At 62.0% G+C, this 108,272-nt stretch carries 107 protein-coding genes, 1 tRNA gene and 1 pseudogene (1 of these 109 cut by a window edge); 66 read left to right on the top strand and 43 right to left on the bottom strand.

Annotated elements, in window-relative coordinates; all coding sequences use genetic code 11:
• The first annotated feature begins 112 nt into the window (after positions 1-112).
• Both MRY75_RS03330 and MRY75_RS03325 read left to right on the top strand, forming a co-directional pair.
• Positions 113-367, top strand: a complete 255-nt coding sequence (locus tag MRY75_RS03330; RefSeq protein ID WP_292305728.1) for a hypothetical protein — start codon at positions 113-115, stop codon at positions 365-367.
• On the top strand, positions 367-897 hold the full coding sequence (locus MRY75_RS03325) for a hypothetical protein (RefSeq protein ID WP_292305727.1): 531 nt from the start codon (positions 367-369) through the stop codon (positions 895-897). Before MRY75_RS03330 ends, MRY75_RS03325 begins: the two co-directional genes overlap by 1 nt.
• 7 nt (positions 898-904) lie before the next feature.
• Here MRY75_RS03325 and MRY75_RS03320 read toward each other — a convergent pair whose 3' ends face one another.
• Together MRY75_RS03320 and lepA are read right to left on the bottom strand one after the other, a co-directional pair.
• The gene (locus MRY75_RS03320) at positions 905-1,573 is read right to left on the bottom strand and encodes a hypothetical protein (RefSeq protein WP_292305726.1); all 669 of its coding nucleotides are present in this window, start codon (positions 1,571-1,573) and stop codon (positions 905-907) included.
• Between the two features lie 174 nt (positions 1,574-1,747).
• Complete coding sequence (gene lepA, locus MRY75_RS03315) at positions 1,748-3,550, bottom strand: translation elongation factor 4 (protein WP_292305725.1); 1,803 nt, start codon at positions 3,548-3,550, stop codon at positions 1,748-1,750.
• Between the two features lie 177 nt (positions 3,551-3,727).
• On the opposite strand from lepA, the gene MRY75_RS03310 reads away from it, so the two are divergent.
• Entirely contained in the window at positions 3,728-4,075 is a 348-nt protein-coding gene (locus MRY75_RS03310; protein ID WP_292305724.1) for a hypothetical protein, read from the top strand.
• On the opposite strand, the gene MRY75_RS03305 is transcribed toward MRY75_RS03310, so the two are convergent.
• A complete protein-coding gene (locus MRY75_RS03305) occupies positions 4,069-4,833 on the bottom strand; it encodes an alpha/beta fold hydrolase (protein ID WP_292305723.1) in 765 nt (254 codons plus the stop codon). The genes MRY75_RS03310 and MRY75_RS03305 overlap by 7 nt on opposite strands.
• Before the next feature lie 63 nt (positions 4,834-4,896).
• Between MRY75_RS03305 and MRY75_RS03300 the strand changes: the two genes are divergently transcribed.
• From MRY75_RS03300 to MRY75_RS03290, 3 genes are read left to right on the top strand one after another with little or no spacing between them, the layout of a single operon-like run.
• The gene (locus MRY75_RS03300) at positions 4,897-5,271 is read left to right on the top strand and encodes a hypothetical protein (protein WP_292305722.1); all 375 of its coding nucleotides are present in this window, start codon (positions 4,897-4,899) and stop codon (positions 5,269-5,271) included.
• Between the two features lie 41 nt (positions 5,272-5,312).
• The gene (locus MRY75_RS03295) at positions 5,313-5,978 is read left to right on the top strand and encodes an SDR family NAD(P)-dependent oxidoreductase (RefSeq protein WP_292305721.1); all 666 of its coding nucleotides are present in this window, start codon (positions 5,313-5,315) and stop codon (positions 5,976-5,978) included.
• The gene (locus MRY75_RS03290; protein ID WP_292305720.1) at positions 5,972-7,486 is read left to right on the top strand and encodes a cryptochrome/photolyase family protein; all 1,515 of its coding nucleotides are present in this window, start codon (positions 5,972-5,974) and stop codon (positions 7,484-7,486) included. The genes MRY75_RS03295 and MRY75_RS03290 overlap by 7 nt, the downstream gene beginning before the upstream one ends.
• Positions 7,487-7,528: 42 nt before the next feature.
• On the opposite strand, the gene MRY75_RS03285 is transcribed toward MRY75_RS03290, so the two are convergent.
• Both MRY75_RS03285 and MRY75_RS03280 read right to left on the bottom strand, forming a co-directional pair.
• On the bottom strand, positions 7,529-9,808 hold the full coding sequence (locus tag MRY75_RS03285) for an NADP-dependent malic enzyme (protein ID WP_292305719.1): 2,280 nt from the start codon (positions 9,806-9,808) through the stop codon (positions 7,529-7,531).
• Between the two features lie 87 nt (positions 9,809-9,895).
• Entirely contained in the window at positions 9,896-10,087 is a 192-nt protein-coding gene (locus tag MRY75_RS03280; protein WP_292305718.1) for a DUF3072 domain-containing protein, read from the bottom strand.
• 118 nt (positions 10,088-10,205) lie between these two features.
• Between MRY75_RS03280 and MRY75_RS03275 the strand changes: the two genes are divergently transcribed.
• The 6 genes from MRY75_RS03275 (at position 10,206) to MRY75_RS03250 (ending at position 15,467) form a co-directional block, all read left to right on the top strand.
• Entirely contained in the window at positions 10,206-10,598 is a 393-nt protein-coding gene (locus MRY75_RS03275) for a cytidine deaminase (protein ID WP_292305717.1), read from the top strand.
• Positions 10,598-11,890, top strand: coding sequence for a thymidine phosphorylase (locus MRY75_RS03270; RefSeq protein ID WP_292305716.1), 1,293 nt, complete (start codon positions 10,598-10,600; stop codon positions 11,888-11,890). The genes MRY75_RS03275 and MRY75_RS03270 overlap by 1 nt, the downstream gene beginning before the upstream one ends.
• A complete protein-coding gene (locus MRY75_RS03265) occupies positions 11,887-13,095 on the top strand; it encodes a phosphopentomutase (RefSeq protein ID WP_292305715.1) in 1,209 nt (402 codons plus the stop codon). Before MRY75_RS03270 ends, MRY75_RS03265 begins: the two co-directional genes overlap by 4 nt.
• A gap of 62 nt (positions 13,096-13,157) precedes the next feature.
• Positions 13,158-14,135, top strand: coding sequence for an adenosine deaminase (locus MRY75_RS03260; RefSeq protein ID WP_292305730.1), 978 nt, complete (start codon positions 13,158-13,160; stop codon positions 14,133-14,135).
• A complete protein-coding gene (gene upp, locus MRY75_RS03255; RefSeq protein WP_292305714.1) occupies positions 14,132-14,764 on the top strand; it encodes a uracil phosphoribosyltransferase in 633 nt (210 codons plus the stop codon). Before MRY75_RS03260 ends, upp begins: the two co-directional genes overlap by 4 nt.
• Positions 14,765-14,822: 58 nt before the next feature.
• Entirely contained in the window at positions 14,823-15,467 is a 645-nt protein-coding gene (locus MRY75_RS03250; protein WP_292305713.1) for a hypothetical protein, read from the top strand.
• On the opposite strand, the gene MRY75_RS03245 is transcribed toward MRY75_RS03250, so the two are convergent.
• Positions 15,468-16,493, bottom strand: coding sequence for a hypothetical protein (locus MRY75_RS03245; protein WP_292305712.1), 1,026 nt, complete (start codon positions 16,491-16,493; stop codon positions 15,468-15,470).
• Between the two features lie 283 nt (positions 16,494-16,776).
• Here MRY75_RS03245 and MRY75_RS03240 point away from each other — a divergent pair, with 283 nt between their 5' ends.
• The gene (locus tag MRY75_RS03240; RefSeq protein WP_292305711.1) at positions 16,777-17,163 is read left to right on the top strand and encodes a lysozyme inhibitor LprI family protein; all 387 of its coding nucleotides are present in this window, start codon (positions 16,777-16,779) and stop codon (positions 17,161-17,163) included.
• A 14-nt stretch (positions 17,164-17,177) separates the two neighbouring features.
• Here MRY75_RS03240 and MRY75_RS03235 read toward each other — a convergent pair whose 3' ends face one another.
• On the bottom strand, positions 17,178-18,806 hold the full coding sequence (locus MRY75_RS03235) for an AMP-binding protein (RefSeq protein ID WP_292305710.1): 1,629 nt from the start codon (positions 18,804-18,806) through the stop codon (positions 17,178-17,180).
• Between the two features lie 107 nt (positions 18,807-18,913).
• Here MRY75_RS03235 and MRY75_RS03230 point away from each other — a divergent pair, with 107 nt between their 5' ends.
• Positions 18,914-19,564 carry a sulfotransferase family 2 domain-containing protein gene (locus tag MRY75_RS03230; protein ID WP_292305709.1) on the top strand — a complete coding sequence of 217 codons (651 nt, stop codon included), beginning with the start codon at positions 18,914-18,916 and terminating at the stop codon, positions 19,562-19,564.
• Between the two features lie 171 nt (positions 19,565-19,735).
• The gene (locus MRY75_RS03225; RefSeq protein ID WP_292305708.1) at positions 19,736-19,930 is read left to right on the top strand and encodes a hypothetical protein; all 195 of its coding nucleotides are present in this window, start codon (positions 19,736-19,738) and stop codon (positions 19,928-19,930) included.
• 172 nt (positions 19,931-20,102) lie between these two features.
• Here the strand turns inward: MRY75_RS03225 and MRY75_RS03220 are convergent, their stop codons facing one another.
• The 10 genes from MRY75_RS03220 to MRY75_RS03175 all read right to left on the bottom strand — a co-directional run bounded on the left by MRY75_RS03220 (position 20,103) and on the right by MRY75_RS03175 (position 29,791).
• Positions 20,103-22,289, bottom strand: a complete 2,187-nt coding sequence (locus MRY75_RS03220) for a 3-hydroxyacyl-CoA dehydrogenase NAD-binding domain-containing protein (protein WP_292305707.1) — start codon at positions 22,287-22,289, stop codon at positions 20,103-20,105.
• 39 nt (positions 22,290-22,328) lie between these two features.
• Complete coding sequence (locus MRY75_RS03215; protein ID WP_292305706.1) at positions 22,329-22,808, bottom strand: hypothetical protein; 480 nt, start codon at positions 22,806-22,808, stop codon at positions 22,329-22,331.
• Positions 22,808-23,359 (bottom strand): hypothetical protein, encoded by a 552-nt coding sequence (locus MRY75_RS03210; RefSeq protein WP_292305705.1) that lies wholly within the window; start codon positions 23,357-23,359, stop codon positions 22,808-22,810. Before MRY75_RS03210 ends, MRY75_RS03215 begins: the two co-directional genes overlap by 1 nt.
• A gap of 3 nt (positions 23,360-23,362) precedes the next feature.
• Positions 23,363-24,574, bottom strand: a complete 1,212-nt coding sequence (locus tag MRY75_RS03205; protein WP_292305704.1) for an acetyl-CoA C-acetyltransferase — start codon at positions 24,572-24,574, stop codon at positions 23,363-23,365.
• A 13-nt stretch (positions 24,575-24,587) separates the two neighbouring features.
• Complete coding sequence (locus MRY75_RS03200; protein ID WP_292305703.1) at positions 24,588-25,226, bottom strand: glutathione S-transferase family protein; 639 nt, start codon at positions 25,224-25,226, stop codon at positions 24,588-24,590.
• A 309-nt stretch (positions 25,227-25,535) separates the two neighbouring features.
• Complete coding sequence (locus MRY75_RS03195; RefSeq protein ID WP_292305702.1) at positions 25,536-26,675, bottom strand: acyl-CoA dehydrogenase family protein; 1,140 nt, start codon at positions 26,673-26,675, stop codon at positions 25,536-25,538.
• A gap of 18 nt (positions 26,676-26,693) precedes the next feature.
• Complete coding sequence (locus MRY75_RS03190; RefSeq protein ID WP_085636201.1) at positions 26,694-26,906, bottom strand: hypothetical protein; 213 nt, start codon at positions 26,904-26,906, stop codon at positions 26,694-26,696.
• A 16-nt stretch (positions 26,907-26,922) separates the two neighbouring features.
• Positions 26,923-28,704 (bottom strand): acyl-CoA dehydrogenase C-terminal domain-containing protein, encoded by a 1,782-nt coding sequence (locus MRY75_RS03185; protein WP_292305701.1) that lies wholly within the window; start codon positions 28,702-28,704, stop codon positions 26,923-26,925.
• A 28-nt stretch (positions 28,705-28,732) separates the two neighbouring features.
• Positions 28,733-29,137, bottom strand: a complete 405-nt coding sequence (locus MRY75_RS03180) for a MerR family DNA-binding transcriptional regulator (protein WP_292264216.1) — start codon at positions 29,135-29,137, stop codon at positions 28,733-28,735.
• A 282-nt stretch (positions 29,138-29,419) separates the two neighbouring features.
• Entirely contained in the window at positions 29,420-29,791 is a 372-nt protein-coding gene (locus MRY75_RS03175; RefSeq protein ID WP_292305700.1) for a MerR family DNA-binding transcriptional regulator, read from the bottom strand.
• A gap of 121 nt (positions 29,792-29,912) precedes the next feature.
• Between MRY75_RS03175 and MRY75_RS03170 the strand changes: the two genes are divergently transcribed.
• From MRY75_RS03170 to MRY75_RS03135, 8 genes are all read left to right on the top strand, one after another.
• A complete protein-coding gene (locus MRY75_RS03170; protein WP_292305699.1) occupies positions 29,913-30,335 on the top strand; it encodes a PaaI family thioesterase in 423 nt (140 codons plus the stop codon).
• A gap of 1 nt (position 30,336) precedes the next feature.
• Positions 30,337-30,852, top strand: coding sequence for a PaaI family thioesterase (locus MRY75_RS03165; RefSeq protein WP_292305698.1), 516 nt, complete (start codon positions 30,337-30,339; stop codon positions 30,850-30,852).
• The gene (locus MRY75_RS03160; protein ID WP_292305697.1) at positions 30,849-32,177 is read left to right on the top strand and encodes an MATE family efflux transporter; all 1,329 of its coding nucleotides are present in this window, start codon (positions 30,849-30,851) and stop codon (positions 32,175-32,177) included. Before MRY75_RS03165 ends, MRY75_RS03160 begins: the two co-directional genes overlap by 4 nt.
• A gap of 34 nt (positions 32,178-32,211) precedes the next feature.
• Entirely contained in the window at positions 32,212-32,442 is a 231-nt protein-coding gene (locus tag MRY75_RS03155; RefSeq protein WP_292305696.1) for an N-(5'-phosphoribosyl)anthranilate isomerase, read from the top strand.
• A 151-nt stretch (positions 32,443-32,593) separates the two neighbouring features.
• The gene (gene trpB / locus MRY75_RS03150; protein WP_292305695.1) at positions 32,594-33,814 is read left to right on the top strand and encodes a tryptophan synthase subunit beta; all 1,221 of its coding nucleotides are present in this window, start codon (positions 32,594-32,596) and stop codon (positions 33,812-33,814) included.
• A 246-nt stretch (positions 33,815-34,060) separates the two neighbouring features.
• Positions 34,061-34,969 (top strand): hypothetical protein, encoded by a 909-nt coding sequence (locus tag MRY75_RS03145; RefSeq protein WP_292305694.1) that lies wholly within the window; start codon positions 34,061-34,063, stop codon positions 34,967-34,969.
• 65 nt (positions 34,970-35,034) lie between these two features.
• The gene (locus MRY75_RS03140) at positions 35,035-35,520 is read left to right on the top strand and encodes a hypothetical protein (protein WP_292305693.1); all 486 of its coding nucleotides are present in this window, start codon (positions 35,035-35,037) and stop codon (positions 35,518-35,520) included.
• Between the two features lie 30 nt (positions 35,521-35,550).
• The gene (locus MRY75_RS03135; RefSeq protein ID WP_292305692.1) at positions 35,551-36,084 is read left to right on the top strand and encodes a LuxR C-terminal-related transcriptional regulator; all 534 of its coding nucleotides are present in this window, start codon (positions 35,551-35,553) and stop codon (positions 36,082-36,084) included.
• Between the two features lie 6 nt (positions 36,085-36,090).
• Here the strand turns inward: MRY75_RS03135 and MRY75_RS03130 are convergent, their stop codons facing one another.
• The 6 genes and pseudogenes from MRY75_RS03130 to MRY75_RS03105 form a co-directional block, all read right to left on the bottom strand.
• On the bottom strand, positions 36,091-36,474 hold the full coding sequence (locus MRY75_RS03130) for a DUF2237 domain-containing protein (RefSeq protein ID WP_292305691.1): 384 nt from the start codon (positions 36,472-36,474) through the stop codon (positions 36,091-36,093).
• A gap of 34 nt (positions 36,475-36,508) precedes the next feature.
• Positions 36,509-37,504, bottom strand: a pseudogene (locus MRY75_RS03125) (DUF2332 family protein); the annotation flags it as partial.
• Positions 37,505-37,542: 38 nt separating this feature from the next.
• On the bottom strand, positions 37,543-38,238 hold the full coding sequence (pth, locus tag MRY75_RS03120; protein WP_292305690.1) for an aminoacyl-tRNA hydrolase: 696 nt from the start codon (positions 38,236-38,238) through the stop codon (positions 37,543-37,545).
• Between the two features lie 76 nt (positions 38,239-38,314).
• Positions 38,315-39,571 carry a chromate efflux transporter gene (gene chrA / locus MRY75_RS03115; protein ID WP_292305689.1) on the bottom strand — a complete coding sequence of 419 codons (1,257 nt, stop codon included), beginning with the start codon at positions 39,569-39,571 and terminating at the stop codon, positions 38,315-38,317.
• A gap of 60 nt (positions 39,572-39,631) precedes the next feature.
• Positions 39,632-40,849 carry a glycoside hydrolase domain-containing protein gene (locus tag MRY75_RS03110; protein WP_292305688.1) on the bottom strand — a complete coding sequence of 406 codons (1,218 nt, stop codon included), beginning with the start codon at positions 40,847-40,849 and terminating at the stop codon, positions 39,632-39,634.
• 31 nt (positions 40,850-40,880) lie between these two features.
• Positions 40,881-41,282, bottom strand: coding sequence for a hypothetical protein (locus MRY75_RS03105; protein ID WP_292305687.1), 402 nt, complete (start codon positions 41,280-41,282; stop codon positions 40,881-40,883).
• 139 nt (positions 41,283-41,421) lie between these two features.
• Here MRY75_RS03105 and MRY75_RS03100 point away from each other — a divergent pair, with 139 nt between their 5' ends.
• On the top strand, positions 41,422-42,774 hold the full coding sequence (locus MRY75_RS03100; protein WP_292305686.1) for a caspase domain-containing protein: 1,353 nt from the start codon (positions 41,422-41,424) through the stop codon (positions 42,772-42,774).
• Between the two features lie 26 nt (positions 42,775-42,800).
• Positions 42,801-43,634, top strand: coding sequence for a class I SAM-dependent methyltransferase (locus MRY75_RS03095; protein WP_292305685.1), 834 nt, complete (start codon positions 42,801-42,803; stop codon positions 43,632-43,634).
• Between the two features lie 73 nt (positions 43,635-43,707).
• On the opposite strand, the gene MRY75_RS03090 is transcribed toward MRY75_RS03095, so the two are convergent.
• Positions 43,708-44,337 carry a 50S ribosomal protein L25/general stress protein Ctc gene (locus MRY75_RS03090; protein WP_292305684.1) on the bottom strand — a complete coding sequence of 210 codons (630 nt, stop codon included), beginning with the start codon at positions 44,335-44,337 and terminating at the stop codon, positions 43,708-43,710.
• Between the two features lie 172 nt (positions 44,338-44,509).
• On the opposite strand from MRY75_RS03090, the gene MRY75_RS03085 reads away from it, so the two are divergent.
• The gene (locus MRY75_RS03085) at positions 44,510-45,667 is read left to right on the top strand and encodes an MFS transporter (protein WP_292305683.1); all 1,158 of its coding nucleotides are present in this window, start codon (positions 44,510-44,512) and stop codon (positions 45,665-45,667) included.
• Positions 45,668-46,139: 472 nt separating this feature from the next.
• Here the strand turns inward: MRY75_RS03085 and MRY75_RS03080 are convergent, their stop codons facing one another.
• Positions 46,140-47,306: an alpha-hydroxy acid oxidase gene (locus MRY75_RS03080; protein WP_292305682.1), complete on the bottom strand. Its 1,167-nt coding sequence runs from the start codon at positions 47,304-47,306 to the stop codon at positions 46,140-46,142.
• Positions 47,307-47,452: 146 nt separating this feature from the next.
• On the opposite strand from MRY75_RS03080, the gene MRY75_RS03075 reads away from it, so the two are divergent.
• Together MRY75_RS03075 and MRY75_RS03070 are read left to right on the top strand one after the other, a co-directional pair.
• On the top strand, positions 47,453-48,562 hold the full coding sequence (locus MRY75_RS03075) for a twin-arginine translocation pathway signal protein (protein ID WP_292305681.1): 1,110 nt from the start codon (positions 47,453-47,455) through the stop codon (positions 48,560-48,562).
• Positions 48,555-49,016 (top strand): MarR family transcriptional regulator, encoded by a 462-nt coding sequence (locus MRY75_RS03070; protein WP_292305680.1) that lies wholly within the window; start codon positions 48,555-48,557, stop codon positions 49,014-49,016. Before MRY75_RS03075 ends, MRY75_RS03070 begins: the two co-directional genes overlap by 8 nt.
• A 3-nt stretch (positions 49,017-49,019) precedes the next feature.
• Here MRY75_RS03070 and MRY75_RS03065 read toward each other — a convergent pair whose 3' ends face one another.
• Positions 49,020-49,811 carry a hypothetical protein gene (locus MRY75_RS03065; protein ID WP_292305679.1) on the bottom strand — a complete coding sequence of 264 codons (792 nt, stop codon included), beginning with the start codon at positions 49,809-49,811 and terminating at the stop codon, positions 49,020-49,022.
• Positions 49,812-49,814: 3 nt separating this feature from the next.
• The gene (gene trpA, locus MRY75_RS03060; protein ID WP_292305678.1) at positions 49,815-50,606 is read right to left on the bottom strand and encodes a tryptophan synthase subunit alpha; all 792 of its coding nucleotides are present in this window, start codon (positions 50,604-50,606) and stop codon (positions 49,815-49,817) included.
• Between the two features lie 151 nt (positions 50,607-50,757).
• Here trpA and ppk2 point away from each other — a divergent pair, with 151 nt between their 5' ends.
• From ppk2 to MRY75_RS03030, 6 genes are all read left to right on the top strand, one after another.
• Positions 50,758-51,708 (top strand): polyphosphate kinase 2, encoded by a 951-nt coding sequence (gene ppk2, locus MRY75_RS03055; RefSeq protein ID WP_292305677.1) that lies wholly within the window; start codon positions 50,758-50,760, stop codon positions 51,706-51,708.
• 75 nt (positions 51,709-51,783) lie between these two features.
• On the top strand, positions 51,784-52,425 hold the full coding sequence (locus tag MRY75_RS03050) for a DUF1007 family protein (RefSeq protein ID WP_292305676.1): 642 nt from the start codon (positions 51,784-51,786) through the stop codon (positions 52,423-52,425).
• Positions 52,404-53,333, top strand: coding sequence for a hypothetical protein (locus MRY75_RS03045; RefSeq protein ID WP_292305675.1), 930 nt, complete (start codon positions 52,404-52,406; stop codon positions 53,331-53,333). Before MRY75_RS03050 ends, MRY75_RS03045 begins: the two co-directional genes overlap by 22 nt.
• A 48-nt stretch (positions 53,334-53,381) precedes the next feature.
• Positions 53,382-54,764, top strand: coding sequence for an MATE family efflux transporter (locus MRY75_RS03040; protein WP_292305674.1), 1,383 nt, complete (start codon positions 53,382-53,384; stop codon positions 54,762-54,764).
• Positions 54,765-54,800: 36 nt separating this feature from the next.
• Positions 54,801-55,898: a redox-regulated ATPase YchF gene (gene ychF, locus MRY75_RS03035; RefSeq protein WP_292305673.1), complete on the top strand. Its 1,098-nt coding sequence runs from the start codon at positions 54,801-54,803 to the stop codon at positions 55,896-55,898.
• A gap of 73 nt (positions 55,899-55,971) precedes the next feature.
• A tRNA-Ser gene (locus MRY75_RS03030) sits at positions 55,972-56,061 on the top strand.
• A gap of 406 nt (positions 56,062-56,467) precedes the next feature.
• Here the strand turns inward: MRY75_RS03030 and MRY75_RS03025 are convergent.
• Positions 56,468-56,719: a hypothetical protein gene (locus tag MRY75_RS03025; RefSeq protein ID WP_292305672.1), complete on the bottom strand. Its 252-nt coding sequence runs from the start codon at positions 56,717-56,719 to the stop codon at positions 56,468-56,470.
• A 402-nt stretch (positions 56,720-57,121) separates the two neighbouring features.
• Here MRY75_RS03025 and MRY75_RS03020 point away from each other — a divergent pair, with 402 nt between their 5' ends.
• On the top strand, positions 57,122-59,458 hold the full coding sequence (locus tag MRY75_RS03020; RefSeq protein ID WP_292305671.1) for a Tex family protein: 2,337 nt from the start codon (positions 57,122-57,124) through the stop codon (positions 59,456-59,458).
• Positions 59,459-59,485: 27 nt separating this feature from the next.
• Here MRY75_RS03020 and MRY75_RS03015 read toward each other — a convergent pair whose 3' ends face one another.
• Entirely contained in the window at positions 59,486-60,319 is an 834-nt protein-coding gene (locus tag MRY75_RS03015) for a GNAT family N-acetyltransferase (RefSeq protein ID WP_292305670.1), read from the bottom strand.
• The gene (locus tag MRY75_RS03010) at positions 60,316-61,002 is read right to left on the bottom strand and encodes a GntR family transcriptional regulator (protein ID WP_292305669.1); all 687 of its coding nucleotides are present in this window, start codon (positions 61,000-61,002) and stop codon (positions 60,316-60,318) included. Before MRY75_RS03010 ends, MRY75_RS03015 begins: the two co-directional genes overlap by 4 nt.
• A gap of 251 nt (positions 61,003-61,253) precedes the next feature.
• Between MRY75_RS03010 and MRY75_RS03005 the strand changes: the two genes are divergently transcribed.
• From MRY75_RS03005 to MRY75_RS02970, 8 genes are all read left to right on the top strand, one after another.
• Positions 61,254-62,228, top strand: a complete 975-nt coding sequence (locus MRY75_RS03005) for an ABC transporter ATP-binding protein (protein WP_292305668.1) — start codon at positions 61,254-61,256, stop codon at positions 62,226-62,228.
• Positions 62,229-62,278: 50 nt separating this feature from the next.
• On the top strand, positions 62,279-63,550 hold the full coding sequence (locus MRY75_RS03000) for an extracellular solute-binding protein (RefSeq protein WP_292305667.1): 1,272 nt from the start codon (positions 62,279-62,281) through the stop codon (positions 63,548-63,550).
• Between the two features lie 137 nt (positions 63,551-63,687).
• Positions 63,688-64,545, top strand: a complete 858-nt coding sequence (locus MRY75_RS02995; RefSeq protein ID WP_292305666.1) for an ABC transporter permease — start codon at positions 63,688-63,690, stop codon at positions 64,543-64,545.
• A gap of 1 nt (position 64,546) precedes the next feature.
• Positions 64,547-65,383, top strand: a complete 837-nt coding sequence (locus MRY75_RS02990; RefSeq protein WP_292305665.1) for an ABC transporter permease — start codon at positions 64,547-64,549, stop codon at positions 65,381-65,383.
• Positions 65,380-66,027, top strand: a complete 648-nt coding sequence (locus MRY75_RS02985; RefSeq protein ID WP_292305664.1) for an aspartate/glutamate racemase family protein — start codon at positions 65,380-65,382, stop codon at positions 66,025-66,027. The genes MRY75_RS02990 and MRY75_RS02985 overlap by 4 nt, the downstream gene beginning before the upstream one ends.
• A 161-nt stretch (positions 66,028-66,188) precedes the next feature.
• Positions 66,189-67,577: an ATP-binding protein gene (locus MRY75_RS02980; RefSeq protein WP_292305663.1), complete on the top strand. Its 1,389-nt coding sequence runs from the start codon at positions 66,189-66,191 to the stop codon at positions 67,575-67,577.
• A gap of 59 nt (positions 67,578-67,636) precedes the next feature.
• Entirely contained in the window at positions 67,637-68,704 is a 1,068-nt protein-coding gene (locus tag MRY75_RS02975) for a 2-oxoglutarate and iron-dependent oxygenase domain-containing protein (RefSeq protein WP_292305662.1), read from the top strand.
• Between the two features lie 9 nt (positions 68,705-68,713).
• Positions 68,714-69,358 carry a LysE family translocator gene (locus MRY75_RS02970; protein WP_292305661.1) on the top strand — a complete coding sequence of 215 codons (645 nt, stop codon included), beginning with the start codon at positions 68,714-68,716 and terminating at the stop codon, positions 69,356-69,358.
• Positions 69,359-69,459: 101 nt separating this feature from the next.
• Here the strand turns inward: MRY75_RS02970 and MRY75_RS02965 are convergent, their stop codons facing one another.
• The 4 genes from MRY75_RS02965 to MRY75_RS02950 all read right to left on the bottom strand — a co-directional run bounded on the left by MRY75_RS02965 (position 69,460) and on the right by MRY75_RS02950 (position 73,304).
• A complete protein-coding gene (locus tag MRY75_RS02965) occupies positions 69,460-70,731 on the bottom strand; it encodes a TRAP transporter large permease (RefSeq protein WP_292305660.1) in 1,272 nt (423 codons plus the stop codon).
• Positions 70,731-71,288, bottom strand: a complete 558-nt coding sequence (locus MRY75_RS02960; protein ID WP_292305659.1) for a TRAP transporter small permease — start codon at positions 71,286-71,288, stop codon at positions 70,731-70,733. Before MRY75_RS02960 ends, MRY75_RS02965 begins: the two co-directional genes overlap by 1 nt.
• A gap of 61 nt (positions 71,289-71,349) precedes the next feature.
• A complete protein-coding gene (locus MRY75_RS02955; protein WP_292305658.1) occupies positions 71,350-72,345 on the bottom strand; it encodes a TRAP transporter substrate-binding protein in 996 nt (331 codons plus the stop codon).
• Between the two features lie 50 nt (positions 72,346-72,395).
• Positions 72,396-73,304, bottom strand: a complete 909-nt coding sequence (locus MRY75_RS02950; protein ID WP_292305657.1) for a hypothetical protein — start codon at positions 73,302-73,304, stop codon at positions 72,396-72,398.
• 162 nt (positions 73,305-73,466) lie between these two features.
• On the opposite strand from MRY75_RS02950, the gene MRY75_RS02945 reads away from it, so the two are divergent.
• The 18 genes from MRY75_RS02945 to MRY75_RS02860 all read left to right on the top strand — a co-directional run bounded on the left by MRY75_RS02945 (position 73,467) and on the right by MRY75_RS02860 (position 92,298).
• A complete protein-coding gene (locus MRY75_RS02945; RefSeq protein ID WP_292305656.1) occupies positions 73,467-74,246 on the top strand; it encodes an IclR family transcriptional regulator in 780 nt (259 codons plus the stop codon).
• A 156-nt stretch (positions 74,247-74,402) separates the two neighbouring features.
• On the top strand, positions 74,403-75,323 hold the full coding sequence (locus tag MRY75_RS02940) for a DUF6282 family protein (RefSeq protein ID WP_292305655.1): 921 nt from the start codon (positions 74,403-74,405) through the stop codon (positions 75,321-75,323).
• An 11-nt stretch (positions 75,324-75,334) separates the two neighbouring features.
• Complete coding sequence (locus MRY75_RS02935) at positions 75,335-76,087, top strand: aldolase/citrate lyase family protein (protein WP_292305654.1); 753 nt, start codon at positions 75,335-75,337, stop codon at positions 76,085-76,087.
• A 488-nt stretch (positions 76,088-76,575) separates the two neighbouring features.
• Positions 76,576-77,025 (top strand): tripartite tricarboxylate transporter TctB family protein, encoded by a 450-nt coding sequence (locus tag MRY75_RS02930; RefSeq protein ID WP_292305653.1) that lies wholly within the window; start codon positions 76,576-76,578, stop codon positions 77,023-77,025.
• Entirely contained in the window at positions 77,025-78,560 is a 1,536-nt protein-coding gene (locus MRY75_RS02925; protein WP_292305652.1) for a tripartite tricarboxylate transporter permease, read from the top strand. The genes MRY75_RS02930 and MRY75_RS02925 overlap by 1 nt, the downstream gene beginning before the upstream one ends.
• A gap of 37 nt (positions 78,561-78,597) precedes the next feature.
• A complete protein-coding gene (locus tag MRY75_RS02920; protein ID WP_292305651.1) occupies positions 78,598-79,545 on the top strand; it encodes a tripartite tricarboxylate transporter substrate binding protein in 948 nt (315 codons plus the stop codon).
• Between the two features lie 60 nt (positions 79,546-79,605).
• Positions 79,606-80,568: a D-2-hydroxyacid dehydrogenase family protein gene (locus tag MRY75_RS02915; protein ID WP_292305650.1), complete on the top strand. Its 963-nt coding sequence runs from the start codon at positions 79,606-79,608 to the stop codon at positions 80,566-80,568.
• Positions 80,565-81,395 carry an alpha/beta hydrolase gene (locus MRY75_RS02910; RefSeq protein ID WP_292305649.1) on the top strand — a complete coding sequence of 277 codons (831 nt, stop codon included), beginning with the start codon at positions 80,565-80,567 and terminating at the stop codon, positions 81,393-81,395. The genes MRY75_RS02915 and MRY75_RS02910 overlap by 4 nt, the downstream gene beginning before the upstream one ends.
• A 90-nt stretch (positions 81,396-81,485) precedes the next feature.
• Positions 81,486-82,712 carry a CaiB/BaiF CoA-transferase family protein gene (locus MRY75_RS02905; RefSeq protein ID WP_292305648.1) on the top strand — a complete coding sequence of 409 codons (1,227 nt, stop codon included), beginning with the start codon at positions 81,486-81,488 and terminating at the stop codon, positions 82,710-82,712.
• A 40-nt stretch (positions 82,713-82,752) separates the two neighbouring features.
• Entirely contained in the window at positions 82,753-83,772 is a 1,020-nt protein-coding gene (locus MRY75_RS02900) for an acyl-CoA dehydrogenase family protein (protein WP_292305647.1), read from the top strand.
• Positions 83,769-84,926 carry an acyl-CoA dehydrogenase family protein gene (locus MRY75_RS02895; RefSeq protein WP_292305646.1) on the top strand — a complete coding sequence of 386 codons (1,158 nt, stop codon included), beginning with the start codon at positions 83,769-83,771 and terminating at the stop codon, positions 84,924-84,926. The genes MRY75_RS02900 and MRY75_RS02895 overlap by 4 nt, the downstream gene beginning before the upstream one ends.
• A 134-nt stretch (positions 84,927-85,060) precedes the next feature.
• On the top strand, positions 85,061-86,194 hold the full coding sequence (locus MRY75_RS02890) for a TAXI family TRAP transporter solute-binding subunit (protein ID WP_292305645.1): 1,134 nt from the start codon (positions 85,061-85,063) through the stop codon (positions 86,192-86,194).
• Positions 86,195-86,324: 130 nt separating this feature from the next.
• Positions 86,325-88,289, top strand: a complete 1,965-nt coding sequence (locus tag MRY75_RS02885; RefSeq protein ID WP_292305644.1) for a TRAP transporter fused permease subunit — start codon at positions 86,325-86,327, stop codon at positions 88,287-88,289.
• Positions 88,286-89,095, top strand: coding sequence for an alpha/beta fold hydrolase (locus tag MRY75_RS02880; RefSeq protein ID WP_292305643.1), 810 nt, complete (start codon positions 88,286-88,288; stop codon positions 89,093-89,095). Before MRY75_RS02885 ends, MRY75_RS02880 begins: the two co-directional genes overlap by 4 nt.
• Positions 89,095-90,285: a CaiB/BaiF CoA-transferase family protein gene (locus MRY75_RS02875; protein ID WP_292305642.1), complete on the top strand. Its 1,191-nt coding sequence runs from the start codon at positions 89,095-89,097 to the stop codon at positions 90,283-90,285. The genes MRY75_RS02880 and MRY75_RS02875 overlap by 1 nt, the downstream gene beginning before the upstream one ends.
• Positions 90,285-90,905: a carboxymuconolactone decarboxylase family protein gene (locus tag MRY75_RS02870; RefSeq protein WP_292305641.1), complete on the top strand. Its 621-nt coding sequence runs from the start codon at positions 90,285-90,287 to the stop codon at positions 90,903-90,905. The genes MRY75_RS02875 and MRY75_RS02870 overlap by 1 nt, the downstream gene beginning before the upstream one ends.
• Positions 90,906-90,908: 3 nt before the next feature.
• Positions 90,909-91,514: a flavin reductase family protein gene (locus MRY75_RS02865; protein ID WP_292305640.1), complete on the top strand. Its 606-nt coding sequence runs from the start codon at positions 90,909-90,911 to the stop codon at positions 91,512-91,514.
• Between the two features lie 16 nt (positions 91,515-91,530).
• The gene (locus tag MRY75_RS02860) at positions 91,531-92,298 is read left to right on the top strand and encodes an enoyl-CoA hydratase/isomerase family protein (RefSeq protein ID WP_292305639.1); all 768 of its coding nucleotides are present in this window, start codon (positions 91,531-91,533) and stop codon (positions 92,296-92,298) included.
• 29 nt (positions 92,299-92,327) lie between these two features.
• Here the strand turns inward: MRY75_RS02860 and MRY75_RS02855 are convergent, their stop codons facing one another.
• From MRY75_RS02855 to MRY75_RS02835, 5 genes are all read right to left on the bottom strand, one after another.
• On the bottom strand, positions 92,328-93,080 hold the full coding sequence (locus MRY75_RS02855) for a GntR family transcriptional regulator (RefSeq protein WP_292305638.1): 753 nt from the start codon (positions 93,078-93,080) through the stop codon (positions 92,328-92,330).
• 82 nt (positions 93,081-93,162) lie between these two features.
• Positions 93,163-93,828: a glutathione S-transferase N-terminal domain-containing protein gene (locus MRY75_RS02850; RefSeq protein ID WP_292305637.1), complete on the bottom strand. Its 666-nt coding sequence runs from the start codon at positions 93,826-93,828 to the stop codon at positions 93,163-93,165.
• Positions 93,829-93,842: 14 nt separating this feature from the next.
• Positions 93,843-95,045 carry a 3-oxoadipyl-CoA thiolase gene (gene pcaF, locus MRY75_RS02845; protein ID WP_292305636.1) on the bottom strand — a complete coding sequence of 401 codons (1,203 nt, stop codon included), beginning with the start codon at positions 95,043-95,045 and terminating at the stop codon, positions 93,843-93,845.
• Positions 95,046-95,048: 3 nt separating this feature from the next.
• On the bottom strand, positions 95,049-97,130 hold the full coding sequence (locus tag MRY75_RS02840; protein WP_292305635.1) for a 3-hydroxyacyl-CoA dehydrogenase NAD-binding domain-containing protein: 2,082 nt from the start codon (positions 97,128-97,130) through the stop codon (positions 95,049-95,051).
• A 413-nt stretch (positions 97,131-97,543) separates the two neighbouring features.
• On the bottom strand, positions 97,544-99,313 hold the full coding sequence (locus tag MRY75_RS02835) for a thiamine pyrophosphate-binding protein (RefSeq protein ID WP_292305634.1): 1,770 nt from the start codon (positions 99,311-99,313) through the stop codon (positions 97,544-97,546).
• A gap of 124 nt (positions 99,314-99,437) precedes the next feature.
• Here MRY75_RS02835 and MRY75_RS02830 point away from each other — a divergent pair, with 124 nt between their 5' ends.
• The gene (locus tag MRY75_RS02830; RefSeq protein WP_292305633.1) at positions 99,438-99,971 is read left to right on the top strand and encodes a MarR family transcriptional regulator; all 534 of its coding nucleotides are present in this window, start codon (positions 99,438-99,440) and stop codon (positions 99,969-99,971) included.
• A gap of 19 nt (positions 99,972-99,990) precedes the next feature.
• Here the strand turns inward: MRY75_RS02830 and MRY75_RS02825 are convergent, their stop codons facing one another.
• The 4 genes from MRY75_RS02825 to MRY75_RS02810 are packed head-to-tail and all read right to left on the bottom strand — an operon-like array spanning position 99,991 to position 103,569.
• Positions 99,991-100,455: a hypothetical protein gene (locus MRY75_RS02825; protein WP_292305632.1), complete on the bottom strand. Its 465-nt coding sequence runs from the start codon at positions 100,453-100,455 to the stop codon at positions 99,991-99,993.
• Positions 100,456-100,462: 7 nt separating this feature from the next.
• A complete protein-coding gene (locus tag MRY75_RS02820) occupies positions 100,463-101,452 on the bottom strand; it encodes an ABC transporter substrate-binding protein (protein ID WP_292305631.1) in 990 nt (329 codons plus the stop codon).
• A 19-nt stretch (positions 101,453-101,471) separates the two neighbouring features.
• On the bottom strand, positions 101,472-102,638 hold the full coding sequence (locus MRY75_RS02815; RefSeq protein ID WP_292305630.1) for a Gfo/Idh/MocA family oxidoreductase: 1,167 nt from the start codon (positions 102,636-102,638) through the stop codon (positions 101,472-101,474).
• Positions 102,625-103,569: a PDR/VanB family oxidoreductase gene (locus tag MRY75_RS02810; RefSeq protein ID WP_292305629.1), complete on the bottom strand. Its 945-nt coding sequence runs from the start codon at positions 103,567-103,569 to the stop codon at positions 102,625-102,627. The genes MRY75_RS02815 and MRY75_RS02810 overlap by 14 nt, the downstream gene beginning before the upstream one ends.
• 111 nt (positions 103,570-103,680) lie before the next feature.
• On the opposite strand from MRY75_RS02810, the gene MRY75_RS02805 reads away from it, so the two are divergent.
• The 4 genes from MRY75_RS02805 to MRY75_RS02790 form a co-directional block, all read left to right on the top strand.
• On the top strand, positions 103,681-104,964 hold the full coding sequence (locus tag MRY75_RS02805; protein ID WP_292305628.1) for a Rieske 2Fe-2S domain-containing protein: 1,284 nt from the start codon (positions 103,681-103,683) through the stop codon (positions 104,962-104,964).
• A 107-nt stretch (positions 104,965-105,071) separates the two neighbouring features.
• Positions 105,072-106,550, top strand: a complete 1,479-nt coding sequence (locus MRY75_RS02800) for an aldehyde dehydrogenase family protein (RefSeq protein ID WP_292305627.1) — start codon at positions 105,072-105,074, stop codon at positions 106,548-106,550.
• 40 nt (positions 106,551-106,590) lie between these two features.
• Complete coding sequence (locus tag MRY75_RS02795) at positions 106,591-107,574, top strand: TAXI family TRAP transporter solute-binding subunit (protein ID WP_292305626.1); 984 nt, start codon at positions 106,591-106,593, stop codon at positions 107,572-107,574.
• A protein-coding gene (locus tag MRY75_RS02790; RefSeq protein ID WP_292305625.1) for a TRAP transporter fused permease subunit crosses the window boundary here: on the top strand, positions 107,571-108,272 show its beginning. The gene runs 1,236 nt beyond the window's last position; only the first 702 of its 1,938 coding nucleotides appear in the window; it begins with the start codon at positions 107,571-107,573; the stop codon falls past the right edge of the window. The genes MRY75_RS02795 and MRY75_RS02790 overlap by 4 nt, the downstream gene beginning before the upstream one ends.

The raw sequence follows: 108,272 nt of genomic DNA, 5'->3' as shown, positions 1-108,272 counted from the left end.
CGTAGTTCAGCCGGATAGGCGGGCGTGAATCGTCTCTTCGTCATAGGGCTCATCCTTTGAGTGTTTTACTCTCCGGTAAACCCGGGGCGGTTCAATCTGGCTGGGCCTCAAGGTGCCCTATAACGGCAATGGCAGCACCGCCAACGGGTTTTTCATCCACAAGGGCACCAATGCAGGGTGGTCCGATGGCTGCATCGTGATGCCCGGCGCGAAGGTCTACCAGATGTGGTCCGAAATCACGCCCAAGGAAACCGGAAACATCAGCGTCATCATTTCGGATGAAACCGTCAACCGGGGTCGTCCGCAGGATTGGGACTGCACCCGCTCCATGCATTCCCTTTGGGGTGGGATGCCCACCTTCGAATGATGACCCGACAGCTGATCGGTGGCGCATTGGCCCTGTGTCTGAGCGTCGCTGATGCATGCGCACAGGAGGTGCCGCCGCCCGATCCGACGGACGCGGTCGAGATGATCGAGCTCATGCTGGGGCGGGTTCCGTCCCGGTATGACACACCGCTGGCCGCCATGCAGGGGCTGGGTGATCTCTATGTCCGTCTGCTGGACGGGGCGCGCGCAGATGCGCCCGGGGATCTGGGCCTCTGGATCCTGTTGGGCGATGTGGCGCTGCGGAGCGCGGATGCGGGGCTCACGCAATCCTACGCCGCTGATCTGCTGCCCCTTTACCGGCAAGACCCCGAAGCGGTTCTGGCTGCGCTGTCCGACGCCCCGTGGCTGGCGGCATCGGCCTGTCACCACCTGTCCGCCTATTTCGGGTCAGAAGACCGCCCGGAAGAGGATCGTGCACCGTTTCTCGAGGCGGAACGCGCGCGCATCGCGGATGCGCTGCCGGGGCCGGCCGCCGAGACCTGTCTCACCGCGCTTGCGACACCACGCTGAGCTGGCCTTATTTGTCAGCGGCGACCACCTGCAGCCCGACAGCGCCGATCACCGTGTTCCGCCCAAGATCGCGATGCATCAGCACGCCATCCGCGATGTAGAGGTTTTCGACGTCGAACAGGAACGGCCCCACACCCGTCGCCGCGATACGCACCTTGTCCGAGCGCGCAATCGCGTTCCGCCCATTCAGCGTAACATATTCGGATCCTTCGGGGATCAGGCGGAACATCGTCGGGTCGGAATTGGCCGACAGGTTGGTGACGATATAGAGGATTTCGTCATAGTCGGTGATCCGGTCCTCCCGCAGATAACAGACGCCTTCATAGCTCCCCAGAGCCACCGCCGTCAGACCCGCGACCGCGATGGTCACGGGGGCGGTGACAACGGCTGTCGCTCCGGTCATGGCACCGCCCGCTCCGGCGGCCACGCTGCTGCCTGCCGCCGCAACACCGCTGATCCCGCTGCTGATCATGCTGGCCCCCGAGACCGGGTTTTCCAGCGTATAAACGCCCACCGCCCGTACGGTCTCTGTCGCGGCCGAGGCCACCGCTCCGGCAGTCGATTTCGCGGCCTGACCGGCCTTGCCCGCAAGCACGCTTGGTCGGAAATCGCACAGATCGGCCTGCACAGGCAGGGGGGCTGCCAGCAGCAGCGCGGCAAGAAAAGCGTGTCGCATAAGAGATGTCCTGCTCGGGATCTTTTGCCCAAGCATACAGCATCTACGTACCACGCGCAGGGGGACAAGCATCACGACTAAGGGATCGGCGGAGCTTTGCGTAGGGTGCGTGTAAACACGCACCGTTGTCGGATGTGTTATAGGGTGCGTTAGGTCACGCACCCTACACTTTGCTCAACTATCCATCTTCAACGCCGAGATGAACGCCTCCTGCGGGATCTCGACCTTGCCGAACTGGCGCATCTTCTTCTTGCCGGCCTTCTGCTTTTCCAGAAGCTTCTTCTTCCGGGTCGCGTCGCCGCCATAGCACTTGGCGGTCACGTCCTTGCGCAGGGCGGACAGGGTTTCGCGGGCGATCACCTTACCACCGATGGCGGCCTGGATCGGGATCTTGAACATGTGGCGCGGGATCAGGTCCTTGAGCTTTTCGCACATGGCGCGGCCCCGCGTTTCGGCCCGGTCGCGGTGGACCATCGTGGACAGCGCATCCACCGGTTCGTCATTCACGAGGATCTGCATCTTCACGAGGTTGTCCTCGCGGTAGCCGATCATCTGGTAGTCAAAGCTGGCATAGCCCTTGGTCACCGATTTCAGACGGTCGTAGAAATCGAACACCACTTCGTTCAGCGGCAGGTCATAGACCACCATCGCGCGGCTGCCGACATAGGTCAGGTCAAGTTGCAGACCGCGCCGGTCCTGACAGAGCTTGAGCACATCGCCCAGATATTCATCCGGCACAAGGATCGACGCCTTGATGCGCGGCTCTTCGATATGGTCGATGGTGGACGGGTCGGGCATGTCGGCGGGGTTGTGCAGTTCCCGCATCTCGCCGTCTTTGGTGTAGACGTGATAGATCACCGACGGGGCGGTGGTGATCAGGTCGATATCGTACTCACGCTCCAGACGGTCGCGCACCACTTCGAGGTGCAGAAGCCCAAGGAACCCGCAGCGGAAGCCAAAGCCAAGTGCTGCCGATGTCTCCATCTCGAAGGTGAAGGACGCGTCGTTCAGCGCCAGCTTCTCCATCGCGTCTCGCATGTCTTCGAAATCATTGGCATCCACCGGGAAGAGGCCACAGAAGACCACCGGGATCGACGGCTTGAAGCCGGGCAGGGGCGTCTCGCAGCCCTTCTTCTCGGTCGTGATCGTGTCACCCACACGGGTGTCGCTCACCTGCTTGATCTGCGCGGTGATATATCCGATCTCACCCGGTCCCAGCTCGTCCACCGGCTGCATCGCCGGGCGGTAGACGCCGATCCGGTCGATGTCATAGGTCCCGCCGGTCTTCATCATCTTGATGCGCTGGCCCTTTTTCAGAACCCCGTCGATCACACGGACGATGACCACGACGCCCAGATAGGGGTCGTATTTGCTGTCCACCAGCATCGCCTTGAGCGGCGCATCCCGCGTGCCTTCATGCGGCGGCGGCAGGCGTTTCACGATGGCCTCCAGCACGGCGGGGATGCCGACACCGGTCTTGGCCGAAATCTCCAAGGCTTCGGACGCGTCGATCCCGATCACATCCTCGATCTGTTCCTTCACCCGCTCAGGCTCTGACGCAGGCAGATCGATCTTGTTCAGCACCGGGACGATCTCGTGGTCGGCGTCGATGGCGGTATAGACATTGGCCAGTGTCTGCGCTTCCACGCCCTGCGTGGCGTCGACCACCAGCAGCGATCCCTCGACCGCGCGCATCGACCGGCTGACCTCGTAAGCAAAGTCCACGTGCCCTGGAGTGTCGATCAGGTTGAGGATATAGACCTCGCCATCCAGAGCCTTGTACTCGATCCGGACGGTGTTCGCCTTGATCGTGATGCCGCGTTCCCGCTCGATATCCATCGAGTCGAGCAGCTGCTCTTTCATCTCCCGTTCCGAGACCGTGTTGGTCGATTGGATCAACCGGTCGGCCAGGGTGGATTTCCCGTGGTCGATATGGGCAACGATGGAAAAATTGCGGATGTGCGAAAGCTCTGTCATGCGCCGGATATGATGCGGTTTTGGTATCTGGTCAAGGTGGCGCGAATGGCGCAGCCCGCTTGACAAAAGGTGATTTGAAAACACCTCCCGTTTCGGGCATGTTCGGGATCAGGCAGTCAGCCGTGACACCGGGCACAAGACCCGCGGCGCGGCACAGGAAACAAGAGAACAGGCGTCATGAAAGTCTTGGCAGCACTCATGGTCACGGCATTGGTCGCGGGATGTGGTGGCAATCGGTTCGATCGCGGCGATGGCGGCGCGGTCACACGCTTTTCCAGCGGTCCGATCAGCCGCGCGTGCCTGTCGTCGGATCGAAAGGCGCGCAATCCGCGTCTGTGCGGTTGCATCCAGACCGTCGCCAACCAGTCGCTGTCCGGGTCGGATCAGCGCAAGGCGTCGCGCTTCTTTTCCGATCCGCAACGCGCACATGATACGTGGATGTCGCAATCCCCATCCGACGATGCGTTCTGGGAACGCTACAAGGTGTTCGCTTCGCGCTCCGAACAATCCTGTCGGGGCTATTGATCCCGGTCCAGGAACGCGCGCACCGATGCTTCGAATTCGCGTGGTTTCTCGGCGTGCAGCCAATGCCCGGCACCGGGTATCTTGGCAAAGCGCGCCAGGCGGAACAGCGCCTTGATCGTCGGGCGGGCCTCGGGCGTCACATAGTCCGACAGGGCACCTGAGAGGAACAGCGTCGGTTTCTCGAACCGCCCCGCCACATCTGGAAAGCCGAGGATCTTGGGCATCTCGGCCGCCAGAGCGTCGAGATTCAGCTTCCACCGCCGGTTCTTGACATCGAGCGACTGGGTAAAGAACGCCTGCAGCGTCACGTCGTCGACATGCGCGGCCAATTGTTCGGATGCGTCCGAGCGTTTTTCGACGGTAGACAGGTCCACGGCGCGCATGGCGTCGATGAACTGCATCTGAGAATGACCATAGGCGACCGGCGCGATATCGGCTACGATCAGCCGCTCCACAAGGTCAGGCCGCGTCAGTGCCAGCACCATGGCCGCCTTGCCGCCCATCGAATGTCCGACCACGTCCATCGGCCCGCCATGGGCTGCGATCACCTCGGCGAGGTCCGCAGCCATGTCATGATAGGAATGGCTGTCCGACCAGAAACTGTCGCCGTGATTCCGCTGGTCCACAGCCAGCACCGGCCCCCGGTCCGACAGGCGTTTTGCAATGACGCCCCAGTTCCGTCCGGACCCGTAAAGCCCGTGCACGATGAGAACCGGACGTGCGGATCCGGTCGACTCTGTAAACAGTGTGTTCAGCATCTGGCCTGCATACTGCGCCATATCTGTCTTGAGCAAGAGGGCAAGGAGGCTTAGTTTTGTCCAATGGAACACGCGGACATGATCAAAGCGCATGCAGACGCATTGCGCACGCTGATGGCGAAACGGCTTGGCCTCAAGCGCGGCTCTTTGGCCCGTCGGGCCTCCAAGGCCGGGCGCATGCTGCCGCAGGGGGTGCGCCACGATATCACAATCGTCGCCGAGGCAGAGCAGATGGCGCGCAATCCCAAGCTCGCCATCCGACTTGATGCGAACGCAACCAAAAGCGCCTATGACCGCGCCGCGACGCATCTCAAGGCGATTGACGTTGCAGACCGCCGCAAGGGCATCGCGCTGTCGATGCTGGGCAGCATGGCGTTCAACTTTCTGGCCGCGATCACCCTGCTGATCGTCTTCCTGCGCTGGCGCGGTCTGATCTGACACCGTTGACTGACTGACCCCGCACTCTAGGTCGCGGGATCATGACAAAAGCACTCATCATCGGATCAAGTGGCGGCATCGGCACGGCACTCTCCAAGACCCTGACAGCACGGGGTGTGGCCGTAACGGGCCTGTCGCGGAGCCATGACGGGCTCGACGGGACGGACGAAGCCAGCGTGCAGTCCGCGCTGGGCTCTCTTGAGGGGCCGTTCGACCTCGTCCTCGTCGCAACAGGCGCGCTGGAAATCGACGGCGCCGAACCGGAAAAGACCCTGCGGCATGTCTCGGCCAAGGCCATGGTTGACCAGTTCACCCTGAACGCAGTGGGGCCTTCACTGGTGCTCAAGCACGCGGTGCGTCTGCTGCCGCGTCAGGGGCGGGCTGTCTTTGCGGCCCTGTCCGCCCGCGTCGGCTCTATCGGGGACAATCGGCTGGGAGGATGGTACAGCTACCGCACCTCCAAGGCGGCGCTGAACCAGATGATCCACAGTAGCGCCATTGAACTGGCGCGCACCCACAAGGATTTGGCCTGCGTCGTCTTGCATCCCGGAACCGTAGAAACCCCGTTCACGGAGAAATATGTGGGCACGCACCCTTCGGTTCCGGCAAGTGAGGCCGCCGAAAATCTCCTCAAGGTGATCGACGGTTTGACCCCGGCAGATACCGGTAAATTCTTTGACTGGCAGGGCAAGGAGGTGCCGTGGTGACGCGCCTTGTCCTTGTTCTGGGCGACCAGCTTTCCGAGACCCTCTCCGCGCTGCAAGCCGCCGACAAATCGTCAGATGTGGTGGTGATGGCCGAGGTTGCCGAAGAGACGACCTATGTGCAGCATCACCCCAAGAAGATCGCCTTCATCTTTGCCGCGATGCGCAAATTCGCCGCCCGCCTGCGCGACGATGGCTGGGACCTGCGGTACACCCAGCTTGACGATACGGAAAACGCAGGCAGCATCCCCAGCGAATTGCTCCAACGCGCCGAGGACACCGGCGCATCCGAGGTGATCGCAACCCAGCCCGGCGAATGGCGTCTGATCCAAGCGCTCGAGGACATGCCGCTCAAACTGACGATGAAACCCGACACCCGGTTTGTCAGCACGCAGGAGGAATTCGACCAATGGGCCGAGGGGCGCAAAGCCCTGCGGATGGAGTATTTCTACCGCGACATGCGCCGCAAGACGGGCCTTCTGATGGAGGGCGACGACCCCGAAGGCGGCAAGTGGAATTACGATTCGGAGAACCGGAAACCTGCCCCGGACGACATCGCGTTCTCCGGCCCGATGCAGTTCACGCCTGATGAGACCGTGGAAGAGGTGCTCGATCTGGTCGAGGCGCGGTTCGGCAACAGTTTCGGGGCGCTGCGCCCCTTCTGGTTCGCCACCGATCAGGGACAGGCCCGCCGCGCACTGGCGCATTTCATCACCTACGCCCTGCCGCGATTTGGCGATTTCCAGGACGCGATGATGAACGACAACCGCTTCCTCTATCACGCGATGATCTCGCCCTACCTGAATGTCGGGCTGCTTGACCCGATGGAGGTCTGCAAGGCGGCCGAAGACGCGTACAAGGACGGTCACGCGCCGCTGAATGCCGTGGAAGGGTTCATCCGCCAGATCATCGGTTGGCGCGAATATGTGCGCGGCATCTATTTCCGCGAAGGCCCGGATTACCCGCGCCGCAATGCACTCAACCACCAGCGCAAGCTGCCCGATTTCTACTGGACCGGCGACACGGAGATGAACTGCCTGTCCAAAGCGATCACCCAGACCGCGGACGAGGCTTATGCCCACCACATCCAGCGCCTGATGGTCACGGGCAATTTTGCGTTGCTGGCGGGCATCAACCCGCACGAGGTGCATGAGTGGTATCTGCGCGTCTATGTCGACGCCTTCGAATGGGTCGAAGCGCCCAACACGGTGGGGATGAGCCAGTTCGCCGATGGCGGCATCATCGCGTCCAAGCCCTATGTGTCCTCGGGGGCTTACATCAACCGGATGTCGGATTACTGCAAATCCTGCCGCTACAAGGTGAACGACAAGACTGGCAAGGACGCCTGTCCGTTCAACCTGCTCTACTGGCATTTCCTCGACCGCCATGCCGAGAGGTTCGCCAAGAACCAGCGCATGTCCCAGATCTATGCCAACTGGAAACGGATGGACGAGGATCGCAAACAGACGATCCTCTCCGAGGCCGAAGCGTTTCTCGACGGGTTGAGCTAGGGTTTTGGGTCAACCCAAAACCGCGATGGGTCGACCCATCGCTTACCCGTACTGTGCCACCGGCGTGCCGGCGATGGCGGCCATGTTCAGCAGCCCCCGCGCCGTGATCCCCGGTGTGACCACATGTGCTCGGTTGCCCATTCCCATCAGGATCGGCCCCACTTCAAGCCCGCCCGCCCGCATCTTGAGAATGTTGCGCACCGCAGACGCCGCATCCGCGTGCCCGAAGATCAGTACGTTCGCGACACCCTGCATCCGATTTCCCGGCAGCAGGCGCTCGCGCAGTTCCGGATCAAGCGCAGCATCGACGTTCATCTCGCCTTCATAGCAGAAGTCCCGCGGCTGAGAATCAAGAAGCGCGATCGCCTCGCGCAGACGCTTGCCCGATCCCTCCTCCTGATTGCCGAACTGCGATTGCGAACAGAACGCGATGTTGGGTGTCAACCCGAACCGGCGTACGTGACGGGCGGCACCAATGGCAGTCTGGGCCAACTCCTCCGGCGTGGGCAGCGACCGCACATGGGTGTCGGCAATGAACAGAGGTCCGTCTTCGAGGATCATCATGCTCAGCGCGCCATGCGGCGACAGCGTTTCCGACCCAAGCACCTGCGTTACGTAATTGAGATGCCAGCGGAATTCTCCGAAGGTGCCGCAGATCAGGCTGTCGGCCTCGTCGCGATGCACCATCACGGCACCGATGGCGGTGGTGTTGGTGCGCATGATCGCGCGGGCCAGATCCGGCGTCACACCACGCCGTGCCATGATGCGATGATACGTTTCCCAATAGTCGCGGTAACGCGGGTCGTTTTCCGGGTTCACCAGGGTGAAATCGCGCTCGGGCCGGATTTCGAGGCCCAGCCGTTCGCAGCGCGATGCGATCACGTCGGGGCGGCCGATCAGGATCGGCGTTTCCGTCGTGTCCTCGAGGATGGCCTGCGCCGCGCGCAGCACCCGCTCATCCTCGCCCTCGGCAAAGACGATCCGGCGTGCGCCGGTCGCCGCCGCCTCAAAGACCGGGCGCATGAGCATTGCGGATTTGTAGACGCTGGCGTCCAGCTTGGCCTTGTAGGCCTTGAGGTCCTCAACCGGGCGCAGGGCCACACCAGATTCCATCGCAGCCTTGGCCACAGCGGTCGAGACCACGCCCGACAACCGCGGGTCAAAAGGCTTCGGGATCAGGTATTCCGGCCCGAAGGTCAGGTGTTCGCCACGATAGGCCGCAGCCGCCTCGGCACTGGTGGTCGCGCGGGCCAGCTTGGCGATCCCTTCGACACAAGCGATCTGCATCTCGTCGTTGATCTCGGTCGCGCCCACATCCAGCGCACCCCGGAAGATGAACGGGAAGCAGAGCACGTTATTGACCTGATTGGGAAAATCGCTGCGTCCCGTGGCCATGATCGCACCGGGGGCCACTTCGCGCACCTCGTCGGGCAGGATCTCGGGCGTCGGGTTGGCCAATGCGAAGATGATCGGACGATCCGCCATCCGCGCCACCATCTCACGCGTCAGAACCTTGGGACCACTCAGACCAAGGAACAGGTCTGCACCATCAATCACGTCGTCAAGCGTGCGCAGATCGCTGTTCTGCGCGAACGCCGCTTTCTGCGGATTCATCTCCTCGGCACGGCCCTCGTAAACCAGGCCGTGAATGTCACAAAGCCAGATGTTCTCGCGTTTCACGCCCAGTTTGACCAGCATGTTGAGACAGGCAATCCCCGCAGCGCCACCGCCGGTGGACACGATCTTGATGTCCTCGAACGCCTTTCCGGCCACATGCAGCGCGTTGGTCGCGGCCGCACCGACGACAATGGCGGTCCCGTGCTGATCGTCGTGGAAAACGGGGATGTTCATCCGCTCGCGACAGAGTTTTTCGACGATGAAACAGTCGGGCGCCTTGATGTCCTCAAGGTTGATCGCACCGAATGTCGGCTCCAGCGCGCAGACGATGTCGGCCAGCTTTTCCGGATCGCTCTCGTTCACCTCGATGTCGAAGCAGTCGATATTGGCGAATTTTTTGAACAGAACCGCCTTGCCTTCCATCACCGGCTTCGACGCGAGCGCGCCGATATTGCCGAGGCCAAGAACAGCCGTGCCGTTCGAGACAACCGCCACCAGATTACCCTTGGCGGTATATCGCGCCGCATGTGTCGGGTCAGCCTTGATCTCAAGACAGGCCTCCGCCACGCCGGGACTGTAGGCGCGGGCAAGGTCGCGCCCGTTGGCCAGCGGCTTTGTCGCGCGGATCTCAAGCTTACCGGGCTTTGGATGTTCGTGGTAAAACAGAGCTGCCTGACGCAGCGTTTCGTTGGTGTTGTCCGACATGAATCCCGTCCCGCTCAAATTTGGTTTAGGGTTAAACCAAATCTGGTCGCGGGGAAAGGGCAGTCAGTTGCCTTGGCGGCAAGAAACTCATTTCAGGTATTCCTGAAGATGTGCGATGCGGCGTTGGGCCTGCCTGCGCGTCAGGCTTCCGTCAAAGGGCTCGTCCGCTTCGCTGGCAAGTTCACGCAGCTGGATCGCCTGTTTCTCGGTCATCTGTTCTTCGGGATCAGGACCAAGTCCAACCGTCGGATCAAGGCTCAGGCTGTTTTGTATCGGCATGGCGGCCTCCTCTCTTTAAGTCAGAACGCGGAGCAATGAGTTCCGGTTCCTCCAGCCCTTGCAATCGGGCGCGGGGCCTCGCAATCATGGGAGACTGAGAACTTTGGGTGGGGAACCGATGGAACTGAAAGACGCGGCGCGCGCGGTCCGGGAAAAGGCCTATGCGCCCTATTCCAATTTCAAGGTGGGTGCGGCCCTGCGGTCTGAGGATGGCACGATCCACGTCGGCTGCAACGTCGAGAATGTCGCCTATCCCGAGGGCACCTGTGCCGAGGCCGGGGCCATTGCCGCGATGATCGCCTCGGGCGCGTCGCGCATCGTCGAAGCGTATGTCGTGGCCGACAGCCCTGATCCGGTGCCTCCCTGTGGCGGTTGCCGTCAGAAACTCTCGGAATTCGCCGCGCGCGATGTTCCGGTGACGCTCGCCACCACGGACGGCGCCGAATTCAAGACGACCGTGGGCGACCTTCTGCCCGGCGCGTTTGACGCGGGCCACATGGACCGCACCTGATGGACGCACGCGCGATCATCGCCACCTTACGCAAAGGCGGCGCACCCGACGCTAACGCGCTGGCGTGGTTTGCTCAAGGGCTGGCCGATGGGTCGGTCAGCGATGCGCAGGCCGGGGCGTTCGCTATGGGCGTGTGCCTGAACGGACTGGGGAACGCGGGCCGGGCGGCCCTGACCGCCGCGATGCGCGACAGCGGCAAGGTGCTGCAGTGGGATCTCGACGCGCCGGTGCTTGATAAACACTCGACCGGCGGGGTGGGGGATTGCGTCAGCCTGATCCTCGCCCCCGCGCTGGCGGCCTGTGGTGTGTATGTCCCGATGATCTCGGGCCGGGGGCTCGGCCATACCGGCGGCACGCTGGACAAGCTCGAGTCCATTCCCGGCTTCCGAACCACGCTCACCGAAGACCAGTTCCGGCAGGTCGTGTCCAAGGTCGGCTGTGCCATCGTGAGCGCCAGCGCCGACATCGCCCCCGCCGACAAACGGCTCTACGCCATCCGCGATGTGACCGCGACGGTGGAAAGCCTCGATCTCATCACAGCCTCGATCCTGTCCAAGAAACTCGCCGCAGGTCTCGAAGGGCTGGTGCTTGACGTCAAATGCGGCTCGGGCGCGTTCATGAAATCGCAGGACGACGCCCGCGCGTTGGCCCGCGCCCTGGTGGATACGGCAAACGCCACCGGCTGTCCGACCTCCGCACTCATTACCGAAATGTCGCAACCCTTGGCCCCCAGTCTTGGCAACGCGCTCGAAGTGATCGACGTCATGCGCGTCCTCACAGGCGCGACCTCGGGCAGGTTGCTGGATTTGACCATTGCCTTGGGCGGCGCGTTGCTCGAACAGGCCGGGATCAGCGATGGCACTTCGAAGATCGGTCAAGCCATCGCCAGTGGCACCGCCGCCGAAAAATTCGGAGCGATGGTCTATGCCATGGGCGGCCCGGTGCATTTCGTCGAGGACTGGGCCCGGTTCCTGCCCGAAGCCCCCGTGATCCGCGAAGTCGCAGCACCAGCCTCGGGCACCGTCAGCGCCATCGACGGCGAAGTCCTTGGCCTGACCGTCGTGGCGCTGGGCGGGGGACGTCAGGTCGAAACCGATGTGGTCAACCCGGCGGTGGGCCTCAGCGATGTGGTCTCCATCGGGGATCGTGTCACCAAGGGTCAGCCTTTGGCCCGCATCCACGCCGCCCGTGAAAGCCAGGCGGACGAGGCCGAACAGGCGGTGCGCGCCGCGATCACCTTGGGGGACGGCCCTGCAACTTCGCCCGCCCTTGTGCTGGAGCATATCACATGAGCCGCGCCTTCCTTGTCGTCATGGACTCCGTCGGCATCGGCGGTGCGCCGGACGCCGACCAGTTCTTCAACGGCACTGTCCCGGACACCGGTGCCAACACGATCCTCCATATCGCCCAGGCCTGCGCCGCGGGGCAGGCCGAAGATGGGCGCAGCGGACCGTTGCATCTGCCGACGCTCGACGCACTGGGTCTTGGCCACGCTGTCGAACTGGCCTCAGGCCAGCATGCCCCCGGCCTTGACGCCACGCCGACCGGACGCTGGGGCGCTGCCACGGAAGTCTCCAAAGGCAAGGACACGCCTTCGGGGCACTGGGAACTCGCGGGCCTGCCCGTGCCGTGGGACTGGACCTATCTGCCCGACACCGTCCCTTCTTTCCCGGAAGACATCACCCAGCGCATCTGCGACCTCGCAGGCACCGACGGTATCCTCGGCAATTGCCACAGCAACGGCATCCGGGTGATCGAAACCTTTGGCGCGGAACATCTGCGCACCGGACAGCCGATCTGTTACACCTCGGCCGACAGTGTCCTTCAGATCGCCGCGCATGAAGAGGCGTTTGGCCTCGATTGCCTGCTCAAGCTGTGTGAAGACCTCGCCCCCATGTGCCACGACCGCCGCATCGGCCGCGTGATCGCGCGACCCTTCATCGGGCAGGACGGCAGCTTTGAACGCACCACCAACCGCCGCGACTATGCCATCGCACCGCCCGAACCCGTGCTCACAAACTGGGTGCAGGACGCCGGGCAAGCGGTCATCGGCATTGGCAAAATCGGCGACATCTTCTCGATGGCGGGCATTGACACGGTGCACAAGGGGTCGGATGCACAACTGATGACCCACCTCGCGCATCAGATCGACACCGCCCCCGAAAGCGCTTTGATCTTTGCCAATTTCGTCGAGTTCGACAGCAAATATGGCCACCGCCGTGATGTGTCGGGCTATGCTTGCGCGCTTGAATGGTTCGATGCCGAAATCGGCAAACTGCTGCCAAAGCTCAAACCCGACGATCTCTTGCTCATCACCGCCGATCATGGCAACGACCCCACATGGAGCGGCACGGACCACACCCGCGAACGGGTGCCGGTGCTTATCGCCGGGGCTGGCAGCGGAGAGATCGGCCATGTCGGCTTTGTCGACGTGGCCGCAAGCATCGCCGAACATCTGGGTGTGGCGTCAAAAGGATCGGGGCGGAGTTTCCTGTGATGGATGAAGAAGAACGCGAGCGTCTGAGCCGTCCGATGGACGAAGAAGAGCTTGATCGCATCATGCGTCTGCCCAAGGTCGAACTGCACCTGCATCACGAAGGCGCGGCCCCGCCCGCGTTCATCAAGGGGCTGGCCAAGGAAAAATCGGTCAATCTCGACGGCGTCTTCAAACCCGATGGCAGCTACGCCTACCGCGATTTCGTGCATTTTCTGAGCGTCTATGAAGCCGCCACCAGCGTGCTCAAAACGCCCGAGGATTACGCCCGTCTGACCAAGGCTGTGCTTGAGGAAAGCGCCGCAAACGACGTGATCTATTCCGAAACCTTCCTGTCCCCCGATTTCTGTGGCGGCAGCGACGTGGGCGCGTGGCGCGAATACCTGCACGCCATCAAGGACGCGGCGGACGAGGCCGAACGCGATCACGGCATCATCCTGCGCGGCATCGTCACCTGCATCCGCCATTTCGGTCCGGAAAAGGCCAAGGCCTCGGCACTGTGTGCGGCTGAGACCGCAGGCGACTGGATCGTTGGCTTCGGAATCGCCGGCGACGAAATGAAAGGCAAACCCAGGGACTTTGCCTACAGCTTTGACATGGCACGTGAAGCCGGGCTGCGCCTGACGGCCCATGCGGGCGAATGGGGCGGCGCGCAATCGGTGCGCGATGCGGTGGATGATCTGCGTGTCGAACGGATCGGCCACGGTGTCCACGCGATCAACGATCTGGCGCTTGTGGACAGGCTTGTGGAGAACGAGATTACCCTCGAAGTTTGCCCGGGTTCCAACGTGACCCTCAACGTCTACCCGAGCCTTGCCGAACACCCCATTGAAAACCTGCGCAAACGCGGGATGAAGGTCACGGTCTCCACTGACGATCCGCCCTTCTTTCACACCACGATGCGCGACGAATATGTCAATCTTGCCCGCACCTTCCGCTGGGACGAAGATGTATTTGCCGAACTGAACGACACCGCCGCCCGCGCGGCCTTCTGCGACGAGGACACCCGCACCCGTGTCCTGAAACGACTGGAGCGCACATGACCCAACACCTGACCATCGTTGACCACCCGCTTGTTCAGCACAAACTGAGCCTGATGCGCGAGAAAGACACCTCAACCAAGTCGTTCCGGCAATTGCTGCGCGAAATCAGCCACTTGCTGGCCTACGAAGTGACGCGCAGCCTGCCGATGACCACCAAGCGCATTGAAACCCCGCTCTGCGAAATGGACGCGCCGGTGATCGACGGCAAGAAGCTCGCGCTGATCTCGATCCTGCGGGCGGGCAACGGGTTGCTCGACGGTATCCTCGAACTGATTCCTGCCGCCCGCGTGGGCTTTGTCGGCCTTTACCGGGACGAGGAAACGCTCAAACCGGTGCAGTATTACTTCAAGGTCCCCGCGCAACTCGAGGATCGCATTACGATTGTCGTCGACCCGATGCTTGCCACCGGCAACAGCTCTGCCGCCGCGATTGATCTGGTGAAGGACGCGGGCGCCAAGAACATCATCTTCCTCTGCCTGCTCGCCGCGCCCGAAGGCGTCGCCCGCATGAAAGAGGCACACCCCGATGTCCCCATCGTCACCGCAGCACTGGATTCGCACCTGAATGAACTCGGCTACATCGTGCCGGGTCTGGGCGATGCAGGCGACCGGATGTTCGGCACGAAATAGCCCTTTACAGTCAAAACCCTGACAGGCAGTCTTCGGACACATCTGTGGGGACAGACAAATGATTGTGTATCGTATCAAAGCTGCGGCTGCGTTGGCCGCGCTGCTCGTGTCAGCCGTATCCGTGTCAGCCCAGGGCTTGCAGGTCACTTCACCGGCGGAACTGCCGCCTGCCAGCTATGACGCCCGGCAATATGTCGATAGCCGGGGCTGCGTTTATGTCCGGGCCGGTGTGGATGGTGCAGTGACGTGGGTCCCCCGTGTCGGTCAGAACCGGCAACCGATCTGCGGTCAGTCCCCAAGCCTCGCGCGTCCGGCGCCTGCCCCCATCGTCGTGGCCGAAGCCGCCCCGGTGATCATCACGCCGCAGCGCATCATCACGCCGCAGCGTGCGGTTCCGATGGTCCCCAACCGTACGGTTCAGGCGCAGAAATACAGCCAGCCGCAGCCCCGCGTCTATGAAGAGCGGATTGTTCCCAAGCATGTCTATGACGCGCAGGGCACGACGCTGCCGAAGGTGCCCAAGGGCTACAAACCCGCCTGGGAGGATGACCGCCTCAATCCGCATCGCGCCCACATGACCCGGCAGGGCCACCGCGCGACCCAGCAGGTCTGGAGCAATACGGTGCCGCGAAAACTGTTGACCAAACCGCAGCGCATCAAGGAGCCTGTGATCGTGGGGCGCGGCAAGGGCCTTGGCCACTGATCACTCGCCGCAGATGCCCTGCAGGCGCAACCAGTCCGCATCACTGAGAACCGGACGGGCATCCTTGCCAGCCATTGGGTCTGCCTCGATCAGGGGCAGTGTCGATTCCCCCGTGATGTCAACGGCATAGGCATAAGGGGTGGTGCGCAATCCGGCGGTTTCGAACCCGGCAAGGATCACGTCGGTGGACAGCTCCGTCGGCGGTTGCGCCAGAAGATATTCGCTGTATCGGTCCAGATCGGCATCGGCCATTTCGCCGGTCGTCAAGAGCCGCAGGCTGGACCAGAGCCCGGTCTGGATCAGCATTTCCTCGAGCGGATCCTGCGTCAGCGCCCGCAACCGTTCGGTCAGCACATAGCCCGCCGTCACATCCGGCTCTTCCGGGTCTTCGATCAAAGCTCTGTTGAGCAGGATACGCCCGCCCGGCAGATGCGCGGTTTCAGCCACGCCCCCCGGCAGCACCACCAAGGCACCGCGCTGCGCAGGCCCCAGGACGCGCGAGGCCAGACGCCGCAGCGGTTCGCGGGCGTCGCGGGTCATGCAGGCCTGCCCGGAAATCCGCATGATCCGCGCAAGTAGAGCGTCCCCGATCTCGACCCGTTTGACCGCTGGCACAACCTGCACCGTGTGCCGCAGGAGCGCATCCGGCAGCCAGAAGACAATCCCGCCGATCACTGAGGCCGCGATCAGCCCGGTGATCCAGAACCGCAGCTTGCCCGGTTTCGGACGGGTCCGGTCGATGGCGGAGCGGATGCGCTCGATCGCCTCGATCATCTGGATGCTCTCTTGTCCGAATTCGAGTGTTTCGCCCGGATCGCCATCGGGATGATAGATCGCGGGCATCTGCCCCTTGTTGGCGCGTGCCACAGCGGCAACCGACCAATGCGCCAGAACGTTTTCCCGCAGATCGAGGATCGTCAACGAGGCATCGCCCAAGGACACGATCACGTCCTTGCGCTGGTCGGCGGGTGTTGCGCGCCAGACCCCTTCGGCCTCCAGCCGTTGAAATTCCTTCAGCGCGGTCATGCGGGCTGCTCTGCCTCGTTGGTTGATCGTCAGGGTACACCCGCGTTGCGGTTCGCGCAATGCGGCAGGGGTACCGATGCTGTTGCACGAGGCATGCCACTTTGCAAAGCCTTGGCACCGGGCCACAGCGCCGTCCGGCCGCGATGCAAAGGGCCTCCCGACGGTGCCACAGAGACACGAAAGATATGGCCTCCGGTTTTATCTTTCATGGCAGACCGCCGGCACATATGCTTCGGGGGAACAACGAGGGATCTGTCGATCCAGCCTGAACGGAGGGTCTGCCATGAAAACACGCGCCTCGGCCTTGTGCCTCATAGTCTGCGGGGCGGGCCTTGCCCTCGCCGACCCGGCAACCGAATGCGGCGGCAGCAGCCAGGTCGAGATCGGCGCTTGCGTGGCCGACACGCTTGCGCGCGTGGACGCGACCGTCGAGATCTATCTGGGCTTTGCACAATCCTCCGCAGACGAGCTGGACGGCATCACAGGCCGTGTCGTGACGGCGCCAGCGCTCGAGGCGGCACAGGCGGCCTGGTCGGCGTATCGCGACGCGCATTGCGACTATGTGGGCGCTACCTTTGGCGGCGGGTCCGGGACAGGCATCGCAATCGACGCCTGCAAGGTCGAACTTGGCCGCGCGCGGGCGGCCGAGCTGATGCGCTATATCCAGTAGCCCGGACCGCTGGCTCAGAGCGCCTTCGCCCGTTCCCGAAGCTGGAATTTCTGGATTTTCCCGGTCGAGGTTTTCGGCAATTCCTCGAACACCACCTTCTTGGGCGTCTTGAACCCCGCAAGCCGCGACCGGGCGAAGGCGATCAGTTCGTCCTCGGTGGCGCTGTGGTTGCCCTTCAGCTCGACAAAGGCGCAGGGCACCTCGCCCCATTTATCGTCCGGTTTGGCCACCACGGCACAAAGCAGCACCGCGTCATGCGCCATCAGGCAGCCTTCGACCTCGACCGAAGAGATGTTCTCACCGCCCGAAATGATGATGTCTTTCGCCCGGTCCGCGATCTGGCAGTAATTGTCCGGGTGCATCACCGCGATGTCGCCGGAATGGAAATGCCCGCCTTCGAACGCCTCGTCCGTGGCCTTGGGGTTCTTGAGGTATCCCTTCATCACCGCATTGCCGCGAATGACGATCTCGCCCTGAGTCTTGCCATCGCGCGGCACGGGGCGGCCGTCCTCGCCGATCACGTCGATCTTTTCCATCATCGGAAAGGCTACGCCTTGGCGGGCCTTGATGGCTGACTTTGCGTCCTGTTCCAGACCGTCCCACGCGTCGCCGTTCCAGACGCACTCGGTGACGTGACCGTAAGTTTCGGTAAGGCCGTAGACCTGCATCACGTGAAAGCCCAGATCGCCGATCTTGGCCAGCGTTGCCGGGGCAGGAGGCGCGCCTGCGGTGTAAACTTTTACCAGATGGTCAAATTCACGCCGCTCGCTCGGGTCCGAGTTGACGATCATGTTCAGAACGATGGGCGCACCGCCGAAATGGGTCACGCCCTCGTCGGCAATCGCGTTGTAGATGGCCTTGGCGCTGATGTCGCGGCAGCACACAACCGTGCCACCCAGCAGCGGCATCATCCAGGTGTGGTTCCAGCCGTTGCAGTGGAACAGCGGCACAATGGTCAGGTACTTGGGCCGCAGCGCCATTTCCCAGCTCACGGCTGTGCCCATCGTCATCAGGTACGCCCCACGGTGATGGTAGACGACGCCCTTGGGACGCCCCGTGGTTCCGGAGGTGTAGTTGAGCGCGAGGCTCTCCCATTCGTCCTCGGGCATGATCCACTGAAAATCCGGATTGGCCCGCGCCAGAACGTCCTCGTATTCGGGATAGGTGCTGTGGGGCATCACGCCCTCATGCGGATCGGCCACTTCGATCACCTTGGGGGCGGGGCCCTCCATCAGGTCCATCGCCTGCGCCAGCACCGACATGAACTGCGGGTCGCACAACACCACCTTCGCCTCGCCATGGTCGAGGATATAGGCGATGGTGTCCACATCCAGACGGGTGTTGATCGTGTTCAGAACAGCGCCGCAGGCAGGCACGCCGAAATGCGCTTCGGCCTGTGCGGGAATGTTGGGCAGGATCGTCGCCACCACATCGCCGGGCTGCACGCCCATCGCGGCAAGCGCCGAGGCCAGCCGGGTGACCCGCTCGTGGTATTCGCGATAGGTCTTGCGATGCGGGCCATGCACAACGGCGATTGTGTCGGGAAACACCTCAACGGCACGTTGCAGATGCGACAGCGGCGTCAGCGGCACGAAATTCGCCGTGCGCTTGCCCAATCCGGTTTCATCCCGCATCCAACCCATCACCTGTCCTCCCCTGCGACATTCTGTACGGGGTGACATAGCGCAGGGATCGAAGATGGGAAAAGCCCAAACTTGCGGGATCTGCCGCAAACTGGCACCTCTGGCGCATGATTGTTTCGCCCGCCCGGAAATTCATCTTTGTCCACATCCCCAAGACGGGAGGCACCTCGCTGGCCCTCGCGCTGGAAGCGCGCGCGCATCGGGACGACATCCTGATCGGCGACACCCCCAAGGCGATCAAGCGCAAGGGACGGGTCAGGACGCTGAACGCGAAGGGGCGCCTCTGGAAACACAGCACGCTGGCCGATCTCGACGGGGCGCTGTCGCCGTCCGATCTCGACGGGATGTTCATCTTCACACTGGTGCGCAATCCGTGGGATCGCGTGGTCAGCTATTACCACTGGCTCAGACAGCAGGGTTTCGATCATCCGGCGGTCAAGCTGGCCAAGAACACCGGGTTTGCCGATTTCGTCCTGCACCCCGACACCAACGCCACCCTGCGCGCCTTTCCGGCGGCGCGTTATGTCACTGATGCAACCGGGATCGAGCGTGCCTCGGCCTATGTTCGGTTGGAGCATCTGGCCGAAGATCTCGCCCCGGTGGAGGCGCATCTGGGGTTCCGGTTGGACGTGCCGCATGCCAACGCGTCTGACCGGCCAAAAGACTATCGCAGTGCCTATTCAGACCAGACCGCTGCCGCCGTGGCCGCTATGTGCGAAGAGGATATTGCGCGGTTCGGGTATCGCTTTGGCGCCTGAATATTGTGCGGCTTGACCTGATTTGCGCAAAACGCAGGCGCTTGAAGTGGAAATTGCTGCGTTGCAGCATTGACGTTCACCCAAACACAACGATTTCGCGTTAGCCTGACATCACCGCCCGTCAGAGGTGGACATCGCCAATGGGAGGACACTTGAAAAAGGAGTTTTCCCATGTGTCTGACTGCCGAAGCCTTTGCCCTGTTCCTCAACATGATCATGGTACCCGAGATCACCTCGGAACCCGGCCGCATCATCGTCCACGCCGAAACCCGTGACGCGCATTGGGTCGCGGTCGCGGACGAGTGGTGCACCATGGCCCCCCAGATCGACCGGATGGAACGGTTCGCGGCCCTACGGGCGGAGTAGGGTGGACGACCGCCCGGGTCGCTTGCGGCCCGGGCATGCGCCCGCCCGCCCCATGGCGGGCGCATTCGCGCCCACCCGGTCGGGGGCATGCCCTTCGTGATGGATTCCGGCCCAAACGAAAACCGCCCGCGCAAGGGCGGGCGGCGTTCTCGTGTCTCAGATTAAGCGATGATCAAGCCGCCGATTTCTCGGGTGCAAACCGCCCGTAGAAACTCTGACCCTTCGCCGCCATCTCGCGCAGCAGGGCAGGGCAGGCGAACCGGTCGCCGAACGCCTCGACCAGTTGATCACAACGCTCTGCGGCGTATTCCGACCCCAGCATGTCCAGCCAGGACAGCGGGCCACCGGACCACGGCGCAAAGCCCCAGCCCAGGATCGCGCCCACGTCGCCTTCTCGGATGTCCATCAGCACACCATCCTCCAGCGCGCGCACCGCTTCGAGCGACTGCACGAACAGCAGACGATGCTGCACGTCGATCAGATCGGGCTGATCCTCGGCCTGCGGATACTGCGCGGCAACTGCCGATGACAGGCCCTGCCGCTTGCCCGCGTCGTCGTAATCGTAGAACCCGGCCTTCGCCTTGCGGCCCAGACGCCCTTGCTCTTCCATCCAGAAGATCACCTCGTCCACAGCACTATCGGGATAGGCATCGCCCATCGCCGCACGGGTCGCGCGGGCGATCTTGGCGCCCAGATCAATCGAGGTCTCATCGACCAGTTGCAGCGGACCCAGCGGCATTCCGACCATTTTGGCGGCGTTTTCGATCAGGGCAGGGGCGACGCCCTCCTTCACCATCCGGATACCTTCGTTGATATACGGGATGATGCAGCGATTGGCATAGAAGAACCGCGCGTCGTTCACCACGATCGGCGTCTTGCGGATCTGGCGCACAAAGTCGAGCGCCTTGGCCACCGCGCGATCCCCGGTTTCCTTGCCCTTGATGATCTCGACCAGCATCATCTTCTCGACCGGCGAGAAGAAGTGAATGCCGATGAACTGCTCGGGCCGCTTGGAGGCCTTCGCCAGATCGCTGATCGGCAGGGTCGAGGTGTTGGTGGCAAAGATGCAGTCCTCACCGATCACCGCTTCAACCTGCGCCGTCACCTCGGCCTTGATCTTGGGGTCTTCGAACACCGCTTCGACAATCAGGTCGCAGCCCGCCAGATCGTTATAATCCGTCGTCGCCGTAATCCGCGCCAGCATCGCATCGGCCTTGTCCTGCGTGATCTTCTTGCGGGACACGCCCTTGGCCGCGTAATCGGCGGAATAGGCCTTGCCCTTGTCCGCCGCCGCCTGATCGCGGTCGAGCAGCACAACGTCGATGCCCGCCTGCGCCGACACCAGCGCGATGCCAGCCCCCATCATGCCCGCACCCAGAACGCCAACCTTCCTGACGCGCTGATCGTCCACGTCAGCCGGGCGCACGGCCCCCTTTTCCAGCGCGCCCTTGTTGATGAAGAGCGACCGGATCATCGCCGAGGAGGACGGGTTCATGATGACGGATGTGAACCACCGCGCCTCGATCTTGAGCGCGGTGTCGAATGGCACCAGAGCGCCTTCATAGACCGCCGACAAGAGCGCCTTGGCCGCAGGATACACTCCCTTGGTCTTGCCGTTGACCATCGCGGACGCGCCGACAAAGGTCATGAAGCCTGCCGGATGATAGGGCGCGCCGCCGGGCATCTTGTAGCCCTTGGCGTCCCACGGTTTCACCAGATCGGCGTCCTTGGCTGACAGAACCCAGTCGCGGGCTGCCGTCATCGGATCTTCGGCAACCTCATCAATCAGGCCTGCGGCCTTGGCTTTCTTCGGATCGCTGAGCTTGCCCTCCAGCAGGAAGGGCGAAGCCGCCATCGCACCCATCTTGCGCGCCACGCGGGTCGTGCCGCCAGCGCCGGGGAAGATGCCGACAAGGATCTCGGGCAGGCCGATCTTGGCCTTCGGGTTGTCTGCGGCAAACACCTTGTGACAGGCCAGCGGGATTTCCAGCCCGATGCCCAGAGCCGTGCCCGGCAGGACGGCCGCAACCGGTTTGCCGCCTTTCTGCGTCTTGGGATCCATGCCTGCAAGCTCGATCTTGCGCAGCACGCCGTGCATTTTCATGATCCCGTCGAACACCGCCTCGGCGCCCGCCTCCTTAAGAGTCGCCAGTACATTCAGGTCCATGCCTGCCGCGAAATCGGCCTTGCCGGAGGTGATGATGATGCCCTTCACGGCCTCATCCGCCAACGCGCCATCCACGAGATCGCTCAGCGTCTGCAGCCCTTCGAAGCTCAGCACGTTCATCGACTTGCCGGGAACGTCCCAGGTGATCGTGGCGATGCCCTCGGCATCCGTGCTCAGTGTGAAATCGGTCATGTGTGTCTTTCCCTTCCTTGGGTTCATTCAGACGCCGTCTCAGCGGCGGAGTGTGTTCAGCATGCGCCGCGCTTCGGCCTGCGCGGCGGCAATATCGGGGCTGAGGATCTGCAGTTCGGTGTTGTCCATGATCGCCTGCAGCCAGATACCCATCCAGCGTCCGTCGATGCGCATCAGCACCATGTGATTGAGATAGGGCTCCACCGCCACGCCCGTGTCGCTGCGCGTTTCGGTGCGGTGGCGCCCGGCGATCATGTCGTCACGGCCGGTGACGAAATCCGCCTCGAGGCAAATCCGCCGATAGGACGTGACACCGCGGGCCAGCAATTGGGCGCGGAAATCCTGCATCACCATGTCCAGCTCTTCGGGCGAGGACATGACCAATTCGGTATCGCGGGTCGACATCATGTTCGGGATCGCGATGAACTTCATCATCTCCTGCAGATCCCCATCCATCAGCGCCTTGGAGACCGCGTCGAGATTGTCCTGGTAGATGCGGACGGCCGGTGACATCGCCATCAAGAGACCTCCCCGTAGCGCGGGCGGTTCCGGTCGCTCTGCCCTGTGACATCATCACCGCAGGACGGCATCATGCTCCCCTCCTGCTGCCCGCGCCCTTCCGATGGAAAGGCCGGTGGCATCAGCGCATCGGGCAACCCTTTCGTGGAGAGCGGAATGCAGTAATTGGCCGTGGCGATGCGCCATTCCGTGCCGCAGAGCAACAAGGTGGATTGCACCGCATAGGGTTCGGCCACCCGTCGTCCCCGCGAGAAGATATGCGACTCCGCTGTCGCCAGGATGTTGAACGGCGTGACGAATTCCGCGGAGACGAGCGGACGCACGATGTCGTCCACTTCAAGCCGCTGAAACTCGGCCTTCATCCGGTCAAACAGCACCCGCAGATCCTCCTCGGTTTGAAGAACAGCCCACCCATGCAGGGTGACATGCTCGTGCGGTAGCAAGAAGGCGCTGGCGAAAAGCGGGAAATCATCCTCGAAATACGCACGCTTCGTCCGGTTCAGAAGCGCGTAGCCTATTTCGTAGGCCGTTTCCTGCTTGACGCCGACCATGGCTCAGACGCGCTCGATGATCGTGGCCGCCCCCATGCCTGAGGCGATGCAGAGCGTGGCGAGACCCGTGCCCTTGCCGGTGCGCTCCAACTCGTCCAGCAGCGTGCCGATGATGATCGCGCCCGTGGCACCCAGCGGGTGACCCATCGCGATGGAGCCGCCGTTCACGTTCACGACGCTGTCGTCGACGTCGAAGGCCTGCATGAAGCGCAGCACCACCGAAGCGAAGGCTTCGTTCACCTCGAAAAGGTCGATGTCCTTGATCGACATGCCGGTGTCGGCAAGGATCTTTTCGGTCACAGGCACCGGCCCGGTGAGCATGATGGTCGGATCGGTCCCGATCTTGGCGGTCGCCTTGATCCGGGCGCGGGGCTTGAGCCCCCATTTCTCTCCGAACGCCTTGTTGCCGATCAGCACACCTGCCGCGCCATCGACGATGCCGGATGAATTGCCCGCATGGTGAATGTGGTTGATCCGCTCCAGATGCGGGTACTTCATAAGAGCAATCGCATCGAAGCCCGGCATGACCTCGCCCATCTGCTGGAAGGACGGGTTCAGCGCACCAAGGCTCTGCATGTCGGTGCCGGGGCGCATGTATTCGTCATGGTCGAGGATCGGCAGACCGTTCTGGTCGCGCACGGTGATCACCGATTTGGCGAACCGCTTGTCATCCCAGGCCGCCTTGGCGCGACGCTGGCTTTCCACCGCCAGACTGTCGGCGTCGTCGCGAGAGAACCCGTATTCGGTGGCGATGATGTCGGCGGAAATGCCCTGCGGCACGAAATAGGTCTCCATCGCGACCGACGGATCGACGGCAATCGCCGCCCCATCGCTGCCCATGGCAACACGGCCCATCATCTCGACACCGCCCGCGATATAGGCGTCACCCGCGCCGCCTTTGACCTGGTTGGCAGCAAGGTTGACCGCTTCCATGCCGGAGGCACAGAACCGGTTGATGGCGAGGCCGGGGATCGACTGATCCAACCCGGACGCCAAAACAGCCGTCCGCGCAAGGCAGCCGCCCTGTTCACCCACCTGGGTGACATTGCCCCAGATCACATCTTCCACCGCATGGCCATCAAGCCCGTTGCGATCCTTCACCGCGTCCAGTACCTGCGCGCTCAGGCGCACGCTTGTCACCTCGTGCAGGCTGCCGTCCTTGCGGCCCTTGCCACGCGGCGTGCGCACGGCGTCGTAGATATAGGCTTCAGTCATTCTGCTCTCCGTCTCAGGCCCGATCCGCAGGGGATCCGGGCATCAATTCATAAGGGTGTTTCCAGCGCGGCAGGGCTTCGATGCGCCCCAGCCAGCGGTCGATATTGGGCCAGTCCGCGCGGACGAAACCGAACGGTTCGGGGTAAAAGAGGTAGCCGCAGCAGGACATGTCGGCATTGGTGATACCGTCCCCCACGATCCAGTCGCGCTCATCGAGATGCGCATCCAGCACCGCATAAGCGGCCTTGAGCCGCCCCTGCATGAATGCGATCACCTCTGCCGGGCGCTTGTCCTCGGGCAGGAAATTCATCAGGAACCGCGTCATGCCGGCCTGGCTCGACAGCTTGTGATTGTCCCAGAACACCCAGCGCATGACCTCACGCGCCTCGTCCGGATTGGCCCCTCCGAACTTACCGGACTTCTCCGAGATATACATCTGGATCACGCCCGACTGGCTCAACTTCGTGTCGCCGTCCACCAGCACCGGTGCCTCGCCCATCTCGTTGATCTTGGCGCGGTAGTCCGGCGTGCGGGTTTCTCCATTGAAGAAATCCACCTTCACCGGCCCCCAGTCGAGGCTCGAAAGTTCCAGCGCCAGCGCTGCCTTGTAGGCATTGCCCGACTCGCCAAAGCAATAAAGTTGAATGGTCATCTGGTCTGATCCTCGACTGTCAGGACTGGGTGATGAGGCCGGGAGCCTCCGGCGGGAGTTTATCTGGCAAGATGAAGCAGGAGCCTTGCTCTTCTTTACCATCCGTTAAGGTTAATCGACCTACACTGGCCGCGCATGGCAGACTGGAGAGTTGAGCCATGTGCAAGGTGAAGCCCCGCCGACTGTGCCTGACACCGCGTGGTAAAGAGGCCGACCGGCGGGGTGGAGCTTGCCTTGCTCCTTCATCTTGCCGGATAAACTCCCGCCGGAGGCATCCCGCATGTGCCATCTGCAGCATCGCCGGGCCCATCAGAGCGCCCTCGCAATCAGCTCTTTCATGATCTCGTTGGTCCCGCCGTAGATGCGCTGCACCCGCGCATCGGCCCACATCTCGGCCACGGCGTATTCCTGCATGAAACCATAGCCGCCATGCAGCTGCACACACTCGTCCAGCACCTCGCCCTGTGTATCCGAGAGCCAGTATTTCGCCATCGCTGCTTTTTCGACAGTCAGTTCGCCGCGCAGGTGCTCTTCCATGCAATTGTCGAGAAAGGCGCGCGCGACCGTGGTCTTGGTCTGGCACTCTGCCAGCTTGAAGCGGGTGTTCTGGAACTGGGTCAACGGCCCGCCAAAGGCTTCGCGCTCCTTGCAATAGGCGATGGTGCGGTCGACGGCACCTTCCATCGCACCCACCGCGCCGCAGCCGATGATCAGGCGTTCCTGCGGCAGTTGCTTCATCATCTGGTAGAAGCCCTGACCTTCTGCGCCACCCAGCAGGTTTTCCGGCGCGATTTCGACATTGTCGAAGAAAAGCTCGGACGTGTCCGCCGCATGACAGCCGATCTTTTCCAGATTGCGCCCGCGCTGGAAGCCCTCGGCTCCATCGGTTTCCACGACGACCAAAGACGTTCCTTTTGATCCAAGCGACGGGTCGGTCTTGGCCGCCACGATGATCAGGTTCGCGTGCTGGCCGTTGGTGATGAACGTCTTTTGCCCGGTCAGGCGATAGGCATTGCCGTCGCGGACGGCGCGGGTCTTGATGCCCTGCACGTCCGATCCGCCCGAGGGTTCGGTCATCGCCAAAGCGCCGACCAGTTCGCCTGTCACCATCCTGGGCAACCAGCGTTTCTTCTGTTCTTCGGTGCCATAGGCAAGGATGTAATGCGCCACGATGCCGGAATGGATGCCGTGTCCCCAGCTGGCCAGATTGGCGCGGCCCGCTTCCATCAGGATCACCGCCTCATGGCCGAAATCGCCACCGGCACCGCCGTATTCTTCGGGAACAGAGGGGCAGAGCAGACCCAGTTCGCCGGCCTGCATCCAGGTCTCGCGATCCATCTGGCCCTGTTTGCGCCACTTGTCGTAAAGCGGCTGCCACTCGGTCTCGATGAATTTCGCTGTCATCTCGGCAAGCATCTCGTGCTCGTCGGTCATCCAGTTTGATCGCATGGCTCCCCCCATTCCGCGTTATCGTTTGCGTGCGTCAAGCTCTGCATTGAAAAGCCTGAGCCGATGTCCCAGCGCCTCGCTGTCCGTGACGCTGTCGAAATTCTCGAAGAGAAAGGACAATGCCTCACCTTCGTCCAGACCCGCCTCTTCGGCAAACCGCTTGAGGCGGCGATAGCCGTCCTCGGTCATGGCGGCCGGAAAGCGGCGGGTCAGTCGAAAGCGTTTGGGCATCTGTCCTCCCCGGACCTCAGAAATTGGCCGCCTCCAGTGCCATCACCGGTTCTGCCCCGGTCTCGATGCGCGCGAGGTGCATCTTGGTGGCAGGCAGCTGACGTGCCATGTAGTAGCGGCCTGTGGCCAGCTTTGTCTCGTAGAGCGCCACGTCGGACGCACCGTCTTTCAATGCCTTGGAGGCCGCAAGCCCCATCCGCGCCCACATGTAGCCAAGGCAGACATGGCCGAACATGTGCATGAAGTCATAAGACCCCGCGAGCGCATTGTTCGGGTTCTTCATGCCGTTCTGCATGAAATACATCGCCGCCGCCTGCAAATCCTTCGACGCCGATTTGAGCGGTTCGAGGAAATCGCGGTCGAAGGCTTCGTCTTGACCTTTGGTCTCGGCTGCGAAGGTCTTGATCATATCGAAGAACGCCATGACATGCTTGCCGCCGTCCTGCGCGAGCTTGCGGCCCACCAGATCCAGCGCCTGGATGCCGTTTGCGCCTTCGTAGATCATGGCGATCCGGGCGTCGCGGGCGAACTGGGACATGCCCCATTCCTCGATATAGCCGTGGCCGCCATAGACCTGCTGGGCGTTCACCGCCATCTCGAAACCCTTGTCGGTCTGGAAGCCCTTGATGATCGGGGTCAGCAGGGAAATCAGGCCATCCGCGTCCTTGTCCGAGTTCTTGTGCGCCCGGTCGATCAGGTACGCGCCCCAGTAGGTGAACGCGCGGGCACCTTCCGTAAAGGACTTCTGATCCATCAGGTTGCGGCGGATATCCGGGTGCACGATGATCGGATCGGCCGATTTCTCGGGCGCTTTGGCCCCGGTCACGTCACGGCCCTGAAGCCGGTCATTGGCGTAGGCCACGGCGTTCTGATAAGCGACCTCGGCCTGCGCATAGCCCTGAAGGCCCACACCCAGACGCGCTTCGTTCATCATGGTGAACATGGCGCGCATGCCCTTGTGCATCTCGCCGATCAGGTAGCCGGTCGCCTCGTCATAGTTCATGACGCAGGTGGCGTTGCCGTGAATGCCCATCTTCTCTTCTAGTTTGCCGACCGACACACCATTCCGCGCGCCCAGCGAGCCGTCTTCGTTTACGAGGAACTTCGGAACGATGAAGAGCGAGACACCCTTGATGCCCTCGGGGCCGCCGGGGATCTTCGCCAGAACGAGGTGAATGATGTTCTCGGCCATGTCGTGATCGCCGGCGGAGATGAAGATCTTCTGACCGGTGATCTTGTAGCTGCCATCGTCCTGCGGCACCGCCTTGGTGCGCATGAGGCCCAGATCCGTGCCGCAATGCGGCTCGGTCAGGTTCATGGTGCCGGTCCATTCGCAGGTGGTCATCTTCGGCAGGTAGGTCTGCTTCTGCTCATCCGAGCCGTGGAAGTAGATCGCCGAATAGGCCCCGTGGGTCAGGCCCTGGTACATGTTGAAGGCCATGTTGGCCGACACAAAGGGTTCCTGTGCCGCGGTGTGCATCAGGTAGGGCAGACCCTGACCGCCATACTCGGGATCGCAATCCAGAGCAGTCCAGCCGCCGTCCTTCATCATCTGGAACGCGTCCTTGAAGCCGGTCGGCGTGCGCACCACGCCGTTCTCCAGCACACAGCCCTCGGTGTCGCCCACGGAATTGAGCGGCATCAGCACTTCGGAGGCCAGCTTGCCCGCTTCCTCGATCACCGCGCCCGTGAAATCGCGGTCAAGCTCGGCATAGCCGGGAATGTCCTGTTCCGAGGCGTTCAGAACGTCGTGCAGGATGAACTGCATGTCTTTGAGTGGGGCGGTATAGCTCGGCATGGCGGGTCTCCCTTGAAGGCGGTGCGGCTTACTCGGCCGCGCGTTTGCTCTGATCCATCGAGGCAAGCATCTTCTCGCCCCAACGCATCTGTTCCTTGAGTTCGTCAATCGCCTGATTAAGCTCGTCACGTTGCGCTTCCATGTCACTGAGGCGCTGTTGTGCGATCTCGTAGGTGCGCGCCAGCTGGGTCTGCTGCTGGTCACCCATGTGATAGAGATCCAGAAGCTGGCGGATTTCCTCGAGGCTGAACCCAAAGCGCTTGCCGCGCAGGATCAGCTTGAGTCGTGCGCGGTCGCGCTTGGTGAACAGGCGTTTCTGGCCTTCGCGGATCGGAAACAGCAGTTCCTTGGCTTCATAGAACCGCAGGGTACGCGGCGTGACGTCATAGGCGTCACACATTTCCCTGATGGTCATGATGCGGTCGTCGGTCATTGTCATCATCCTCAATCGATGCCGGTCATGGCAACGACATGCGAAGGTCGAAGCCTTCTTACAATGGGAATTTACGTTGACGTAACTCAGACGCCACGTCACTTTTTCGTTGACGTAAGATAAGGCAACGTCACCCATGCTATGCGGAAATATTGTTTCAAAGCGCTTTGACCGGCTTTGCGCCGTCAGGTCAGGAATTCCTGACCCGGTGTCATCACAGGAGTCTTACTGCCTCTACGGCCCGGCAGGCCTGACCTGCCGAGTCGCCGGATCGGTCCGCGATCAGGTGCCGAGACTGGCCGCCGTGTCGTTGCGCAGTTTCTGCAGTTCTTCCATGGCGGCATCCAGCTGTTTGCGCTGTTCCGCCAATTCGCCCAATTGCCTGTCGGCCAGCTCGATCCAGGCGCGCATCTGCGCCTGTGTGCCTTCCTTTTCGTAGATCAGAAGCCACTGCCGGATATCTTCAAGCTGAAACCCGAACTTGCGACCGCGCAGGATCAGGGTCATGCGGGCCACCTCTCTGGGGCCGTACCAGCGCGACCGTCCTTCGCGTTCCGGCTGCAGCAGTTCGATATATTCGTAGTAGCGAAGGGTGCGCGGTGTCACATCGAACCGGGCGCACATTTCCTTGAAACTCAGACGCTGGTCGCTCATCCCAACTCCCTCTCCCTGCGCGACCATAAGTGCGTGCCGCGCGCAGGGCAACAGGCGGATGGCGTGTCTGGTTTCCCGGCGCGAAGCAGCGTAAACCGGGCGCAACAACGAGGGACAGACCATGAGCGTCGACAAGGCCAAGATCGCAAGGCAGTTCATCCAGACCATTCCGCATTCGAAGGCGCTGGGCATGGAAATCACCGCGCTGGGCGATGGCATGGCAGAAATCACGATGCCCTATGACGAACGCTTCATCGGCGATCCCAAAACCGGGGTCATTCATGGCGGCGCTGTATCGGCCCTGATGGACACCTGTGGCGGGGCGGCGGTGATGAGCCACCCCGAAGCCCCGGCCGGCACCGCCACCATCGACCTGCGCATCGACTACATGCGCGCGGCGACCCCCGGTCAGGCGATCACCGCCCGGGCCGAGGTCTATCACATCACCCGCTCGGTCGCCTTTGTTCGGGCCACCGCCTGCGATGACGACTCGGACCGTCCCGTGGCCACCGCCACCGGTGCCTTCACCGTGGAGGGCCGCTGACATGGCGCGCAAGACACCCGAACCGGTCCAGATCGTCAAACAGCGCCGCGATGCCGCGCTCAAGGCGCTCGTGGGCGGCGTGCCTTACATCACCTTCATGGGCATCAGCTTTGACCGGCGTGGCGACGAACTGACCGGCATTCTGTCCTTCGACGAAAAGCTGATCGGCAACCCGATGCTGCCCGCGATTCATGGCGGCGTGACAGCGGCCTTTCTCGAAGTGACGGCGGTGATCTCGCTCAGCTGGGCATACATCTGGGAGGATTTCGAAAGCGGCGCTCTGGACGTCGATGCCCTAGCGGCGGGCGACCTTCCGCGCCTGCCCAAGACCATCGACTTCACCGTGGACTACCTGCGCTCCGGTTTGCCACGCGATGCCTATGCCCGCGCCACGATCACCCGCGCCGGACGCCGCTATGCCTCTGTTCAGGCCGAGGCATGGCAGGACAACCGCGACCGCCCGTTTGCGCAGGCGACCGCACATTTCCTCATGCCCCGCTCCGACAGCCGGGAATGACCGACGCCACAGCGGCCCCGCGCGAGATCACCAACAAGCGTGTCCTGAACATCGCGCTGCCAATTGTGCTGTCAAATGTGACCATTCCCATTCTGGGGGCGGTCGACACCGGCGTCGTGGGCCAGATGGGCGAAGCCGCCCCCATCGGCGCGGTGGGCCTTGGCGCAATCGTGCTGTCGGCGATCTACTGGGTCTTCGGGTTCCTGCGCATGGGCACGACAGGTCTGGCCGCGCAGGCTTTGGGTCAGGGCAACCGGGCGGAGCTTGCAGCACTTCTCACGCGGGTGCTGATGATCGGTCTGGCCGCAGGTGCGACGATCATCCTGTTGCAGGTGCCGCTGATCTGGGCGGCGTTCCGGCTCGCCCCGGCCAGTGCAGAGGTCGAAACGCTGGCGCGCGGGTACATGCAGATCCGCATCTGGTCGGCACCAGCGGCCATCGCGGTTTTCGGCATCACCGGCTGGCTGATCGCACAGGAGCGCACGCGGGCGGTGCTGGTCCTTCAGGTCTGGATGAACGGTGTCAACGTCGCGCTGAACGTTGTCTTCGTGCTGGGCTTCGGCTGGGGCGTGAACGGCGTCGCGTTTGCCACCTTCATCGCCGAGTGGACAGGTCTTGCGATGGGGCTCTACCTGTGTCGTGCGGCGTTCCGTGTCCCCGACTGGCGCGACTGGGCGCGGGTTTTCGACCGGATCAAGCTCAAGCGTATGGCGCAGGTCAATTCCGACATCCTGATCCGCTCGCTCTTGCTCGAGGCGATCTTCCTGTCCTTCATGTTTCTGGGCGCGGATTTCGGCGATGTGACCCTTGCCGCCAATCAGGTGCTGCTGCAATTCCTGTACATCACCGCTTATGCGCTGGACGGTTTTGCCTTTTCCGCCGAGGCGCTGGTGGGGCAGGCGGTCGGCGCGCGCGCCGTGGCCAGCCTGCGCCGCGCCAGCGTGGTGGCGAGCCTCTGGGGGCTAGCCGCCTCGGTCCTGCTGGCGGCGGGCTTCTGGGTTTTCGGCGTCCCCATCGTCGAGGTGATGGCGAAGAACCTCGAGGTGCAGGAGGCCGCGCGGGCCTACCTGCCCTGGATGGCCGCAGCCCCCGTTCTGGCGCTTGCGTCCTTCATGTTCGACGGGATCTTCATCGGCGCGACCCGCACGTCGGACATGCGCAACATGATGCTGGTCTCTGCGTTGATCTATGCGGCGTCGGCCTTTCTGCTGGTGCCTGCGTTCGGCAATCACGGCCTCTGGGCGGCGCTGCTGATCTCATTTGTCGCCCGCGGCGCGACGCTGGCGGCGCGTTATCCTGCGCTGGAACGGTCGGTGAGGGATTAACCTTCGGTTTACCTCGATCGGGCACAAGAGTGAAATGACGCATCTTCCCGATCACCTCACACCCGAAATCTGGCTGAACCAGATGCTGTCCTCGGCTGAGGCTCAGAAAGGCGGTGTGGTGAAGCGCCAGATCCGGGATGTTGAACGGCTTGTCGGATATGACGCCTTCATCGCCGAAGTGCACAGACGCGGGTTTCAGGCCGTTCGCAACGGGCGGCACTACGTGGTGTTCTGCAACGATCTTCCGATCCGTCGGGTCCGGTAAAGCGATTTCGAAATCCCGTGCCCCAAGCCAATTCGAATGGGCTTGAAAACCGCGTTTCGAAACGCGGTCTCAAGCGCCTTCGAAGGCGCTTTCCCTTGCTCATCCCGCTGCACCTCGCTACCTGTGTCCCGTTCGACAAAAGAGGCGCGCGATGAACGATCTATTCAACAGCTTCATGACCGGTCCCGATGAAAAGGGCCGCTTCGGTATCTTCGGCGGGCGGTTCGTTTCGGAAACGCTGATGCCGCTCATTCTCGAACTGGAAGAGCAGTACGAGCGCGCCAAGACCGACGAGAGCTTCTGGGCCGAAATGGACTTTCTCTGGAAGCACTATGTCGGCCGCCCGTCGCCGCTCTATCACGCCGAACGCCTGTCCGAGCGTCTGGGCGGTGCCAAGGTCTATATGAAGCGCGACGAACTGAACCACACCGGCGCGCACAAGATCAACAACGTGCTGGGCCAGATCATCCTCGCCCGCCGCATGGGCAAGACCCGCATCATCGCCGAAACCGGCGCCGGTCAGCACGGTGTCGCCACAGCCACCGTCTGCGCCAAGTTCGGTCTGAAATGCGTCGTCTACATGGGCGCGCATGATGTCGAACGCCAGCAGCCCAACGTCTTCCGGATGAAGCTTCTTGGCGCTGAGGTGATCCCGGTCACGTCTGGCCGTGGCACGCTCAAGGACGCGATGAACGACGCGCTGCGCGACTGGGTGACCAATGTGCGCGACACGTTCTACTGCATCGGCACCGTGGCCGGTCCGCACCCGTATCCGGCGATGGTGCGCGACTTCCAGGCGATCATCGGCAAGGAAGCCAAGGAACAGATGATGGAGGCCGAGGGCCGTCTGCCCGACACCATCATCGCCGCCATCGGCGGTGGCTCCAACGCGATGGGTCTGTTCTACCCGTTCCTTGACGACAAAGACGTGCGCATCATCGGCGTCGAAGCGGGCGGCAAGGGCGTGAACGAAAAGATGGAGCATTGCGCCTCGCTCACCGGCGGGCGTCCCGGCGTGCTGCATGGAAACCGCACCTATCTGCTGCAGGACGAAGACGGTCAGATCCTCGAAGGCTTCAGCATCTCTGCCGGTCTCGACTATCCGGGCATCGGGCCCGAACACGCCTGGCTGCACGACATCGGCCGCGCTGAATATGTGGCGATCACCGACAAGGAAGCGCTCGCCGCGTTCCAGCTCTGCTGCGAGACCGAAGGGATTATCCCCGCGCTCGAACCCAGCCATGCTCTGGCCCATGTGATGAAGATCGCACCCGATCTGCCCAAGGACCACATCATCTGCATGAACATGTGCGGACGCGGCGACAAGGACATCTTCACCGTCGCCAAACACCTGGGATTCGACATGGGCTGACGGCCCGTTTCATAAACCTGCGGCCTAGACCGCACCCGTAACCCCCCGCGCCCCCGGTGCGGGGGGGGGTTCTATGTGCGGATCTGCCCAAGGGTCCCCATAAACCTGAGTTTAGACGCGTCGGGCCGGGGTTTATGGACCGGCGATTAAACCATCTGCAAATGTCCCCCAGCGACGATTGCGGTCAGGTTCGGCTCATCTGCAGTAACGCAGGCCACCGGACATGAAAGGACTTAACCCGTGAAAATGACATTGATTTCCGCAGTCGTCGCAACCTTCGCAGGCACGATGGCATTTGCCCAATCCGCAACCGACCAGATCATCAACGACCTCACCAATCAGGGCTTCCAGCGCATCGAGATCGACAATGGCATCGGCCAGATCAAGATCGAGGCGATCCGCGGCACACAGAAGCTCGAAGTCGTCTACGACCGCGCCACCGGCAGCATCCTCAAGCAGGAAGTCGAACGGGTCCGCGCCGGAGAGGACACCCGGCCCGGGGTCGAGATCCGCAACCGCGACCGCAATTTCGTCGACGTGGGCCGCGTGTCGGATGACAGCCGCACGGCGACCTCCACATCGACCCGCTCGAGCACCTCTGTTGCAACCGGCAGCACATCCACGGACCAGCTCGTGAGCGATCTGCAGGCGCAGGGCTATACACGGATCGAAGTCAAGAACGGCGTGACCCAGACCAAGGTCGAGGCGGTCCGCGGCACAGAGAAGATCGAAACCGTCTTCGACCGCGCCACGGGTGAGGTCATCAAGCAGGAAGTCGAGACCGTCCGCTCGGGCGACGACACCCGTCCTGGGGTTGAGATCGACACCCGCGACCGCGACTTCGTCGGCGGTGGGCGCTCTGATGACGACGAGGACGATGATCGCCGCAGCGGCCGTGACGATGACAGCAGCGACGATGATCGCAATGACGACCGCGGTGGCCGGGGTAGCGACGATGATGGCAGCGACGACCGTGGTGGCCGGGATGACGACGACGGCCGCGATGACGACCGTGGTGGCCGCGATGACGACCGTGGTAGCCGGGATGACGACGATGGCCGCGACGATGACCGGGGTGGTCGGGATGACGACAATGGTCGCGACGATGATCGGGGCGACGACGACAGTGACGACGACAATGATGACGACGATTGATCGGTCTGCTAACTGATGTGACAGAGGCTTCCGTCCCGGAGACGGGGGCCTCTTGGAGGTTGGGAATGAAACGTAGACAGCTCTTGGCATCTCTGCTGGCCGGCATCGCCCTTCCGGGCGCGGTTCTGGCGCAGACGGCCGAGGATCAGGTCGTCAACCAGCTGCGTCGGCAGGGGTATCGGCGGATCACCTTGCAGCGTACCTTGCTGGGCCGAACACGCATCGTGGCCACCGGGCCCGCAGGCAGCCGCGAGATCGTTCTCAACCCGTCCACCGGAGCGATCCTGCGTGACTATGTCGACCGCTCGGATCGGGAGAGCGACCGCGACGACGGCGGGCGCGGCGGACGCACGGATGATCGCGATGATGACAGCGACGATCGCAATGACGACCGTGACGACGATCGCGATGATGACCGTGACGACGACCGGAACGACGACCGCGACGATGATCGCAATGACGACCGTGACGATGATCGCGATGATGACCGCGACGACAACAGCGGCAGAGGTGGTGGTGGCAGCGACGATGGTGACGATGACGATGATTGAGATCGGGCACCTCGTGGCCTCGGCTGGCTTGTGAGGATCTGGATCGTTCTGATCCCGTTGGGCCTGTTGCAATTGGGCAGCGGCCTGTTTCTGCTGTGGGACATCGTCGGCAGCATTCTGGGCATCAAGTCTTCACCCATCGCCTGGGTCTATTACGAACTGGCCCAGATCGGCGCGGTGGTTGGCCTCATCCTCGGCATGGTGGTCAGCGCGACATTGATGATCCGCTCCATCCGCCGTCAGCGCGCCGCCGAGGAAAGCCTGCGTCTTGCGTCAGGTGCCTTCATGGATGTGCTGCAGGAGCGGTTTGCCGAATGGGAACTGACGCCTGCGGAAAAGGACGTGGCGCTCTTTGCAATCAAGGGCCTGAGCACCGCCGACATCGCGGGATTGCGCAGCACTTCCGAAGGCACGGTCAAAGCGCAGACCAACGCGATCTATCGCAAGGCCAGAGTGTCGGGGCGTCCGCAACTGCTCAGTCTCTTCATCGACGAACTGATGGGCGACCCGATCGGCGGCGAGGCCCGAAAGCCCGCGCCGGTTGTCGTCGACAAGGCGTCCTGACCTCGCTCAGGCGTCGGACGCGTTGATGTCGTATTGCTCCAGCACCCGCATCGGCACGATGTCGAGAGCGCGCTTGTGCGTTGCGGCCAAATTCACCATCGGCGCGCAGCCCTCGTCATGGGCCTGCAGGAACCGCGAGGCACACAGGCACCAGTGATCGCCCGGCTTCAGCCCCGGAAAGCGGTATTGCGGCATCGGCGTGCTCAGGTCATTGCCGACATATTTCGAGTAGGCCAGAAACTCTGCCGTCATCACCGCGCAGACCGTGTGGCTGCCTTGGTCAGCCGCGCAGGTGTTGCAATGCCCGTCGCGGAAGAACCCGGTCAGCGGATCGGTTGAACATCCCTTAAGCGGGCCGCCCAGCACGTTGATGGCGTCTTCGGGTTCCATTGGGGCCTCCTCTGCAACGGTCTTGCTCTTGAACCTAATGAGGATCGCCCTTCCAATCCACCCAGCGCCCGTGAAAATCTGCACGACCCAGTGCGATGTGATGATCCCCCGGCCACAGGCGGGCGGTGACGGATGCGCCGCGCGTGTCGCCATCTGCCTCCATCCGCAGCCATGCAAGAGGTGCATCGGGCGTGGCCCGGGCGCCCGCCGCTTCGATCCGCTTGGTGCCGGTGGCCTGCCGTTCTGCCGGAAAATACTGCCACGCGATGGTGTGATAGATCAGGTGCATCCGGTCTGCCGGCGCCTCGGCCAGTCGGCCCTCCAGCCAGTCGACCGCATCACCCCTGTCGACCGCTGCGGCATTGGCGCGGATTGCGGCATTGGTCAGCGCCAGCCGATGGTCCTGATCCGCCCAGAGATAGGCCCGAAGGCGCAGCGCATGCTCGGGGTTGTGCGGATCAAGCGGGTTGAGGTCCACACCCCGCCGGTCTGTCACGGTGAACGGTGCCGCGACCGGGGCGGGGCCGGACCAGTCCGGCGAAAGCGTCAGCGCGGCGTCGTCCGGGCCAAGGCACGTCCCGCCCGCCTGCAGCGCATATCGGTCGAACATCAGGTTCAACCCGGCGCTGGCCCCCAATTCGGACAGGTGGACCTGCGCGACCCCGGTCCGGTGCACCAACGCATGCGCCCCCGCGATCAGCACCGCTGAGCGGCGCACTTCGTTGGTTTGAGGGGGCGAGGTGATCCAGTCCCGCAGGAACGTCTCATGCCGCACCAATGCACCGGTCAGGGCATCTCGCAGCGCGTCATCCGAAACGGTGTTCGGCGGATAGGCCGCGATCAGGTCCGCGTCCTGCTCTGTCAGAACCAGCGCATGCAGACCCGAGGCCAGCCGCAAGGGCAGGGAATGGCCTTTGGGGCCGATATCCCCCTCGAAGGCGCGTACGGCCGTATCGAGACCCGAACCGACACGCCAGACCTCGCCCAAGAGCGGCAGCATCCGCGCCATGAAGGGCGATCCGAGTGCCGCGCAATGCCCGGCCTAATCGCTCAGGGCTTCGGAGAGGCTCACCGAAAGCGATCCACAAGTTTTTGCAGCGGGTTGCGCGTGTCGGGTTCCGGTGCGGCTTCGGGTTTCGGCTCTGGTTTCGGGACATCGGCCTTTTCCGCCTTCGCAGGCGATGTCGAGGACCGCGGCGGGGCCACGCGCAGCGCCACCGCATTCATGAATTTGCCCGTATCCCCATCCGCCAGATGCGCAGCCCCGTCCGAAATCCCGCGCAGAAGATCATCGAGCCAGTCTTCCTCGGCCTTGGCGAAATCATGCAGCACATAGCCCGCGACCTTGTCCTTGTGGCCGGGATGCCCGATGCCCAGACGCACCCGCCCATAGGCCTCGCCGATATGGCCATGGATCGACCGCAGGCCATTATGCCCGGCATGCCCGCCCCCCTGCTTGACGCGGCACTTTCCGGGGGCGAGGTCGAGCTCGTCATGGAACACGACGACATCGGCAGGCTCCAGCTTGTAGAACTGCATCGCCGCCTGCACCGATTGGCCGGAACGGTTCATGAAGGTGCCGGGCTTGAGCAGCAGTATCTTGTCGTTGCCCAGCCGCCCCTCGGTCACCTCGCCTTGAAACTTGGATTTCCACGGCCCGAACCCATGATCCTCTGCGATCCGGTCCATCGCCATGAAGCCGATATTGTGCCGGTTTTTGGCATAGCCCGCCCCTGGATTGCCCAATCCCACAAAGAGTTTCATCGCTGTCCCTGCCTCCATGCGCAAAGCGGTTGCCCCTCTCTAGGCGAAACGCGCGCCAAGGGCAAAAGCCCAGGCGTCAGATTTGCGCCAGCACCAAAGCGGCCGCCGCAGAAATGCCCAAGACCCAGCCAATCGCCAGACGCGCCTGCAACAGCAGGACCGCCGACAGGGCCATCAGGGCGATGGCCTGCCAGTTGAGCGTCGCCACATCCGGCACCCAAATCCGCATCACACCGGCCTCGGTCTTTGTCACGGTGCCGAACAGCACATGCAGCGCGAACCAGAGCGACAGGTTCAGGATCACCCCCACCACCGCCGCCGTGATCGCGCGAAGAGCGCCGTTCAGGCGCGGCTGAGCGGAAATCCAGTCGATGTAGGGCGCGCCGACAAAGATCCACAGAAAACAGGGCACGAAGGTCACCCAAAGCGTCATCGCCCCACCCGCGATGGCCAGCCCGTAGCCGCCCTCGCGGAACGCGGCCAGGGTACCCACGAATTGCGTGACAAGGATCAGCGGGCCGGGGGTGGTTTCCGCCAGTCCCAACCCGTCCATCATCTCGGTCGGGGTGAGCCAGCCGTACTGCACCACCACGTCCTGCGCCATGTAGGCCAGCACCGCGTAGGCCCCGCCAAATGTCACGACCGCGAGTTTCGAGAAGAAAAGCGCGATGTCTGTCAGGATGTTTCCGTTGAACAGCAGGTCCACCGCCAGCACGGGGAGTCCCCAGACCGCAAGTCCGATCACGATGGTGCTCAGGCTTCTGCCAGCAGTCACGCTGACGGGAAGGGCCGGGATCGCGTCTGTGTTTGAAACCATCAACGCGCCGTACAGCCCGGCCGCCAGAACGATCACCGGAAACGGCACCGCAAAAAAGAAGATCGCAACAAAAGCAAGGCCCGCCAGCAGCCAATGCGCGAACCCCTGCAGCGCCCGCTTCGACACCTTGATCAATGCGTCGATCACGATCACCACAGCCACCGCCTGCACACCCAGAAACAGCGTCCCGACCAAGGGCACATCGCCAAAGGTCACGTAGAGCAGCGCCAGCGCAAAGATCACCGCCGCCCCCGGAAGGACAAACAGCAACCCCGCGATCAACCCGCCCAAGACGCCCTGCAATCGCCAGCCAGCATAGGTGGCAAGTTGCATCGCCTCCGGCCCCGGCAAGAGCATGCAAAAGCTGAGCGCGTTGAGAAACTGCTTCTCAGTCAGCCAGGCCCGCTCATCCACCAGCATCCGGTGCATCAGCGCGATCTGTGCCGCAGGCCCGCCAAAGGACAGCAGGCCGATTTTCAGGAACACGGCAAAGATCTGGGCAAGGGGTGGTGACATGACGGGCGGTGTCTCTGATCTGCGTGTCAACAGGATGACACTTGGCCGATCAATGCCAGATCAATCGCACGACGTCGCGTTGCGACGGGCGGTTTCGAAAATCCAGTCGGGCTTGTAGCCGAAATGCGCCGTCAGGTTGCTGTGATGGGTCCAGCCGTCGAATTCGCCGTCATCGTCCACATCGACCTCGATCAACGTGTCCGTGGCCTCGCCCACGCGCGCGGCATTGGCAAAGTCGATCCTGGGCGGAAGCGCGTTGGCCTTGCCCGCCTTGCATTCGGTGATCCGCGCCACATCCGACGACGAAGACCCCCGGTCGCGCCGCACCACCGCATCGCCATCGCAGGCAAAGCGCCGTGTTGCGAAGATGTCGAAGGTGCGGCCTTCATCGACGACATAGCTCTCGCCCTGCCGCCAGAGGCCGATATCGGCGTCCTGAAACATGTTCTGAACATTGGTGTCGAGCGGCAGGCCTTGCGTGCAGCCTGATCCGGTGCTGCCGAACCATTCCCGGTCGACCTGGTTCTGGAAGAGGTGCCATTCGCCCGACCGGTGGAATTCGCTGGTGCGGGAAAAGGCGCGCGAGGCCGAGATCCACGACAGCTCGATCAGCCCGGCGCTTTTCAGGATCTGATGCGCGTGCCCGCTGCCATAGGCCCCGGTTCGGTAGCCCGCCGCATCCATCCGCGCCTTGATCACGCGGAAATAGCGGGTCATAAGGTCGATGGTCTCGCGGTCCTGATCGGTGAAGTTGAAATCCACGCCAAAATAAATCGCCGTGCCGCGCGGCTGTCCCAAGGCCTGTGCCTGAGAGATCGCCGCCTGCACATCCAGTTCCGCCTCGTCTTCCACGCTCCGACCGACCCCGGTCCAGTTGCAGTTGGCATCGGGCAGCGCCTTGCCGTCGCGGTTCTGGCCGTGAAACTTGTTCGGGGTGTTGCTGTAATACTGGTAGACAGAAAGCATCGCGAAGCCCTTGGCGAACATCTGTGCAATCTCGCTGCCGGGGTCGCTGGGCCGCCCCTGATTGATCAACCGTTTCTCTGTCAGCCCGTATTCCGGCTGATCGCAGCGCGCATAATAGCGCCCGATCACGGTCACACCGCGCTCTTTCAACCGGTCGAGATAGGGGCGCGTGTCATAGGCGGTGTCGATGATCGCGACCCGCGTTTCGGCCAGGGCGGGGCCAATCAGGGCCACGCAACCCAGAACGGCACAGACGGCTGTCAGGGCGTGCCGGATCGCGCGACGGACCGGAATGCTGGTCCTGCCGCGCATCACGGACCCCGTTCAGCCCGGCAGACCGGCATCATTTCACGTCGATCTTCAGGGCGATGCGGATGTTGTTACGGCCCTGAATGACATAGGTGGTATTGTCCGTACCGGTCTTTCGGCCAGCTTTGTAATACACGAGCAAAACGCTGAAGCGCTTTCCCTTGCAGGGACCATTCTGGGGGGTGAACCGCTGCCGGACCGTACGGAATTTCCCGAGCTTCGGGGCTTTTTCGATGACCAGCTTGGGATAGCCGTTGTCCGTGCAGGTGCGCTCGTTGTAGTTCAGCCACTGGAATTCGATCTCTTTGCCGGCATCGACGGAGCGATTGAGATACCTCAGGCTTTGAGCGTCGGCTGGCCGCGTGTCGGCAATGACGACCGAAAATGCGAGGACGGCCGTTACAACGGCGCTTGCGAGTGTTCTGATGCCTTTCATTGTTCCCCCGAAAAATTTCTGTTTTCAAAATTCAACTGTGCCAAGTCGCTGCGAAAAACGCATGGTCGACTCCGAAGGCTTATTGCTGTTAGGCTCTGTCCATGGTGCCAGCCTGTCAACAGGTTTTTGGGATTTGGTCATGAAGAGTGCCGTTCGCCTCGTCCGCGCGTATCTTGCAGGACTTCTGATCCTGGCCACTTGCGTCATGGCCGGGCAGGCCAGCGCGGGCCGCGTGGCACTGGTGCTGGGGAACGCCGATTATGAACATACCGTGCCCCTTGCCAATCCGCGCAACGACGCCGAGGCGATCTCTGCGGCGCTCAGGGAGCTGGGGTTCGACGTTTATGACGGGTTCGATCTGGGCCGGGCCGAAACCGAGGACCTGATCCGGGATTTTACACGCGCGTCGCAAGAGGCGACGACGGCGATGCTCTACTATGCCGGGCACGGGCTTGAAGTCGGAGGCATCAATTATCTCGTGCCCGTGGATGCTCAGATCCGCGACGAGGCCGATCTCAAGTTCGAGACCATCAACCTGACGGACATCCTTCAGTTGATGGAGCGCGAAGACCGCACCAACCTGATTTTTCTGGATGCCTGCCGCGACAACCCGATGGCCAGCAATCTGGCGCGAAACATGGGGACACGGTCAACCGCGATTGGCCGTGGTCTCGCGCGGGTCGAAACGGGCGTCGGGACGATGATCGCCTATGCGACTCAGCCGGGCAACGTGGCGCTGGACGGGACAGGGCGGCACAGCCCGTTCACCACCGCGCTGCTCACCCATATCGCCACGCCGGAACTCGATGTGGAGATCATGATGCGCCGGGTCCGGCGCGACGTGATGGACCTCACCGGAGGGCTGCAGGTCCCGTGGAGCAGTTCGTCCCTGACCGGCAGCTTTGCCTTCAAGCTGCATCAGACACCGACTGTCGTAGCCGAACCGCCGGTGATGGCAGCCCTTGCCGTACCCGAAGCCGCGCCGATCGAAAGCCCGTCGGGCCCGGACGCACCCGTGGCGCAGACCGGCCCTGCCGCGATCCCCGAAGCCGGACGGAGCGAACTCCCGGTGGTCACCGAGGCATTGTCCGAGGAAGAGCTCGCGCGCCGGGCACAGATCGCGTTGAACCGGCTTGGCTGCGATGCCGGTGTGGAAGACGGGATCTGGGGCCGAAAGAGCCGCGCCGCGCTCGAACGGCTGAGTGAGCATCAGCCGGGCTTCGACCTGGTCTCGCTGGACCCGAGCGAAGATCTGTTGCGACGGCTTGATCCGCTCGAAGGCCGGATCTGCCCCGTCGTCTGCGCGGTGACTGAGGATCTGGTCGGAGAAACCTGTGTCCGAAAGACCTGTCCCAGCGGACAGCGCCTGTCGTCCAAAGGGGTGTGCTTCACGCCGCAGGCCACTTCCAGCCGCAGCAGTTCGGGGTCCAGCAGCCCGGCGCGGCGCAGCTCCAATTGTTTCAAGTTCAACGGTCAGACATTCTGCAATTGACCGCGTCATGAAAGGGAGGCCCCGACATGACCGACCGCGACGATCTGGCGTCCCACTATGCCACCGGGCATCTTCTTGACAGAATAAAGCAAGGCTGTGCCGCCCTGGGCCTTGCGCCCCCCATGGAACCGGATGTGTTTGCTCCGGTGGATGAGTTCCACATCGGCGGGCGTGCCGCCACCGTGCCGTTCATCGACGCCTTGCAAGTCACAAAAGACAGCCGCGTTCTCGATCTGGGCTGTGGCCTTGGTGGTCCGGCTCGCTATGTCGCGGCACAGACGGGGGCGCATGTAACCGGCATCGATCTCACAGAGGAGTTCATCGACACTGCAAAAGCGCTGACCGAGTGGACCGGCCTGACCGAGCGCGTGCACCTGCTCATGGGCAGTGTGATGGGGCTGCCGTTTGAGGACAGGTCGATGGATGCCGCCTACATGATCCATGTGGGCATGAACATTCCGGACAAGGCGGGGCTGACCCGCGAGGTCGCACGGGTTCTGAAACCGGGCGGGCGGTTCGCCATTTACGACGTCATGCAGATCGGGGTCGGGGACATGGCCTATCCGGCACCCTGGGCTTCGGAGGCCGACCAGAGCGCACTGGCGACGCCAGAGCTTTATGAAGACGCCCTGACCGATGCCGGGTTCGATCTGCAGGACAGGATCGACCGCACCGGGTTTGCCAGGGATTTCTTCGCCAATCTTGCCGCCGCGCAGACCCGAGCGAACGGCTCCCCACCGCTTGGCCTGCATCTCGTCATGGGCGAGACCACGGCGCTGAAGCTCCGCAACATGGTCAGCCACATCCACACCGGGCTGATCGCGCCCATCGAGTTGCACGCCCGCTTGCCGACCGACTGATCCAGCGGAGCCTGAATGAAAACGGCCCCGCCCGGTGGGGCGAGGCCGTCTGATCCCCGAGAATCGGGATGGATCAGTCTTCGGCGCCTTCGTCGTCCGCTTCGTCGTCGGCTTCACCTTCGGCGGAACGCAGGCCCGACGGGGCCGAAATGTTGGCGATCACGAAATCGCGGTCGATGGTCGGCTTGGTGCCTTCCGGCAGCGTGATGTCGGAAATGGTCACGGTCTCGCCGATGTTCAGGCCGGTCAGGTCGACGGTCAGCTTCTCGGGGATGTCACCCGCGATCACGACCAGTTCGACTTCGGGACGCACGACGGTCAGAACCCCGCCCTTCTTCAGGCCCGGAGCCGCGCCGTGGTTGATGAACTCGACCGGAATGAAGAGGTTGATCTTCGTGGTGCGGCGCAGGCGCATCAGGTCCACGTGTGTCGGCAAATCCTTGACGACATCGCGCTGCACGTCGCGGCAGATCACGCGGACGTCTTCGTGGCCATCAACCTTGAGGTTGAACAGCGTCGACTTGAAGCGGCCCTTCTTGAGGCGCTGCAACAGCTTGTTGAACGGAAGGTTGATCGGCAGCGGGTCTTTGTCGCCACCAAAAACAATGCCCGGAACCATGCCGTCGCGGCGTGCCTGACGAGCGGCGCCCTTGCCTGTCCCCGTCCGTTCCAGAGCTTCGAGATCAGGAATCTCACCAGCCATGATATATCTCCAAATTGTAAGGGCAGGGTGCCTCCAAGGCTGTCACCCCGCATGAAGCCCGCGCGATAGACTGGTTTTCCGCGCAGGGCAAGAGCGAAGGTGGCTGATTTCGTCGCAGGCCGTGCGTTTTCGGGACTGGACCGTTGAGGCGCGCCGTGGCACGGACTGCGCCATGAGCCTCTTGCGTGATCTCCATATCAGTCGCGGCCCTGCCGCCGGATTCGCCGCCGTTGGCGTGTTCTGGGGCAGTTTCGCGGCCCTTGTGCCGGTGATCAAGCCGCAGGTCGGTCTGTCGGACGGGCAGTTCGGGCTGGCGCTGCTCATCACCTCGATCGGGGCGGTGATGGCGATGTGGCTGGCGCCGCTGGCCGAACGCGGGCTCGGGCCGCGCGCATTGGGCGTGTTGACGGGGCTGCTCGGGCTGGCAACGCTGTTGCCGGGGCACACCACGACCGGTGTGCTGTTCACGCTGGCCATGCTGGGTGTCACGATGACCTCGGGCACGCTCGACGTGGCAATGAACGCGCGGGTGAGCGCACTCGAAGCGCAGGCGGGGCGCAGCCTTATGAACCTCAACCATGCCGTGTTTTCGGTCGCCTATGCGATCTGTGCGCTGGCCACCGGTCTGGCGCGCGAGGCGGGGTTCGGTCCTGCAGCGATCCTCACAGGGGGAGGCGTGGTGATCGGTGCGCTGATGCTGCAGGCTTTCGCCGCGCCTGTCGCCGATGCCGATCACGAGGCGGAAGGTGTCGAGGTGGCACCGCTGCCGTGGTCGCTGCTTTTGCCCGGTGGCATGATCATCCTGATCGCCTTCATGTCGGAACAAGCGACCGAAGGCTGGTCGGCGCTGCATCTCGAACGCAATCTTGGCGCCGGGGCTGCACAGGGTGCGCTGGGTCCGGCCTTGCTGGGACTGACCATGGCTGTGGGCCGACTTGCCGGGCAGGTCGTGGCGAACCGAGTTTCAGAAAAGCTGGTGATTCGTTGGGCAGCGGTCACAGCGGGGATCGGAGCCTGGATCGCGGCGACGGCCCCTTCGCTCCTCGTGGCCTATGTCGGGTTCTCCGTTCTCGGGCTCGGGGTCTCGGTCATGGCTCCCATGGCCTATGCCTGGATCGGTCGCATGGTGCCCAACCGCTACCGCAGCCACGCGATCTCGCGCATTTCGGTGGTCGGCTATGCCGGATTCTTCATCGGACCGCCGATGATGGGCTTCCTGTCCGAGGGCTTTGGTCTGTCGACCTCGTTCCTCGTGATCGGAGTGCTGCTATTTGCGGTGACATTGGTGCTGTTGCCGGTGCTGAACCGGGTGGCGCTGGGGCGTGCCTGAGGCGCCAAGCCTGTTCGAACAGGCTTGGCGGCATTTTCGAAAATGCCGCTCCAGAGCCTTCCAAGGCTCTAAGGACACGGTTTACAAACCGTGTGTTCCGGTCTTCCGAAAGACCGTCCACCGCACGCCCGGTTTCCAGATCGTTAACCGATGCTGCGCCATACCCCCGCCCACGATGCGCATCGAGCGGGCAGGGTCACTCCCAGGCCGCGACACCACAGAACTGACACTCTCTTGATCCCCGACTTCGGGGCGACCATGAGAAACCGGTTTCACGAAGGCCCGTAACACGGGCACAGGTCCCGGGGGAAACTCCGGCAGATGGGAGAGCTGTCAGGCCCAACGGGGCGGCGCCGCTTCTTCTCGGACAGATCGACACGGCGGGCAAAGGCCCGGGTTAACCAACATGTATCCGGCGGGGGGACATCCCGACCGGAGCGCACGCGTCAGCCGGGCGTCAGCCCGGCACCCTTCACTCTTCCCAGTCGCCCGAAAATCCCTTGGGGATCATCAGGATGTCGCGGTCGAGCGCATTGACGTCCGTGCGCCCGCAAAGGCCCATCGACACCTCGAGCTCCTTGTGGATCACGTTCAGCGCGTCGGTCACACCCTGCTGGCCCTTGGCCCCCAGCCCATAGACATAGGCGCGGCCGATATAGGTGCCCTTGGCCCCCATCGCGAGCGCCTTGAGAACGTCCTGACCGGAGCGGATACCGCTGTCGAGATGCACCTCGATCTTGTCGCCCACCGCATCGAGGATCGGCGCAAGCGCCCGGATCGACGAGAGCGCGCCGTCCAGTTGCCGTCCCCCATGGTTCGACACGATGATCGCATCCGCACCCACGTTCAGCGCCTCCAGCGCATCGCGCGGGTCCATGATCCCCTTGATGATGAGCGGGCCGTCCCACATCTTGCGAAACTCGCGGATGCGGTCCCAGTTCAGCGACTGGTCGAACGCCTGCGCCGTCCAGGACGACAGCGAGGACGGGTCCTTCACGCCCTTCGCGTGCCCCACGATATTGCCGAAGAACCGGCGCTTGGTGGAGAGCATGCCGATGCCCCATTGAACCTTGGTCATCATGTTGGCGACCGAAGCCGGGGTCAGCTTGGGCGGGGCGCTCAGACCGTTCTTGAGGTCCTTGTGGCGCTGTCCCAGCAGTTGCAGATCGACGGTGATGATCGCCGCCGAACATTTGGCGTCCTTGGCACGGTCGAACAGCCGCTGCATGAAATCATCGTCCTTGAGCGTGTAGACCTGCATCCAGAACGGCTTGGACGTGTCCGCGGCCACGTCCTCGATCGAACAGATCGACATGGTGCTGAGGCAGTAGGGCACGCCGAATTTCTCTGCCGCCTTGGCCGCTTTGATCTCGCCGTCGAAATGCTGCATGCCGGTCAACCCCACCGGGGCCAGAGCCACCGGCATCGCCACGTCCTGCCCGATCATCTTCGACGCGGTCTTGCGTCCCTCCATGTCGATGGCGACGCGCTGGCGTAGGTAGATCCTGTCGAAATCCGAAGAGTTCTCGCGGAAGGTCTGTTCGGACCAGCTGCCCGATTCCGTGTAGTCGAAGAACATCTTGGGCACGCGCCGTTTGTAGATGCGGCGCAGGTCTTCGATTTCGGTAATCACGGTCATGGAGCGGCCTTTCCGATATATTGGTTAGTTTTCTTTACCAATGCGTCTTGCCTTGCGCAACGCGGCATTTTTGTCCGCGTAGCGATCTCTCTTGAATAGTTCGAAATCGCACCATATAGTCCGAAATCGAACCAAAGGAGATCGACATGACTCTATCAAGACGCAAGACACTTGGACTGATCGGTGGGGGTGCCCTGGTGGCGGCAGCAGGCGGGTTCGGCGTTTTCGCGGCCACGCGGACGCCGACCGAGGCGCTTGTGCCCTGGGAGGCGGCTGGCCGTTTTCCCGAGCCTCGGATGCGGGCGCTGTCCTATGCTCTGCTGGCTCCCAACCCGCACAACCGTCAACCCTGGGAGGCCGAGCTGATCGGTGACGACAGCGTCGCCATCTGGCGCGACCCGGCGCGCAATCTGCCTGTGACCGATCCCTTTGGCCGCCAACTGACCATCGGGATGGGCTGCTTTCTTGACCTCATGCGCATGGCGGCGGCCGCTGACGGCTTCGGCATCGAGCAGACCCTGTTTCCCGAAGGTGATGCCGGGCCGGTGGCGGTGTGCCGCTTCGTGCCGGGCGGGGCCGCACCTGACCCGCTGTTCGCGCACGTCCTGAACCGCCGGTCGCACAAGGAGGTGTTCGAGAACCGCCCGCTCGATCCGGCGGCGCGGGCCGTCATCGCGTCCCATGTCGATCTGCTGGCCGAAGGAGATGTCGCGACCGATCTGCGCGATACCGCCTCCAAGGCCTGGCTGATCGAGGCGGGCACACCCGCCGCCTGGAAGGAAAGCATCGACCTTCTGCGGATCGGCAAGGCCGAGATCAACGCCCAACCTGACGGCATTGATCTGGGTGGTCCCACGTTCGAAGTGCTGAACCGGCTGGGCATCCTGACCCGCGATGCCTCGCTCGATCCGACGACGGCAGCCGCGCGGGGTGCGATCACCGGTACGCTGGACGCCATCGCGTCGGCCCCGGCGCTGGTGCTGCACCGAACCGCAACCAATACCCGCGAGGACCAGATTGCCACGGGGGCTCGGTGGCTGCGGCTGAATCTTGCGGCGACAGGGGCCGGGCTGGGCGTGCGTCCGGTCAGCCAGGCGTTGCAGGAATATCCCGAAATGGCGGCGCCTTATGCCGATATCCATGATGTGCACGCGCCCAAGGGCGGGACGGTTCAAATGCTGGGTCTTCTGGGCTACGCTGCCCGAACGCCGCGAACGCCGCGCTGGCCGCTGGAAACCCGGATGAGGCATGCCTGAGAGCCAAACGCCGCCCGACCTCAAGGGCCTTTACTTTCGCCTGTTCAACGAGATCGGCATCCTCGCCCAACTCAGCCGCGCGCTCTTCGAGGCGCGGCTGCCCGATGGGCTGGTGCTGCCGCATTTCTCGGTGGTCAATCATCTGATCCGAGTCCGCGACGGTCAGACCCCGCTGCAACTGGCCCGGGCCTTTCAGGTGCCGAAAACCAGTATGACCCATACGCTGGCCGGGCTTGAGAAACGCGGGTTTGTCGAGATGCGCCCCAATCCGGAGGATGCGCGGAGCAAACAGGTCTGGCTGACCGAGGCGGGTCGCGCCTTTCGGGAGGCGGCGCTCACCGCGCTGATGCCGGATCTGGCCAGTATCGAAGACACGCTGCCACCCGACGCGCTGATCGACGTCATCGGACAGCTGGAGACCTTGCGCAAACGGATGGACGCCGCGCGGGACTGACGGTCAGGCGAAGGTGACGGTCAGCCCGTCCAGAAGCGGCGTGTCGAACTGCGTGGACCAGGTGTCGCCCGCCGCAATGGGCCGGGCGTCGGTCAGGGTGCCGGTTGTCACCACCTCGCCGGGCTGGATCAGGTCCGCTTGCGGCATGCGGTCCACCTCCTGCACGAGATGGCGCAGCGCCATCATCGGCCCGCCAAGCACATCGACACCATGTCCGGTCAGAACAACATCGGGTCCGGTCAAGGTGATGCCGCAGGTGGTGATCGCTTCAAGGCGCTCCGGCGTCGGCGCCCTGCGTGGCCCGATCCAGAGAGCGCCATGCATCGCCATCGCCGCCACGGCATCGGGCGCGGTGAAGCGCCAGCCGGGATAGAGCGAGGTCACGATCTCGATCCCATGCGCAACCCAGTCGATGCAGCCCGCCAACGCGGTCAGATCCATGTCTGGCGTGGGCGAGGCCTTGAAGCCGAACACGATCTCGGGCTCGATCCGCGGTTCCGGCAGAGCGGGCAGGGGAATTATGCCATCCGCAGGGATGTCCTGCACACCGCTGTCATACATCCAGCCCCAGACCGGAGCATCGACATTGTAGATCGGCCAGATCGTTCGGTTGGTGAACCCGATCTTGCGCCCGGCGACCGTTGCGCCATGGGCGATGCGCCGGGCATGGATTTCGGAGGCTATGCGGTAGCCCTGATCCAGCGTCAGCTCGGGCATCGAGGCCGTCAGCGGCGGCACCTGCATGTTGCCGTGAAACGCCGCGTAGAGCGTGTCGGTGGCCCAGAACTCAGGCATTGCTCAGGCGCGATGCGCGCCATCGGCGAGCGATTTGACGAAGGAAAGCACCTCATGCACCGGTTTGCCGCTGGCCAGTTCCGCGACAATGGCCGATCCCACAACACAGCCATCGGCAACGCTGGCAATCGCCTGCGAGGCGTCTGGTGTCTTAATGCCGAAGCCGACGATGACGGGCAGGTCGGTCTTGGCCTTGATCCGTGCCACTTCGGGGCCGACATCTGCGGCCTGCGCCTCGGCGGCACCAGTGATGCCCGTGATCGACACGTAATAGACGAAACCGGAAGTGTTCTGCAAAACCTTCGGCAGGCGCTTGTCATCGGTGGTCGGCGTGGCCAGACGGATGAAGTTCAACCCCGCCGCCTGCGCCGGGATGCACAGTTCGTCGTCCTCCTCGGGCGGCAGGTCGACGATGATCAGCCCGTCGATGCCCGCCTCTTTGGCCTGGGTCAGGAACAGGTCCACACCGCGCGAATAGATCGGGTTGTAATAGCCCATCATCACGATGGGCGTTGTGTTGTCGCCTTCGCGGAAGGTGCGCGCAAGTTCCAGCGTGCGGTCGAGCGTCATGCCGCCTTCAAGCGCGCGCTGACCGGCCAATTGGATGGTGCTGCCATCGGCCATCGGATCGGTGAAGGGAAGGCCCAGTTCGATGATGTCCACACCCGCGCCCGGCAGGCCCTTGACCAGCTCGAGAGAGGTGTCGAAGTCGGGATCGCCCGCCATCACGTAGGACACAAAGGCCTTTTTGCCGGCTTTGCGCAGCTCTGCGAATTTGGCGTCGATACGGGTCATGGCGGTCTCCTGAACTGGTCGGACCCGATTGCCGGAGTTGCGCGGGAAAATCAATGGGGCAGGCGACGGGGATTTTGATGCGTGTCAAAGAGACCTTTTTACACACCTGTTACACTCGGCACCAAAGACACAGCCAACATCGGAGTCCCGCATGACCTCAGCCCCTGTCGCCGCCCCCGAAGCCAAAACCGCCGCCAAGCCCAATGGCGCGCTGCCGGATGTGCCGGTGCCCCCCGCGAAGGCGGTCACGGCCGATGACGTGCGACGCGCGTTCGAGTCCGGCAAATACCCCTATCGCAGCCGCCTGTCGCGCAAGGCCTACGAGGCGGAGAAAGCGGCGCTGCAGGCAGAGTTGCTGAAAGTGCAGCTTTGGGCGCAGGACACCGGGCAGAAATTCGTCATGATCTTCGAAGGCCGCGATGCTGCGGGCAAGGGGGGCACGATCAAGCGGTTTACCGAACATCTCAACCCCCGGGCCGCACGGGTCGTCGCGCTGAACAAGCCCACCGATGTGGAGCGCGGTCAGTGGTATTACCAGCGCTACATCGAACATCTGCCGACAGCCGGGGAAATCGTGCTTTATGACCGGTCCTGGTACAACCGCGCCGGGGTCGAGCGGGTGATGGGCTTCTGCGAACCCAGCGAATATCTCGAATTCATGCGCCAGACTCCCGATCTTGAGCGGATGCTCACACGCTCGGGCATCCGGCTTTACAAGTACTGGTTCTCGGTCACGCAGGCCGAACAGAAACGCCGCTTTGCCAGCCGCGAGACCGACCCACTTAAACAGTGGAAGCTGTCGCCCATCGACAAGGCGAGCCTTGATAAATGGGATGACTACACCGAGGCGAAAGAGGCGATGTTCTTCTACACCGACACCGCCGATGCGCCCTGGACCATCGTCAAATCCGACGACAAGAAACGCGCGCGCCTGAACTGCATGAAGCACTTCCTGTCGACGGTGGACTATCCGGGCAAGGATCACAGCATCGCCACCGCACCCGATCCGCTGATCGTGGGCGGGGCCGGGCATGTGATCCACCGCTCCGATCACATCCTCGGCACGTCGCTGCATCCCGACAGCCGAAAGGTGCGCAGCTGACACATGCGCAATTCTGCGCCCATGCGCGGCGGATGATCTTGCCTTGACGCGTCGGGGGTCTTACCTCCGATGAGCATGAAACACGCTTTTTGCGCCCTTGCTCTTGGTCTGGTCGCCGCGCCTCTGGGTGCGCATCCACATATCTTTGTCGAAACCGCCCTCCGGTTCGAGGTGAACGACCGGCTCGAAGTGACGGGTGTGACTGTCACGTGGACCTATGACGATTTCTTTACGCTGCTCATCCTCGAGGACATGGGGCTTGATTCCGATGGCGACGGCGAGCTGACCGACGCCGAACTCGACACATTGTTCGGGTTTGACCTGATTGAATGGCCCGAAGGGTTTGAAGGCGATTTGTACGTCTACTCCGCCGGAGAAAAGATCGAGATGCCGCGCCCGCGCCCCATCGGGATCGCGGTGGAGGGCGGGTTCATCACCGCCACCCATTTCCGCGAGATCCCGCCCGTGCCGGTCGAGGCCATCGAGGTCCTGCAGTATGATCCGACCTACTATGTCTCTTATGACGTGTCGCAGGGCGTGACCCTGACTGATCCCAACTGCACCGCGACCGTCACCGACCCTGATCAGGCAGCCGCGCAGGCCGCTGTCGAGCAAGAGCTGAACGGCGGGTCGATGGAGGACATTTTCAACGAGATGCGTGTGGGCATTCATTTTGCCGATACGGTGACGATCTCATGCGCTCCGCCCTCCAACTAGCCGCTGCGGCTGTTGTCGCGCTTGCCGTCTGGCTCTGGGGGTTTGACGGGGCGCAGTTGCTGGAACGCTGGGCCGCCGAGGGTCAGCGCGCGGCGCAAAGCGGCATGGCGCAGGGCCTGCGTGCATTGCGCGCTAATCAGCCGGGTGCCTTGATGACCCTGATGGCGGTGTGTTTCGGCTATGGTTTCTTTCATGCGGTCGGTCCCGGTCACGGCAAGATCCTGATTGCAGGCTACGGCGTGGCCGAGCGTGTTGCACTGACCCGGTTGTCGCTGCTGGCCGTGCTGTCGAGCCTTGCGCAGGCGGCCACGGCCATCATCGTGGTCTATGCCGGGGTTTGGATTCTGGGGCTGGGCCGTCAGGACATGGTGGGCGCGGCCGAGGATTGGTTCGCCCCGTTCAGCTATGCCGCGATCTGCGGGGTGGGGGCGTGGCTGGCCCTTCGCGGGGCGCTGCGTCTGCGGTCGCAGTGGCACCCGGCCAAGCCGCATCACCGCGATCACCATCACCATCACGACCATCACCACCATGACGACGGCGTCTGTAGCACCTGCGGTCACGCCCATGCGCCGACGCCCGAACAGGCGCAGAATGTCCATTCCCTGCGCGATGCGCTGGTGCTGATCGGGGCCATCGCGATCCGCCCCTGCACAGGCGCGCTGTTCCTGCTGATCCTGTCGGTGAGCATGGGGATTGAGCTTGCCGGCATCCTTGGCACCTTTGCCATGGGTCTGGGCACCGCCAGTGTCACTCTGGCCGCCGCCGCCGGGGCGGTGACCTTCCGCGAAGGAGCCTTGGCACGCTTTGCCGGGGGTGCAAACGGTGCGCGCATCGCCGGTGTGATCGAAACCGGGGCCGGGCTGATCATTGCCATTTTGGCCGCACAGTTCCTGATCCGCGCCATCTGACCCGACAAAACACTTGCCCCGTGCAGAGCGCGGGTCTAACCGACTGGCATGCACACAGCAGAGATGTCATATCCGGCCCATGTCAGGGCCATCCTCGTATTGGGGCTGCCTCTGGTTGGCGGGCATATGGCACAGATGGCCATCGGCCTGACCGACACGATCATGGTCGGCTGGTACGGCGCCGAGGCTTTGGCCACGGTCACGCTGGCCAACACGCTGTTCTTTACGATCTTCCTCTTCGGCTGCGGCTTTGCCTGGGCGGTGATGCCCATGGTGGCCTCCTACGCAGCCGAGGGCGACGATCAGAAAGTCCGCCGCGCCACCCGCATGGGGCTTTGGCTGTCCGCGCTGTTCTGTGTGGTGATGTTCCCGCTCTTGTGGTGGTCGGAGACGTTGCTTCGACTGACAGGTCAGTTGCCCACGATCGCTGCCGAAGCGCAGGTCTATCTGCGGGTGCTGGCCTTCGGTCTGCTGCCTGCGCTGGTGACGATGGTGCTGAAAAGCTACCTGGCCGCATTGGAGAAAACCAAGGTCGTGTTCTGGGTCACAGCCGTGGCCGTGCCCTATAACGCGCTGGCGAACTATGCGCTGATCTTCGGCAATTTCGGCTTTCCCGAATTGGGCTTGCAGGGCGCGGCCATCGCCTCGCTCAGCACGCATGTGTTCTCAATGCTGGTGATCGTGGTCTATATCCGCGTCTTCGTGCCGGAACACAGCCTGTTCCAGCGGATTTGGAAGCCCGACAACGAGATGTTTGTTCAGGTATTCAAGCTGGGTGTGCCCATCGGCCTGACGTCATTGTCCGAGACCGGACTGTTCGCCGCCTCGGCGATCATGATGGGCTGGCTAGGGACGATCCCGTTGGCCGCGCACGGGATCGCGCTGCAACTGGCGTCGATGACCTTCATGCTGCATCTGGGCCTGTCCAACGCCGCCACCGTGCGCGCGGGCAATGCCTTCGGGCGCAAGGATTGGCCGCATATGGCACGGGGCGGGATCGTTGCCCTTGCGCTCTCGGCCTTTATCGCGGCGCTGACAATCGTTCTGTTTGTCGCCCTTCCCGAACCGCTGATCGCCGCCTTCCTCGACCCCGACGATCCGGCCCGGGCCGAGATCATCGCCATGGGCATCACTCTGCTGATCCTTGCCGCGATCTTCCAACTGGTGGACGGCGCACAGGTGGTGGCGTTGGGCCTCTTGCGCGGGGTGCAGGATGCAGGCTTGCCGATGCTCCTCGCGGCCGTGTCCTATTTCGGGGTCGGCCTGCCGGCAGCCTTGGTTCTGGGCTTTGTCGTGGACTGGGGCGCGACTGGCATCTGGATCGGGCTGGTCGTGGGGCTGGCCGTTGCGGCGGTGCTCTTGAACAACCGCTTCTGGTTCCAGATGATGCCCAATCTCAGCCGTCTTGCAGCGCCGACGGTCAACGCATAGAAGCGGCGCAACTTCGCAGGATCAGGAGAGACCGAGATGGGCTTCAAGGTGGGAATCGTGGGTTTGCCGAACGTGGGCAAGTCGACCCTTTTCAACGCGCTCACCAAGACTGCAGCGGCGCAGGCAGCGAACTTTCCGTTCTGCACGATCGAGCCCAATGTGGGTGACGTCGCCGTGCCCGATGCGCGGCTCGACACTCTGGCGGGGATCGCCAAGTCCAAGCAGATCATCCCGACGCGCATCACCTTCGTCGACATCGCGGGCCTCGTGAAAGGCGCGTCCAAGGGCGAAGGTCTGGGCAACCAGTTCCTCGCCAATATCCGCGAGGTGGACGCCATCGCCCACGTGCTGCGCTGTTTCGAAGACGGCGATGTGGTGCATGTGGACGGCCGGGTCGATCCTGTCGCCGATGCCGAAACCATCGAGACCGAGCTGATGCTCGCCGATATCGAGAGCCTCGAAAAGCGGTTGCAGAACATCGTCCGCAAGGTGCGCGGCGGTGACAAGGACGCGGTGCAGCAGGAACGCCTGATGCGCGCCGCCTTGGCCGCACTGGAAGAGGGCAAGCCTGCCCGGACGGTGGCGGTCGACGACGAGGACCGCAAAGCCTGGGACATGCTGCAACTGCTGACCACCAAGCCCGTGCTTTACGTCTGCAACGTGTCCGAGGCGGATGCGGCAGACGGCAACGCCATGTCCAACGCCGTGGGCGAGATGGCCGCGGCACAGGGCAACAGCCATGTCGTGATCTCGGCCCAGATCGAAGAAGAGATCAGCCAGCTTGACGCCGAAGAGGCGCAGGAATTCCTGTCCGAAATGGGCCTTGAGGAAGCTGGCCTCGACCGCGTGATCCGCGCGGGCTACCAGCTCTTGCAGCTTGAGACCTATTTCACCGTCGGCCCAAAAGAGGCCCGCGCCTGGACCATCTCCAAGGGCACGCTCGCCCCTCAGGCGGCAGGTGTGATCCATGGTGACTTCGAGAAGGGCTTCATCCGCGCCGAAACCATCGCCTATGACGACTACGTGTCCTTGGGCGGCGAAACCGCCGCGAAGGAAGCAGGCAAGATGCGGGCCGAAGGCAAGGGCTATGTCGTCAAGGATGGCGACGTGCTGCACTTCCTCTTCAACACCTGATCCACGAAAAAACTTGGCCTCCGTGTGGTTTCCACCCTTGTCCCCGACCGCACACCTCACTAAACGGGTCGGCGGAGACGTGGCCGAGTGGTCGAAGGCGCTCCCCTGCTAAGGGAGTAGGCGGGAAACCGTCTCGAGGGTTCGAATCCCTTCGTCTCCGCCATTTTCCCCAATATTGCGATGGCTCGACCATAAGCTGCTTCAGCGGCTTTCCGCAGGCGGCGGTGTCGGGTGGGCGAGATGCGCGAGAGCGGCTGGATGAGGCTGTGCGACGGGTCCGAAATTATCGGCTGCGGCACTTCCTTCAGCGGGAAGGCGATTGAGCGATGCGTTCACGGTCGGGTTGTAAGAAACGCTATTGGGCGCCTTGGGTCTGAAGATCCTCGACGATCTTCGTGGACTGGGGCATGTCGAGGAGGCAAGTCTGTCCGCACGGCAAACGGACGTCAGCGCTGTGATGTAGACGCATTTTTAACGATCAAGTCGATGGGCGTCGACTGCCCCTGACGACGGCCGCGGATGGCGGCCATGCTGCAGTGTTCAGGGCCGGGGGGCACCGGCTTGATGGCTCAAGCGGCGCGTGCCTCGGAGATGGGCCGTCCGTGAACATCCAGAACTTCGATCTTCACGCGTTTGGCGCTGTTCTTTTCAAGGATCATTGCCAATCCGTTGGCCATGGCATGCGCGGCGTTCAGGTTTCGTGACCTGTAGAAGGAACTGAAGTCGCCGTCCGCGTGGTGTTCCGTGACTGTCGCACCATAGGTCATGGAGCCATCACCGTTTCGCTTTTCGTCCACCTTGATCGTATGTGTCTTTGACATGCACATCTCCCTCGATGTCGTTGCGGCAGACGTCTTGCCTGCCCTGGTGTACCTGCTCCCTCCGCGCGGGCATGAAACCTGCGCAGATGACCCATCGGACTTCGGTTGCCACAAAGCAAATACGCAAAAGTATGGCGGCTTTTATCAAATGGTAAAATATGGCGGACGAGGCGACAGCTGCGCTCTTCGCGTCGCTTGAGGGGCATGCGACGGTGCGGGTGGGCGCGTTCGGGGTGTGCGTGCCGGACTGCTGTCTTCGGTCTTCCTGCGGCGGTCATTCACACCTTTTCAGGGTCTGACTGCGACACGTGTCTTTCCGGGGGCTTGCGCCGTCCTGCATCTTCCATCCGCATGTGACGAAAGCTATCAAGGAAAGCCACACAGCAGCAAAGGGCAGCCTCCGTGATTCAGACCGAAACCCGCATCTTTCAGACGATTGCCACGGATATCTCCGCCCGGCCTGAACAGGTTGCCGCCGCTGTCACTCTGCTGGACGGCGGCGCAACCGTTCCGTTTGTGGCCCGGTATCGCAAAGAGGCCACGGGTGGACTGGATGACACGCAGTTACGGACCCTGGCGGACCGGCTTGATTATCTGCGCGAGTTGGAAGCGCGCAGAGAGACCATTCGGCATTCGATCAAGGAACAAGGCAAACTCACGGATGCCTTGAGCGCCGCGATTGCGTCCGCCGAGACCAAAGCCGCGTTGGAGGATATCTACCTTCCGTACAAGCCTAAACGCCGTACCAAGGCCATGATCGCCCGTGAGAACGGCTTGGAGCCCTTGCTGCGGAGCATCCTTGCTGATCGCGCTGCCGATCCAGAGGCACTGGCGGAAGGGTTCGTTTCGCAGGAGGTGCCCACAGCCAAAGAGGCGCTTGCGGGGGCACGGGACATCCTGACCGAGGAATTGAGCGAAAACGCGGACCTTCTGGGTCGGTTGCGCGCCTTCATGCACGAGGCTGCGTGGATCACGGCGCGGGTGCAGCCGGGCAAGGAGGCGGCTGGAGCGAAGTTTTCGGATTATTTCGATCATCGGGAAAAATGGGCCACGATCCCGTCGCACAGGGCGTTGGCGATCCTGCGTGCGGCAAAGGAAGAAATCGTCACGGTCGATATCGCGCCCGATCCGGAAACGGATGTGCCGCGCGCGGTGAACATGATCGCGGCGGCAGTAGGCATTCATGGCACGTCGGCAGGTGACGTTTGGCTTCGCGCGGCGGCAGACTGGACCTGGCGCATCAAGCTGAGCCTGACCATGTATGTCGATCTGATGGCGGATCTTCGCAAACGCGCACATGAGGAAGCCATCGCGGTTTTTGCTCGGAACCTGCGGGACTTGCTGCTGGCTGCCCCCGCCGGTCCGCGCGCGACGCTGGGGCTTGATCCGGGCATTCGGACGGGCGTCAAGGCGGCCGTCATCGATCCAACGGGCAAGCTGCTTGAAACAGCGACGCTCCACCCGTTCCAGCCGCGCATGGATGTTGCAGGTGCGCAGGCGTCGATCCTGGACATGATCCGGCGTCATGGCGTTGAACTGATTGCCATTGGCAACGGAACGGCCAGTCGCGAGACGGAAAGACTGGTTGCCGATACTCTCAAACACCTGCCGGCAGGGCTTGCGCGTCCGTCCAGTGTCATCGTGTCCGAGGCCGGCGCGTCGGTCTACTCGGCCTCGGAACTCGCCGCACAGGAGTTTCCGGACCTTGACGTGTCCCTGCGAGGCGCGGTCTCGATTGCGCGTCGATTGCAGGACCCGTTGGCTGAACTGGTGAAGATCACCCCCCAATCCATTGGCGTCGGTCAGTACCAGCATGATGTGGACCAAAGGCGTCTTGCGCAGGCGCTCGACGCTGTCGTCGAAGATGCCGTGAATGCCGTTGGCGTTGATCTGAATATGGCGTCTGCCGCTCTTCTGGCCCGTGTCGCCGGTCTCGGACCGTCCCTGGCTCAGGCCATCGTCTCGCATCGCGACGCGCATGGCGAGTTTGCATCGCGGAAGACCTTGCTCAAAGTGTCCGGGCTCGGGCCCAAGGCTTTTGAGCAATGTGCCGGGTTTCTTCGTCTCAGAAACAGCACCGAACCGCTGGATGCGACGTCGGTTCACCCCGAAGCGTATGACGTGGCGCGTCGCATCGTGCAGGCCTGCGGCCGCGATATCCGATCAATCATGAAAGAGCCGGAGGCGCTGCGCGCTCTTCGGGCAAGTGACTTTGTCGATGACAGGTTCGGTCTGCCAACAGTCCGCGATATCCTCTCGGAGCTCGAGAAACCGGGGCGCGATCCCCGTCCGGATTTCGTGACCGCCCGGTTTGCCGACGGTGTTGATGATATCAAGGATCTGCGTCCCGGCATGTCGCTTGAAGGGACTGTCACCAATGTCGCCGCATTCGGCGCTTTTGTGGATATCGGTGTTCACCAGGATGGGTTGGTTCACGTGAGCCAGTTGGCCGACCGTTTCGTCAAGGACCCACACGAGGTCGTCAAGGCCGGCGATGTCGTTCGGGTGCGTGTTGTGGAGGTGGACGTCGCGCGGAAACGGATCGGGTTGAGCATGCGCAAGGACAACGTGAAGCCCGAGCCTACGGAGCGGCGATCCAAGTCCGGTGGCACAGCACGCAAGAGCAGCCCGGGAAAGCCGCAGGGAAAAGCAAGTGGTTCAGCTTCGGGCGGTGGCGGGCAGGGGGCGCTGGGAAATGCGCTCAGGGCTGCCATGTCGGGTAAGACCGGGAGACAGTGATCGGTGCGTTCAGCTGATCCGTCGGTGTCACCCCAATTCTAGCGAGGCGACGGCGTGCAGCGTTCCAAGGGCGTTTGGCGCGGTGCCGCGATACATGCGCGCGGTGTTGAAGTTTTGTTCAAATCCCTTTTGGGCCAGTAGGTCTGCAAAGGGTTCAGCGCTTGCCGGGACGTCGATCGTCACGTGCGTTTCGGCAATGGAAGCTGCGGCTTGGCGCGCCAGATGCTCGGCCTCGTGGAGATCCGGTGCAATGATGGGACCGATCTTGCACCCGGTGCGACAGGCGCGTGCCGTGGCAAAGCCGGTCACCTCTCCGCCCTTGCGCAAGACAACCGTCTTTCGGGTGGCGCCGTTTTCAAGCCAGGCCCGGAGGAAGCGATCGCGCCGGACGCCCGTCGCGGCAGGATCCAATTCGGCGATGTCCGCGAAATCCCCTGGTTCCGCGAGCACAAAGCCCGTGTCGACGCGTTCGAATTGCCCGGTCCATCGGCACGTGCGTCCGGCCAGGATGAACCCGGATGTCCTGTAATTGGCCTCCTGTGCCGGAACACCGTCCAAGCCAACGGTCCTGTCGCCGGCATGTGCCAGCGCATGGGTCCAAAGACCAAAGCCGATGCCCCGACCCCGATACTCCGGCAGGCACAGGTACAGACCGAGAAAGGCGTGATCGTCCGAGTGGTTCACAACGGAAATCGCAGCAACCACCGTGTCTTCGGTCTCGGCGACGAAAAACCCGTCAGGATCCGCCTGATAGAAGGGCTTTGCGTCGTCGAGCCCCGGGTTCCAGCCTTCCTTCGCGGCCCAATCCAGCATCATCGACACTTCGGGCAACGTGGCGTTGCGACAGCGGAGCTCTGTCATCGCTGCAACGCTTCCCGAAGGGAGGTGGGCGGCTGGCTCACATTGCGCAGATCGAGCGACGCCACGAGATCGAGAAGATGGCTTTTCATCAACTGCTCGGCCGCATCGCCGTCGCGGTGTGCAAAGGCATCGAGCAGCGCATGATGCGCCTGCGTTTCGCACAGCGCGGCACGGCGGCGCCAGTAAAGAGCGATGATCAGGGATGAGCGCGCGATCAGTTCAGAGATGAATGTCTCAATCGTCGATTGATCTGCTATCCGAGCGATTTCGATGTGAAACTGACCGGACAGAAACAGAGCACGACCGTTTTCGCCGGCATCGAGGGCGGCATGCTCATTGCAAATATTCTCGGTCAGGAGGTCCAGGTCCGCATCGGTCATCCGCAGCGCTGCGGAGTGGGCCGTGCGTGGTTCAAGCAGCGACCGTGCTTCGAACACTTCGCGCGCTTCTCGTACCGACGGCTGCGCGACAAACGCGCCTCGGTTGCGCTTGAGTTCCACGAGGCGGCGATGTGACAGAGCCAGAAGTGCGGCGCGGACAATGGTTCGGCTGATCCCATAGGCGTCGCTCAGTTCGTCTTCCCCAAGCTTTGTGCCCGGCGGCAGGCGGTGCTCGTGAATCGCGCGTTCCAAGTCTGCCACGACGGTGTCGCTCGTCCAGCCCTTTGTCTCGATCTTGTTCATGGTTCTCACACACCGCTCCGCTCTGCCTCCAAGTCTTTCCGATTCGTGTGTGCCGGCACAAGCAAGCGGCGTGGAAACAGTTTATGGAACGAGATTGTATACGATTTTGTGCCGTTTTCTGTGCACATCATTCGCGCGTGCGCTCAAAAAACGGGCGAATTGTGTTTTCGGCTCTCGCGCCTGCGGAAATCACTGCCGGTCCCGTCCGCGCTCTGCACAGGGTGATGTCAAGCGACGACATGGGGGACCTGATGCGAACAGGCTATGATCTTGAACTTGTTCACCTGACCAAGCGCTATGGTGACACGGTGGCGGTACGGGATCTGAACCACGTGTTTGCCAAGGGCAGCTATGTCTGTCTGCTTGGTCCGTCCGGCTGCGGCAAGTCATCGACGCTGCGGATGATCGCCGGTCATGAAGACGTCAGCGACGGCCAGATCGTCCTGGATGGGCAGGACGTGTCGGACCTGCCGCCGGCACGGCGCGGGACCGCCATGATGTTCCAGAACTATGCTCTTTTCCCGCACCTGTCGGTGCGCGACAACGTGGCGTTTTCGCTGCGGATGAAGGGCGTCGAAAAAGAGACGCGGCACGCCCGCGCCAACGAGTTGCTCGAACTGGTGGACATGACACATCTGGCGGACCGTCTGCCGGCGCAGTTGTCCGGCGGCCAGCAGCAGCGCGTCGCGCTTGCCCGCGCGCTTGTGACCGAACCCAAGGTGCTGCTGCTGGACGAACCGCTTTCGGCGCTCGATCCCTTCCTGCGTATTCGGATGCGGACAGAGCTGAAAAAGCTGCAACGCGAATTGGGCATCACCTTCATTCACGTGACACATGGTCAGGACGAAGCGCTCGCGCTCGCCGACGAGATCGTCGTCATGAACGACGCGGTGATCGAACAGGCGGGCCCCGCACGCGAGGTCTGGGCGCAGCCGCGCACCGAGTTCGTCGCCCGGTTTATCGGAGGTCACAACGTGATCGCGTTGCCTGACGGCAAGGCCACCGTGCGCGCCGATGCCGTGACGCTGGGCGAGGGAGGCGTGCCAGCCACCGTGATCGCTGTGGAATATCAAGGCGCTTCGGTCGCCGTGACCGCAACCACGTCGGGCGGGGACGAGGTTCTCGCCCTGCTTCCGGAAGAGCAGTTCTTTCAATCCCCAAAATCACCCGGCGAAGCAGTGACGCTCTGCTGGGACGATGGGCGGCTGCACCGCCTGCAGGCCTGATCGGCCAATCCAACTCCACACCGAACCCCTGGAAAAAGAGGAACAGTACAATGGCAAAACCCAAGGTCGGCTACACCCGCCGCTCCATTCTGAAGACCGGAGGCGCGGCGCTTGCGGCCTCCGCACTTCCCGCACCCATGCTCTGGGCGCAGGACACGAAGAACATCGTGCTGCGCCAGTTCGGCACCGGCGTGTCGAACCTCAACGATGTCGCCAACAAGGTGAAGGAAGACCTTGGCTTCACGCTTGAGATGACGGCTCTCGATTCCGACAGCGTGACCCAGCGCGCGGCCACTCAGCCCGACAGCTTTGACATCGCGGATATCGAATACTGGATCTGTAAGAAGGTTTGGCCGACCGGCAACCTGCAGGCCATGGATACGTCGAAAATCGCCAATTATGACAAGATCGTCGGCATTTTCCGGAGCGGCAAGCTGACGCCCGAGTCGACAATCGCGCAGGGCACCGCACCCCACAGTGTCGGCTTTGTCGACGGCCCCGGCGGGACGTCCTTTGCCAGCGAAGAAACCGGCTGGATGACGCTCATCCCGACGATCTACAACGCAGACACGCTGGGCATCCGCCCGGACCTGATCGGCCGCCCGATCGAATCCTGGACCGAGCTGCTGAACCCCGAGTTCAAGGGCAAGGCGTCGATCCTCGACATCTCGTCGATCGGCATCATGGATATGGCGATGGTCTGCGAAGCCATGGGCGAGATCCAGTATGGCGACAAGGGCAACATGACCCGTGAAGAAATCGACAAGACCATGGCGATCTTCACCGAAGCCAAGCGCAATGGCCAGTTCCGCGCCTTCTGGAAGACCTTCGATGAAAGCGTCAACCTGATGGCGTCCGGTGAAGTCGTGATCCAGTCCATGTGGTCCCCGGCGATCACCGCTGTGAAGTCCCGCGGCATCCCCTGCGTCTACCAGCCGCTCAAGGAAGGCTACCGCAGCTGGGGTGGCGGCATCGGACTGTCGTCCTCGCTGTCGGGCATGGAGCTTGATGCGGCGTATGAATACATCAACTGGTATCTCTCCGGCTGGGTCGGCGGCTACCTGATGCGCCAGGGCTATTATTCGGCGGTTCCGGAAACCTCGAAGAACTTCATGTCCGAGAACGAATGGGGTTACTGGTTCGAGGGCAAGGAAGCCACCGATGTCATCACCTCGCCCACCGGCGACACGCTGGCGCAAGCCGGCGAGACCCGCGACGGTGGCTCGTTCTACGACCGAATGGGCGCCGTGGCCTGCTGGAACGCCGTCATGGACGAGAACCAGTACATGGTCCGCAAGTGGAACGAATTCATCGCCGCGTGATGGAGTTTCGCCTCGCGGACGCGTGGCGACTGGCTGGGGGGCATTCTGCCCCCCAGACCCCCCTGAGAGTTTATCCGGCAAGATGAAGCCGGAGCCGGCGAGATCGAGGCCGAGCCGGTCGCAACGATGGTGAGAATATGCAGATCAAGAGCAGGCATCTATTGGGATGGCTTCAGGCGGCCCCGCTGAGCATTGTCCTGCTGGCGTTCCTGATCGCCCCCATCGTGATGATCGTGATCGTCAGCTTCTGGGGCGCGACCGAGTTCTCGATCTACCCGGCGTTCCAGTTCGACAATTACGAGTTTCTCTTCGGCTCGCCGGTCACCTACCGGGTGTTCGGCGCGACATTGAAATACGCGCTCATCACCTGGGCGCTGACCCTCGCCATCGGATTCACCGTGGCCTATTTCCTGGCCTTCCACGTGCGCAGCCTGACGATGCAGATCGCGCTGTTTCTGGTCTGCACCATCCCGTTCTGGACATCGAACATCATCCGCATGATTTCGTGGATCCCGTTTCTGGGGCGCAATGGCATTGCCAACCAGACGCTGATCTCGTGGGGGGTGATCGACGAGCCGCTGGAATGGCTGCTCTATTCCGATTTCTCGGTGATCCTTGCGTTTGTGCATCTTTATACGCTGTTCATGGTGGTGCCGATCTTCAACACGATGATGCGCATCGACAAGTCGCTGCTGGAAGCGGCGCGCGACAATGGTGCGTCGGGTTTCCAGACGCTGGTTCACGTGATCATTCCCCTGACAAAGCCCGGCATCATGATCGGAACCATCTTCGTGGTGACGCTGGTCATGGGCGATTTCATCACCGTCCGTTTCATGTCCGGATCGCAGCGCGCCAATGTGGGGCGATTGATCTCGAACGATATCGGACTGCTGCAATACCCGTCTGCGGCGGCAACGGCCGTTGTGCTGCTCTGCACCGTGCTGATCGTGATCGCGATCCTGCTCCGCTTCGTCAACATCCGGAAGGAGCTTTGAGATGGAGCGCAGACCGCGCAGTTTCTACGTGCTGGCCGTGTTCTTCGGGCTGTTCGTGCTGTTCCTTTATGGGCCGATCCTGACAATCGGCATTCTGAGCTTTCAGGGGCCGCAGGGTGGGCTGACCTTCCCGATGAACGGGGTCTCGGTGTATTGGTTCCGCGACCTCTTTCAGGAACAGGCGGTGGGCGACATCTGGGGTGCCTTCCGGCGCAGTTTCGGGCTCGGACTCATGGTCATGGTGACAACCGTCGTTGTTTCGGTGATGGCGGGTCTCGCTTTCCGAAAGCGTTTCTGGGGGTCGGGTCTCGTGTTCTATGCGGCGATCACGTCTCTGGTGATCCCGTCGATCCTGATTTCGCTGGGGGTCGGTCTGATCTTCAACCAGCTTGGACTGAAGGTGCATTGGGCGACGAGCGGGTTCGGATCGCAACTGACATGGACCTTGCCTTTTGGCCTGCTCATCATGTTTGCGGTCTTCAACCGGTTCGACAAGAGCTATGAAGAGGCCGCCCGCGATCAGGGCGCGACCGCGTGGCAGACGCTTCGTTATGTGGTGCTGCCCATCATCGCGCCGTCGCTGATCGGTGTGGCTCTGTTCGGCTTCACGCTGAGTTACGATGAGTTCGCGAGAACCCTTCTGACGGCTGGAAGTTACAACACATTGCCGCTCGAAATCTTTGGCATGACAACCAATGTGACAACCCCGGTGATCTATGCCCTGGGGACACTGACAACCGCCTTTTCATTCGCGATCATTGCGGCCTTTCTGCTGGGCGTCTGGATCCTTGGAAAACGCCGCGCGCGGCTGGGCTCTGACGCAGGGAAGGGCGTATGAAGATTGCCTATATCAATCCCAATTCGACCGAGGGAATGACAGAAAGTATCGTTGCAACAGCGCGCAACGTGATGCCGGAGGTCGATATTGTCGGTTTGACGAATAGCGATGGTCCTGCGGCCATCCAGGGCAAGTCGGATGGCGACGCGGCGGTTCCGGGCATGCTTGGACTTTTGCCGAAGGCACGACGGGATGGTGCCGATGTCATTGTGATCGCCTGTTTTGACGATACCGGGTTGGACGAGGCACGAACCCGAGCGGGCTGTCCCGTTCTGGGAATTGGTCAGTCGAGCTTTGTCATGGCCCAATTGCTTGGATTGCGGTTTTCGGTCATCACCTCGCTTGCGGTCTCGATCCCGGTCATCGAAGAGAACATTCACCACCAGGGGTTCTCGGGGATTTGTGCGTCGGTTCGTGCAAGTGGGCTTCCGGTCCTGACCATCGACGAGGGGGGACCGGACGTGATCGCGCGCATTGTCGCGGAAGTCGAGGTTGCTGCGGCCCAAGATGGCGCGGCCTGTGCGGTTCTGGGATGCGCGGGCATGGCGCATATCGAACCAGAGCTGGCGGCGCGTGCGTCGATCCCTCTGATCGAGGGTGTCGCTGCGTCCGCCCGGCTGGCCCAAGTTGTTGCCCGCGGATAGGGCAATCCGCCTCCGGCCCGGCGGATGCGGGGGGCGAACGTCACCTATTTTGATCATTATCAAATTGATAATCGGCCATCACGGCGGCTGTGGCGGAGGCCCGTCCCCGCGCCATCACTCATAAGTCATTGAATCCGTCGGGCCGGAAGGCTTGTTTTTTGATGCAAACGAGTTACAACTTTTGCGAGCATGAATCGCAGGAGGAACCCGTGCACAGCGCAACGACCCACGTGTTGGAGGACCATCCTCATGATCAAAATCCAAGCTTCCTGCGTACTCTGAATGAATTTGCCGTCGATTTGATCTCGATCCCCAACGCCTCTGATCTCTTCTGGTATGTGGCGCAGAATGTCGTGGGGAGATTGGGATTTGTTGATTGTGTGATCTACACCGCAGACACGCAGACGCAAAAGCTTACCCAGGTTGCCGCGCTAGGAGAAAAGAACCCGTACGGGCGCAAAATTCTGAACCCGCTTGTCATTCCTTTTGGCGAAGGCATTACGGGCAAGACCGCACAGACGGCAAAGCCGACCATCGTGGACGACCTGCTGCTGGATGCGAACTATATCGAAGATGCGCAACCTGCCCGATCGGAAATCTGTGTACCGCTCCTGTCGAAGGGTGACGTGGTCGGTGTCATTGACAGCGAACATCCGCAAGCCAAAGCCTTTGGGCCCGCGGAGCTGGAGATACTCACAACCGTGGCAGCCATGACCAGCGCGAAGCTTGAGCTCCTTCACGAGGCAGACCAGTCTCAGCGCCGTTATGCCGACCTGGTGAAGATGCACGCCATGCTGTCGGATGAAATCTGCAGCCGCAAGGCGGTTGAGGCAGAGCTGCACGAGGCGCGCAGACGTGAGGCTGTCGGGCAGCTTACAGGCCGTTTGGCGCATGATTTCAACAACCTGCTGACGGTGATTTCCAACAACCTCGAATTGGTGGAAGCTTATTTCAGGGAGCCGAGCAGTCGGAAATTTCTGAAGGACGCCAGCGTTGCATCCCATAGCGCCGCGCGCCTTGTGTCCGATCTTCTTGCCTTTGCGGAGAAGTCAAGGCTGACGCCGGTCGACACCGACATGAATCGCCTCGTGCGTGATCTTTGCGCGGTCTCTGTCCTTCCCAACACCATCACATTGGACCTGCACCTGTCTGCCATCGACCTGGTTGCTCAGACAGATCCTGCCGCTGCAAAATCCGCCATCAATGCCATCATGTCGAATGCGATCGAGGCGATGCCGGATGGCGGCACGCTTACTGTGTCAACCGACATCATCGGCCGGAATGCCATGTCGCGCAGCACGCTTCCCGCGGACTTGAACCCGGGGATCTACATCTCGGTGAAAGTGACAGACACGGGACACGGCGTGCCACCCGAGCTGCTTCAACAGATCTTCGATCCGTTCTTTTCCACCAAACACGTTGGATCGGGACGCGGACTTGGTCTCGCTTCCGTTCAGGGGTTCATGGCGCAATCCGGTGGTGCGGTCATGGCGTCCGCCAATTCTCCGGTCGGAACATCTGTGGAGCTTTTCTTTCCAATTCGCACATAGCCGGAACAACGAACTGTACTTGAACGAGTTTGGAGCAACGATACATCTGAAGGGGTCCCATGACGTTGTTCTCTGATATCCGACAGGACGAACATGTTTTGCCTCTCATCAGTGTTGCCGCATTGAGATCGGGCGATGAGATCGAGACGGACAAGCTTGCTTCCCAAATCGGGACCGCCTGCGAGCGGCATGGCTTTTTCAGGATTTGCGACCACGGCATTTCGTTGGATCTGATCGACGCGGTCTATGCCGCCGCAGAAGAATTCTTCGCCCTGCCGCAGAACATCAAGATGCGCACCTATATCGGTGCCAGCCCCAACCACAGAGGCTACGTTCCGTTCACCGAGAAAGGGGACTATCCCGACGAAGTGCACCGAAGCTATGAAGCTTTCGATCTTGGGATGGATTTGCCGGCGGACGATCCCGATTTCCTGTCCGGCATCCGCGTTCTGGGTCCGAACAATTGGCCAGAGCTTGACGGGTTTCGGGAAACGATCGATCGGTATTATACCGAGGTCGCGTGTCTGGGGCGGATGATATGCGCGTTGTTGGAGCGCTATCTGGACCTTCCGCAAGGCGCGATGACGGAGAAGATGACAAAGCCGGTCTCGCAATTGCGTCTGCTGCATTACGTGCGCAAGGCGTCGCTGACGGACACCAAATCCGTGAACATGGGGGCCCACACGGATTACGAATGTCTGACCCTGCTGCATACGCGCAACAAGGGGTTGCAGATCCTGTCGCAGGATGACGTCTGGATCGATGTGCCGGTAAATCCGGCCGCCCTTGTCGTGAATATCGGCGACATGATGGAAGCCTGGACCAATGGCCGGCTCCGTTCGACACCGCACCGCGTGCTGAATCTGAGACCTGAACGGTTTTCGCTGCCGTATTTCGTCGCCGCAAACCACGACACCATCATCGAACCTTTCGCACAATTGGTTCCAGACGGGTCGGCGCCCCGTTATGCGCCTTTCGCGGCAGGCGCGCATCTCGAGCGCATGCTGATCCGGGATTTTCCGTATCTCAAAGCCCTTATGGCGAAAAAAGATGAAGATGATGGGCAGACAAGCCCTTCACTTCAGATCGAAAATCCGTTTGAGCAAAGGCTCAAGACCATAACCTGAATTCCCAAAATGCCTGAACTTGAAACCATGTTTGCCGTAGCCCTTGCCGGGCTCGTGTTGAGCGCCACACCTGGTCCCTCGATGCTGTATGTGCTGTCGCGAAGTGCCGGTCAGAGCAGGAGCGCCGGCTATGCGTCTGCCCTGGGCCTGGGGTTGGGTGGCGTTCTGCTTGCCATCGCCACAGCCTTCGGATTGGCCGCCGTGTTCCGCCAATTCGAGTGGGTCATGGTCAGCCTGCGGTTCCTCGGCTCTTTCTACCTGGTGTATCTTGGATATGGATTGATCCGGGATTCCTATGTCAGGCTGGACCTGTCCGTCACCGACACGCCGACACGGCACCAGAGTTTTGGGCAGATCGTGTGGCAGGGTATGTGGGTCGAACTTCTCAACCCCAAGACCGTCCTGTTTTTTGCCCTTTTCTTGCCGCCCTTTGTCGACCCCAACCTTGATGAAGGCGCGTTGCAGGGACAACTCATCATCCTGGGTATTCTTGTTCCGTTGACGGCGATCCCGTCCGATATCACCGTCGCGTGGCTGGGGGCGAGGCTGGCGCAATCCGTGTCGCGGAACCCCAACATTCGCAAGGGACTGGCGTGGTCAGGCGGATTGGCGCTGTGCCTCATCGCGGTCAATCTTCACTTGGGGTTTATCTGACGCGCGGGGCATGTGGCCCGTGCCGCGTGTCGATCCGTTCCGGGGCAACGTAGACGTCGGCCGGGCTGTGCGACAGGGAACGCGATCATTGGCGGGCTCGGTCACACCAGCATTTTCGGCAGGAACAGCGACACCGCCGGGACCAGCGCGATCAGCGCCAGGACGATCAGGCAGATACCAATCAGTGGGAGCGCCTCGCGGATCACGCGCGTGACCGGCTCGCCGGAAATGGCCGAGGTGATGAAGAGCAGAATACCCACCGGCGGTGTTGCCATGCCGATCACCACGTTCAGGACCACAACTGTTCCGAACTGCACCGGGTCCATGTCGATGATGCCCTGAAACTCCATCAGGATCGGCATGGTCAGGATCAGGATCGAGATCGGCTCGAGGAACATGCCGAGGATCAGCAGAAAGAGGTTCAGAAGCAGCAGGATCATCCAGGGGTTCTCGGTCAGGGTCAGCATGGCTTCGGCGATCAGCGTGGGCACCTGTTCGAGCGTGAAGACAAAGGACACGACGCTGGCCATCGCGGTGATGAACAGAATTGACGCCGAAACCAGCGCGGTTGCGATCAGCGCCTCCCAGATCCGCTGGATCGTCAGGTCGCGGTAGATCGTGCCGATGATCAGCGCGTAGCCCACGGCCACCGCAGCGGCTTCGGTCGGAGTGAAGATCCCGGCTTTGATGCCGACGAGGATGATCAGCGGCAGAAACAGCGCAGGAAGGGTCCGCCGCGTGGCAATCAGCCTGTCCCTTGCACGCATCTTTGGCGTTACAGGAAACCCGTCGCGCTTGGCGCGCCAACTGGCATACATCAAAAGTCCCGCGGCAAGTCCGACGCCCGGTGCGACCCCCGCAAGAAACAACTGCCCGATCGAGGTGCCAGACAGCACGCCATAGACGATCATCGTGATCGAAGGGGGGATGATCGGCCCCATGACCGAACTGACGGCAACAAGCGCTGCGGCATAGGCCGACGGCATTCCCTGCTTGGACATGGACGGGATCAGGATGGTGCCAAGAGCCGAGGCTTCGGCCGTGGCGCTGCCTGAGATGCCCGCGAAAAAGCCCGAGGACAGGATCGACACAGACGACATGCCACCTTGTCGATGGCCGACCATTGCGCGGGCAAAGGTCACGATCCGGTCGGTCACTCCGCCCACGTTCATGAGCGATCCGGCCAGCAGGAACAGGGGAATGGTCAGCAGAACGAACTGATCAATGCCTGCCATCATCCGCTGCGGGAGCATCAGCACCATCATGCCGTTGCCCGACAGATACAGGTAGGCGGTCCCTGCAATCCCAAGCGTCAGAGCGATCGGGATGCCGGATGCCAGGAAGGCGGCGAACAGAAAAAAGAAACTGCCCATCAGGCTGCATCCACCTGATCAGAGATATTGTGCAGGAACTGCAGTCGGAAGGTGCTGACCAGATTTGCGACCACATGCAGCCCCATCAGCGCCGCGCCGACCGTCACCGAGACATAGACCCAGCGGATCGACAAACCCAAGGCTTCACCGGTCACCGCGGTCCAAATGAAGTCGAGCGCAGGTATGGTCTGACGGTCAAAGCGTGAAGAAAAGTCGTAGCCGTACCACCCCATGACCGCGAGAAAAGCAAGGATGGGTACCGCCATGGCTGCCCGCAGCAGCCATTTCCCCCGGGGCGGGAGCGCGCCGGGCAGGAAGTCGAGCGCGACAAGCTCACCCTTGGAATAGGCCAAGCCCAGCACGAGAAAGGTCTGCCAGATCAGCAGATAGCGACAGATCTCTTCGGCCCAGATCAGGCTGTCGTTCAAGGCATATCGGTAGAAGACCTGAACCAGCATGATGCCGACAATCAAGGCCATGCTGAGTCCCGCCAGCGTGCGGATCAACCACACATATGCGCCAACAAGGCGCGAGACCGGTCCCGTCCTGTCCTGCATGTCAGCGACGCCTTCACGAAGTGTGAGGCAGGGGCCGCCAAGCCCCCGCCGGGTTCAATTGTCAGGCCCCCGTCGCGGCCGCGACGAATTCCGCGATGAGCGGATCCTGCTGGCTGTATTCGGCGGTGACGGCAGCAACCTTCTCGCGCAGAGCGGTCAAGTCGTCCAGCGGGGCAATCTCAACACCTTTGGCAACAAGCTCTTCGCGGCCCGCAAGATCCTGATCCTTGGCATAGGCCAGGGTAAAGTCCGTGGCGCGCCTGCCAGCCTCGCGGATCGCTGACTGCTCTTCTTCGTTGAGCGTGTTCCACATGCCGTCTGCCATCACCAAGGCGAGGTGCCATGGGTAATGCCCGGTCAGGGTGAAGTTCTTGCCGACTTCCCACAGGTTCTCCCCCAGCATGGAAGACACGTTGATTTCGACCGCGTCGATCACGCCAGTTTCCAGCGCGCCGTAAACCTCGCCATAGGGCAGGCCGACAGGTGCGGTGCCTATGGCTTCCCAGATCGCCTTGTGCAGCGGCACGGGGACGATCCGCGTCTTGAGACCGGCGAAGTCGTCGATCGTCTTGACCTGGTTCTTGACCGACAGAAAGTTGCGCTGGCCGCCATCGACCAGTGACAGGCCGACAATGCCTGCGGGGCGCAGGTCGTCCAGCATCTTCTGGCCGATCTCGCTGTGCACCAGTTCGCCAAAGTGGTCGTAGTCACGAACAAGAAACGGCAATTGCCAAGCGTTCATGGCCGGGCGACCTGTCACCAGCGGCACCAGCACCCCGGACACGCCACACATGTCCAGAGACCCGGCCACTGTGGCTTCGAGCACCTGCTTGTCATCTCCCAACTGCCGGTTGGGGAAGATTTGCACGTTGAAAGCGCCCGGCATCAGTTCTTCGAGCGCGTCCGCAAACGAGGTGGACTGGATGTGTCCCGGATGGACGGGGTTGGCCGCATGGGCCAGACGGATGGTCTTGCCCGCAGCGCGGGCGACATGCGGCATGGCGAGGGTGGCGCCGAGTGCGACGCCGGTGTGCAGAAGTGTCCTTCTGGTGATCATTTCGGGTTTCCTCCCTGAAAAGTCATGAGCAGTTTGATGCCAGGGCCATGTCAGGCCGGCATCGGGTAGTCCTTGGCGTTCAGCACCCAACCGGGTTTGGACGAAAAGTCCTCGCGGGGAGGACTGAAGATGTCGATCAACCAGTTTGACCCTGCACCGGTGGCGCGCGTGGTGTGGATCACGGGGGGCGGGATCACCAACATCGACGGAGATCCCATCTCCAGTGCCTGATCATCGCGCCAATCCGCCATGTCGCTGGTCCAGTTCCATCGCAGGTAGTGGGTGAAGTCGCCTGACAGGGCCAATGACCCCTGTTCAAAGTCGTCATGATGATGCGGCGACATCTTTGACGCGTCGCGCGGTCCTTCGAACGGGTCGAGCACGTTCACCATCAGCGTCGTGCAGCGGAAGATGCGGCCAAACCGACCGGTCTCGGGCGGTACGTCCAGCGAATAGGCGCGGATGGCCCAACCGCCTGGCGGCTCGGGCCACGGCTGAAACGCCGGGATGTGAGCGCGCGGCACGTCATAGCCTCGTGCGTTCCCGCACATTTCTGCAAGATCGGTGTTCTGCGTCGAGAACAGTCGCACCAGAACGCCGCCTTCGGGCATGGTCACGCTGCTGTCGCCGGGCGGAACGAAGGCGATCGAATAGCCGGGGACCGAAACTGTCGTGCCATTCCAGTCGATCGTCGCACCAGCCTTCGGAAGGAGGACGCAGTACTCATCGGGCTGCGCTGTGCGGGTGAACAGCGCGCCCTTTTCTGCCTCGGAATAGGCCACGAGGAAATTATGCCCGCGGTGGAGCCAACTTTTTCCTGTGGCGTCGTCGATCTGTGGATCGGTTTCGCTGAAATGCGCTGCCTGGGGATCGGCCACGAGCCCGGTCTGAGACAGCATATTGCCGGTCAAGGCGGGGGCCAGCGACGCGCGTGGATCGGACTTGTCATAATTGCTCATGCAGGCTCCCCCCTCCCGGTATCAGCATGTTGTTTCGTCTAGCGGAACAATGTTCTTTCAAACGAAACATATTTAGGTAAGGTTGCGCCTGTCAAGCGTCGCCTTGCGAAATTCGCTGGCCACCCCTTGCTCTGGACGCGAAGCTGAGTGAATTGGATTGTCATGACCGCTGAAGACCCACAGAAAACTGAGATCATCCAAAGCGTCGCGCTCGCCTTGCAGGTGCTCGAGGCGATGGCCTTCAGCGAGGGCGAGGTCGGTGTTACGGAACTGGCACAGGCTTTGGGAACGACCAAGAGCCGGATTTACCGTCATCTGCGGACCCTCGTTTCGCTGGGTTACCTGACGCAATCCGAGGAAACCGAACGGTATCGAATCGGTGCGAGGCTGATTGGCCTTGGGCGTGCGGCTGCGGGGTCTACCGATCTGACAAGCGTGGCGATGCCCCATCTGCGCGCTTTGCGCGACCGCACCGGGCAGGCGGTCAGTCTGGGTCAGATCGAACCGACGGGCATTCGGATATTGAACACTCTGCCGGGTCGCATGCAGATCGAGGTGGGCGTTCGCCCCGGGTCGCTGCTGGGCTTCTGGAATTCCGCTCAGGGCAAGGTTGCGCTGGCCTTTACGCCACGCAGCAGATGGCCGGACCTCATTCCCGAAACCATTTCACCGATGACGGAATTCACCATCACCGATCATGCTGCGCTGTACGCGCATATCGACGACATCGCCGCGCGCGGCTGGTCAACCGCGCCGAACGAAACGATGCTTGGACTTAACGCGCTCGCCTGTCCGATCTTCGGGCTTGATGGCGAGCCTGTCGCGACCGTCGCGATTGTGAGCCTGACGCAATACATCAGCACGCCGCCCGACGCGGACCAGATTGACGCGGTGCAAGAGGCGGCACGGCGGATCTCGGCAGAGCTGGGTCACGCGGTCTGACCGCAACTCCATTTTCAGGGTCATCAGGGCGGGGTCGGCGATTGCTTGACTCGCGAGCCGGACAAAAATAACGTCGGGCTTGTTCTGCTATGCGAAACACTGGTTCGCATGATGCAACGAGCAATTACAGTCTGACAGATGGTTCGGGAGGTCCCCATGACAGCAGTAGACGCAATCGAGCGCGATGAGGCGGCGCGCATCGATGACATCCTGAAAGGCGCGGTCGATCCGCACGTCCACAGCGGCCCATCCATTGCGGCGCGCGCGATCGACCATCTCGACCTGGCGCGAATGCTGTCGGATGCCGGGTTTGCAGCTGTTGTGACCAAGGATCACGACTATGCCGGGGTGATGTGCGCGAACCTGATCAAGGCGCATTTTCCCGAGCTGAAAACGCAGGTGTTTTCCGGTCTCGTGTTGAACAACGTGGTGGGGGGCATCAACCCTTACGCGGTAGAACACACCGCTGCGACAGGCGGAAAAATCGTCTGGCTGCCCACGCTGGCCGCCGAGAACCACCTCGAATGGGAAAAAAGCTCGAACTGGTCACATCCGGCGGCAACCCAGAAGATGCGCCATGCCTCGCCGGTGCCACTGTTCGAGGATGGCAAACTGCGCCCAGAGGTGCTGGATGTGCTGGATGTCTGTGCCGCAACCGGGCTGGCGCTGGCAAGCGGGCACATCCATGTCTCGGAAACCAAGATCGTCTTTGCCGAGGCCCGCAAGCGTGGCGTTGAACGGCTGATCTTTACCCATCCCGAGGACATCGTTGGCGCCACCCATGACGACACACTCGAGATCGCGGGCATGGGGGCCTATGTGGAACATTCACTGGCCTTCTTCATCCACGATTCGAAATTCCGCACACGCACCTACGAAGAACTTCAGGCGTTCATCGATCTGGTTGGTCCCGAGCGCACGATCCTGTGCTCGGATCTGGGGCAGGTGGGGACGCTTGATCCGCTTCAAGGGATGCGGCGCGGCGTGGCTGCCTGTCTGTCGATGGGGTACAGCGATGCGCAGACACATGCCATGGTGGCGACCAACGCTGCCACGGTCATCGGTCTGAACGGCTGAGGACGCGGGACATGGCTGGCGATCTGCGGGCGCGCATTCGCGCCAAAGAGCTGCTGATCGGGACATTCGTCAAGACTCCGTCCCCGCATGTTGTCGAGATCCTTGGCCATGCTGGGCTGGACTTCGCGGTGATTGATCAGGAACACGCGCCGATCGAACTGGGGCAGATGGACATGCTGGCCTTGGCGGGTCGCGCGGTTGGACTGCCGCTTCTGTCGCGGCGCTGGGGCGCGGGAACGGACTGGATCGCGCCGCTTCTAGACCTTGGCCTGACGGGTGTGATGGTCCCGCATGTGCTCGACGCCGTTGGGGCGACAGCAGTCTGCGACGCAGTGAAATTCGCTCGTGGCAAACGCGGGGTGTCGCCTTCGCCACGCGCGGGCAATTACGGCGGCATGAGCATCCCGGTTTTCCGAGAGACGTCCGACATGGCCAGTGTCGTCATGGTCCAGATCGAAGACAAAAGCGCGCTGGAGACTCTCGACGTCATCGCGGCACTGGACGATGTCGATCTGATGTTTGTCGGTCCGGCGGACCTGTCGCAGTCTATGGGCGTGCCGATGCCGTCGCCAGAACTGGATGAGGCCATCGAGCACATCATTGCCGCCGGTCAGCGCGCCGGGATGGCCGTGGGGCTGTTCGTCGGCGATGCCGCTCAGATTCCGGGCTGGCATGCGAGGGGGGTTTCGGTTTTTGTCTGTGGCTCGGATCAGGCTCTGTTGCGCAAGTCCGCCGCCCAGATGATGGCTATGGCGAGGGGGTAACTCTCGGCAGATTCACTCCTGACTTGGCGGGATTCGGCCTGCCCGGATCGCCAAAAAGAGGGTGTGGGTCCTGAACTGGCGGCCTCCGCCCGCTGATGATGCCGATAGACAGGCGGTGTCAGAGGCCGTAACCGACCGCGGCGTCAGTCAAGCTATAGGCTTGAGTTTGCTCAACTATACGCTTGGCAAAAAAGAAGAGATGTCATTCAAGTCGATGGCGATGTGTTGGGTGCCCTGTTGGCATCAGACGGGTGCGGTCCGACAGTGTGATATCGGGATGCGTCTGTTACCTCTCTGTTTTCTTTGGTGAAAATGTTTCGAGATCGTCTTTGATCCAGTGGCCCGCAAAAGGGCCGGGCATAATCTCCATAATTTCCAAATTGACAAAAAGATATATTTATAGATTTTATTGACCAGCCTGCAGAGGAGACAGGCTGGATGACCATGGGTGTGGCTGCCCAGGTGTGTTCCGTCCATGGGGGAGAGACGTGTTCAAAGCAGACTACACCGATGTTGTTGGTGGCGCGCTGCTTGTCGCGACGGGGCTCGGTGTGACCGCTGTCTCGATGACAAGCTACGCGGTCGGGACACTGCGGCGTATGGGGCCGGGCATGTTTCCGTCCATTCTTGGCGTTCTCCTTGCCTTCCTCGGGATATTGATCGTGCTGCAGGCCCTGAGGAAGCCGGGCCGTCGGCCTGACATTCGCGTATTCTCGCCGCTCTTCGTTCTGGGCGGTGTTGCCGCGTTCGCGGCCCTGATCGCGCCGTTTGGTTTGATCCCGGCAATCCTCGGTGTGACCATCATCTCGTCCCTCGCAGAATTGCGCCTTCGCCCGGTCAGTCTGATCCTTCTGTGTCTCGCCCTGTGTCTGATCGCGCCTTTGGTGTTCGTTTACGGGCTGGGGCTCCAGATTTCATTGGTACGGTGGCCCTTCTGATGGAGCTTCTTGGCAACGCGGTTCTGGGTCTTGGTGTCGCGTTGAGCGTTCAGAACCTCTTTTACTGCTTTCTCGGAGCGCTTTTGGGCACGATCGTTGGCGTCATTCCCGGTCTGGGCGTGCTTGCCGCCATCTCGATGCTGTTTCCACTGACATTCAGTCTGGAGCCGACAACGGCGCTGATCATGCTGGCCGGCATCTGGTACGGCACCACCTATGGAGGGTCGACCGCGTCGATCCTGCTCAACCTGCCGGGCACACCAGCCAATGCGGTCACCTGCCTTGACGGCTTCCCGATGGCCCAGCAGGGGCGGGGCGGCGTTGCCCTGTTCATGACCACGGTTGCATCTTTTTTCGGGGCGACCTTCGGAATCCTGCTTCTGATGCTGTTTACCCCCGTGATCGCGGAGTATGCGCTGCGTTTCGGATCGGCAGAATATTTCGCCCTGATGCTGATGGGCCTTGTTGCCGCGTCGACCATTTCGTCGGGATCTGCGCTCAAGGCGCTGGCGATGGTCGTGCTGGGCATCCTGTTCGGTCTTGTCGGCATGGACACACAAAGCGCAACGGTCCGCTTCAGCTTTGGCATTCTTGGCCTGCTTGAAGGGATCAGCCTGATCGCGCTCGCCATGGGCATCTTTGGTGTGGCCGAGATCATCATGTCGGTGCGGCGCGTGCGGACAGCGGACATTGATCCCGAAACCCTCAAGCTCAAGGCCATCAAGCCGACACGGGATGACGTGCGGCGGTCATGGTTTCCGATGCTGCGCGGATCGTCCATCGGATCGTTCTTCGGCACCTTGCCCGGCACCGGGCCCTCTATTGCCGCCTTTCTGTCCTATGCCATCGAAAAACGCCTGTCGCGCACGCCCGAGCGGTTCGGAAACGGGGCAATCGAAGGAATCATGGGGCCGGAATCGGCGAACAATGCTGCGGACCAGACGGCCTTCATCCCGACGCTTTCTTTGGGTGTGCCCGGAAGCGCCACGATGGCGTTGATGCTGGGTGTCCTGATGATCCACGGCGTGGCCCCGGGCCCGAACCTGATCACCAGCCAGCCCGAGCTTTTCTGGGGTCTGATCATGAGCTTCTGGGTCGGCAACATCATTCTGTTGATCCTGAACATCCCTTTGATCGGCCTCTGGGTCAGGATGCTGACCATCCCGTATCACATCCTTTATCCGTCCGTTCTCATGTTCATCTGCATCGGAGCGTATTCTTCGGGCTTTTCGGCGCTGAACATCTGGATGGTCTTCTTTTTCGGGGTGCTCGGATACCTGATGCGACTTCTGCAGTTTCCCGGAGCGCCCTTGCTGCTGGGGTTCGTGCTGGGCCCGCTGATGGAAGAACACTTCCGCCGGGCGATGGTGTTGTCGCGCGGGGACTTCATGACCTTTTTTGAACGCCCGATCAGCGCGGTGATCATGGCCCTCACCGGTCTGATCCTGCTCTGGGGGATCTGGACATCCGAACGCGGGCGCCGCGTGGAAACCGAAACAAAGCCCGCCGACGCAGAAGAAGCGGGCGGTTCCTGACTCACAAGACAAGACCGACCAACCCAGGAGGAGACCCATGAAAACCCTATTGACCGCCGCTGCCATCGCGCTTGGGCTGGCATCGCCGATGCTTGCCGAAGACTATCCGTCCGGCCCTGTCACCATTGTGGTGCCGTATTCGCCTTCGGGGAATACCGACGTTCTGGCCCGCCATCTCGCGCCATATCTCGAAGCGAAATGGGGCCAGTCGGTTGTGATCGACAACCGCCCTGGCGGTGGCTCCATGGTGGGCACCGCGATTGTCTCGCAGGCGGCGCCGGACGGGTTGACGCTGCTGGCAACAACATCGGCTTATGTCACCGCGCCGGCCATTCAGAAGGATCTGCCGTTTGATCCGCGGGCAGATCTGATCCCGATCACCAACGTCGGGCACGTGTCCTACATTCTGGTCACGGGCGAGAACGGACCGGATACGCTGGCCGACTTCATCGAAAGCTCGAAGGCAGAGCCGAAATTTGCCGCCACTGCCGGGCTGGGGACCACGACGCACTTTGCCATCGAGCAATTCATTGCGGACAGCGGGGCGGATGTGGATGTCGTTCACTTCAAGGGCGGTGGCCCTGCTGTCGTGTCGATCCTTTCGGGTGAAACCGACATTTACGGCTCCAGCGTCAGCTCGGCTGGCGAGAACCTGAAATCCGGCAAGGTCAAAGCCCTCGCAGTTCTCGGGAACGAGCGTATCGAAGTCCTGCCGGATGTTCCGTCGACCAAGGAACTGGGGTTCGACGGACTCGAGATCAAGCAATGGGTCGGCATGTTTGCCCCCAAGGGCACAGACCCGGCGATCATCGACAAGATCAATGCGGACGTGAACGAAGCTCTCGCCAATCCCGAATTCATTGCCACGGTCACGCCACTGGACTGGACACTGGATAACACATCGCCGGTAGAGTTCGCTCAGCAGGTCGATGTGGAACTGACCAAATGGGCAGACCTTGCCGTAAAGCAGGGCATCGGCCAATAATTTCAGAACGCGGCCGGGCTGTATCCAAGCCCGGTCGCATATTGCCTTGCGGATGTTCTTATGCGTGACCTTCCGATCTGCGTCATTCTTGACGACTATCAGAACGCGGCTCTGACGGTCGCGGACTGGACGCCGCTTGACGGCAAGGTGCAATTGGTTCGGTACGACAGGCATTTGGGCAATCAGGCCGCGGTTGCACAGGCCTTGGCGGATGCGACAATCGTCGTTGCCATGCGCGAACGGACACCCTTTCCTGCATCGCTACTGGCGCAATTGCCCAAGCTGAGGCTGCTGATCACAACAGGTGCCCGGAACCGCAGCATTGATCTGGACGCGGCGCAGGCGCAAGGCATCACGGTCTGCGGGACTGGCTCCGCCGGGAATCCGGCTGCCGAACTGGCTTGGGCTGGGCTTCTGGCATTCCTGCGCAATGTCCCACAGGAAGTGGCAAATTTTCGTGAGGGTGGGCCATGGCAGACGGGGCTGGGGCGCTCGGTTCAGGGACGCAGATTGGGCATCGTCGGATTGGGTAAGCTTGGCCGTCAGATGGCCCGGTTCGGTCAGGCCTTCGGGATGGAGGTCTGCGGTTGGACGCGCACCGACCTGGCCACCCGCGCCAGTGACATCGGGATTGCCCCTGTGACGCTTCCCGAGCTTTTCGAAACGTCGGATGTTGTGACAATTCAGCTTGCTCTGGTCGAGGAAACACGCGGTTTGATCGCCGCCGATCTTTTGGCGCGGATGCGGCCCGACGCCGTCCTGTTGAACACGTCGCGCGGTCCAATCGTCGACGAGGCCGCGCTTTTGGACGCCCTGGAACACAAGCGGATTGGCGGGGCGGTGCTAGACGTTTTCGATCAAGAGCCGCTGCCTGCCGGCCACCCATACCGGACGCTGCCCAATGTGTTGGCGACGCCGCATATCGGCTATGTCACCGAAGAGAATTACCGCATCTACTATCGGGACGCAGTGGACGACATTCTGGAATGGCTCAACGACACGCCTGTCCGGGTGATGACATGAGTGACCTCCGGCTCGAAGACCTGGGCGACCTCAGGTCGCTCGAAACCGAGGCGGGCCGCATCGTCTATTGCAGCGCGGGGCACAGCAAGCCCGGGACACCGACGCTGTGTCTCATCGCCTCGACAGGTCGCGGCCCCGACGATTTTGCAGCTCTGACGTGGTATCTTCTAGAGGCTGGATTCCGGGTTCTGTTGCCGTGGCCAAGAGGACTTGGCGGCAGCACTGGCAGGCTTGAGGGTATCGACTTTCACGATCTGGCTGCGGACGCAGCCGCCGTGCTTGAGGCCGAGCGGGCGGGGCCTGCGATCATTGCGGGTCACGCCTATGGCTGCTGGATCGCCCGTACCGTGGCACAGGACCGGCCCGATCTGGTCGATGGGTTGATCCTGCTTGCTGCGGGCGGCGGCACCTGGCCGAAATCCCTGTCGGAGGCCATCGAGGTCGCGATGGACGCAACTGCGCCGGAGGACGACAGGCTTGCCGCGCTGAAGGTCGGGTTTTTCGCGCCAGGTCACGATCCGCGCCCCTGGCTGGAGGGATGGAACGGTGCCTTGGTCAAGGCGCAGCGCGAGGCGCGGGCGCGCACCGCGCGCGACAGCTGGTGGTCCTCAGGCAGAGCTCCGATCCTTGACATCATTGGCTTGCAGGACCCGTTTCGACCCGTCGAAGCACGTGACTTTTATGTCCGGGAGTTCGGGGCCCGGGTTGATCTTGTCACGGTCGATGCCGCCAGCCATGCCTTGCCGGATGAACAGCCAAAGGTGGTGGCCGACGCCATTGTCGGGTGGATTGACACTCAGCTTCGTGACGGCTTTGGCAAGGCGTGAAATATCATTAAATCATATTTATAATTCTTATATTGCCTTCGGCCTCTGAATGCCCGATGCTCCGCAGCGAAGATCGTCGGGGAGAGATGGATGGCGGGATGTCTGGCGCATATCAAGGTTCTTGATTTCAGCCGCGTGTTTGCGGGGCCTTGGGCTGCGCAGATGCTCGCGGATTTCGGCGCAGATGTGATCAAGGTCGAGCATGTCAAAGGCGGGGACGATGTGCGCCGGATGGGCGTGCCGCATCTGGGCGCCGACGGGACACCCACAGGCGAGACCTCGTCGTTTCTTGCAATGAACCGCGGCAAGCGGTCGGTCGCTGTCGATCTTGGCAAACCGGAAGGACAAGAGGTTGCACGCCGACTGATCGCAGAAGCCGATATCCTGATCGAGAATTTCAAGACCGGCACGCTGGCGAAATTCGGCCTTGATTATGACGCGGTAGCGCAGCTGAATCCGCGACTCGTCTATTGCTCGATCACGGGTTTCGGTCAGAGCGGACCGATGGCGCATCTTCCGGGATATGACCCGATCTTTCAGGCCATGAGCGGACTGCTCAGCATGACCGGGATCGCCGATGGCAAACCTGGCGCGGGACCTGCGCTTGTCGGGTATTCGATTTCGGACATCACGGCCGGGCAATACGCGGTGTCCGCCATTCTTGCGGCGCTGAACCATCGTGATGTGGTGTCGGGGAAGGGTCAGTTCATTGACGTGGCCCTGTTGGATACGCAAATCCATGCCGCCTCTCACATGGCGATGAACTACCTGTCCTCGGGCAAGCTGCCGCGCCGCAATGGAACTGCGTCGCAGATCACATGCCCATGGCAGAGCTTTGACTGCGCCGACCGTCCGATCATGATCGCTATTGGCAACGACCCGCAATTCCGGCGCTTTGCCGACTATCTCGGTCTTCCCGAATTGGCCGACGATCCGCGATTTGCCACGAACCTCGACCGTGTGCGCAACGCAGAGGCCTTGATCCCGATCATCGCTGAGAAACTCGCCATGAAGCAGGCGGATGCCTGTTGGGCCGAACTCGACGCCATTGGCATTCCAGCCGGGCCGCTGAATTCCTTCGAAGAGACCTTTGCGATGCCTCAGGTCACCAGCCGGGAATTGCTTCAAACCCTCGAGCATCCGAACGCCGGCACCGTGCGGTATGTTCGAAATCCAGTTCGCTTTTCGGCCGGCGAAGCCGAGGAGGGCCGCCGCCCCCCGCCGTTATTTGCGGAACATACGGACGAGGTGTTGTCCGGGCTTGGTCTGACCGCGGATCAGATCGCCGGTTTGCGGGATGCGGGCATCGTCAAATAGTGGGGGGCACATGTCCGAAACCTGGCAAGACAACATCCAAATGATCCGCGACAGCGCGCGTGCCATCGTGCCCGCCGACAGGTCGCTCGACCGCATCCGAAAGGCGCGGTTTCACGGCGCCGGCTATTCCCGCGAGGTGATGGCGCAGGCGACCGAGCTTGGCTGGCCGATGATGTGGTTGACCGAGGAGAATGGCGGTTTCGGCATGGGCATGCGCGAGGTCTGTGCCTTGATGGAAGAATTGGGCGCGGGTCTGGTGCCAGAGCCAATTCTTTCGGCCATGATGGCGGGCGCTTTGCTGCAAGAAAACCTGCCAGAGCCCGCGACAACGGGCGACGCCGTGATCGTGACTGCGTGGCAGGACCGCAGCGGATCGCTCGAGTGGCACGGCGGCGCGGCCGGTTCACGCCTTGCGGGCACCAAAGTCTATGTGTCCGGCGCAGCGGGCGCGGACCTGTTTGCAGTCCCAACCGCGTGCGGTGTTGCCGTGATCCACAGGGATACGGCGGGTTTGGCTATCGAGACTCAGGAAACCCTGGATGGCGGATATATGGGAACGCTTCGATTTGACGATGTCGCGGCGGATTTCGTTCCTTGCGGGCATGTCGAAGCGGTGATTGGGAAAGCGACGTTGGCGCATGCCGCTTATCTGCTTGGGCTGTCGGACGCTGCTTTTGCCATCACGCTGGATTATCTGCGCATCCGCGAGCAATTCGGACGGCCCATTGGCAGTTTTCAGTCGCTGCAGCACCGCGCGACCGAGATGAAGCTCCAGCTTGAACTGACCCGTGCCGCCATTGAGGCAACCGCGCGCCGGATCGACACCGGGGCGGGTGCAATAGAGCGCCAGCAGGGTGTGGCACGCTGCCATTTGCGTGCCGGGTCGCTAGCCATGCTTGTCGCGCGTGAGGCGATCCAGATGCATGGTGCCATGGGCATTACGGATGAGGCGGATATCGGCCTTTATGTGCGCAAGGCCATGACGGAAGCAAATCTCTTTGGTGCACCGACGCAGCAGCGCCGCCGACTCGCAGAGTTTTTGACAGAGAACGCAGCATGAAGGACGTCCGGGATTATAACGCGATGAGCGATGGCGATTTTCGCGCCATGGTGCGTGACTTTGTGGAGACGGAGTATCCTGACATCCGGCGCTATTCGCTCAGTCGTCTGCATTGGGACGAGGTCAAGCCCTGGTATCGCAAACTGTCCGAACGCGGGTGGTTGTGCCCGACATGGCCGGTCGAACACGGGGGGATGGGTCTGACTGCAGGCAAGCACCTGATCCTGATCGAAGAATTCGAACGCTTCGGTGCGGCCCGCGTGAACGATATCGGACCAGTGATGTTGGGGCCGCTGTTGTTGAAATACGGAACCGAGGCGCAGAAAGCCTATTTTCTGCCAAAAATCCTGTCGGGTGAACATATCTGGGCGCAGGGTTATAGCGAACCCGGCGCCGGGTCGGACCTAGCTGCAGTACGCTGCGAGGCTGTGCTGGATGGCGACGAATGGGTGATCAACGGTCAAAAGACCTGGACCACGCTGGGGATGGACGCAAACTGGATTTTCATCCTGGCGCGCACCGACAAGACCGTGAAAAAACAGGCAGGTATCAGTTTCCTACTGGTGCCGATGGACGCGCCCGGTGTGACCCTGCGGCCGATCCTCAATCTCGAATTGGAAGCCGAGTTCTGCGAGGTCTTCTTTGATGACGTGCGCGTACCTGCAGACCACATCGTAGGCGAAGTGAACGGTGGATGGACTGCGGCAAAGGCCTTGCTGGGGCACGAGCGCGTGTTCATCGGAGCACCGCGATTGTCCGCTTCGGCACTCGCACGTCTTGAGCGGATCGCACGGAGAAAAGACGTCTGGCAGGATCCGGTGTTCCGGGACAGTTTTGTCGCGTTGCGCTGCGATGTGGCCGACCTGAGCGACCTTTTCGAGACCTACGTGGACAAGCTGCGCGGAGGTCACGAGATCGGTCCGGATGTTGCGATGCTCAAGATTTTCCAGAGCGAACTCTATCAGCGAATCTCGGAACTGACGATGGAGGTTGCGGGCGAAGAGGCCGGTCTGCGTCATGCGCCCGACGGCGACACGAGAACACATGCTGCCGCGGTCTATCTGTCGGCGCGTCCAACAACAATTTTTGGCGGCTCGACTGAGGTTATGCGCAACATGCTGGCCACTGCCGTCTTGAATTTGCCAAGAGGGTAAGGGCGCTTTTGCGCTAAAAAGTATAACATTGACTTTTTAATTGCGAGCAGCGTATTTTCCCTACCAACGGAGGAGGGGGCGCTGACAAGCGCAAACCCGAATTCCCGATTACGCTCAGCTAGGGAGGACTGATTTTGCTGCGCAGAACGTTTACCACCGGAGCCGCCGCCGCACTGGCAGCCGCTTTCCTCACAACGGCCGCCCTGGCGCAGGATGTCACCCTGCCCAAAACGCAGGTCTGGACGTCGTATGACGTCGGAACCGCCGGATATGTCGAAGCCTCTGCCATGGCTGATGCGCTGGACAAGACATTCGGACTGACCGTGCGGATCATTCCGTCCGGCACCTCGATCGGCCGCCTGTTGCCACTTCAGACCGGACGCGCAAGCTATGGGTTCATGGGCAACGAGAACTTCTTTGCCGGTGAAGCGATGTTCGAATTTGCGGACCGTGAGTGGGGTCCGCAGGACCTCCGCGTGGTGCTGGGCCGTCCGTCTCAGGTTGGGCTGGTGACAGGCAAGGACACTGGCATCCAGACGCCTGCTGATCTGCGAGGCAAGAAGGTGGGCTACGTTCTTGCAAACGCCTCCACGACATTGAACACCGAAACCGTTCTTGCCTTTGCAGGCCTTACAACGGCGGATGTGGAAAAGGTGGAATACCCGTCCTACGGGGCGATGGCGCAGGCCTTTGTGGCGGGCGAAATCGCCGTGGCGCCTGCTGTCCCGACATCGTCTTTCCTGCGAGAAGCAGAAGGTGGTCGGGGCGTCCAGTGGCTCAGCATGCCAGCGGAAGACCAGGAGGGCTGGGACCGCGTTTCGGAATTCGCGAGCCTGTTCTCGCACTCGCAAGCCAAGGTTGGCGTGAGCATTTCAGAAGACAATCCCGCAGACTTGCTGGGTTACCGGTATCCTCAGTTGACCGTTCCGGCGGCCACCAGCGACGAAGACGTCTACAACATGATCAAGGCGCTGGATCAGACCTTCGACATGTACAAAGAGGCGTCCGTTGTCATGCCGGATTGGGCGACCTCCATCGCGGGTGTGACGCCCGCCGGCGCGCCGTTCCACCCCGGCGCAGTGAAATACCTCAAGGAAACGGGCGTCTGGACCGATAAGGACCAGCAATGGAACGATGCCCGCATTGCCCATATCGAAAAGGTCAAGGCCGCTTGGGAAGAAGCAACCGCACAGGCTGACAGCGAAGGCGTCAAAAGCTCGGACTGGCCGGCCTATTGGGAAACATGGCGCGCGGACCATCTGAACTGAGCCAGACACTCTGACTGCGCCGCCTCATACGGGGGCGGCGCGCACCTTGTGTTTCGATGATCCGAAGGGCGGCACGCCGTTATCTGTCCGGCCCGCGCGCATCGCACACGTACTCGATCCGGATTTGAGCATGCAACCCGACGCCGTTACGGTCGCTACCCCGTCTGTTCGCCCTTGGACAAACAAGGAAAGCCGTCTGCACGGCGCAGCGTGGTTCGCGGTCTTCGCCCTGTCCGCGATCGGTCTTGCGATCATCACCAACCAGATCTTCAATCTGAAGCTGTTCGGGTTCCGCCCGATTTCGACGACCTATTATTACATCGTCGTCGGGCTGTTCATGCCCGTTGCCTTCCTGACATCGCCTGCGCGTGAGGCGGACAAGACCAGTGTGCGCTGGTACGACTGGCTGCTCGCGGCGCTGGCCTTTGGCGTCAGCATGTTCTTTGCATCGAACTCGGAAAGCATCCTTTACAAGGGGTGGGAGTTCCTCGCGCCGAGTTATGTGACGGTGCAGGCGGGCCTGCTTGTTCTGCTGGCGCTCGAGGCGGTGCGTCGGTGTGCCGGGGTCCCGCTGTTCCTGATCTGCGCGGTTTTTGCGACGTTTCCGCTTTATACCGGGTCATTGCCGGGTTTCCTCTGGGGCGTTCAGCTGACACTGTCGGAAACCGTCCTGAGCCATTCTTTGGGCGTCGAGAGCATCATCGGCATTCCGATCCGGGTGATTGCGGATCTGCTGATCGGGTTCATCGTCTTCGGTGTGGCGTTGACTGCGTCGGGGGGCGGCGTCTTCTTCATGGATCTGGCAAGCGCGCTGATGGGTCATGCGCGTGGCGGCCCGGCCAAGGTGGCGATCCTGTCCTCAGGTTTTTTCGGGTCGCTGTCGGGCAGTGTGATCTCCAACGTCATTTCCACGGGCTCGATGACGATCCCGACCATGAAGAAATGTGGCTATCCGGCGGCCTATGCCGGTGCCGTGGAATCCTGTGCGTCAACCGGTGGGGCGCTCATGCCGCCGGTCATGGGGTCCGTGGCGTTTGTCATGGCGTCCTTCATGAACGTGCCCTATGCCGATATCATGGTTGCGGCGACAATCCCGGCGCTGCTGTTCTATCTCGTGCTCCTGATCCAGACCGATTGCTACGCAGCGCGCAACGGGCTGAAAGGGCTGCCGCGCGATCAACTGCCCAAGATCTGGTTGGTTTTGCGCTCGGGGTGGGTCTACCTGATCAGCCTTGCGGCCTTGGTCGTTCTCCTGCTGGCGACCAATGCGGAATCCAAATCGCCGTTCTACGTCACCCTTCTTCTGCTGGCGACTGCGCTGCTCCGTGCCGAGAAAGGCCGCCGCTTCGAACCGCTGATCGAAATGATCATGGAGACCGGACGCACAATCGGCATGCTGGTCGGCGTGCTGGCCGGCGTGGGTCTTGTCGTCGGGGCGTTGTCGATCACCGGTGTGGGCAATGCCTTCAGCCGAGAGTTGCTGCAATACGCGGGGGGCAACCCGTATCTGCTGCTGCTCGTGGGCGCCTTCACCAGCTTCATCCTTGGAATGGGGATGACGGTCTCGGCCTGTTACATCTTTCTTGCAGTTGTGCTGGCTCCTGCGCTTGTTCAGAGCGGATTCTCCATGATGGCCAGCCACCTGTTCATTCTCTACTGGGCAATGCTGTCCTATATCACGCCGCCCGTTGCCATGGCTGCTGTTGCAGCGTCGTCCATTGCCAAGGCACCGGCCATGCGAACTGGCGTGACGGCGATGCGCCTTGGGGCCATCCTGTTTGTTCTGCCGTTCCTCTTTGTGCTGAACCCGGCACTGATCCTTCAGGGTGATGCGCTGCATGTCGCCATGGCAGTGACAACAGCAATCCTGTCGATACTCATGCTCTCTGCGGCATCAGAGCGGTATATCTACTTTCTTGCCCGGCCTGCGTCGGGGTGGGAGGCGCTTTTGCTGCTTGTGGGGGGGCTGTGCCTTCTGGTGCCGGAATGGCGCTCGGATGTGGCGGGGCTGGCAATCCTTGTCGCGGTGATGGGCGCCGGCTTCATCACTGCGCCCAAAGCCAAACATCTCAAGGCAGGAGAGGGTTTCGAATGACCGAAGTTCACATCCCTCTGCAAGATGGGGGGCATCTCAACGGCCGGTTGGTTGGCCCGGATGGTGCAGATGTCATCGTGTTTTCAAATTCGGTGATGACGGATCTCGGCATCTGGGAGGACCAGGTTTCGGAGTTTTCCGATCGCTTCCGAGTCCTGTGTTATGACCAGCGCGGGCACGGCGGATCGAGCCTGCCCACCGGACCGATGGATTTTGCGCAATATGGCGCAGACCTGATTGCCCTTCTGGATCATCTGGGCATCGGCCGTTGCACGTATGTCGGACTGTCCATGGGGGTGCCCACGGGCCTTGCAGCGCACGCAATCGATCCGCTGAGGTTCGAGCGCTTCGTGGCTGTGGATGGTATCTGCAAGAGCGCACCCGCCCGCGTTGCCTTTTGGACCGAGCGTCGTGAGACGGCGCGCCGCGAGGGCATGGCCGCAATCGCCGAGCAGACGGCGAAAAACTGGCTTCCGGGTCTGGATGCGGAGGATCCGAAGGCGCAACGCCTGCGCGAGATGATCGCCGCGACGCCGGTCGATGGGTTTGCCGCCGCTACGCATGCTCTGCAAAGCTATGATCTGTCCTCTGTGGTGTCGACAGTGACCTGCCCGCTGCTGGGTCTCGTCGGTGCGCTTGACGGGGCCATGCCGGATATCGTGCCGACCCAATTCGGCGCAGTTCCGAATGCCCGGTTCCGCACCATCGCCGACGCGGGTCACATACCGAATTTCCAGGCGCCGGAAGCGTTTAACGATGCGCTTGCGGGTTTCATCAATGCCACGTCCCAAAAGGAGACCACCTGATGCCCGGACCACTTTCGCATATCCGCGTGCTTGATCTCAGCCGCATCATGGCGGGGCCTTGGGCCGGTCAGATCCTCGCGGACATGGGGGCCGATGTCATCAAGGTCGAACGGCTTGGCGAAGGCGATGACACGCGTCGATGGGGGCCGCCCTGGCTCAAGGACAGGGACGGCAGAAACACAAAAGAGGCCGGGTACTACCTGTCCGTCAATCGTGGCAAGCGCTCGGTCGAACTGGATCTGAAATCCGAAGAGGGCCGCGCGGTGGTGCGCGCCCTTGCAGCGCAATCCGACATCGTGCTCGAAAACTTCAAGACCGGCACGCTGGATCGCATGGGACTGGGCTATGAAGACCTGAAGTCCGAGAATCCCGGCCTGATCTACTGTTCGATCACTGGTTTCGGCCTGACCGGACCGATGGCGAACGACGCGGCCTACGACTTCATGATTCAGGGCATGGGCGGTTTGATGAGCGTCACTGGCGGCCCGGATGATGCCCCCGGCGGTGGACCGCAAAAAGTCGGTGTTCCGATCGTCGACATCATGACTGGCATGTACGCCGCAATCGGAGTGTTGGGCGCGCTGGCCAATCGGACGCAAACCGGCCAGGGAGACCACATCGATCTCGCCATGCTGGACGTGTCCGTGGCCATGTTGGCCAATCAGGCGATGAATTATCTTGTGTCGGGCCAGACACCCGTGCGTCGGGGCAATCGTCATCCCAACATTCAGCCGCAGAATGTCTATCCGGTCTCGGACGGCTTTATTGTTCTTGCCGTGGGCAATGACGGGCAATTCCGCAAATTCGCCGAAGTGATCGGCCAACCTGCGCTGGCGGATGATCCTGACTTTGCCACCAACGCCGCGCGCGTCGAAAACCTGCCACAGCTGGAAGAACTGCTGATCACGGCTCTGGCCTCGGACACGATTGATGGATGGGTGGCCAAATTCGCTGCGGCGGGCGTTCCATCCGGCCCGATTAACACGATTGACCGCGTGTTCGCGGAACCGCAGGTCAGGCACCGAGAGATGTTGCGCGACATCCCGCACCCGCTGGGTGGGCAATTGAAGCAGGTCGTCAGCCCGCTCAATTACCGCAACGCGCCATTGAGTTTTGACAAGGCACCGCCCTTGCTGGGTCAACACACTGCCGAAGTCCTCGCCGCGCTTGGACTTGAGGAGACGATTTGATGGATCAGACGACGACAAAATCCCGCTCGGACCGGATCAGCTTTCCCAGTCTGGAAACCATGACCCCGGCGCAACGCGACGTCTACGACCAGATCGTTTTCGGCCCGCGCAAGACGTTGGTTGGCCCGCTGCGCGCTGCCCTTCACAATCCTGTCCTCGCGGACCGGTGGCAACGACTAGGGCAGGTGCTGCGGTTCGAAACCTCTTTGCCGACCCGCCTTAACGAATTGGCGATCCTCGTCACGGCGCGGCGCTGGAACAGTGATCTGGAATGGGCCATCCATGTGAAGGACGCAGATCAGGCCGGACTGGACCCTGCGATCAGTGAGGCGATCCGGACATGCTCTGCTCCGGCATTCAACGGCGATGATGCCGCCCGCGAGATCTACGAATTCGCCCGTCAACTCGTCTGCACCGGTAACGTGGATGACGAAACCTACGCCAAAATCGTGGCGAGATGGGACGAAGTCGGGGTGGTCGAGCTGACGGCTGTGATCGGGTATTACTCCATGGTTGCAATGACGCTGAACGTGCACCGCGTGCCATTGCCGGAGGGCGTTGTTGCCTCGCTCCCAACGGAGGCGGGAGTGTTGTCGGTGCTGCCACCGGCGCGGACCTGATCGGTGTTCTACGATCCCCGCACCGAAGATCACGGACTGCCGCATAATCCGTGGCTCGCGCTGGTTGTTCCGCGCCCGATCGGGTGGATTTCCACCATTGGGCCGAACGGCACGCACAACCTCGCGCCGTATTCCTGTTTCAACGCGATTTCGGGCAAGCCCCCTTTTGTCATGTTTTCGTCGGACGGCCCAAAAGACAGCGTGACCAATGCCGAGGCGACGGGTGCGTTCTGCGTCAACATCGCGACCTATGACCTGAGAGAGGCGATGAATCAAAGCTCTGCCGCGTATCCGCCCGATGTCGATGAATTCGATGCAGCAGGATTGACCGCGGTGCCCTGCCGGAACATTCCCGTGATGCGCGTTGCAGACAGCCCCGTCGCAATCGAATGCCGCCTGTCAGACATTCTCGAACTCAAGCCGTCAACTGGTGCGCCCTGCACAAATCGTGTCGCCATCGGCGAGGTGGTGGGTATCCACATCAACCCTTCGGTAATCCGCGACGGGCGCGTGGATGTCACTCTGCTCAAGCCGCTGGGACGAATGGGATACATGGAATATACCGTGCCAGAGGTCTCGTTCGAGATGACACGGCCAAAACTGGACTGAAAAGGACAAGACCCCCATGACGACTTACGAGACGTTGTCGCTCGATGTGAGCGACTTCATCGCCACTGTGACGATCGACCGTGCGCCGGTGAATGCCCAGAACAACCGATTTCGCGAGGAACTGGTCGAGGTGATCGATCAACTGGGCGACCGAAGCGATGTGCGCGCGATCATCATTACGGGTGCGGGCAAGGCGTTTTCCGCCGGTGCCGATCTGTCCGAGCGGCCGACACAGGAGCCGGGCCATTACACCGCGCACAACCGTCGGGTCAGGGCGAGTTTCGACTGTCTTCTGGAGTGCCCCAAGCCGATTATCGCGGCCGTCAATGGCGCGGCCATTGGGGCGGGCTGCGTGACTGCATTGTGTTGTGACATCCTCGTGGTTTCCGAAAAAGGGTTCCTGCAGATGACCGAGGTGATGGTCGGGCTTGCGGGTGGGGTTGCCCATGTCCGCCGTCATTTCGGCGAAAGCGATGCCCGGATGATGATCATGACAGCCCGACGTGTTTACGGTCCGGACCTGCTGCGGATGAACGTGGCCTCTGCCTGTACCGCACCGGAGGACCTGTTGGAGACGGCGCGCGGCATCGCGGCCGATATTGCCAAGGCCAGCCCGTCGGCCGTGCGCGCCGCAAAGAAGAGCTTTCAGCAAACCGAGGGTGTGTCGATCTACGACGGGTACCGCTTCGAGCAGGGTCAGACCAAGGCGCTGTCGACTTCAGAAGACACGGCCGAAGCGATGGCTGCGTTCCGTGAGAAGCGTGCGCCGGTTTTCAAGAGCTGATCACGCGGCCCCCGGCCTTGGTCGGGGGATCATCTGAGCTTGAATTCGATCTTCATCATGTCGCCCCGATAGATGCCATTGGCCAGCAGGATGATATCGCCCTGCTGGTTCACGGCCATCCGCTGAACCTTTGCCACCGGCTCACCGATCGAGACATTCAGGGTGTCCGAGGTTTCAAGGTCTGCAGAACTGATGGTGACGATCTGGTTTGCATCAACGATGGTCTGGCCCGGAATGTCCGATACCAGCCGCATCGCAGTCACCCTGCTGTAATCGGCCTCGTCGATCTGAGGGCATACCCGTTCATCCACGTAGATATCCGCCAGTAGAAAGCTGATCCCGTCCCGGATGTGCACACGGCGAAGGTGTCGGTAGCCCGGGGCCGGATTGCCGATATGGCCTTCGTAGCGGGGCAAGGGCACGTTGCGTTCGTCGCTGAGGATCTTGATCGTCGCATTGTCACGCGCGATCAGCATCCCGGTCCAGTCTGTGTTGACCTCGCACCACAGGTCGCGTTTGGGCCGGTCCAGCACAAATGTCCCTTTGGCGCGGTAGCGCTCGATCAGGCCATCCTTTTCAAGCGTGGCAAGCGCCTGCCGGATGGTCATCGTCGCGACCCCGCATTGGTCAGACAATTCCTTGACGGTGGGGATTTTCGAGCCGACTTCCCATTCGCCACTCTCGATCCGTTGACGAAACAGGCTTGCCAGCTGGATATAGCGCGAAACATTGCTTCGCTGCAGTGCCGCTACGGTGGCGTTTTCGGATTTGGTGTCCGGCATGTCTCATACCCTGAATATCCCCTGAGGGACAGGCTACAGGGGCGGTGAGAGGCTATCAATCACAAAACCTAGGTTTTTGATATTAAGCATCGAACCAGAGGTGCCCTGCAGTGATATCCGCGACGTTGTCAGCGACGTTGTCATCCGCCGGCACCGTGTCACGCACCGAGCGGCGGAGCAACATCCGGTCGTGAAAGGCGGCGAGGCTCGGAAAATGGGTGCGCCAGTCACAGTCTGACCACCGGAAATCAAGTTGCCCCAAGGTGCAGACGACCGAAATCTGGCCGATGCCAAGTGGCCCTTCCGAGAGCCGCTCTGCGTCGGCTTCGAGTGCGCGCATTCCTGCCCGGATTTTCACGCGCCACGCGTCAGTCACTGACGCCCAGGCGCCGGTTGGCCGAGACAGTTCGGTGCGCCACAGCAACAGGATATCCGTCATCCCATCGCCCAGCGATTGCCAGCAGAGGTGATCCATCCGGGCATCGGGATCGGACGGGAAAAGACCGCCTTGCGCAAGGCCATCGAGATACTCACAGACCACGCGGCTGTCATAGAGGGGTTTGCCTGCGTCCGTGACCAGTGTGGGGATTTTGCCCAATGGGTTGTCGATCAGGACCGCCTCGGGCGTCGGCATGTGCAGTGCAACCACGTTGCGTGTCAATTCCACGCGATCCTCGAAGCCAATCTCCTTGAGCACAATCATGACCTTGCGCACGAACGGAGATCGCGGCGACCAATGCAATTTCATCTGGGGGCTCCTCTTCAGACGGCTTTGAGGCCGATTGCGATGCCTTGACCAACACCGATACACATCGTCGCCAGGGCGCGCGCCCCGTGGCCTTTGGCCAGCATGCGCGCTGCAGTCCCGGTGATACGTGCGCCGGACATACCCAAGGGGTGACCAAGCGCAATGGCACCGCCGTTCCGGTTCACATGGTCTGCATCGTCCGGCAGGCCGAGCCGCCGCAACACTGCCAAGGCCTGGCTTGCGAAGGCTTCGTTCAACTCGATCACGTCGAACGCGGTGGGTGCGACGCCAATCTGCGCGCAAAGCTTTTCTGTCGCCGGGGCCGGTCCAATGCCCATGATGCGCGGGGCTACGCCTGCGGTGGCGCCGCCCATGATGCGAGCCAGAGGCGTCAGTCCATGGCGCGCGGCGCCGTATTCGGTGGCAAGGATCATCGCCGCCGCGCCATCGTTCACGCCGGACGCGTTTCCTGCCGTGACTGATCCGCCCTCACGGAAGGGCGCTTTCAACGCGGCGAGTTGCTCCAATGTGGTGGCTCTGGGGTGTTCGTCGGTGTCAAACACAATCGGGTCTCCGCGCCGTTGCGGGACCTCGACGGGAAGGATCTCGTCCGCGTAGGCCCCCGAGGCAATCGCTGCAGCAGCCCGTTCTTGCGAGCGCAGCGCAAACGCATCCTGATCTGCACGCGAAATGCTAAAATCCTCGGCCACGTTTTCCGCCGTCTCCGGCATCGAGTCGGTGCCATACATGCGCTGCATCGCCGGGTTGATGAAGCGCCATCCGATCGTTGTGTCCTCGACACTGGTCTGGCGGGAAAACGCGCTGGTCGCTTTGGGCAGGACAAAGGGCGCGCGGCTCATGCTTTCGACGCCGCCTGCAACGGCAAGATCGCCTTCTCCTACAGCAAGTCTGCGCCACGCTGCCAGCACCGCGTCCATGCCTGACCCGCAGAGCCGATTGATGGTCGTGCCCGACACCGTTTCGGGCAGACCGGCAAGAAGAAGGGCCATGCGTGCGACCGACCGGTTGTCTTCACCTGCCTGATTGGCGCAGCCGTAGATCACATCCACGGTCGCGTCCCAATCAAGCTTCGGGTGTCGTTGCACCAGAGCCTTCAGAGGCAACGCAGCCAGATCGTCTGCCCGGATACCTGACAGCGCCCCGCCGTAGCGGCCGATGGGGGTGCGGATATAGTCACAGATATAGACGTCACGCATGTGTCAGCTTCCCCTCAGGTCTTTGATGCCATTCAAAACTTTATCCACGGGGCCGCGCACGTGACCAAAGCCCACAGCATCTGCAAGTGCCGCCAAGTCGGCCGAAATCCCGTCTGCGGATTGCAGGGCTGCCCAATATAGCGGCCCGCCGCGCCATCGCGGAAAGCCATAGCCATTGGCAAAGGTCACATCACAATCAGAGGCCCGTTGTGCGACGCTTTCTTCCAGCAAACACGCCGCTTCATTGACAATTGCAGCCAGCAATTGCCGCTGGATCGTATCACAGTCGTAACTCTGTGGTGTGACGCCGGCCTCGGCGCGGGCGGCGTCAATCAGGGCGTCCACTGTCTCATCCGGTTGCGCTGAGCCGCTGCTGTAATCGTACCACCCCGCACCGGTCTTGCGTCCCAGTCGGCCTGCCTCGCACAGTCTGTCCGGAATGGTGACATAGCGCGCTTGCGGTGCGCGCGTTGCAGCCTGACGCTTGCGCATCGCCCATGCGATATCGAGGCCCGACATGTCTGCGACCGCAAAGGGTCCCATGGCAAAACCGAAATCGACGGCCGCCGCATCGACCTGCTGCGGACTGGCGCCATCGAGGACCAGCAATTCAGCCCTCCGCCGATAGGCCGCATACATCCGGTTGCCAATGAAACCTTCGGCGACGCGCGACACCACCGGCTGTTTGCCCATCGTGCGGGCCAGTTTGAGACCGGTGGCCAAAGCGGTGTCGGATGTCTGCTCGGCACGGACCACTTCGAGCAGTGGCATGACGTCGGCAGGGCTGAAGAAATGCAGTCCGATGAGCCGACCGGGACAGGCCATCCCCTCGGACATGGCGTCGATATCCAGATACGAGGTGTTTGTTGCGATCAGCGCGTCGGGCGACAGGACCGGCTCGAGCTGGCTGATCACCTCGCGTTTGACCTGCATGTCCTCAAAGACAGCCTCGATCACCAAGTCGCATTGTGCCAACACGCCGGGATCGACAGCTCCGGACAGCCGTTCTGATTGCTCGGCGCGGTCCTTTGGATCAAGGCGGCCCTTTGCAACCTGCGCATCAAGATGCGCGCCGACCTTTTCCAGTGACATCCGCAAGGCGGTTTCGTCGCGCTCCAGCAATGTCACGGGCAGACCTGCCTTGAGACAGGCGCGGACGATGCCCTGGCCCATGGTTCCGCCACCCACGACACCGACTTGGGCAATGGTTTTGGCGCAGCGTCCATCCAGCCCCTCGACAGTCGCCGCCCGGCGCTCTGCAAAAAAGAGATAACGCAGGGCTGTGGCATCCGGCCCGACCCGCATGTCCTGAAAAACCCTGCGTTCATCGGCGAGAGCATCTGCCATTTCGGGCTCGGTGGCGCGCCGGATCAATCGAATGGCCTCTGAAATGTTCGGGCGGTTCTTCCCAAGCTTCTGCGCCTTGCTGGCCGCCGCTTCGATCACGTCGTGCGTCTCGGATGGGGTCGCAATGCTCCGAACCGGGCGCTTTTCCGGGTGTTGGCCCACAAAATCCAAGGCGGCGTCCAGTAGGTCGCCTGACACGACCGCGTCAATCAGGCCGATATCCAGAGCATGATCCGCTGCGATCCGCGATGCATTGCAGATCAATTCGATGCCACGCGACACACCGACAAGGCGCGGCAATCGCTGGGTGCCGCCTGCACCCGGTACGAAACCCAGGGATACTTCCGGCAAGCCAACCTTGGTGCCCGGGGCCGCGATGCGGTAGTCGCAACCGAGGGCAAGTTCCAGTCCGCCGCCAAGCGCCACGCCGTGCAGCGCGGCGACGACAGGAAACGGCGCTTCTTCGATGGCTGCGATGACATCCGGCAATTGCGGCCAGTCCAGCGGGCGACCGAACTCCTTGAGGTCCGATCCGGCAATGAAGGTTTTTCCCGCGCCGATGATGATGGCCCCGGCAACGCCGTCGGACGTCGCGCGTTCGATCCCATGCACCAGCCCAAGGCGCACTGCCTGCGAGCCCACATTCACCGGCGGGTTGTCTATGGTCAGCACGGCGACCGTGCCGCGAAGCTGATAGGAAATCGGTGTTTCGGCCGTGGGGATCTGGTGTTTTGTCAAAGGTCACTTCCCCTTTTCGGTCAGGACGACACCGTGGCCGAACAGTCGGGCAGGGCTCTTGTGGAGCTATATTGAATAAAAAGCTATATGTATAGCTTTAATGGTTGCAAAAATGGTTGCTCTGTCGCTGCACCTGAAGGTGCTCACTCGGGTCGGTCACCACATGGACCGAACCATCATCGCTGAGCCACGTCTGTTTCGGCGTGAACTAACCCTGACTACAACAGCGGACTTTCTGACTGAGCCCAAACTGTCGGTAAGGTCAAAAGCTGTCGGCCATGCTCATGGCTTACAGCTGAATGTCGATGATGGACGGCAGTCTGGGTCACCCATTCCAACTGTGAGCCGCCCGATGCAAAGGTGTGCTGCGACATCGTGGGCCGCCAGTGCAAGTGCGCTGGTTCGACCGCAGGTCAAGCGCCACCGCTGTCTGTCATGCCTTTTGACATCGCCTCGGCGTATTCAGGTTCCACCCGCGCGTCGATGAGAACCGGTGATCCGGCGCGGACTGTTTCGAGAGCCTCGGCGATGGCGGCGACAAGATCCTGCGTGGTGCTGACCGGGCCGATCGCGTGCAAGCCTTGTGCCTCGGCCAGTTTGCCGAAGTCGATGTCGGGCTCTGCGATGGTCTGTCCAACGGACTTGTTGCCGACCGGTCGACCGCGCATGACGGCCACCTTTTCCTGATGAACTTCGTCGTTGAAGTAGGACCGGTTGTTGCAGACGATGGCGATCAGGGGAATGCCGTAGCGCGCTGCTGTCCAGAACGCCGAGATCCCCATCATCGTGTCGCCGTCGCCCAGAACACCGACCGGGATGCGGCCCGAGCCCTCCAGTGCCAGCGCGGCGCCCACTAGCATGCCGGGACCTGATCCGATTCCGGCACCGCCGTCATACCCGAGGTAGTCCAGCGGGTGCCGGAAAGGCCGACTGCCACCGTCCCAACCAAGCGGCAGACGCACCAGACAGGTCGTTTCGTCGCCAAGGCCCGCAGCCAGTGCAGCCGCGAAATTCGGCATGGACAGGGGACCGTCAGGCGCGTCAATCGGCGTATCCGCGCGTGGCGTGCCGTTGGCCAATGGTGTCCTGTCCAAATCCATCGCGTCGGTGAGAGCCGCGATCATCGTATCCGGCAAAGCCGCGATATGCAGTCGGGCAGGCGGGTGAGCCATGTGGTCCAGCGACCAGCCATTGGCCAGTTGGTGGTCCAGCGTGATGTTGATCAGGTCGGCGCTGGCCTTGGCCTGCCGCAGGGTTCCGGCTGTGTCCACCCAGTCGAAGGCGAGGATCAAATCGGCTTCGGCCAAAGCCTGAGCGGGCGCGCAGGCGATGAAGAATGAGGGCGGGCCGACATGCGCCGGGTGATCGGTGGGGAAGGTGGCACCGGTCTTGATGTCGGTGATGACTTTCGCGTGCGTCGCTTCGACAAGGGCAACTCTGCGCGCCCAGTCGTCTTCGGACCGGGACATGCGACCCATGAGGAATACCGGTTTCGAGGCAGCCTTCAGCATCTCCACAAGGGTTGCAACGGTCTTGTGGGCTACGGAGGGAGGCTCGGGCGGTTGATAGCGCGCGATGTCTGGTACTGGGACATTGTCCGGGGCGGGATCTTCCTGAACCGTCACATCGAAACAGACGTAGGTTGGTCCATGCGGCGCGGTCCGGGTGATCGCATGGGCCCGGGCGATTCCCTCGAGTGAGGCTGCAAGGCTTGCCGGTTGGTCGTCGAATTTCACAAACGGCCGGACCAGCGCGGCCTGATCCCGCGACGTGTGAATCCAGTCGATCCAGGGCCGTCGCTGATCGGCATCCACCGGTCCCGTCGCACCGAAGATCACCATGGGCACCCGGTCGCACCACGCGTTGTAGATGGCCATCGACGCGTGCATCAAGCCGACATTTGCATGAAGCAGCACCGCCATTGGTTCTCCCGTGACCTTGGCCCAGCCATGTGCAATCGACACGGCGTGTTCTTCGTGCAGGCACAAAAGCATCTGTGGGTTCCGGTTGCCGAGGTGATTGACAAGGCTGTCATGCAGACCCCGAAAACTCGATCCCGGATTCAGGGTCACATGCTGGACGCCAAGTGCTCTGATGGTTTCTGCAATCAGGTCGCTGCCAAACCGTCCGGAGCCGGTATGGGGTTCGGGCTTGTCGATTTGGGTCCGGTCGATATGTGTCATGCGTTTGCTAACCTTCCAATGCCTGCAGTCCGCCGGTGTGATGCAGCAAGCGATTGTCGGCATGCCGCTGAGTTGTTACCGTGCCGGTCGAAGTGAGTTTTCTGATCTGAGGCCTATGAACCGAATGGACCGTGAGCCCGGTGCGGCGCCGCGCAGCCGGGATGACCTGCCCGAACAGTATCGCGACGAACGTGTCGCACACCTGATCCGACTGTGCGCGCGGGGCTTCAACAGGTCGCTGACGCGTCGCCTTGCAGACAGCGACGTGTCCTTTGGGCAATGGGTCTTTCTGCGGATTCTGTGGAAAGAAGAGGGGCTGACCCAGCGCCAGCTGAGCGAGCGCGCCAATCTGACCGAACCGACCGTTCACACCGCGCTGACCAAAATGGCGGCGCAGGGCATGATCATTCGTCGGACGGAAGACGGAAACCGGCGCAAGCAGCATGTCTATCTGACCAATCATGGCCGGAGCCTGAAGTCTGTTCTGGAGCCGCTGGCGGTGGATGCGAACGAAACCGCGCTGCAAGGGCTTGATCCTGAGACGTCCGAACAGCTTCGGACCCTTCTGATCCACATCCTTGGCAATCTCGAACGCGACGAGGCCGAGGCCGAGGCGCGCGGGCTGCGCATCCCGCCGACGCGTGGGGGGAACGTCTGACGGGACGGGTGCGGGAGCATTACCCGCCAAGGTCGGCCAACCGTGCGCGAAGCCGCGCTACCGGGAGGATCTCGCGGATTGGCAGATCTGTGACGCCCGCCTCCGAGGCAACGGACAACCCCTCGCCATCCCACGCCCACCAGTAGACGATCTCGCCCGCCTTGTTGCGGATGGGCAGGCGGAAGGTGGGAAAGGCCCGGTCAGCCTGCGGGATCGTGGCATGTCCGATCACCCGGGTCGATACGGTCTCGTCCCTGAGTGCGCGGGCCAATTCGACCATGGCGATGAACGCGGTCTTCCCTTTTGCGATATCGGCGGGTTCGGACGCGCCGGTCGGTTCGATGGCCCGCAGGACGTCCGGGTAGGGCGCGCGCAGATGGGTGATCTGCGCGTGGCGGATGCCGCGGTCGGTGTCGATGGCCACGATATCGCCCGGAGCCAGCTTGGGGATGTCAGAGCTTTGCGTCCTGTCTTGGTAGGTCATGGCAACCTCACAGAGAATAGGCTTCATAGGTTGCTGGGTGAAACAGCTCGTCGACTTTGAGCCGCCGCTTGGAGAGCCCCTGACGGTGGTGCATGTCAAGGAAAGTGTCGAGCACGTGCTCGTTCCCCGGCACGCCGTACGTCCAGATTTCCGGCCCGATCAGACGCCGGGCGGTCGTCAGCGTGTCCTCGACGAAGGGCATGGTGACTTTTGTGGCCGACGTGTCCGACAGCGCCAGTTGTGCCATCGCCTTGGCCTGCGAAAAGGCCTTGAGCAGCGATCCCGGCAGCCAGGGATGCGCGTCGGCAAGGCTTTGCCGGATGCCCAGCACATGCATGATCGGAAAGATTTTCGTGCGCGCGTAGTGCTCGGACGCGGCCTCGATGCCGTTCGCGAAGAGGCGGCCGACGTTAGGATGCCCCTGGTCGAAGCAGTTGAGAGAGCGGGGCCCGATGAAGCCGTCGATCTCGCCATCGCGCAGCATCTGGTCGAGGGTTGCGCCGTCTGGCGCGGCGGTCATGTCGATGTCGTCGGGCAGGGTGATCGCGATCTTTTCTGGACGTCCCGGCGTGTGCATGCCGCCGCGGACCCATTTGATATCTGACGGTTTGACACCGTAGTCCTCAAGGATGCCGCGCGCCCAGACATTCGCCGTGAGTTGCCATTCAGCAATTCCGATCCGACGTCCCTTCAGGTCTTCTGGGCGGTCGATGCCCTTGTCGGTGCGGATATAGATCGACGAATGGCGGAATGCGCGTGACAGAAACACCGGAATTGCGACATAGGGCGATGCATCCTGGGCGCGTTTCACGCAATAGGACGAGAATGACAGTTCCGAGATGTCGAAAGCTTCATGCCGGAAAGCGCGGAAAAACATCTCTTCCGGCGACAAGAGCTGCGTGACCGGCGTCACGCCGTCGATCTGCACACGCCCGTCATGGATCGGCCGGGTCCGGTCGTAGTCGCCCATGGCGATCGAGAGGGTGAGGTTGGTCAAGGCGGTCTCCCTTCGCTTCTTATTGGTGTTTCAGGTCCACGAACCCGCCGGTTTCGGCAGAGCGCAGGATCGCGTGACAGATCTCGAGACGGGCCGCACCCCACGGACCCGACTGCAACGGCGGTTCCCCGTTCCGGATGGCCCGATGAAGAGCCCGAAGAACCGGGCTGCGCGGGGCCGGATCGGGCGGTGCGGCGACAAAGTCTTTCGCGGTGTCGCCCCAGATCTCAACGCCCTCGGGCGTGAGGCGCAGGTCCGCTCGGTCGCAGCTGACGACCACGGGGCCAAAATGCTCGGCATATGGCGCTGGGGGCGGTGGTTCGATCGCCCCATAAGTGCGCCCGGATTTCAGCGCAGGCTCATCCGCAGGAGATACAAGTGCGGCCAGCGCCTTTCGCGAGGTGCCGTAGGCTGATTGGTCCTTGCGATGGCCAAGCTCTCCGATCCCGCCCATCTGCGTGTCGCTGTCGTAATGGGCATAGCCCGAATATGTGAGGTTCGCGAACGTGCCGTTTTCGAAGGCGATCAGGGCGGAATAGGCTCCTTCCGTGGCGCGGTCCGGATCCCACTTGCCAGTCATGGCAACAACTCGGGTCGGTTTTTCTCCGGCCAGCGCGCATACCACGTCGATCTGATGGATCGCCTGGCTGAAGATCACGCCGCCGCCCTGCGCGGTGTCCAGTTCCTCGGGGCGCCGGGGACGATAGAGGAAATCCGTGTAGTTCATCGCGTGGATCATGCGGACCCTGCCGAAGCGGCCGGAAGCAACCAGCCTGCGCGCGGCGTCCACCGGCTGGTCGAAACTATGGCTTGGGCCGGTGATCAGATGCACGCCCGCTGACCGTGCGGCGTCCACGATGGCGTTGGCATCGTCCATCGTGATGGCGAGCGGCTTATCGACCAGAACATGTTTCCCAGCCCGCGCCGTCGCAACCGCATGGTCCCGGTGCATCTGGTGGGGGGTCGCGATGTAGATCGCCTCTACGTCGGGGTCGGCGCAAAGCGCGTCCACATCGGGATAGGCCTGCCCGCCAAATTCCGCCTCGAACGCGGCACGGCTTTCCTCGCGCGGGGCCGCACACGCGACAAGCCGCACATGCGGGTCATGGCGGATGCTTGGCAAGGTCAGCATGAAGCCGCGCCCAAGCCCCGCCACGCCAAGACGGATCGGGTCAAAGCTCGACAACCAGATCCCCTGCCTTGGCGCGCGAGACGCAGATCATGATGTAGTCGTCTTTCTCCTCGTCCATGAGAACAAGGTCGCGGTGATCTGCTTCGCCTTCGATCAGTCGGCACTTGCAGGTGCCGCAGGTTCCGCTTTCGCAGGAACTGACCGTCTTTTCCCCGGCGGCACGAAGTGCCTCGAGGATAGACAGGTTCGCCGGAACCTCGATCTGCCGTCCGCTGCCGGCAAGCTTGACCATGAAAGGCATATCGTCGGCGCGCACCGCATCGACCCCGGCGAAGTCCTCGAAGTGCACGCGGCCTTCGGACCAATGCCCCGACAGGGCCTTGATTTCTTCCATCAGCGGGGCCGGTCCGCAGCAATAGACGTGTTCCTTGCCAGGTGTCTCGAAATGGTCCCAGAAATCGTAGAAGGCGTCGATATCGCCGTTGTCATGATGAATCGTACAGCCGGGCAGGGCGGCAACCTCATCAAGATAGGCGGTCTCTTCGGCGCTGCGCGTGCAGTAGATGAGCGTGAACGGTTTGCCATCCGCGCCAAGTTTTCGCGCCATCGACAGAATGGGCGTGATGCCGATCCCGCCCGCAATCAGCAGGTGCTTCGGCGCATCGACAAGTTCGAATTCGTTCTCCGGCGCATCGACGTTGAGTGTCGTGCCCTCGGTTACGCTCTCGTGCATCGACGCCGAACCGCCGCGCGATGCCGGCTCTTTCTTCACCGCGATCACGTATGTCGTCGGAGCGTCGCCGTCGTTCACCAGGGAATAGCGCCGCATCGCGCCGCTGGGCGTTTCGACCGTGATATGGGCGCCGGGTGCGAACGGGGGAAGGGAGCCGCCGTCTTCCCGGGCGAGCGTGAATTCCGCGATATCCTTGGTCAGAGTTTTCCGCTGCGTAACGGTGAGGATCATCCGGTCGTCGGGAAGCTCCATGAAACTGTCCTCTTGTCGAAGGGTGTTGCGTTTTGATATTAGATATCTAAGCTATTCGTCAATAGATGCCAGAGCAATGCATCTTCCGAGCCGCCAGGGAGGAACCGACACATGTTGTCCGTCGAAGAAAATGACCTGCTGACGAAAATCGACAATGACGCGCCGATGGCTGTCCTGATGCGCCAGCACTGGACGCCTGTCTGTCTGGTCGAGGAAGTCGAAGAACCGGACGGAACTCCTCTGCGCGTTGAGGCGATTGGCCGGAACTATGTGTGTTTTCGGGATACCGATGGACGGCTTGGCCTGCTGGACGAACTTTGCCCGCACCGCAAGGCGTCGCTGGTCTATGGCCGCAACGAGGAATGCGGTCTGCGCTGCCTTTATCACGGGTGGAAATTCGACGTGGACGGCAATTGCGTGGCGATGTCGTCTGAGCCGGAAGAATCACCGCTTCATGGCAAGGTGAAACATCGGTCCTATCCGACACGCGAGTGGGGCGGATTCGTGTGGGCATGGCTCGATACCGAACGCGATGCGCCGGACTTCGAACCTCCCGCTTTCGCGCCAACGGAAGACACCGAGGTGTCGATCCTCAAGATTCGCATCCCGGCGAACTGGGCGCAGATCACCGAAGGCCAGATCGATTCAGCGCATTCGTCGTCTCTGCATTCGTCGGACATGAAACCGGCCCGAGTGAAGGGCGCGTCGGCGGACGACAAGTCGTGGTATCGTCCGTCGACGGACAAATCGCCCCGGATGCAAACCCAGACCACGCCTTACGGTTTCCATTACGCGGCGATCCGCAAGCCGATCAAGAACGCGGGAACGCACAACTATCTGCGCATCACCGAATACATCGCGCCCTTCACTTCGCTGATCCCGCCGAACAACAATTACAACGTGGCGACGGTGATCGTGCCGATCAGCGATGAGGAGTCCTACTTCCACTTCATTGCTTGGGGTGGTGTTGCCTGCCCGTCAACCATCGAATGGCGCAAGTTCGCACACGCCGTGCCGGGGATTGACCTTGACGACAAATGGCGGTCGCGCCGAACTCTCGAGAACGATTTCCTGCAGGATCGCCAGATGATGAAGCTGGGGAATTTCACCGGCGTTCTGGGTATCCCGAACCAGGATATCGTGATGTGGGTGTCCATGGGACCGCGCGTCGACCGATCCTCGGATCTTCTGGGGGCGTCCGACCTCGCCATCGTGGAATTCCGTCGCCTGATGAGCGACGCCGCGCGGCGCGTTGCAGAGGGTGGCGTGGCCATCGGAACAGAGGAGCCGCGTGTGCCTCATGCCACCATCTCGTCCAAAGAGGGTGTGTATCCGAAAGAGGTGGATTGGCGCACGCTCGGGCAGGAAGACAACCAGGTTTCGGCCGCGGAATAAGCGGGAAAAGCTTGACAGAATGTCGCAGTCGGGTCAGACATACATTTAAAATAGATATCTAAGAAGTTGCAGCGAAGACGGATGCTGCCTGGCACCGGGGAGGGGAAATGCCAGACGATCACGCAAAGGCAGACACGGGCTTGCCGGGGGCTTGGGCTCCCCTAGGGCAATATGCCGGCGGCGTCTGGCGCACCGGCCAGGACGCGCCCCGGGATGTGGTCTCGCCGGGGTCGGGTGATGTTCTGGCAACCCTGCGCGATGCGTCTTCGGAGGACCTCGACGGTGCGGTGGCGGCGGCGCGGCGTGCGCAAACGACTTGGGCCGATCTGGGGCCGGTCGTTCGTGGCAAGACGCTGAAGGAAGCGGCAGCTCGGCTGAGGGCGCACGAGGACGAGCTTGCGATGATCGACGCGCTCGACTGTGGCAACCCCATCAAGGGTATGCGGTTCGACGTCAATCTTGGCGCGACCCTGATGGAGTTTTTCGCCGGGCTCACCACCGAGCTCAAGGGCGAGACCATCCCGCAGGTCGGCGGTAAGCTGACTTTCGTGACACGGGAACCTTTGGGGGTCGTTGCGCGGCTGGTGCCGTTCAACCATCCGGTCATGTTCGCCGCCGCCAAGATCGCGGCACCGCTCGCGGCCGGCAATGCTGTCATTCTGAAGCCGTCTGAAGAAACGCCGTTGGCCGCTCTTCGCATGGCAGAACTCATCGGCGATTTGTTCCCGGAGGGCCTGCTTTCAGTCCTGACCGGCGGAGCCGATCTGGGGGCCGCGATCTGCGCGCATCCCGGCATCGCGGCCGTTGGCCTCATCGGGTCGGTTCAGACCGGACGTGCGGTTCTCAGAGGCGGGGCCGATACGCTGAAGCGGACCCAGCTTGAGCTTGGCGGAAAGAACGCCCTTGTCATCTGCGAGGACGCAGATCTCGACCGTGCCATCGCCGGCGCGGTCAAAGGGATGAATCTGGGTTGGACGGCGGGTCAGTCCTGCGGATCGACCAGCCGCCTTCTTGTGCACGAGGCGCATTACGAGCGCGTCGTGGCAGAGGTGGCTACCGCCTTTGACAAGGTGCTCCTCGGCGATCCTACGCTTGAGACCACAGAGATGGGCGCGCTCTCGACCCAAGGCCAGTACGACAAGACACGCGGTTTCATCCAACGCGCCGAGGCAGCCGGCGCGCGGATCGCGGCGGGCGGTTTGCGTGGAGATATCCCGGATCGTGGATACTTCGTCCGTCCGACGCTGATCTGCGATGTCGATCCGGACTTCGAGATTGCCCGTGAAGAGGTCTTTGGCCCTGTCCTCACCGTGCTCAAATGGCGCGATGAAGACGCCATGATCGACATTGTCAACGGGCTCGACGTTGGACTGACCGCGTCAGTCTGGACTCGCGATCTGGATCGCGCGCTGCGGCTGACGCGCCGGATCCAGGCTGGCTATGTCTGGGTCAACGATGCCAGCGACCATTACCTTGGTGCGCCCTTCGGGGGTGTCAAGCAATCCGGTCTCGGACGGGAAGAGTGTCTGGAGGAGATGCTCGCCTACACCGAGGCCAAAACGGTCACCGTCGTTTCAGGCGGGTGATCGCAACACACGTTCCTAAAGAGCGAACAGGGAGGAAAACATGAAACTCACATCATTTGCTGTGGCGCTGGGGCTGGTCGTCTCGACCGGCATGGCATCAGCCCAGTCGATCAACATGAACCTGTCGGGAGGCAACCCGGGTGGTCTGTGGTCGCTGCTAGGGGCAGGCATGGACCGTGCCGTCAAAGCTGACGATCCGGATGCAGTGATCACCTATCAGGCAACTGGCGGTGGTTTCGCCAACCTCGCCCTTCTGGCGAGCAACCGGACCGATATGGGGCTTGTGCATGACGCCGAGGTCAAGCTTGGCTTGAACGGTCAGGAACCGTTCAAAGCGCCGATCACCAATCTTCAGGCGATTGGCTACATGTACAATTGGGCGCCGATGCACTTTTTCCTGAACCAGTCCATCGCGCAGGAATACAATATCGACAGCCTTGATGATATCGCCACATCCGGCGCGCCGATCACCATCGGGATCAACCGCTCGGGCAACATCACGAGCGACGTTGCGTTGTTCATGCTCGAGAAGGCCGGCCTTGACGAGGCGACGCTGGAAGCGAATGGCGGTTCCTTTGTCCGCGCGGGCGCAAACGAACAGGGCGATCTGATGCAGGACGGCCGGATCGATATGGCAACCAACGGTATCTTCATCCGTCACTCGTCGTTCCGTGCGATTGATGAAAACACCGATGTGGTCCTGTTGACAGTTCCGCAAGACGTGATCGACGCAACGAATGAGGCGTTCGGAACGGCGGCTTTCACAATCCCCGGCGGCAGCTATTCCAAGCAACCGAATGACGTACAGACAATGGCATTGGGAGCAATGGTCGTTGCCACGGAGTCCATGCCGGACGATATGGCAGCCAAACTGGCAAGCGGGTTCCTCAAGAATATCGACGAAATCCGCAATGTTCACAATGCGATGAAGGCGCTCACGCCCGAACTCATGGTCAGCCAGACGGTTCTCCCGTTCCATCCGGGTGCCGAAAGGGTCTATCGCGAAGCGGGGCTGATTGAGTGATTGCAGCGCTCGTCTCAACAGGTCGTCGGCGTTCCTTTGAGGGAACGCCGGCGCGCATTCTGACGCTCCTGGCGGCTGGCTTTGCCTGTTGGGTGATCTATGCAAACGTCTTTGTCATTTCCGATCCGCTGGTGCTGGGCATCCTGTTTGTGTCCGGCATCCTCACGCTGCTCTTTCCGGTCGTCGGCCATTCGCAGAACGCACCGGCCAATCCTACAATCATCGACTGGCTGCTTTGTGGTTTGAGCCTTGCCTCGGGCATCTTCTTTTTCCTCAACGCCGAGGCCATTTCGAACCGCATTACCCTGCTCGACGAATTCACCGGTCCGCAGTTCTTTTTCGGCACGGCCATTCTGTTGCTGACGCTCGAAGCGACGCGTCGCACGACTGGTGCGGGCCTGACCGGCATTGTCGTGCTGTTCCTCGTCTACAACTGGTTCGGTTATCTGCTGCCGCCGCCCTTCGGGCATGGCATCTCCGATTTCTCGTATCTGCTTGATATCCTCGTCTTCACCACTGATGGCGTGTTCGGCGTGCCTATTCAGGTGGTCGCAAGCTATGTCTTCCTGTTCGTGATGTTCGGCACTCTGCTGTCCAAAGCCGGAGGCGGAGAGTTCTTCTTCAATCTGGCGTCCGCCGCGACAGGCAACAGCCGGGGTGGCCCGGCGAAGGTCGCGGTGATCTCGTCCGGTCTTTAT

It is taken from the genome of Marivita sp. (genome assembly GCF_022763305.1).
GTDB lineage: Bacteria > Pseudomonadota > Alphaproteobacteria > Rhodobacterales > Rhodobacteraceae > Marivita.
The sequence above is the reverse complement of the archived record's forward strand: the minus strand, read 5'-3'. Positions and strand labels throughout refer to the sequence as shown.

Coding starts and splice junctions, on each gene's coding strand:
- MRY75_RS03325 (WP_292305727.1), top strand. CDS start 367: ATGACCCGACAGCTGATCGGTGGCGCATTGGCCCTGTGTCTGAGCGTC.
- MRY75_RS03320 (WP_292305726.1), bottom strand. CDS start 1,573: ATGCGACACGCTTTTCTTGCCGCGCTGCTGCTGGCAGCCCCCCTGCCT.
- lepA (WP_292305725.1), bottom strand. CDS start 3,550: ATGACAGAGCTTTCGCACATCCGCAATTTTTCCATCGTTGCCCATATC.
- MRY75_RS03310 (WP_292305724.1), top strand. CDS start 3,728: ATGAAAGTCTTGGCAGCACTCATGGTCACGGCATTGGTCGCGGGATGT.
- MRY75_RS03305 (WP_292305723.1), bottom strand. CDS start 4,833: ATGCTGAACACACTGTTTACAGAGTCGACCGGATCCGCACGTCCGGTT.
- MRY75_RS03300 (WP_292305722.1), top strand. CDS start 4,897: ATGGAACACGCGGACATGATCAAAGCGCATGCAGACGCATTGCGCACG.
- MRY75_RS03295 (WP_292305721.1), top strand. CDS start 5,313: ATGACAAAAGCACTCATCATCGGATCAAGTGGCGGCATCGGCACGGCA.
- MRY75_RS03285 (WP_292305719.1), bottom strand. CDS start 9,808: ATGTCGGACAACACCAACGAAACGCTGCGTCAGGCAGCTCTGTTTTAC.
- MRY75_RS03280 (WP_292305718.1), bottom strand. CDS start 10,087: ATGCCGATACAAAACAGCCTGAGCCTTGATCCGACGGTTGGACTTGGT.
- MRY75_RS03275 (WP_292305717.1), top strand. CDS start 10,206: ATGGAACTGAAAGACGCGGCGCGCGCGGTCCGGGAAAAGGCCTATGCG.
- MRY75_RS03270 (WP_292305716.1), top strand. CDS start 10,598: ATGGACGCACGCGCGATCATCGCCACCTTACGCAAAGGCGGCGCACCC.
- MRY75_RS03265 (WP_292305715.1), top strand. CDS start 11,887: ATGAGCCGCGCCTTCCTTGTCGTCATGGACTCCGTCGGCATCGGCGGT.
- MRY75_RS03260 (WP_292305730.1), top strand. CDS start 13,158: ATGCGTCTGCCCAAGGTCGAACTGCACCTGCATCACGAAGGCGCGGCC.
- upp (WP_292305714.1), top strand. CDS start 14,132: ATGACCCAACACCTGACCATCGTTGACCACCCGCTTGTTCAGCACAAA.
- MRY75_RS03250 (WP_292305713.1), top strand. CDS start 14,823: ATGATTGTGTATCGTATCAAAGCTGCGGCTGCGTTGGCCGCGCTGCTC.
- MRY75_RS03245 (WP_292305712.1), bottom strand. CDS start 16,493: ATGACCGCGCTGAAGGAATTTCAACGGCTGGAGGCCGAAGGGGTCTGG.
- MRY75_RS03240 (WP_292305711.1), top strand. CDS start 16,777: ATGAAAACACGCGCCTCGGCCTTGTGCCTCATAGTCTGCGGGGCGGGC.
- MRY75_RS03235 (WP_292305710.1), bottom strand. CDS start 18,806: ATGGGTTGGATGCGGGATGAAACCGGATTGGGCAAGCGCACGGCGAAT.
- MRY75_RS03230 (WP_292305709.1), top strand. CDS start 18,914: ATGATTGTTTCGCCCGCCCGGAAATTCATCTTTGTCCACATCCCCAAG.
- MRY75_RS03225 (WP_292305708.1), top strand. CDS start 19,736: ATGTGTCTGACTGCCGAAGCCTTTGCCCTGTTCCTCAACATGATCATG.
- MRY75_RS03220 (WP_292305707.1), bottom strand. CDS start 22,289: ATGACCGATTTCACACTGAGCACGGATGCCGAGGGCATCGCCACGATC.
- MRY75_RS03215 (WP_292305706.1), bottom strand. CDS start 22,808: ATGGCGATGTCACCGGCCGTCCGCATCTACCAGGACAATCTCGACGCG.
- MRY75_RS03210 (WP_292305705.1), bottom strand. CDS start 23,359: ATGGTCGGCGTCAAGCAGGAAACGGCCTACGAAATAGGCTACGCGCTT.
- MRY75_RS03205 (WP_292305704.1), bottom strand. CDS start 24,574: ATGACTGAAGCCTATATCTACGACGCCGTGCGCACGCCGCGTGGCAAG.
- MRY75_RS03200 (WP_292305703.1), bottom strand. CDS start 25,226: ATGACCATTCAACTTTATTGCTTTGGCGAGTCGGGCAATGCCTACAAG.
- MRY75_RS03195 (WP_292305702.1), bottom strand. CDS start 26,675: ATGCGATCAAACTGGATGACCGACGAGCACGAGATGCTTGCCGAGATG.
- MRY75_RS03190 (WP_085636201.1), bottom strand. CDS start 26,906: ATGCCCAAACGCTTTCGACTGACCCGCCGCTTTCCGGCCGCCATGACC.
- MRY75_RS03185 (WP_292305701.1), bottom strand. CDS start 28,704: ATGCCGAGCTATACCGCCCCACTCAAAGACATGCAGTTCATCCTGCAC.
- MRY75_RS03180 (WP_292264216.1), bottom strand. CDS start 29,137: ATGACCGACGACCGCATCATGACCATCAGGGAAATGTGTGACGCCTAT.
- MRY75_RS03175 (WP_292305700.1), bottom strand. CDS start 29,791: ATGAGCGACCAGCGTCTGAGTTTCAAGGAAATGTGCGCCCGGTTCGAT.
- MRY75_RS03170 (WP_292305699.1), top strand. CDS start 29,913: ATGAGCGTCGACAAGGCCAAGATCGCAAGGCAGTTCATCCAGACCATT.
- MRY75_RS03165 (WP_292305698.1), top strand. CDS start 30,337: ATGGCGCGCAAGACACCCGAACCGGTCCAGATCGTCAAACAGCGCCGC.
- MRY75_RS03160 (WP_292305697.1), top strand. CDS start 30,849: ATGACCGACGCCACAGCGGCCCCGCGCGAGATCACCAACAAGCGTGTC.
- MRY75_RS03155 (WP_292305696.1), top strand. CDS start 32,212: ATGACGCATCTTCCCGATCACCTCACACCCGAAATCTGGCTGAACCAG.
- trpB (WP_292305695.1), top strand. CDS start 32,594: ATGAACGATCTATTCAACAGCTTCATGACCGGTCCCGATGAAAAGGGC.
- MRY75_RS03145 (WP_292305694.1), top strand. CDS start 34,061: ATGACATTGATTTCCGCAGTCGTCGCAACCTTCGCAGGCACGATGGCA.
- MRY75_RS03140 (WP_292305693.1), top strand. CDS start 35,035: ATGAAACGTAGACAGCTCTTGGCATCTCTGCTGGCCGGCATCGCCCTT.
- MRY75_RS03130 (WP_292305691.1), bottom strand. CDS start 36,474: ATGGAACCCGAAGACGCCATCAACGTGCTGGGCGGCCCGCTTAAGGGA.
- pth (WP_292305690.1), bottom strand. CDS start 38,238: ATGAAACTCTTTGTGGGATTGGGCAATCCAGGGGCGGGCTATGCCAAA.
- chrA (WP_292305689.1), bottom strand. CDS start 39,571: ATGTCACCACCCCTTGCCCAGATCTTTGCCGTGTTCCTGAAAATCGGC.
- MRY75_RS03110 (WP_292305688.1), bottom strand. CDS start 40,849: ATGCGCGGCAGGACCAGCATTCCGGTCCGTCGCGCGATCCGGCACGCC.
- MRY75_RS03105 (WP_292305687.1), bottom strand. CDS start 41,282: ATGAAAGGCATCAGAACACTCGCAAGCGCCGTTGTAACGGCCGTCCTC.
- MRY75_RS03100 (WP_292305686.1), top strand. CDS start 41,422: ATGAAGAGTGCCGTTCGCCTCGTCCGCGCGTATCTTGCAGGACTTCTG.
- MRY75_RS03095 (WP_292305685.1), top strand. CDS start 42,801: ATGACCGACCGCGACGATCTGGCGTCCCACTATGCCACCGGGCATCTT.
- MRY75_RS03090 (WP_292305684.1), bottom strand. CDS start 44,337: ATGGCTGGTGAGATTCCTGATCTCGAAGCTCTGGAACGGACGGGGACA.
- MRY75_RS03085 (WP_292305683.1), top strand. CDS start 44,510: ATGAGCCTCTTGCGTGATCTCCATATCAGTCGCGGCCCTGCCGCCGGA.
- MRY75_RS03080 (WP_292305682.1), bottom strand. CDS start 47,306: ATGACCGTGATTACCGAAATCGAAGACCTGCGCCGCATCTACAAACGG.
- MRY75_RS03075 (WP_292305681.1), top strand. CDS start 47,453: ATGACTCTATCAAGACGCAAGACACTTGGACTGATCGGTGGGGGTGCC.
- MRY75_RS03070 (WP_292305680.1), top strand. CDS start 48,555: ATGCCTGAGAGCCAAACGCCGCCCGACCTCAAGGGCCTTTACTTTCGC.
- MRY75_RS03065 (WP_292305679.1), bottom strand. CDS start 49,811: ATGCCTGAGTTCTGGGCCACCGACACGCTCTACGCGGCGTTTCACGGC.
- trpA (WP_292305678.1), bottom strand. CDS start 50,606: ATGACCCGTATCGACGCCAAATTCGCAGAGCTGCGCAAAGCCGGCAAA.
- ppk2 (WP_292305677.1), top strand. CDS start 50,758: ATGACCTCAGCCCCTGTCGCCGCCCCCGAAGCCAAAACCGCCGCCAAG.
- MRY75_RS03050 (WP_292305676.1), top strand. CDS start 51,784: ATGAAACACGCTTTTTGCGCCCTTGCTCTTGGTCTGGTCGCCGCGCCT.
- MRY75_RS03045 (WP_292305675.1), top strand. CDS start 52,404: ATGCGCTCCGCCCTCCAACTAGCCGCTGCGGCTGTTGTCGCGCTTGCC.
- MRY75_RS03040 (WP_292305674.1), top strand. CDS start 53,382: ATGCACACAGCAGAGATGTCATATCCGGCCCATGTCAGGGCCATCCTC.
- ychF (WP_292305673.1), top strand. CDS start 54,801: ATGGGCTTCAAGGTGGGAATCGTGGGTTTGCCGAACGTGGGCAAGTCG.
- MRY75_RS03025 (WP_292305672.1), bottom strand. CDS start 56,719: ATGTCAAAGACACATACGATCAAGGTGGACGAAAAGCGAAACGGTGAT.
- MRY75_RS03015 (WP_292305670.1), bottom strand. CDS start 60,319: ATGACAGAGCTCCGCTGTCGCAACGCCACGTTGCCCGAAGTGTCGATG.
- MRY75_RS03010 (WP_292305669.1), bottom strand. CDS start 61,002: ATGAACAAGATCGAGACAAAGGGCTGGACGAGCGACACCGTCGTGGCA.
- MRY75_RS03005 (WP_292305668.1), top strand. CDS start 61,254: ATGCGAACAGGCTATGATCTTGAACTTGTTCACCTGACCAAGCGCTAT.
- MRY75_RS03000 (WP_292305667.1), top strand. CDS start 62,279: ATGGCAAAACCCAAGGTCGGCTACACCCGCCGCTCCATTCTGAAGACC.
- MRY75_RS02995 (WP_292305666.1), top strand. CDS start 63,688: ATGCAGATCAAGAGCAGGCATCTATTGGGATGGCTTCAGGCGGCCCCG.
- MRY75_RS02990 (WP_292305665.1), top strand. CDS start 64,547: ATGGAGCGCAGACCGCGCAGTTTCTACGTGCTGGCCGTGTTCTTCGGG.
- MRY75_RS02985 (WP_292305664.1), top strand. CDS start 65,380: ATGAAGATTGCCTATATCAATCCCAATTCGACCGAGGGAATGACAGAA.
- MRY75_RS02980 (WP_292305663.1), top strand. CDS start 66,189: ATGCAAACGAGTTACAACTTTTGCGAGCATGAATCGCAGGAGGAACCC.
- MRY75_RS02975 (WP_292305662.1), top strand. CDS start 67,637: ATGACGTTGTTCTCTGATATCCGACAGGACGAACATGTTTTGCCTCTC.
- MRY75_RS02970 (WP_292305661.1), top strand. CDS start 68,714: ATGCCTGAACTTGAAACCATGTTTGCCGTAGCCCTTGCCGGGCTCGTG.
- MRY75_RS02965 (WP_292305660.1), bottom strand. CDS start 70,731: ATGGGCAGTTTCTTTTTTCTGTTCGCCGCCTTCCTGGCATCCGGCATC.
- MRY75_RS02960 (WP_292305659.1), bottom strand. CDS start 71,288: ATGCAGGACAGGACGGGACCGGTCTCGCGCCTTGTTGGCGCATATGTG.
- MRY75_RS02955 (WP_292305658.1), bottom strand. CDS start 72,345: ATGATCACCAGAAGGACACTTCTGCACACCGGCGTCGCACTCGGCGCC.
- MRY75_RS02950 (WP_292305657.1), bottom strand. CDS start 73,304: ATGAGCAATTATGACAAGTCCGATCCACGCGCGTCGCTGGCCCCCGCC.
- MRY75_RS02945 (WP_292305656.1), top strand. CDS start 73,467: ATGACCGCTGAAGACCCACAGAAAACTGAGATCATCCAAAGCGTCGCG.
- MRY75_RS02940 (WP_292305655.1), top strand. CDS start 74,403: ATGACAGCAGTAGACGCAATCGAGCGCGATGAGGCGGCGCGCATCGAT.
- MRY75_RS02935 (WP_292305654.1), top strand. CDS start 75,335: ATGGCTGGCGATCTGCGGGCGCGCATTCGCGCCAAAGAGCTGCTGATC.
- MRY75_RS02925 (WP_292305652.1), top strand. CDS start 77,025: ATGGAGCTTCTTGGCAACGCGGTTCTGGGTCTTGGTGTCGCGTTGAGC.
- MRY75_RS02920 (WP_292305651.1), top strand. CDS start 78,598: ATGAAAACCCTATTGACCGCCGCTGCCATCGCGCTTGGGCTGGCATCG.
- MRY75_RS02915 (WP_292305650.1), top strand. CDS start 79,606: ATGCGTGACCTTCCGATCTGCGTCATTCTTGACGACTATCAGAACGCG.
- MRY75_RS02910 (WP_292305649.1), top strand. CDS start 80,565: ATGAGTGACCTCCGGCTCGAAGACCTGGGCGACCTCAGGTCGCTCGAA.
- MRY75_RS02905 (WP_292305648.1), top strand. CDS start 81,486: ATGGCGGGATGTCTGGCGCATATCAAGGTTCTTGATTTCAGCCGCGTG.
- MRY75_RS02900 (WP_292305647.1), top strand. CDS start 82,753: ATGATCCGCGACAGCGCGCGTGCCATCGTGCCCGCCGACAGGTCGCTC.
- MRY75_RS02895 (WP_292305646.1), top strand. CDS start 83,769: ATGAAGGACGTCCGGGATTATAACGCGATGAGCGATGGCGATTTTCGC.
- MRY75_RS02885 (WP_292305644.1), top strand. CDS start 86,325: ATGCAACCCGACGCCGTTACGGTCGCTACCCCGTCTGTTCGCCCTTGG.
- MRY75_RS02880 (WP_292305643.1), top strand. CDS start 88,286: ATGACCGAAGTTCACATCCCTCTGCAAGATGGGGGGCATCTCAACGGC.
- MRY75_RS02875 (WP_292305642.1), top strand. CDS start 89,095: ATGCCCGGACCACTTTCGCATATCCGCGTGCTTGATCTCAGCCGCATC.
- MRY75_RS02870 (WP_292305641.1), top strand. CDS start 90,285: ATGGATCAGACGACGACAAAATCCCGCTCGGACCGGATCAGCTTTCCC.
- MRY75_RS02860 (WP_292305639.1), top strand. CDS start 91,531: ATGACGACTTACGAGACGTTGTCGCTCGATGTGAGCGACTTCATCGCC.
- MRY75_RS02855 (WP_292305638.1), bottom strand. CDS start 93,080: ATGCCGGACACCAAATCCGAAAACGCCACCGTAGCGGCACTGCAGCGA.
- MRY75_RS02850 (WP_292305637.1), bottom strand. CDS start 93,828: ATGAAATTGCATTGGTCGCCGCGATCTCCGTTCGTGCGCAAGGTCATG.
- pcaF (WP_292305636.1), bottom strand. CDS start 95,045: ATGCGTGACGTCTATATCTGTGACTATATCCGCACCCCCATCGGCCGC.
- MRY75_RS02835 (WP_292305634.1), bottom strand. CDS start 99,313: ATGACACATATCGACCGGACCCAAATCGACAAGCCCGAACCCCATACC.
- MRY75_RS02830 (WP_292305633.1), top strand. CDS start 99,438: ATGGACCGTGAGCCCGGTGCGGCGCCGCGCAGCCGGGATGACCTGCCC.
- MRY75_RS02825 (WP_292305632.1), bottom strand. CDS start 100,455: ATGACCTACCAAGACAGGACGCAAAGCTCTGACATCCCCAAGCTGGCT.
- MRY75_RS02810 (WP_292305629.1), bottom strand. CDS start 103,569: ATGGAGCTTCCCGACGACCGGATGATCCTCACCGTTACGCAGCGGAAA.
- MRY75_RS02805 (WP_292305628.1), top strand. CDS start 103,681: ATGTTGTCCGTCGAAGAAAATGACCTGCTGACGAAAATCGACAATGAC.
- MRY75_RS02800 (WP_292305627.1), top strand. CDS start 105,072: ATGCCAGACGATCACGCAAAGGCAGACACGGGCTTGCCGGGGGCTTGG.
- MRY75_RS02795 (WP_292305626.1), top strand. CDS start 106,591: ATGAAACTCACATCATTTGCTGTGGCGCTGGGGCTGGTCGTCTCGACC.